The 115,343-nt window shown below is 35.3% G+C and carries 108 protein-coding genes, 4 tRNA genes and 7 pseudogenes (1 of these 119 running past the window's edge); 65 read left to right on the top strand and 54 right to left on the bottom strand.

All coding sequences use genetic code 11. The features are described from left to right. Nucleotides 1–546 precede the first annotated feature (546 nt). Nucleotides 547–1,422: a protein translocase subunit SecF gene (gene secF / locus ACFZP3_RS01755; protein WP_265044950.1), complete on the top strand. Its 876-nt coding sequence runs from the start codon at nucleotides 547–549 to the stop codon at nucleotides 1,420–1,422. Between the two features lie 6 nt (nucleotides 1,423–1,428). Here the strand turns inward: secF and ACFZP3_RS01750 are convergent, their stop codons facing one another. After that, a complete protein-coding gene (locus ACFZP3_RS01750; RefSeq protein WP_182182693.1) occupies nucleotides 1,429–1,944 on the bottom strand; it encodes a TIGR02281 family clan AA aspartic protease in 516 nt (171 codons plus the stop codon). Between the two features lie 134 nt (nucleotides 1,945–2,078). Between ACFZP3_RS01750 and yidC the strand changes: the two genes are divergently transcribed. Genes yidC through nusB form a run of 3 tightly spaced genes read left to right on the top strand, consistent with a single transcriptional unit; the run spans nucleotide 2,079 to nucleotide 4,667 of the window. Next, nucleotides 2,079–3,779, top strand: a complete 1,701-nt coding sequence (gene yidC / locus ACFZP3_RS01745) for a membrane protein insertase YidC (RefSeq protein WP_386086732.1) — start codon at nucleotides 2,079–2,081, stop codon at nucleotides 3,777–3,779. Next, nucleotides 3,757–4,185, top strand: a complete 429-nt coding sequence (locus ACFZP3_RS01740) for a 6,7-dimethyl-8-ribityllumazine synthase (RefSeq protein ID WP_253309653.1) — start codon at nucleotides 3,757–3,759, stop codon at nucleotides 4,183–4,185. The genes yidC and ACFZP3_RS01740 overlap by 23 nt, the downstream gene beginning before the upstream one ends. Continuing rightward, entirely contained in the window at nucleotides 4,185–4,667 is a 483-nt protein-coding gene (gene nusB / locus ACFZP3_RS01735) for a transcription antitermination factor NusB (protein ID WP_264688254.1), read from the top strand. Before ACFZP3_RS01740 ends, nusB begins: the two co-directional genes overlap by 1 nt. A gap of 110 nt (nucleotides 4,668–4,777) precedes the next feature. Here nusB and ACFZP3_RS01730 read toward each other — a convergent pair whose 3' ends face one another. The 3 genes from ACFZP3_RS01730 to ACFZP3_RS01720 all read right to left on the bottom strand — a co-directional run bounded on the left by ACFZP3_RS01730 (nucleotide 4,778) and on the right by ACFZP3_RS01720 (nucleotide 6,903). Beyond that, nucleotides 4,778–5,407, bottom strand: a complete 630-nt coding sequence (locus ACFZP3_RS01730; RefSeq protein WP_264688253.1) for a hypothetical protein — start codon at nucleotides 5,405–5,407, stop codon at nucleotides 4,778–4,780. Between the two features lie 78 nt (nucleotides 5,408–5,485). Then, entirely contained in the window at nucleotides 5,486–5,947 is a 462-nt protein-coding gene (gene dut / locus ACFZP3_RS01725) for a dUTP diphosphatase (protein ID WP_264688252.1), read from the bottom strand. A 149-nt stretch (nucleotides 5,948–6,096) separates the two neighbouring features. Beyond that, complete coding sequence (locus ACFZP3_RS01720) at nucleotides 6,097–6,903, bottom strand: YgfZ/GcvT domain-containing protein (RefSeq protein ID WP_386086731.1); 807 nt, start codon at nucleotides 6,901–6,903, stop codon at nucleotides 6,097–6,099. Between the two features lie 173 nt (nucleotides 6,904–7,076). On the opposite strand from ACFZP3_RS01720, the gene ACFZP3_RS01715 reads away from it, so the two are divergent. The 5 genes from ACFZP3_RS01715 to ACFZP3_RS01695 all read left to right on the top strand — a co-directional run bounded on the left by ACFZP3_RS01715 (nucleotide 7,077) and on the right by ACFZP3_RS01695 (nucleotide 13,986). After that, nucleotides 7,077–7,367: a co-chaperone GroES gene (locus ACFZP3_RS01715; protein ID WP_373457551.1), complete on the top strand. Its 291-nt coding sequence runs from the start codon at nucleotides 7,077–7,079 to the stop codon at nucleotides 7,365–7,367. A 100-nt stretch (nucleotides 7,368–7,467) separates the two neighbouring features. Further along, nucleotides 7,468–9,117, top strand: coding sequence for a chaperonin GroEL (gene groL / locus ACFZP3_RS01710; RefSeq protein WP_264688251.1), 1,650 nt, complete (start codon nucleotides 7,468–7,470; stop codon nucleotides 9,115–9,117). A gap of 631 nt (nucleotides 9,118–9,748) precedes the next feature. Then, the gene (locus ACFZP3_RS01705; RefSeq protein WP_253309646.1) at nucleotides 9,749–10,252 is read left to right on the top strand and encodes a protein-disulfide reductase DsbD domain-containing protein; all 504 of its coding nucleotides are present in this window, start codon (nucleotides 9,749–9,751) and stop codon (nucleotides 10,250–10,252) included. A 254-nt stretch (nucleotides 10,253–10,506) separates the two neighbouring features. Beyond that, nucleotides 10,507–11,841: an alanine:cation symporter family protein gene (locus tag ACFZP3_RS01700; RefSeq protein WP_386086730.1), complete on the top strand. Its 1,335-nt coding sequence runs from the start codon at nucleotides 10,507–10,509 to the stop codon at nucleotides 11,839–11,841. A 120-nt stretch (nucleotides 11,842–11,961) separates the two neighbouring features. Then, a complete protein-coding gene (locus tag ACFZP3_RS01695) occupies nucleotides 11,962–13,986 on the top strand; it encodes a hypothetical protein (protein WP_386086729.1) in 2,025 nt (674 codons plus the stop codon). Nucleotides 13,987–14,260: 274 nt separating this feature from the next. Here ACFZP3_RS01695 and ACFZP3_RS01690 read toward each other — a convergent pair whose 3' ends face one another. Together ACFZP3_RS01690 and ACFZP3_RS01685 are read right to left on the bottom strand one after the other, a co-directional pair. Then, entirely contained in the window at nucleotides 14,261–14,692 is a 432-nt protein-coding gene (locus ACFZP3_RS01690; protein ID WP_386086728.1) for a hypothetical protein, read from the bottom strand. 65 nt (nucleotides 14,693–14,757) lie between these two features. Then, nucleotides 14,758–14,833, bottom strand: a tRNA-His gene (locus ACFZP3_RS01685). A 150-nt stretch (nucleotides 14,834–14,983) separates the two neighbouring features. Between ACFZP3_RS01685 and murJ the strand changes: the two genes are divergently transcribed. From murJ to ACFZP3_RS01660, 5 genes are all read left to right on the top strand, one after another. Continuing rightward, complete coding sequence (murJ, locus tag ACFZP3_RS01680) at nucleotides 14,984–16,480, top strand: murein biosynthesis integral membrane protein MurJ (RefSeq protein WP_386086727.1); 1,497 nt, start codon at nucleotides 14,984–14,986, stop codon at nucleotides 16,478–16,480. Then, on the top strand, nucleotides 16,473–16,745 hold the full coding sequence (locus ACFZP3_RS01675; RefSeq protein WP_253309641.1) for a hypothetical protein: 273 nt from the start codon (nucleotides 16,473–16,475) through the stop codon (nucleotides 16,743–16,745). Before murJ ends, ACFZP3_RS01675 begins: the two co-directional genes overlap by 8 nt. Further along, on the top strand, nucleotides 16,742–19,294 hold the full coding sequence (locus tag ACFZP3_RS01670) for an AsmA-like C-terminal region-containing protein (protein WP_386086726.1): 2,553 nt from the start codon (nucleotides 16,742–16,744) through the stop codon (nucleotides 19,292–19,294). The genes ACFZP3_RS01675 and ACFZP3_RS01670 overlap by 4 nt, the downstream gene beginning before the upstream one ends. 97 nt (nucleotides 19,295–19,391) lie before the next feature. Then, entirely contained in the window at nucleotides 19,392–19,790 is a 399-nt protein-coding gene (locus ACFZP3_RS01665; RefSeq protein WP_386086725.1) for a hypothetical protein, read from the top strand. Between the two features lie 78 nt (nucleotides 19,791–19,868). After that, nucleotides 19,869–20,066, top strand: coding sequence for a hypothetical protein (locus ACFZP3_RS01660; RefSeq protein WP_386086724.1), 198 nt, complete (start codon nucleotides 19,869–19,871; stop codon nucleotides 20,064–20,066). A gap of 302 nt (nucleotides 20,067–20,368) precedes the next feature. Here the strand turns inward: ACFZP3_RS01660 and ACFZP3_RS01655 are convergent, their stop codons facing one another. The 3 genes from ACFZP3_RS01655 to ACFZP3_RS01645 form a co-directional block, all read right to left on the bottom strand. Beyond that, nucleotides 20,369–21,553, bottom strand: a complete 1,185-nt coding sequence (locus ACFZP3_RS01655; protein ID WP_386086723.1) for a phage portal protein — start codon at nucleotides 21,551–21,553, stop codon at nucleotides 20,369–20,371. 235 nt (nucleotides 21,554–21,788) lie between these two features. Continuing rightward, nucleotides 21,789–22,031, bottom strand: a complete 243-nt coding sequence (locus ACFZP3_RS01650; RefSeq protein ID WP_264688493.1) for a type II toxin-antitoxin system RelE family toxin — start codon at nucleotides 22,029–22,031, stop codon at nucleotides 21,789–21,791. Beyond that, the gene (locus tag ACFZP3_RS01645; protein ID WP_010081986.1) at nucleotides 22,028–22,261 is read right to left on the bottom strand and encodes a DUF6290 family protein; all 234 of its coding nucleotides are present in this window, start codon (nucleotides 22,259–22,261) and stop codon (nucleotides 22,028–22,030) included. The genes ACFZP3_RS01650 and ACFZP3_RS01645 overlap by 4 nt, the downstream gene beginning before the upstream one ends. Before the next feature lie 275 nt (nucleotides 22,262–22,536). Here ACFZP3_RS01645 and lipB point away from each other — a divergent pair, with 275 nt between their 5' ends. From lipB to ACFZP3_RS01630, 3 genes are all read left to right on the top strand, one after another. Beyond that, nucleotides 22,537–23,154, top strand: a complete 618-nt coding sequence (lipB, locus tag ACFZP3_RS01640; RefSeq protein ID WP_253309637.1) for a lipoyl(octanoyl) transferase LipB — start codon at nucleotides 22,537–22,539, stop codon at nucleotides 23,152–23,154. Beyond that, nucleotides 23,154–24,131: an LD-carboxypeptidase gene (locus ACFZP3_RS01635; protein ID WP_253309636.1), complete on the top strand. Its 978-nt coding sequence runs from the start codon at nucleotides 23,154–23,156 to the stop codon at nucleotides 24,129–24,131. Before lipB ends, ACFZP3_RS01635 begins: the two co-directional genes overlap by 1 nt. A 527-nt stretch (nucleotides 24,132–24,658) precedes the next feature. Beyond that, nucleotides 24,659–24,877 (top strand): hypothetical protein, encoded by a 219-nt coding sequence (locus ACFZP3_RS01630; protein ID WP_265017528.1) that lies wholly within the window; start codon nucleotides 24,659–24,661, stop codon nucleotides 24,875–24,877. 89 nt (nucleotides 24,878–24,966) lie between these two features. Here the strand turns inward: ACFZP3_RS01630 and ACFZP3_RS01625 are convergent, their stop codons facing one another. Continuing rightward, nucleotides 24,967–26,214, bottom strand: coding sequence for an IscS subfamily cysteine desulfurase (locus ACFZP3_RS01625; RefSeq protein ID WP_386086722.1), 1,248 nt, complete (start codon nucleotides 26,212–26,214; stop codon nucleotides 24,967–24,969). Nucleotides 26,215–26,675: 461 nt separating this feature from the next. Between ACFZP3_RS01625 and ACFZP3_RS01620 the strand changes: the two are divergent. From ACFZP3_RS01620 to ACFZP3_RS01590, 7 genes and pseudogenes are all read left to right on the top strand, one after another. Continuing rightward, nucleotides 26,676–27,691: pseudogene (locus ACFZP3_RS01620) on the top strand (IS110 family transposase). Between the two features lie 1,321 nt (nucleotides 27,692–29,012). Further along, on the top strand, nucleotides 29,013–32,453 hold the full coding sequence (gene dnaE / locus ACFZP3_RS01615; protein ID WP_265016792.1) for a DNA polymerase III subunit alpha: 3,441 nt from the start codon (nucleotides 29,013–29,015) through the stop codon (nucleotides 32,451–32,453). Between the two features lie 48 nt (nucleotides 32,454–32,501). Beyond that, on the top strand, nucleotides 32,502–33,284 hold the full coding sequence (gene rpsF, locus ACFZP3_RS01610) for a 30S ribosomal protein S6 (protein ID WP_386086721.1): 783 nt from the start codon (nucleotides 32,502–32,504) through the stop codon (nucleotides 33,282–33,284). Beyond that, nucleotides 33,284–33,559, top strand: coding sequence for a 30S ribosomal protein S18 (gene rpsR / locus ACFZP3_RS01605; RefSeq protein WP_064125330.1), 276 nt, complete (start codon nucleotides 33,284–33,286; stop codon nucleotides 33,557–33,559). The genes rpsF and rpsR overlap by 1 nt, the downstream gene beginning before the upstream one ends. Before the next feature lie 7 nt (nucleotides 33,560–33,566). Beyond that, nucleotides 33,567–34,112: a 50S ribosomal protein L9 gene (rplI, locus tag ACFZP3_RS01600; RefSeq protein WP_264735518.1), complete on the top strand. Its 546-nt coding sequence runs from the start codon at nucleotides 33,567–33,569 to the stop codon at nucleotides 34,110–34,112. A 112-nt stretch (nucleotides 34,113–34,224) separates the two neighbouring features. Beyond that, a complete protein-coding gene (gene purB / locus ACFZP3_RS01595) occupies nucleotides 34,225–35,517 on the top strand; it encodes an adenylosuccinate lyase (protein WP_253309630.1) in 1,293 nt (430 codons plus the stop codon). Continuing rightward, a tRNA-Met gene (locus tag ACFZP3_RS01590) sits at nucleotides 35,517–35,589 on the top strand. The genes purB and ACFZP3_RS01590 overlap by 1 nt, the downstream gene beginning before the upstream one ends. Nucleotides 35,590–35,784: 195 nt before the next feature. Here ACFZP3_RS01590 and ACFZP3_RS01585 read toward each other — a convergent pair. Next, complete coding sequence (locus ACFZP3_RS01585) at nucleotides 35,785–37,122, bottom strand: iron-containing alcohol dehydrogenase (protein WP_386086720.1); 1,338 nt, start codon at nucleotides 37,120–37,122, stop codon at nucleotides 35,785–35,787. 42 nt (nucleotides 37,123–37,164) lie between these two features. Here ACFZP3_RS01585 and dapE point away from each other — a divergent pair, with 42 nt between their 5' ends. The 4 genes and pseudogenes from dapE to ACFZP3_RS01565 form a co-directional block, all read left to right on the top strand. After that, nucleotides 37,165–38,370: a succinyl-diaminopimelate desuccinylase gene (gene dapE / locus ACFZP3_RS01580; protein ID WP_253309628.1), complete on the top strand. Its 1,206-nt coding sequence runs from the start codon at nucleotides 37,165–37,167 to the stop codon at nucleotides 38,368–38,370. 644 nt (nucleotides 38,371–39,014) lie between these two features. Further along, entirely contained in the window at nucleotides 39,015–39,542 is a 528-nt protein-coding gene (locus ACFZP3_RS01575) for a c-type cytochrome (protein WP_253309627.1), read from the top strand. 1 nt (nucleotide 39,543) lies between these two features. Continuing rightward, the gene (locus tag ACFZP3_RS01570; RefSeq protein ID WP_253309626.1) at nucleotides 39,544–40,293 is read left to right on the top strand and encodes an alpha/beta hydrolase; all 750 of its coding nucleotides are present in this window, start codon (nucleotides 39,544–39,546) and stop codon (nucleotides 40,291–40,293) included. A 104-nt stretch (nucleotides 40,294–40,397) separates the two neighbouring features. After that, nucleotides 40,398–41,100 (top strand): annotated as a pseudogene (locus tag ACFZP3_RS01565) (transposase); the annotation flags it as partial. Nucleotides 41,101–41,328: 228 nt separating this feature from the next. Here the strand turns inward: ACFZP3_RS01565 and ACFZP3_RS01560 are convergent. Both ACFZP3_RS01560 and ACFZP3_RS01555 read right to left on the bottom strand, forming a co-directional pair. Beyond that, a pseudogene (locus tag ACFZP3_RS01560) lies at nucleotides 41,329–42,344 on the bottom strand (IS110 family transposase). A 362-nt stretch (nucleotides 42,345–42,706) separates the two neighbouring features. Beyond that, nucleotides 42,707–43,534: a hypothetical protein gene (locus ACFZP3_RS01555; protein WP_386086719.1), complete on the bottom strand. Its 828-nt coding sequence runs from the start codon at nucleotides 43,532–43,534 to the stop codon at nucleotides 42,707–42,709. A gap of 160 nt (nucleotides 43,535–43,694) precedes the next feature. Between ACFZP3_RS01555 and ACFZP3_RS01550 the strand changes: the two genes are divergently transcribed. Genes ACFZP3_RS01550 through ACFZP3_RS01535 form a run of 4 tightly spaced genes read left to right on the top strand, consistent with a single transcriptional unit; the run spans nucleotide 43,695 to nucleotide 45,982 of the window. Then, nucleotides 43,695–44,333, top strand: a complete 639-nt coding sequence (locus ACFZP3_RS01550; RefSeq protein ID WP_386086718.1) for an HAD family hydrolase — start codon at nucleotides 43,695–43,697, stop codon at nucleotides 44,331–44,333. Next, nucleotides 44,333–44,827: an RDD family protein gene (locus ACFZP3_RS01545; RefSeq protein ID WP_253309894.1), complete on the top strand. Its 495-nt coding sequence runs from the start codon at nucleotides 44,333–44,335 to the stop codon at nucleotides 44,825–44,827. Before ACFZP3_RS01550 ends, ACFZP3_RS01545 begins: the two co-directional genes overlap by 1 nt. A gap of 59 nt (nucleotides 44,828–44,886) precedes the next feature. Next, on the top strand, nucleotides 44,887–45,363 hold the full coding sequence (bfr, locus tag ACFZP3_RS01540) for a bacterioferritin (RefSeq protein WP_386086717.1): 477 nt from the start codon (nucleotides 44,887–44,889) through the stop codon (nucleotides 45,361–45,363). Between the two features lies 1 nt (nucleotide 45,364). Continuing rightward, nucleotides 45,365–45,982, top strand: a complete 618-nt coding sequence (locus ACFZP3_RS01535; RefSeq protein WP_253309892.1) for an SURF1 family protein — start codon at nucleotides 45,365–45,367, stop codon at nucleotides 45,980–45,982. A 30-nt stretch (nucleotides 45,983–46,012) separates the two neighbouring features. On the opposite strand, the gene ACFZP3_RS01530 is transcribed toward ACFZP3_RS01535, so the two are convergent. Both ACFZP3_RS01530 and ACFZP3_RS01525 read right to left on the bottom strand, forming a co-directional pair. Next, nucleotides 46,013–47,731, bottom strand: coding sequence for a monovalent cation:proton antiporter-2 (CPA2) family protein (locus ACFZP3_RS01530; protein ID WP_386086716.1), 1,719 nt, complete (start codon nucleotides 47,729–47,731; stop codon nucleotides 46,013–46,015). A gap of 5 nt (nucleotides 47,732–47,736) precedes the next feature. Beyond that, nucleotides 47,737–48,309, bottom strand: coding sequence for a thioredoxin family protein (locus tag ACFZP3_RS01525; protein WP_182367219.1), 573 nt, complete (start codon nucleotides 48,307–48,309; stop codon nucleotides 47,737–47,739). 108 nt (nucleotides 48,310–48,417) lie between these two features. Between ACFZP3_RS01525 and tmk the strand changes: the two genes are divergently transcribed. Further along, nucleotides 48,418–49,020, top strand: a complete 603-nt coding sequence (tmk, locus tag ACFZP3_RS01520) for a dTMP kinase (RefSeq protein WP_253302246.1) — start codon at nucleotides 48,418–48,420, stop codon at nucleotides 49,018–49,020. 25 nt (nucleotides 49,021–49,045) lie between these two features. Here tmk and ACFZP3_RS01515 read toward each other — a convergent pair whose 3' ends face one another. The 6 genes and pseudogenes from ACFZP3_RS01515 to ACFZP3_RS01490 form a co-directional block, all read right to left on the bottom strand. Then, nucleotides 49,046–49,723, bottom strand: a complete 678-nt coding sequence (locus ACFZP3_RS01515) for a hypothetical protein (RefSeq protein WP_386086713.1) — start codon at nucleotides 49,721–49,723, stop codon at nucleotides 49,046–49,048. Nucleotides 49,724–49,882: 159 nt separating this feature from the next. Further along, complete coding sequence (gene ftsH / locus ACFZP3_RS01510; RefSeq protein WP_264731997.1) at nucleotides 49,883–51,715, bottom strand: ATP-dependent zinc metalloprotease FtsH; 1,833 nt, start codon at nucleotides 51,713–51,715, stop codon at nucleotides 49,883–49,885. 12 nt (nucleotides 51,716–51,727) lie between these two features. After that, a pseudogene (locus tag ACFZP3_RS01505) lies at nucleotides 51,728–51,898 on the bottom strand (tRNA(Ile)-lysidine synthetase); the annotation flags it as partial. Nucleotides 51,899–51,980: 82 nt separating this feature from the next. Beyond that, a complete protein-coding gene (locus ACFZP3_RS01500) occupies nucleotides 51,981–52,940 on the bottom strand; it encodes an ATP-binding protein (RefSeq protein ID WP_353272445.1) in 960 nt (319 codons plus the stop codon). Between the two features lie 208 nt (nucleotides 52,941–53,148). After that, entirely contained in the window at nucleotides 53,149–54,435 is a 1,287-nt protein-coding gene (gene tilS / locus ACFZP3_RS01495; protein ID WP_386087095.1) for a tRNA lysidine(34) synthetase TilS, read from the bottom strand. Nucleotides 54,436–54,577: 142 nt separating this feature from the next. After that, nucleotides 54,578–55,057 carry an OmpA family protein gene (locus ACFZP3_RS01490; protein ID WP_265016724.1) on the bottom strand — a complete coding sequence of 160 codons (480 nt, stop codon included), beginning with the start codon at nucleotides 55,055–55,057 and terminating at the stop codon, nucleotides 54,578–54,580. Between the two features lie 277 nt (nucleotides 55,058–55,334). On the opposite strand from ACFZP3_RS01490, the gene ACFZP3_RS01485 reads away from it, so the two are divergent. The 5 genes from ACFZP3_RS01485 to ppa all read left to right on the top strand — a co-directional run bounded on the left by ACFZP3_RS01485 (nucleotide 55,335) and on the right by ppa (nucleotide 61,182). Then, nucleotides 55,335–56,750 carry a carboxypeptidase gene (locus ACFZP3_RS01485; protein WP_386086710.1) on the top strand — a complete coding sequence of 472 codons (1,416 nt, stop codon included), beginning with the start codon at nucleotides 55,335–55,337 and terminating at the stop codon, nucleotides 56,748–56,750. 20 nt (nucleotides 56,751–56,770) lie between these two features. Then, entirely contained in the window at nucleotides 56,771–57,847 is a 1,077-nt protein-coding gene (locus tag ACFZP3_RS01480; RefSeq protein WP_253309829.1) for a rod shape-determining protein, read from the top strand. Nucleotides 57,848–58,164: 317 nt separating this feature from the next. Beyond that, nucleotides 58,165–59,277: a tRNA 2-thiouridine(34) synthase MnmA gene (gene mnmA, locus ACFZP3_RS01475; RefSeq protein ID WP_386086707.1), complete on the top strand. Its 1,113-nt coding sequence runs from the start codon at nucleotides 58,165–58,167 to the stop codon at nucleotides 59,275–59,277. Nucleotides 59,278–59,384: 107 nt separating this feature from the next. Continuing rightward, a complete protein-coding gene (locus ACFZP3_RS01470) occupies nucleotides 59,385–60,605 on the top strand; it encodes a hypothetical protein (protein WP_265016722.1) in 1,221 nt (406 codons plus the stop codon). 70 nt (nucleotides 60,606–60,675) lie between these two features. Then, complete coding sequence (ppa, locus tag ACFZP3_RS01465) at nucleotides 60,676–61,182, top strand: inorganic diphosphatase (RefSeq protein WP_386086705.1); 507 nt, start codon at nucleotides 60,676–60,678, stop codon at nucleotides 61,180–61,182. Between the two features lie 264 nt (nucleotides 61,183–61,446). Here ppa and ACFZP3_RS01460 read toward each other — a convergent pair whose 3' ends face one another. Further along, complete coding sequence (locus ACFZP3_RS01460; protein ID WP_264688036.1) at nucleotides 61,447–61,590, bottom strand: hypothetical protein; 144 nt, start codon at nucleotides 61,588–61,590, stop codon at nucleotides 61,447–61,449. 99 nt (nucleotides 61,591–61,689) lie between these two features. On the opposite strand from ACFZP3_RS01460, the gene ACFZP3_RS01455 reads away from it, so the two are divergent. From ACFZP3_RS01455 to ACFZP3_RS01440, 4 genes are all read left to right on the top strand, one after another. Further along, nucleotides 61,690–61,780: transfer RNA gene (locus ACFZP3_RS01455), tRNA-Ser, on the top strand. Nucleotides 61,781–61,947: 167 nt separating this feature from the next. Further along, nucleotides 61,948–63,093 (top strand): SurA N-terminal domain-containing protein, encoded by a 1,146-nt coding sequence (locus ACFZP3_RS01450; protein ID WP_386086703.1) that lies wholly within the window; start codon nucleotides 61,948–61,950, stop codon nucleotides 63,091–63,093. A 95-nt stretch (nucleotides 63,094–63,188) separates the two neighbouring features. Next, entirely contained in the window at nucleotides 63,189–63,809 is a 621-nt protein-coding gene (locus ACFZP3_RS01445) for an oxidoreductase (RefSeq protein ID WP_253309835.1), read from the top strand. Further along, nucleotides 63,793–64,344, top strand: a complete 552-nt coding sequence (locus ACFZP3_RS01440) for a 5-formyltetrahydrofolate cyclo-ligase (protein ID WP_253309836.1) — start codon at nucleotides 63,793–63,795, stop codon at nucleotides 64,342–64,344. The genes ACFZP3_RS01445 and ACFZP3_RS01440 overlap by 17 nt, the downstream gene beginning before the upstream one ends. Before the next feature lie 53 nt (nucleotides 64,345–64,397). Here ACFZP3_RS01440 and ACFZP3_RS01435 read toward each other — a convergent pair whose 3' ends face one another. Next, nucleotides 64,398–64,859, bottom strand: coding sequence for a hypothetical protein (locus ACFZP3_RS01435; RefSeq protein ID WP_386086700.1), 462 nt, complete (start codon nucleotides 64,857–64,859; stop codon nucleotides 64,398–64,400). A 47-nt stretch (nucleotides 64,860–64,906) separates the two neighbouring features. On the opposite strand from ACFZP3_RS01435, the gene ACFZP3_RS01430 reads away from it, so the two are divergent. Beyond that, a protein-coding gene (locus ACFZP3_RS01430; protein WP_386086489.1) for an IS630 family transposase occupies nucleotides 64,907–65,768 on the top strand; the annotation gives its coding sequence in 2 pieces (ribosomal slippage) (nucleotides 64,907–65,232 and nucleotides 65,231–65,768; 864 coding nt in all). A 15-nt stretch (nucleotides 65,769–65,783) separates the two neighbouring features. Here ACFZP3_RS01430 and ACFZP3_RS01425 read toward each other — a convergent pair. Then, a complete protein-coding gene (locus tag ACFZP3_RS01425) occupies nucleotides 65,784–66,374 on the bottom strand; it encodes a hypothetical protein (protein WP_386086698.1) in 591 nt (196 codons plus the stop codon). Between the two features lie 118 nt (nucleotides 66,375–66,492). Here ACFZP3_RS01425 and elbB point away from each other — a divergent pair, with 118 nt between their 5' ends. Next, nucleotides 66,493–67,218 carry an isoprenoid biosynthesis glyoxalase ElbB gene (gene elbB, locus ACFZP3_RS01420; RefSeq protein WP_386086696.1) on the top strand — a complete coding sequence of 242 codons (726 nt, stop codon included), beginning with the start codon at nucleotides 66,493–66,495 and terminating at the stop codon, nucleotides 67,216–67,218. Nucleotides 67,219–67,396: 178 nt separating this feature from the next. After that, entirely contained in the window at nucleotides 67,397–67,705 is a 309-nt protein-coding gene (locus ACFZP3_RS01415; RefSeq protein ID WP_253307278.1) for a hypothetical protein, read from the top strand. A 2-nt stretch (nucleotides 67,706–67,707) separates the two neighbouring features. On the opposite strand, the gene ACFZP3_RS01410 is transcribed toward ACFZP3_RS01415, so the two are convergent. After that, on the bottom strand, nucleotides 67,708–69,333 hold the full coding sequence (locus ACFZP3_RS01410) for a peptidoglycan D,D-transpeptidase FtsI family protein (RefSeq protein ID WP_386086694.1): 1,626 nt from the start codon (nucleotides 69,331–69,333) through the stop codon (nucleotides 67,708–67,710). 20 nt (nucleotides 69,334–69,353) lie between these two features. On the opposite strand from ACFZP3_RS01410, the gene ispH reads away from it, so the two are divergent. Beyond that, the gene (gene ispH / locus ACFZP3_RS01405) at nucleotides 69,354–70,283 is read left to right on the top strand and encodes a 4-hydroxy-3-methylbut-2-enyl diphosphate reductase (RefSeq protein WP_386086692.1); all 930 of its coding nucleotides are present in this window, start codon (nucleotides 69,354–69,356) and stop codon (nucleotides 70,281–70,283) included. 802 nt (nucleotides 70,284–71,085) lie between these two features. Here the strand turns inward: ispH and ACFZP3_RS01400 are convergent. From ACFZP3_RS01400 to rlmB, 6 genes are all read right to left on the bottom strand, one after another. Continuing rightward, the gene (locus ACFZP3_RS01400) at nucleotides 71,086–71,283 is read right to left on the bottom strand and encodes a hypothetical protein (protein WP_264688032.1); all 198 of its coding nucleotides are present in this window, start codon (nucleotides 71,281–71,283) and stop codon (nucleotides 71,086–71,088) included. 245 nt (nucleotides 71,284–71,528) lie between these two features. Then, the gene (locus tag ACFZP3_RS01395) at nucleotides 71,529–72,506 is read right to left on the bottom strand and encodes a quinone oxidoreductase family protein (protein WP_386086689.1); all 978 of its coding nucleotides are present in this window, start codon (nucleotides 72,504–72,506) and stop codon (nucleotides 71,529–71,531) included. 99 nt (nucleotides 72,507–72,605) lie between these two features. Next, nucleotides 72,606–72,920 carry a GIY-YIG nuclease family protein gene (locus ACFZP3_RS01390; protein ID WP_253307275.1) on the bottom strand — a complete coding sequence of 105 codons (315 nt, stop codon included), beginning with the start codon at nucleotides 72,918–72,920 and terminating at the stop codon, nucleotides 72,606–72,608. Between the two features lie 143 nt (nucleotides 72,921–73,063). Continuing rightward, nucleotides 73,064–73,600: a cytochrome c oxidase assembly protein gene (locus tag ACFZP3_RS01385; RefSeq protein WP_386086687.1), complete on the bottom strand. Its 537-nt coding sequence runs from the start codon at nucleotides 73,598–73,600 to the stop codon at nucleotides 73,064–73,066. After that, entirely contained in the window at nucleotides 73,601–74,323 is a 723-nt protein-coding gene (locus ACFZP3_RS01380; RefSeq protein ID WP_386086685.1) for a Bax inhibitor-1/YccA family protein, read from the bottom strand. It lies immediately after the preceding gene. Nucleotides 74,324–74,403: 80 nt separating this feature from the next. Next, on the bottom strand, nucleotides 74,404–75,168 hold the full coding sequence (gene rlmB / locus ACFZP3_RS01375) for a 23S rRNA (guanosine(2251)-2'-O)-methyltransferase RlmB (RefSeq protein ID WP_253307272.1): 765 nt from the start codon (nucleotides 75,166–75,168) through the stop codon (nucleotides 74,404–74,406). Between the two features lie 92 nt (nucleotides 75,169–75,260). Between rlmB and ACFZP3_RS01370 the strand changes: the two genes are divergently transcribed. Next, nucleotides 75,261–75,755 (top strand): Smr/MutS family protein, encoded by a 495-nt coding sequence (locus tag ACFZP3_RS01370; RefSeq protein WP_264688028.1) that lies wholly within the window; start codon nucleotides 75,261–75,263, stop codon nucleotides 75,753–75,755. A gap of 913 nt (nucleotides 75,756–76,668) precedes the next feature. Here the strand turns inward: ACFZP3_RS01370 and ACFZP3_RS01365 are convergent. Genes ACFZP3_RS01365 through rpmF form a run of 3 tightly spaced genes read right to left on the bottom strand, consistent with a single transcriptional unit; the run spans nucleotide 76,669 to nucleotide 78,848 of the window. Continuing rightward, nucleotides 76,669–77,625 carry a beta-ketoacyl-ACP synthase III gene (locus ACFZP3_RS01365; protein WP_264688027.1) on the bottom strand — a complete coding sequence of 319 codons (957 nt, stop codon included), beginning with the start codon at nucleotides 77,623–77,625 and terminating at the stop codon, nucleotides 76,669–76,671. Beyond that, complete coding sequence (plsX, locus tag ACFZP3_RS01360; protein WP_253310008.1) at nucleotides 77,618–78,655, bottom strand: phosphate acyltransferase PlsX; 1,038 nt, start codon at nucleotides 78,653–78,655, stop codon at nucleotides 77,618–77,620. Before plsX ends, ACFZP3_RS01365 begins: the two co-directional genes overlap by 8 nt. A 10-nt stretch (nucleotides 78,656–78,665) precedes the next feature. After that, on the bottom strand, nucleotides 78,666–78,848 hold the full coding sequence (rpmF, locus tag ACFZP3_RS01355) for a 50S ribosomal protein L32 (protein WP_010962967.1): 183 nt from the start codon (nucleotides 78,846–78,848) through the stop codon (nucleotides 78,666–78,668). Between the two features lie 331 nt (nucleotides 78,849–79,179). Between rpmF and ACFZP3_RS01350 the strand changes: the two genes are divergently transcribed. The 7 genes and pseudogenes from ACFZP3_RS01350 to ACFZP3_RS01320 form a co-directional block, all read left to right on the top strand. Next, entirely contained in the window at nucleotides 79,180–79,962 is a 783-nt protein-coding gene (locus ACFZP3_RS01350) for an MlaE family ABC transporter permease (protein WP_264731954.1), read from the top strand. Beyond that, complete coding sequence (locus tag ACFZP3_RS01345; RefSeq protein WP_264688025.1) at nucleotides 79,955–80,659, top strand: ABC transporter ATP-binding protein; 705 nt, start codon at nucleotides 79,955–79,957, stop codon at nucleotides 80,657–80,659. Before ACFZP3_RS01350 ends, ACFZP3_RS01345 begins: the two co-directional genes overlap by 8 nt. A gap of 266 nt (nucleotides 80,660–80,925) precedes the next feature. Beyond that, entirely contained in the window at nucleotides 80,926–81,423 is a 498-nt protein-coding gene (locus ACFZP3_RS01340) for a hypothetical protein (RefSeq protein WP_264688024.1), read from the top strand. A 73-nt stretch (nucleotides 81,424–81,496) separates the two neighbouring features. After that, nucleotides 81,497–82,669 carry a 1-deoxy-D-xylulose-5-phosphate reductoisomerase gene (gene dxr, locus ACFZP3_RS01335; RefSeq protein ID WP_264688023.1) on the top strand — a complete coding sequence of 391 codons (1,173 nt, stop codon included), beginning with the start codon at nucleotides 81,497–81,499 and terminating at the stop codon, nucleotides 82,667–82,669. Between the two features lie 243 nt (nucleotides 82,670–82,912). Beyond that, nucleotides 82,913–83,398, top strand: a pseudogene (locus ACFZP3_RS01330) (IS4 family transposase); the annotation flags it as partial. Nucleotides 83,399–83,456: 58 nt separating this feature from the next. Then, a protein-coding gene (locus tag ACFZP3_RS01325; protein ID WP_386086489.1) for an IS630 family transposase occupies nucleotides 83,457–84,318 on the top strand; the annotation gives its coding sequence in 2 pieces (ribosomal slippage) (nucleotides 83,457–83,782 and nucleotides 83,781–84,318; 864 coding nt in all). Nucleotides 84,319–84,337: 19 nt separating this feature from the next. Beyond that, nucleotides 84,338–84,962: pseudogene (locus ACFZP3_RS01320) on the top strand (transposase); the annotation flags it as partial. A gap of 258 nt (nucleotides 84,963–85,220) precedes the next feature. Here ACFZP3_RS01320 and ACFZP3_RS01315 read toward each other — a convergent pair. The 3 genes from ACFZP3_RS01315 to ACFZP3_RS01305 all read right to left on the bottom strand — a co-directional run bounded on the left by ACFZP3_RS01315 (nucleotide 85,221) and on the right by ACFZP3_RS01305 (nucleotide 87,722). Continuing rightward, on the bottom strand, nucleotides 85,221–85,343 hold the full coding sequence (locus ACFZP3_RS01315; RefSeq protein WP_264688022.1) for a hypothetical protein: 123 nt from the start codon (nucleotides 85,341–85,343) through the stop codon (nucleotides 85,221–85,223). A gap of 43 nt (nucleotides 85,344–85,386) precedes the next feature. After that, a complete protein-coding gene (locus tag ACFZP3_RS01310) occupies nucleotides 85,387–86,238 on the bottom strand; it encodes a hypothetical protein (RefSeq protein WP_386086680.1) in 852 nt (283 codons plus the stop codon). A gap of 80 nt (nucleotides 86,239–86,318) precedes the next feature. Next, nucleotides 86,319–87,722: an NAD(P)H-dependent flavin oxidoreductase gene (locus tag ACFZP3_RS01305; protein WP_264688020.1), complete on the bottom strand. Its 1,404-nt coding sequence runs from the start codon at nucleotides 87,720–87,722 to the stop codon at nucleotides 86,319–86,321. A gap of 166 nt (nucleotides 87,723–87,888) precedes the next feature. Between ACFZP3_RS01305 and coaE the strand changes: the two genes are divergently transcribed. Continuing rightward, a complete protein-coding gene (coaE, locus tag ACFZP3_RS01300; RefSeq protein ID WP_253307192.1) occupies nucleotides 87,889–88,476 on the top strand; it encodes a dephospho-CoA kinase in 588 nt (195 codons plus the stop codon). 268 nt (nucleotides 88,477–88,744) lie between these two features. Here the strand turns inward: coaE and ACFZP3_RS01295 are convergent, their stop codons facing one another. The 4 genes from ACFZP3_RS01295 to ACFZP3_RS01280 form a co-directional block, all read right to left on the bottom strand. After that, complete coding sequence (locus ACFZP3_RS01295; protein WP_253307194.1) at nucleotides 88,745–89,923, bottom strand: ribonuclease D; 1,179 nt, start codon at nucleotides 89,921–89,923, stop codon at nucleotides 88,745–88,747. Between the two features lie 74 nt (nucleotides 89,924–89,997). Beyond that, nucleotides 89,998–90,126 carry an IS3 family transposase gene (locus ACFZP3_RS01290; RefSeq protein ID WP_353270857.1) on the bottom strand — a complete coding sequence of 43 codons (129 nt, stop codon included), beginning with the start codon at nucleotides 90,124–90,126 and terminating at the stop codon, nucleotides 89,998–90,000. A gap of 232 nt (nucleotides 90,127–90,358) precedes the next feature. Further along, entirely contained in the window at nucleotides 90,359–90,556 is a 198-nt protein-coding gene (locus ACFZP3_RS01285; RefSeq protein ID WP_264688017.1) for a transposase, read from the bottom strand. A gap of 659 nt (nucleotides 90,557–91,215) precedes the next feature. Then, nucleotides 91,216–91,926: a class II aldolase/adducin family protein gene (locus ACFZP3_RS01280; protein WP_386086677.1), complete on the bottom strand. Its 711-nt coding sequence runs from the start codon at nucleotides 91,924–91,926 to the stop codon at nucleotides 91,216–91,218. Nucleotides 91,927–92,206: 280 nt separating this feature from the next. Between ACFZP3_RS01280 and ACFZP3_RS01275 the strand changes: the two genes are divergently transcribed. Continuing rightward, nucleotides 92,207–92,830, top strand: a complete 624-nt coding sequence (locus ACFZP3_RS01275) for an AAA family ATPase (RefSeq protein WP_253307197.1) — start codon at nucleotides 92,207–92,209, stop codon at nucleotides 92,828–92,830. Here ACFZP3_RS01275 and tsaB read toward each other — a convergent pair. The 3 genes from tsaB to ACFZP3_RS01260 form a co-directional block, all read right to left on the bottom strand. After that, nucleotides 92,825–93,427, bottom strand: coding sequence for a tRNA (adenosine(37)-N6)-threonylcarbamoyltransferase complex dimerization subunit type 1 TsaB (gene tsaB, locus ACFZP3_RS01270; RefSeq protein WP_386086675.1), 603 nt, complete (start codon nucleotides 93,425–93,427; stop codon nucleotides 92,825–92,827). The genes ACFZP3_RS01275 and tsaB overlap by 6 nt on opposite strands. Then, the gene (locus tag ACFZP3_RS01265) at nucleotides 93,427–94,557 is read right to left on the bottom strand and encodes a cation:dicarboxylate symporter family transporter (protein WP_253307199.1); all 1,131 of its coding nucleotides are present in this window, start codon (nucleotides 94,555–94,557) and stop codon (nucleotides 93,427–93,429) included. Before ACFZP3_RS01265 ends, tsaB begins: the two co-directional genes overlap by 1 nt. Before the next feature lie 263 nt (nucleotides 94,558–94,820). Further along, nucleotides 94,821–95,810, bottom strand: coding sequence for a ribonucleotide-diphosphate reductase subunit beta (locus ACFZP3_RS01260; protein WP_253307200.1), 990 nt, complete (start codon nucleotides 95,808–95,810; stop codon nucleotides 94,821–94,823). A 130-nt stretch (nucleotides 95,811–95,940) separates the two neighbouring features. Between ACFZP3_RS01260 and ACFZP3_RS01255 the strand changes: the two genes are divergently transcribed. Then, nucleotides 95,941–96,279 (top strand): outer membrane protein assembly factor BamE, encoded by a 339-nt coding sequence (locus tag ACFZP3_RS01255; RefSeq protein ID WP_253307201.1) that lies wholly within the window; start codon nucleotides 95,941–95,943, stop codon nucleotides 96,277–96,279. Nucleotides 96,280–96,333: 54 nt separating this feature from the next. On the opposite strand, the gene ACFZP3_RS01250 is transcribed toward ACFZP3_RS01255, so the two are convergent. Then, nucleotides 96,334–96,456 (bottom strand): hypothetical protein, encoded by a 123-nt coding sequence (locus ACFZP3_RS01250; protein ID WP_264688014.1) that lies wholly within the window; start codon nucleotides 96,454–96,456, stop codon nucleotides 96,334–96,336. A 54-nt stretch (nucleotides 96,457–96,510) separates the two neighbouring features. Continuing rightward, nucleotides 96,511–97,137 (bottom strand): hypothetical protein, encoded by a 627-nt coding sequence (locus ACFZP3_RS01245; RefSeq protein WP_253307187.1) that lies wholly within the window; start codon nucleotides 97,135–97,137, stop codon nucleotides 96,511–96,513. Nucleotides 97,138–97,279: 142 nt separating this feature from the next. Here ACFZP3_RS01245 and recO point away from each other — a divergent pair, with 142 nt between their 5' ends. Beyond that, nucleotides 97,280–98,002 (top strand): DNA repair protein RecO, encoded by a 723-nt coding sequence (gene recO, locus ACFZP3_RS01240; protein ID WP_253307186.1) that lies wholly within the window; start codon nucleotides 97,280–97,282, stop codon nucleotides 98,000–98,002. Nucleotides 98,003–98,146: 144 nt separating this feature from the next. On the opposite strand, the gene ACFZP3_RS01235 is transcribed toward recO, so the two are convergent. The 5 genes and pseudogenes from ACFZP3_RS01235 to ACFZP3_RS01215 form a co-directional block, all read right to left on the bottom strand. Beyond that, nucleotides 98,147–99,529, bottom strand: coding sequence for a PleD family two-component system response regulator (locus ACFZP3_RS01235; protein WP_386086671.1), 1,383 nt, complete (start codon nucleotides 99,527–99,529; stop codon nucleotides 98,147–98,149). Beyond that, complete coding sequence (locus tag ACFZP3_RS01230) at nucleotides 99,501–99,797, bottom strand: hypothetical protein (protein ID WP_386086669.1); 297 nt, start codon at nucleotides 99,795–99,797, stop codon at nucleotides 99,501–99,503. Before ACFZP3_RS01230 ends, ACFZP3_RS01235 begins: the two co-directional genes overlap by 29 nt. A gap of 5 nt (nucleotides 99,798–99,802) precedes the next feature. Further along, nucleotides 99,803–104,509: an NAD-glutamate dehydrogenase gene (locus ACFZP3_RS01225; RefSeq protein ID WP_386086667.1), complete on the bottom strand. Its 4,707-nt coding sequence runs from the start codon at nucleotides 104,507–104,509 to the stop codon at nucleotides 99,803–99,805. A gap of 26 nt (nucleotides 104,510–104,535) precedes the next feature. Next, nucleotides 104,536–107,205, bottom strand: a complete 2,670-nt coding sequence (locus ACFZP3_RS01220) for an ATP-dependent Clp protease ATP-binding subunit (RefSeq protein ID WP_386086665.1) — start codon at nucleotides 107,203–107,205, stop codon at nucleotides 104,536–104,538. A gap of 117 nt (nucleotides 107,206–107,322) precedes the next feature. After that, nucleotides 107,323–107,478: pseudogene (locus ACFZP3_RS01215) on the bottom strand (transposase); the annotation flags it as partial. A gap of 1,129 nt (nucleotides 107,479–108,607) precedes the next feature. On the opposite strand from ACFZP3_RS01215, the gene ACFZP3_RS01210 reads away from it, so the two are divergent. After that, nucleotides 108,608–108,681 (top strand) — tRNA-Arg (locus tag ACFZP3_RS01210). Between the two features lie 8 nt (nucleotides 108,682–108,689). Here ACFZP3_RS01210 and ACFZP3_RS01205 read toward each other — a convergent pair. Continuing rightward, on the bottom strand, nucleotides 108,690–109,640 hold the full coding sequence (locus tag ACFZP3_RS01205) for a complex I NDUFA9 subunit family protein (RefSeq protein ID WP_253307182.1): 951 nt from the start codon (nucleotides 109,638–109,640) through the stop codon (nucleotides 108,690–108,692). A 50-nt stretch (nucleotides 109,641–109,690) separates the two neighbouring features. Then, a complete protein-coding gene (locus ACFZP3_RS01200) occupies nucleotides 109,691–111,220 on the bottom strand; it encodes a Mur ligase family protein (RefSeq protein ID WP_386086663.1) in 1,530 nt (509 codons plus the stop codon). 179 nt (nucleotides 111,221–111,399) lie between these two features. On the opposite strand from ACFZP3_RS01200, the gene ACFZP3_RS01195 reads away from it, so the two are divergent. From ACFZP3_RS01195 to mdh, 6 genes are read left to right on the top strand one after another with little or no spacing between them, the layout of a single operon-like run. Further along, on the top strand, nucleotides 111,400–112,350 hold the full coding sequence (locus ACFZP3_RS01195) for a hypothetical protein (RefSeq protein ID WP_264688007.1): 951 nt from the start codon (nucleotides 111,400–111,402) through the stop codon (nucleotides 112,348–112,350). Nucleotides 112,351–112,353: 3 nt separating this feature from the next. After that, nucleotides 112,354–112,722: an HIT domain-containing protein gene (locus ACFZP3_RS01190; RefSeq protein ID WP_386086661.1), complete on the top strand. Its 369-nt coding sequence runs from the start codon at nucleotides 112,354–112,356 to the stop codon at nucleotides 112,720–112,722. Between the two features lie 18 nt (nucleotides 112,723–112,740). Continuing rightward, nucleotides 112,741–113,094, top strand: a complete 354-nt coding sequence (locus ACFZP3_RS01185) for an NADH-quinone oxidoreductase subunit A (protein WP_006279576.1) — start codon at nucleotides 112,741–112,743, stop codon at nucleotides 113,092–113,094. Between the two features lie 3 nt (nucleotides 113,095–113,097). After that, the gene (locus ACFZP3_RS01180; protein ID WP_164224545.1) at nucleotides 113,098–113,613 is read left to right on the top strand and encodes a NuoB/complex I 20 kDa subunit family protein; all 516 of its coding nucleotides are present in this window, start codon (nucleotides 113,098–113,100) and stop codon (nucleotides 113,611–113,613) included. Further along, a complete protein-coding gene (locus ACFZP3_RS01175; protein ID WP_253307178.1) occupies nucleotides 113,606–114,178 on the top strand; it encodes an NADH-quinone oxidoreductase subunit C in 573 nt (190 codons plus the stop codon). Before ACFZP3_RS01180 ends, ACFZP3_RS01175 begins: the two co-directional genes overlap by 8 nt. A gap of 3 nt (nucleotides 114,179–114,181) precedes the next feature. Next, nucleotides 114,182–115,144, top strand: coding sequence for a malate dehydrogenase (gene mdh / locus ACFZP3_RS01170; protein WP_253307177.1), 963 nt, complete (start codon nucleotides 114,182–114,184; stop codon nucleotides 115,142–115,144). Here mdh and ACFZP3_RS01165 read toward each other — a convergent pair. Then, nucleotides 115,119–115,343, bottom strand: partial view of a TatD family hydrolase gene (locus tag ACFZP3_RS01165; protein WP_253307176.1) — the final stretch only. It continues 585 nt past the right edge of the window; 225 of the gene's 810 nt are visible here — the last part of the coding sequence; its start codon lies off the right edge, out of view; the stop codon is at nucleotides 115,119–115,121. The two genes, mdh and ACFZP3_RS01165, sit on opposite strands and share 26 nt — an antisense overlap.

The raw sequence follows: 115,343 nt of genomic DNA, 5'->3' as shown, positions 1-115,343 counted from the left end.
ATAGCTAAACGACAACCGTCATCCCGCTGCTTGTTAGCGGGATCTAGAGATACCGCGGCGGTATGACGGTTCGTGGCGGTATGACGGTTCGCGGCGGTATAGTAATTCGTCATCCCGCTACTTGTTAGCGGGATCTATCCGCGGCGGTATGACGTAGGACCGCTGTCATTCCAGTCTGGAATCTAGTTCTTATTGTACATTTACTTAGTGTAGAGTTAAGTTTCCTGGATCCAAGTAGTCTGGGCACTGGGACGACACCCTTTTGGATGGAAACCTCAGCTACTTTCATGACACCATTCTTTCTTCTGGATCCCAGTGTCAAGCACTGGGGTGACATCATAGGGGTACTAGCCTGACAACCGTCATCCCGCTGCTTGTTAGCGGGATCTAGAGATACCGCAGCGGTATGACGTAGGACTGCTGTGATACCATTATAGAGTGAACCAGTGTCAGCTACTCGGATGACAGAGAAGTCCAATCACAGAATAAACTAGTGAATTTTTTGAAAAGTATATAAAATTCAAGTGATTATTTTAAGTAAATAGCATGGCACTTAGACTCATTCCAGATAACCTCAATATCAAGTTTAGTAAATATAGGGATTTGACTGCACTCGTTAGCATTATTTTTATCATCTTTTCAATGCTCACTGTTGTGCTGCGTGGAGTGAACTTAGGCATAGACTTTGCAGGCGGAATTTTGATAGAGATAAAATCTTCAGATGAGAATCACTCTATTCTCGATGCATTAAAAGAAAATGGTTTTACAGTGCAGAGTTCAAAAGCGGGTGATAATTTAGTCATGCGTTTTAAAGATGAAGGAGATGAAGATAAAATCAAAAAGATAAAAAGCATACTAGAAGAAAAGCTAGGTAGCTCAATAAGCTATCGTAAAATAGACTATGTTGGCCCACAAATAAGCTCAACACAAATATTTGAAGGAATGTTATCCATGTTGATCGCAATTGTTGGAATATTTTTTTACGTTTGGTTTAGATTTAATTGGCAATGTGGATTCAGTGGAATAACAGCACTGATTCATGACGTGATTTTAACTGTTGGTTTTATTAGCCTAACTGGCATTGAGTTTAATATTTCATCAGTTGCAGCTCTCCTCACTGTCATTGGTTATTCAATCAATAACTCAGTAATTATATACGATCGGATTCGAGAGTATTGCAAGAGTGGTAAAAGTGGGCGGATGAGTGAGATAGTAGATGCAAGTATCAACGCTACATTATTTCGCACTATATTAACCTCGGGTACAACCCTTCTTGCTGCTCTTCCTTTGACATTAATCTGCACAGATGCAGTGAGAGACTTCAGCTTGATCATTTTTTTTGGTATTTTGATTGGCACTTGTTCTGCAATATTTATTTCTGCTCCTATATTAACCTACAGAGCTTTGATAAGTAGATTGTAGAAGTGTTTAGTCGCGGTATAATATCAACTTATTATCTCTTATAGTGAAATGAAAATACCTTAAAAAGCTCATTCCAAGTAGTGAATGAGACATAGAATGAGTGTTAACGCTCGCCTGTACATCATTAACTAAAAAATTCCCTATTTTAACCTGAGGGATGTGAACAACACCAGCTTTTATTTGACCTTTAGCAGTTTCATATATTTTAAAATCCTGAACGTTTTGTAAGTTAATACCAACATGTAATGCGTCTTTTTGTGATAGAACAATATCGGTTGCTCCGGTATCAAGCAAAAACGTTATATTGCGATCATTGACCTGAGCCTGAATATAAAAGTGTCCATCGTATGATTTCGTAAATTCGATACTTCCACTATTCTGACCACTATTCTGAATTCTCCCTTTATATGGTAAAAAAGTACTGAGAAATCTGTCGCTTAGTTTGTCCCTTTGTGAATCAATAAGCATTGAAGTGGCAGCTATTATTAGTAACCAAATAACTAGATTTTTCACCGCGTTCATATTGTTAAAATTTGAAGCTATTAAAATAAATTTTAAAGATTAGCGTTAAAAGTTATTATTAAAAATAAGTAAATTTCATTGTTTTAGTACAATATTTAATATACACTTTAAGAAGATATGTTTGATTTAATTTCATGTCAGAAGCAAAAAGTTTAATTTTAGCAGCTATCCTTTCAATGTTGATCATGGTATCTTGGCGCATTATTTATGATAATTTTTTTAGTGCAAACCACAACCAGCCATTGATTGAACATATCGAATCTTTTAACGACCTTGCTCCTATAATACACCAAAATCGTTCTGAAATTATTAATTCCACTCGAGAACAGAGGGTTAGTTTAACCAATAACATGATTAAAGGATCAATTTCTTTGAAAGGTGCAAGGTTTGATGACTTAATCTTAACTAACTACCACTTAGAACCGAGTTCTTCTTCTCCACAAGTGGTGTTACTGTCACCTGCAGAATCAAAAGATGTATATTTCGCAGAATTTGGGTGGCTCGATCCGAATGAAAAGATTAAAGTTCCAGATTCTAAGGCAGTCTGGCAAGCAGATAAACTCAATCAAAAAGAGGTCAATTTATTTTGGGATAATGAAAATGGCATTTTATTTAGAATGAAAATTAGCCTTGACGATAACTACATGTTTAAAGTTGAGCAAATTATTGAAAACAATACAAAAGATAATGTAGTTTTGGTTCCTTATGGTAGAATTAACCGTAAACGTGACAATATCAACGAATCTTATTGGATATCCCATGAGGGAGTACTGGGTGCATTTGATAATAAACTAGAGGAGTGGACATATAAGGATATTTCCAAAAAACATTTAATAAAAGCAAGCACGAGTGAAAAAAATTGGTTTGGTTTTGCTGATAAATACTGGCTTACAGCCATCATACCTGAGAAATCCGATAAAATAAATGTAAGCATTAAGCATACTAACGCTAATGATATTGATAAATTTCAAGTAGATTTTGTCAAACCTTATAAGAGCATACTTCCTGGCGCAAGTGTTTCTAATGTGAATTATTTTTTTGCTGGAGCAAAAAAGTTGAATTTACTGGATTCTTATAAGGATACTCTCAATATACCTTTGTTTGATAAAGCTGTAGATTTTGGTGTTCTTTATTTTATAACCAAGCCAGTGTTTTTACTGCTTGAATATTTTAACTTCGTTTTAAAAAATTTTGGCTTAGCAATATTATTGCTGACTTTAGTAATCAAACTTTTGATGCTTCCCTTATCTAATAGATCATATATTTCGATGTTCAAGGTGAAAAGCCTGCAGCCTGAATTAACTCGTATAAAAGAGTTGTATAAAAATGACAGCTTAAAGCAGCACAAAGAGACAATTGCGTTGTTCAAGAGAAACAATGTAAACCCAATGTCGAGCATTTTTCCCATGCTAATACAAATACCGGTATTTTTTGCTCTATATAAAGTATTATTTGTTACTATAGAGATGAGACATGCTCCTTTTTTTTTATGGATTAAGGATCTTTCAGCTCCTGACCCAACGAACATCTTTACATTATTTGGGTTGTTTAATTATAACTTTCCTATTTCTATAGGCATTTTACCTATAATTTTCGGTGCCACCATGATAATTCAGCAGAAGCTAAGTGAGAAAGATCAAACCAATAAAGATGATATTCAAGTAAATGTTATGAAGTTTTTACCTTACATTTCTGTCTTTATTTTTTCTTCTTTTCCTGCCGGCCTGGTAATATATTGGATATTTAGTAATATTATAACTTTAATTCAACAATCATTAATAAAGTTGTTTTTAACGAAAAAAGTGGTAGTAAATGTCGAAAATACTAATAGTTAATTCAATTTATTATGCTGAAATAGCAAACCTTTTGCTTGAAGGTGCAGTCGATAGATTAAAAGAAAGTCATGCAAGCTATGACATAATTGAAGTTCCTGGTGCATTTGAGATACCAGCTACAATTCTCTTTGCAGTAAAAAGCAAGAATGCTAATTATGACGGTTATTTAGCTCTTGGGTGCGTGATTCGCGGTGAAACTGATCATTATCAATACGTTTGTAAAGGGGTAATCGAAGGTTTAAATGAGGTTGTTATGCATTATGCAATACCCTTTGGTATGGGCGTAATTACCGCTGACAGCAAAGATAAAGCACTAGTTAGAGCTGACAAAAACAAAAAGAACGTTGGTGGCCATGCAGCCTCAACTGTTTTGCATATGATAGATTTACACAATAAATTAAAATAATGGAGGAAAAACCAGTAGATAAAAAGTGGCGCATAAAAAGAAGTACGGCAAGATTTCTTGCTGTACAAATTGCTTATTCAAATATTTTCGTAGGTTATAACAAAAGCACTTTTAAACTGGAAAATTGTGAGCTTAAGAACTACATAAGTAAGTTGAAAGATATATTTGAATGTGAAGAATTTGAACATCAGTTCTTAGAAAACTTGTTATATAAGGTTATAAAAAGCAGTGAAGAATATGATAAAATAATAGAGTCTTATTTACATCCAAGCTGGTCCCTCTCACGTTTAAATCTTATAAGCTTATCTATCTTGCGTGTTGCAATATGTGAGTTAGCTAATTGTGATACGCCAGTTCCAGTTGTCATTAATGAATATACTAACATTGCATCTGATTTACTTGATAAACCAAGCGAAATTGGTTTTATTAATGGGTTATTGGATAAGGCAAAAGATGCAGTTAAATTAAATAAAAATCCTTAGCAGCTTCTCACAACTATATAAAAGTTAAGGCAATTTCCATAATAAATTTAAGTAACTGACACTGAAAAATAAAGAGGCAGACTTAATCTACCTCTTTTATACTTAGCTGTCTAGCTTTTTGCTTTTTCTTCAGAAGCAACTTGTTCAACAATAAGTGAGCCTAAATAAGTGTTAACCTCTTTAGCATCATCTTTGTCTAAACCTAATGTTTTATTCCACTCTGTTTTATTTACTGCCTCGAACTCACCTTCTTTGTTTTTCACTTCTAGTGAACTTATACTTAATAATAAAGTATTGCCTGCTGAACTGAAAGACCCAACAATAATACGGTAGTTCTTGCCTTCTAAGCTGAAGTCTATATAACATTTACCTTTCATCTTATCTTTTTCATCTTTAACTTGGTTATTCTTTTTTATTTCCTCATACACCTCTTTTGTTACTAGCAATGCTGCTTGTTTATCATCAACAACAATCTTCGGAGCTTTCAACTCAGATATTTCGTTATTTTTGCTGATGGCATATACTGCTAAACAAATCAGTGCAACAGCAACAAATGCTAAAACACCCATTCCAAGTGGTGTAGCTGCAAAAGCTGCAAGTGGAGCTAGCATGGAAGTTGAAGACACCCAATATGGTGCTGAAAGTGCTACTGCTGCGCCTATGACATACAAAGAAGTAAGTGCAACAAGTGCAGTGTTTGTTTTGTGGAACTGACCTCGATGATTTTTGAAAGTTAGCATAAACGACCTCATTTAATAAAATATTAATATGCTTAAATTGTATATAAAAGAACTGTCATAGTCAAGCTTTTTCGCAAATTACCTGCCACTTGAGCCAAAGCCCCCTGCATTGCGACCGGTTTCTTCTGTGCAGAATTCTTCTCTGTCATCCCAAATTACCTGAGATACAGGAGAAATAAGGATTTGTGCAATTCTATCTCCTCTTTTTATCTCATACGACTGATTACTTAGATTAATTAGGCAAATCTTCACCTCACCTCGATAATCAGAGTCTATAGTGCCCGGAGAATTTAAGACAGTGATTCCATGTTTTGCAGCAAGACCAGAACGTGGGCGGATTTGCCCCTCAAAACCGTTTGGTATTGCAATCACAATTCCAGTTGGAACAAGTAATCTCTCAAGTGGATTTAAAACAGCAGAGTCATTCAATGCAGCATAAAGATCCATACCAGCACTCTGCGTAGTTGCATAACATGGAAGAGACAAGTCTTCTCCGTGTGATAATCTCTTTATTTCTACTTTAATTTTACTTCTTTGCACTCCAATTTACCAACTATGAAGATTCAATTATAGCATGTAAATTGTATCTGCAAAAGTAATAAATGTTACATCGTAAATGATGTCATTCTAGTGCGTGACGCTAGGCCATAAAATAAGTTTTTCGTTTCTATATGCGCTACCTTAAGACTTTAATTATACAACGTCTTAACGCACTTAACCCCATCGACATATAAATTTGCATGACTTTTTTGAGTATTAAGCAATGCAAGTCCAATGTTGCCTACACTAGAGCGCAGTTCCCCTATTTCCTCATTATTTTCATTTGTCACTTTAGTGCCAATATCTGGAAGTGCGTTATCCCCCTCAACAAGATAAAGTTTTCTTCTGAATATTTCTTGTCTGCTCATTCGATTTACGACTTCCTGACCTACGTAACACCCCTTATTAAAGCTTATACCGTTTGCCTTATCGATTAAATATTGCAATGGGAACGATGAATTTTGTACCATATCTTTTGCTCCATCTGGGACAAGGTTTTTAATTCTAACTTTTTCATACTGAATAAAATCTCCAACCGGTTCTTTTATTTTATCTTTATGTATGATCCTCATTCCTAGCAGCTTGTGCCTTGGATCTTGAAAAATAACTTGTGACTTACTACTACACTCCGCCAACTTAGTATCAAACAAAACTCCAACCTTATATAGTGCACTAATGTCTTTAATTTTCACTCTCAAATAAGTTTTAAGTAAATCTAGTTTCTCGATTATTTGCTGTAAGTGCACATTTTCGCACTCTAAGAAAATATATCTACCATATTCAATAAGAAAAAAATCATATAGGTATTTTCCCTGAGGGCTAAGCAATAAAGAGTAAATAGCTTTTTGGCTATCTAGCTTATTAATATCATTGGTTATAATGCCCTGCAGAAAATCTCTAGTGTCAGGCCCATATAGCACTATCACACCACGACTTAAGAATGGTATATAACTCATGAAATCTCTATAAATAAACCTAAATTTTATTATATAACATTAGGCTCTTTTAGAAACTGCTTTTGGCGTGCATATTTTATATGGTGTGCATATTTTACAAGCTCCAGCCCTTGAAATCTAACTTACGAGTATATATATAAAGTTATAGGTTAATTTGTTGAGAGGAAAAGCAAATGTCAAGTATAAGTTTAAATGTATTGGATGATAGCGTGCTGATCAAGCCTATTAGCGAGGAAAAGCAGGGTGGAATTATGCTTCCATCAAGTGCTGAAAAGAAACCTACTAAAGGTGAAATTGTAGCAACTGGTGAAGGTTCACGCAACTCAAATGGCGAACGCATAGCTTTAACTGTAAAGGCTGGTGATAAAGTGTTCTATCGTCAATGGGCTGGTACAGAAATAGAACATAATGATGAAAAGCTTATCGTGATGAAAGAGTCCGATATACTTGCCGTCATTAAATAGCAGTCTTTATTTTACTAAATTGAAACAAAGCGCAACATGGCGCATTGTAAATGGTTTTATTATAGTTTTCTAAATTTTTTATTAACAAGAGGTGATAAAAATGACTAATGTAGTAGTATCAGGTGAGCAGTTACAAGAAGCCTTTCGTGAAGTCGCAGCAATAGTGGATTCAACGGTAGCAATAACTGCGGGACCTAGAGGAAAAACAGTAGGGATTAATAAGCCCTATGGAGCACCAGAAATTACAAAAGATGGTTATAAGGTGATGAAGGGTATCAAGCCTGAAAAACCACTAAATGCTGCAATAGCAAGCATCTTTGCCCAAAGTTGTTCTCAATGTAACGACAAAGTTGGTGATGGTACAACAACGTGCTCAATATTAACTAGCAGCATGATCATGGAAGCTTCAAAATCAATTGCTGCTGGAAACGATCGTGTTGGTATTAAAAACGGAATACAGAAGGCAAAAGATGTAATATTAAAGGAAATTGCATCAATGTCTCGTACAATTTCTCTAGAGAAAATGGATGAAGTAGCGCAAGTTGCGATAATCTCTGCAAATGGTGATAAGGATATAGGTAACAGTATCGCTGATTCCGTGAAAAAAGTTGGAAAAGAGGGTGTAATAACTGTTGAAGAGAGTAAAGGTTCAAAAGAGTTAGAAGTTGAGCTGACTACTGGCATGCAATTTGATCGCGGTTATCTTTCTCCGTATTTTATTACAAATAATGAAAAAATGATCGTGGAGCTTGATAATCCTTATCTATTAATTACAGAGAAAAAATTAAATATTATTCAACCTTTACTTCCTATTCTTGAAGCTGTTGTTAAATCTGGTAAACCTTTAGTTATTATTGCAGAGGATATCGAAGGTGAAGCATTAAGCACTTTAGTTATCAATAAATTGCGTGGTGGTTTAAAAGTTGCTGCAGTAAAAGCTCCAGGTTTTGGTGACAGAAGAAAGGAAATGCTCGAAGATATAGCAACTTTGACTGGTGCTAAGTACGTCATAAAAGATGAACTTGGAATCAAGATGGAAGATCTGACACTTGATGATCTTGGTACTGCTAAAAATGTTAAAATTACTAAAGATAATACCACAGTTGTCAGCGAAAATAGCGATTCTGACAGTGTGAAAGCTAGAATCGAGCAGATCAAATCTCAAATTGAAACTTCAACTTCTGATTATGATAAAGAAAAGCTAAGAGAACGTTTAGCGAAATTATCAGGTGGTGTTGCTGTGCTAAAAGTTGGTGGAGCAACTGAAGTGGAAGTTAAAGAACGTAGAGATAGAGTTGAAGATGCGCTGCATGCAACAAGAGCTGCAATTGAAGAAGGCATAGTTCCAGGTGGTGGAGTTGCACTTCTTTATGCTTCATCTGTTCTCGACAAATTAAAAGGTGCAAGTGACGAAGAGCAAATAGGCATAAACATTATTAAGAAAGTTCTCAGTGCTCCAATTAGAAGGTTAGTTAAAAATGCTGGTCTTGAATCTGCTGTTATCATTGACTATTTGATTAAGCAGAATGATAAAGAGCTTATATACAACGTTGAGGCTATGAATTACGCTAATGCATTTACAGCTGGTGTGATTGATCCAGCAAAAGTGGTGCGTATTGCTTTTGAAACAGCGATATCTGTTGCGAGTGTGCTGATTACTACTGAATCTATGATAGTTGATGTACCAAGCAAAGAAAATGCTTCATCTCCTATGGGCGCAGGAGAAATGGGTGGCATGGGTGGATTCTAAGTAGAGTGAAACCGTGGAGCAATTGCTCCACGGTAGTTCCAAAAAATCTCACATTTTACTATTCATTAAAGGTAATACGTTTGGTGCAGAAAGGCACTACTGTTTGCATCCGTTTCACCCCTTTATATTGTGGTTGTCTAATAACAAAAAGGCAGCATAAGAAAACTATAATCCCTAGTATATTTATACTATAGCTGACCCAAGCAACACGTCATACCGCGATTCATTCACGGTATCTCTTGGCATAGATCCCGCTAACACGTAGCGGGATGACGAGCTTATTGTCATGCTGCCGCGAACCGTCATACCGCGATTCATTCGTGGTATCTCATCCGCTAACACGTAGCAGGACGACAGCAATCCTACGTCATACCGTGATTCATTCGCGGTATCTCGGCATAGATTCCGCTAACAAGTAGCGGAATGACGAATTTTTGTTTTTCAAATTGTCGGTAAATCTAAGTCAGTTTAGCTATATGTGTTTTCCACAATGACTTATTCTTTTCACCCATTTATATTACAGTTGTATATATTAGAATAATGCTATATTAATAAATAATCTATATAATGCTATTAAATATAACACTTAAAATCTAAATCACTTTCTCTATAAAAGGAGAAATTTGCCTTAATGAAAATACATATATATTTAATATTGTTTTTATTTTTTTCTTGCACCCAACTATATGCTGACGAGGAAATTGCAAAATTTGATTTACTTATTGGCGAGATAAATGAAGCAAACCTCACTCTTAAAGGTGCAATAAAGGTTACAGTAGAACCAGGCTGGCACATATATTATAAAGATCCTGGAGATTTCGGTCTTCCCACTTCTTTTGATTGTAAGGGTAACACATTAAACATAGATATTTACTGGCCTACTCCAAAGGAACATAGAGATAAAGTAGGAAGAGAGATATTTATCAGTAACGTATATAAGGATATGGTATTATTTCCCTTTAAGATGAATGTGTTTTCAAATCAAGGGTATATTGACCTTAACTTTCATATAAATTATGCGATATGTAAAGATAGGTGCATCCCTAAAAATGTTGAGATAAAAACCAGGCAACCACTAAAGGATTTTATAGATTCTGATATCAATAAACTTATAAATGAGTGGTATGAAAAATAGGGTTCTCATGGGGTAGGTGTCATTCCAGTGCGTGACACTGGAATCTCATTTACTTTTTTGTTCACTATGTGAGGAACTTGGGCCTACAAGTATATAAACATAATGGTTTCGCATAAAAAATTTAGATCCCAGTGTCACGCACTGGGATGACAAGAAAAGGTTTCTAGAATGACGGAAACGAAGTCATACATAGAAAATAGGTTAGGTATTCTCAATTTTTGTTGTATACTTAAATAAAAATCTCACTTTTACAGATGGATACAGTAAAGTTTGTTTTATTACTGCCAACAATATTACTCATGCTAGTTGCTGGTGTTTACCTATCGGTTAAACTAAAATGGCTACAGATATTTAGATTGCCGTACGCCCTTTCACTCATTGGAGTTAAAAGAGGGGAAAATAAATTTTCTTCTATAGCCGCCCTGTTTACAATCTTAGGGGGAAATTTAGGAGTAGGAAACATTTCAGGAACTGCTGTTGCTCTAAAAACCGGAGGACCGGGCTCTATTTTATGGATCGCAATAATTATTGTTATCACTTCTGTGATAAAATATGTCACTTGTTATCTAAGTATAAAAACCAGAAAGGAAAAGAACGGACGGTTTATAGGTGGCCCTGTAGCCTATATGGCTGATGCATTTAATTCTAGAAAAGCTACAATTGTGTTTCTGGTTGTTATGATGATGGTTTCAATAACAGCTGGTAACCTTGTTCAGGTAAATTCTCTATCAATACCACTTAACATGATAGATGTGCCTGTAGTCATTGGTGGCATTGTAATGGCCATAATATTTTTTGTTGTTGCAGTTCTCAGCTTAAAAAAAATTAAAATTTTTATATCGGCTATGATACCGATAATGACGGTAAGTTACCTCACACTTTGCGGTATCATATTATTTAAGTTTAGTGAAAATATCCCTCCTTCTCTAAAATTAATAACAAGCAATTTTTTGACAGCTAGTAGCTTTAACTCTGGTTTATCTCTAGGTTTGATTTTAGAAATGTTGACTATTATTCAAGTCGGAACTTTGCGAGGTATTTTTGCAACAGATATAGGGCTTGGCCTCGAAGGAATCGTACATTCTTCAATTGTTCCTAAGAAAAATAATAATAAATTTATTATTGAGCAGAGTCTAATTACAATAATATCGCCTTTTATAGTTGCATTTATAGTGTTTATTACAACAATGGTACTGCTTGTCACAGATTCTTGGGTCACTGATTTAGAGAGTACTAACATGTGCATATTTGCTTTTAGAAAAGCTATGAATTGGCCCTATATTGACTATTTAATTATGGCCATAATGTTTTGTTTTGCCTTTACTACTATTTTTACTTGGTTTTTTTGCTCAAAACAGACAATACGCTATGTGTCTATGGATAATAAATACACTAAAATCTGGATTGTAATTTTTACCATGATCATTCCGCTTGGTGCAATAGGTAAAGTCCGATTGCTATGGGATGTCGCTGATATCTCGATTGCTGCTTTGTTATTTATCAACATACTCGCTATACTCAAGCTAACTTCTCAAGATCCAGAAGTGTTTACTGTGAGCAACAGATATTTAAAATTAGGCGCCAACTAAAAGTTGCCATCTGAGTAACAACACAACCTTCCTTAATAAAAATTCAACCAATGCTCGTGATAATTATATTAGCTAGTATTAGCTAGAACTAAAGGCAGAGGGTTATTAGTGAGGGGGTATATGAATACTAACAATATACAACAAAAACACATTTATAATGAGCGCGTTCAAGAATTTTTTCCTTTATTTGATGAAATAAAAAAGGAAGACGACCTAATTTATAATGTTAGAGTTGATTTTAACACAGTAAAGTTTTTAACAGAACACGCCGACTGGAATTGGGACGAAGATGAAAACAAAAATAAAGCATGTGGAGTTATTCTTCAGGAATGCAACAAGACAGCTAGACAAGAGCTTGAAGATAAAGCTAAAGAAGAGTTGAATAAATATATTACTAGTGCTAATAACATTAATGATGATGTTGAAGATAAAAAAGTTTCAATATACGGTAATCATGCCAGTATTACACTGGAGGATAACAAGAAAGAGTTCAAAATCAGCGAATTTTTAAACAGTGATTTTTGTCAGAAGAATGGAATCTCGGGATTTTCAACGTTGCATAGTGATGGAAAGAGCGGAATGCATGGTTTTGTTGCCGAGGAAGGAGGGAAAAAAATAAGACATTATGTCGTAACCGATGGTTCATATGAGATGACTCTGAAATGGTATGCGAAAGGGGAAGAATGCAAGATCAAAATTAAGATTGATGCTAACGGTGTAGACCTTGTTAAAGGTGATGATTTTTCTCTAGAACGGTTAGAAGCGAATCAAGATGTAAAAATAGGTGGTTTATTCTTGCATGAAATAAAATTCAGGGAAAAAGGAAAAGTGAATGAGGTGCAACATGACGGAAAAGACAATCAAGCCCTTAACAAATCATCTGAAATCGCAATAAAAAGTAACAGTAGAGATATTGAGCAAGAGGTCAAAAAACCTGTTCAAAAACACCAAGCTACTCATATGAATCGAGAAATTGGGTCTCAGACCCCTTCGCTGCCACCACTTAGAACTACACCTGAAAAAGATGTTTTCAATGAGCAAGGGAGTGGAAGCCAAAAACCAGATAGAAGTGAGCAAACACCTAATAATCAGCAACAACCTAAAACCCAGCAACAAGAAGGAAATAGCAAAGGCGATCTATTACAAGACATCAGAAATTTCAAGAGAAACAGCTTACGGCGCACTGGTGTTGTTGATGGTAGCGGAGCATCAATGGAAGGAGGCAGGAAAAATGAATCAACGTCTTCTATATTAGAAACATTAAAGGACAAAGTTCCTTACTTGCCTTATTTAAATATACATGAACATGACAGTGATAACCGTGGTGCCAGTGATGCTGAGTGGGAAGAAAGTAAACAGCCACTTTCTGTTCCAAAACCCAATAGCAAAAGTGACTCGGGCTATTCACCTCAAATTCATGCTCAACCTCAAGTAGATCCTGAGCAGCCAAAGAGGAGCTTAGAGAACATTGAACAAAGTGACCAAACTCCACCTGAAAATCTTCTTAAAGAAATCAGAGATAGATCACAGCAAGATAATAGAGGATTAAGGCAAGTTGATCCTACTGATAAACTGTCACAAGATAAAGAAGATGGGTTGCTAAAAGACAGTTCAACAGATGCAAAAACAAACGATTCGGGCTATTCATCTCCAACTCATGCCAATCATGGACAATCTCAAGTAAATCCTGGACAGTTAAAAGCGAGCCTAATGAATGTTGAACAAAGAGATGACACTCTACTTACGGAATTTATCAGTAAGTTGGATAAAGAAACTCAGAAGTTCCCACTAAAACCGGTGGATCAAAAAGGAATTAGTGAACAAACCAAAGAACATTTATTAGCAGCAGGATTGTTAAAAGACAGTTCAACAGACATAAAAACAGTGGCAGAACAAGAAAACAATGACACTAATTCAATTGTAGATAAAAATAGTAATCTATATAAATTACTAGAGAAAGATGAAGCACAACTGAAAATTGGAGTAATAGAAGAAGAAAGAAAAGATACTTTAACGGAACACACTGATAGTTATGATCGCAATAGAATTGCATTAGGTAACAGAAATAAAAGGCCACTGGATTGGACTAAACGTATTGCTGAGTCACAACAAGAAAAAGATACCAATAAAGGTATTTCAATATAAATTGAGGTTAGGGAATGTTCAAAAAAGCATACGCGTCAAGTTAAGGCCCAATATAGCACCATTCTGATACAATGTTGAACATTTCTTTTTGCATTTTGAATTCTATGGTATTTTGTTTAACATTGAAGCAAGAGTCCAGGCACTGCCTTTGTGTTTGAGGCAAAACCGGCTATAACACTTAACACACTGCCTTTGCAAACAAATGTTCGTACAGCTATATGCTGCACACTAGAATAACAGAAAGCAGAAACCTTACTTAATTGGTTTAAAGTGATTAGCACCCCTTCCCTTTTGAAGAAAAACACTCAACTATAGGAGAAATAATATATTCATTCACTTTTTTAGCAGCAAATGATGTAGCTATGATTGCAAATATCCCTGCAATTGGCGCTATGGCTCCTATTGCCGCACCTGTTAAAGCTGCAGAGCCTATTCCAAGCATTGCACCAGGAAAAATAGCAGTTGCGGCTGCAGCAAGGCCAACTCCAATTGCAGCGCTTGCAACGCATAAAACGGCCATATTGAAAAGATCTTTCTTGGAGCATTCTCCTTCGCATATATCACATGCAGTCAATAATATTACAGGAACGTCAGCAATAATTCCAACTATAACCAAAGGTGACAAAGCTGTGAAACTCAATCCCAAACCTGTAAGTGCACCTATTACTGATGCTACACCTAAAAGTATTAAATCTCCTTTATCCATACAACCTCCCTAATTAATTGATATATTACCATTTGTTCATATTTCTGTAAAGCAGAAAATTTTAGTGGGGCGAGCGACCAGGATCGAACTGGCGACATTCAGTACCACAAACTGACGCTCTACCAACTGAGCTACGCCCGCCAAGATATAAAATATCTAACATACGAGCGCAAATAGTCAATTGATTATTTAACTCTCCTTTTGTAGAGGGTTTTAAGTTTAGCCAATAAATATTTTCATTGATACTTTTACTATTATAGTTAATTGTATTGATACTAATGAAGTAGTGGTATGTTTAAAAGTATTTTCACATTTAGTTTTTTTACGGCTATTTCAAGGATCTCAGGGTTAATAAGAGATGTATTGATTGCTACGGTTATTGGTGCAAACTCTCTTGCAGACATATTTTTTTCTTCGTTTCGTTTTGCCAATCTATTTCGCGCATTTTTTGCAGAGGGAGCATTTACCACGTCCTTTATAACGTTATATTCAATAGAATCACACGATGATAAAAAGGCATTTAATTTTGCAAGTAGTGTAATATCCATTACGTTTATTATCTTAGTAATTTTTTGCCTTATCATGCAAACTTTCTCCCCTTATATGATTCAAATTTTTGCTCCTGGATTTGACCAAAGTAAGTTTACCCTTACTGTTACTTTATCAAGAATTATGATGCCCTACATAATCTTTGTTTCAATTGCATCACTTATTGGTGGAATGCTGCAAGTAAAGCAGCATTTTGCTTCAACAGCTATTGCACCAATCGTTTTGAATCTCTGTTTAATCATCAGTTTGTTTGTGCCTTACATAAAAACTCCAGCGCACAACCTTTCTATAGCTGTCCTTATAGGAGGAATTTTCCAGCTACTTTTGATACTATTTAGTGCATACAAGTTAAAGGCAGCTTTTTCTTTTAGCCTTGAATTAAGCAATGAAGTAAGGTTGTTTTTTAAGCGTGTGATACCTGCAATTATCAACAATTGTGTAACTCAAATAAGTGTATGGATTGACACAATCATGGCGAGTTTTATACCAAATGCGGTGTCCTATATATATTATGCCGATAGACTAAATCAACTACCGCAGGGAATAATCGGTACTGCAATCGGTACAGTGCTTCTTCCTTTAATTTCAAAACAGGTAAATAATACTGAAAATATAGTCAAAATACAGAACAAGGCTCTCAACATAGGATTAATGTTAATTATGCCAACAACTGCTGCCTTTATTATTATTCCCGACATAATTTTACTTACGCTTTTTTCTTACGGCCGGTTTGATCATTATGCAGTGCAGCAAACTGCTCCCACGTTAATAGCATTTTCTCTTTCTTTACCTGCATTTATTATAAATAAAGTATTGCTACCCACGTTTTTTGCTAAAGGCAATCTAAAAATACCAACTATGTTCTCACTAATGTGCCTTGGAATTAATGTAGTGCTAAACCTTTTGTTAATGAACGAGTATCAGCACACGGGGATTGCTATCGCTACTTCCGTTTCCACTTGGATAAACTCCATTCTATTAATTAGTTATTTAACAATAAATAAAATATATAAGGTTAGCCAAGCGTTATTGTTAAATATCATGAAAATTTTTGTAGCAACGGTAGTCATGTCAATAGCCCTTTATATTTTTAATTCTTTGTTGGCAGGATTATTTTTTGATAAAATATTGGCTCGTATTGTTTATTTAACGACTTTAATAGCTTTGAGTGTTATTGTTTATTTTGGTATTCTCTATTTAATGTTTAGAGGAAATTTGAATAATTTGAAATATGTATAAACTAGATCTTTTGCTAAAGGAACAGCAAACGGTGTCATCCCAGTGCTTGACACTGGGATCCAGATATAAAAATATTTGCAAATTATGCAATAGACAACAGATTCTAGGAGCATACGCTGAAATAATGCCCATGATGAAAATAAGATGGATCCCAGTGTCAAGCACTGGGATGACAGGAGTGGGTGCTGGGATGACAAAGATAGACATTGAGATGACAAAGGTAGGAAATAGAGTAACTCCATTGCAATTAAGAGGCATATTATGAAGCTCTCAATATACGCCATATTATCAATCTCGCTGCTATTAATTCTCATGCACGTTGCTGCAACTTTTAAGGATTGGAGTGGCTACAGGAAATATATCATAAAAGAGTTGGAGAGAACGTATGATGCTAAAGTGCATATTGGAGGGAAAGTTGAAGTTTCACTCATTACTCCAAAGCTCACTATTCATAATGTATATATACAATACAACGAAAATAAAGAGCAAAAGCTATCAGATTTAATTAGTGTAAGAAAAATTGAAATAAGGCCATCGTTCCTATCGTTGCTTTTATTCTCGTTGCAACCAAAGTCAATCACATTGTTTGGCATGAAAAGCAATAAAGAAAATTTAATTAATATTATAAATACAAAAGCCAGTGGTAACACAGTCGATATAGTAATAAAAGACAGCCAAGTAAGTTTTAAGAATGATTTCGCTAATTATAGCAGCATTGTTAATATAAAGGAAGTTGCTGTAAAAAAAAATAGGCAATTCTCCGGTAAAGTAAAGGTAGGTGATAATAATTACGATTTTTCAGGAAAGGTTGATATCACAAAAAAGAATGTACACATTAGTGTTGAATCAAATTTTGTAAATTTGCTATTTACAGGTAATAGAAATCAAGAAGAACTCCAGGGTAATTTAACATTAACAATTAATAACAGTTCCGGTTCTGTGGGTGATTTAGCAAAAATCATTAATCTTAGCTTTCTCTCTTGTGTTATTCCTAGCGAAAATATCAAGATATCATCCAATATAAGTCTTAATGAAAGTGAGTTTACGGCAACTGACTTAAAAATTGATTCCAAAAGCATGCAAGCCAGCGGTACAATACAAAATGATAGAAAAAGCGATCACACTAATTTCAATATTAGCTTCAGTAAAGTTGACTTAGATTCCATACAAGACAATTCACAAAAAACAACGAATATAAAAGACCTTCTGGAATGTTTTAGAGCAGTTGTGCCAAAGAACTTGAGCTTAAATTTTAATATGGAAGCTTCTAACATTCAATATCAAAACAAAATATTGGACAATTTCCGTGCTGTACTAAAATCCACTGATGGCAAAGTAAAAGTTAATACGCTTCTTAAATTTCCTGGAATCAATAATATATCTTACTTATCAGGAGAGATCTCAAACAATAATGTCCTATCTGAATTCAACGGTGATTTGTTAGTAGAAGGAAATAATTTTGAGTCATTCATTTCATGTTTTTTTCCTTCTATAAAGATGAAAGAAAACCAGAAAAATCAATTTACACTAAGTTCTAAACTGCACCTTGCACCAAGAATATTATCTATCTCAGACATTAGACTGCTAAATAATAAGGAATCCTTGCAAGGGTCAATTAGAGTAAGCCACACAAAAAAACGCAGTGTGGTTGATGGTAAATTTAGCATGCATAATCTTGATGCAGATAAATATGATCATTCATTATTTAGCAGTTTATCTAAAATGCAACGGCTGAAAAATTTTCAGTATGATGCAAATATAAAGGCCAGTGTTAATAACCTTACATTGAATGATACGAAAATTAAAAATTTGGATTTTTTGCTGAAAATGGAAAAAGGTAAGCTAGTTGCAGATAAAATAAAACTATCTGGAGAAGATTTCGATATTACCGGCAATGCAAAAATATTAGTAGATCAAAAATACGCCAAACCTTTATTAGATGTGAACCTTACGGGCAATAAATTTAATGGAAATATCTTTAAATTACCAAATTTAGTAGAGGTAAAAAGAAATTCAAGAAATGAGATAGATCAAATTCAATGTTCAACAAAGCAGCTTGATTTTTTGGATGACAAAGAAGGCTTTGATGCAAATGTGCAAATCAATACTGCAGAATTTAAAACCGAGCAGAATGTTTTGAAAGATTTTAATTTGGATGCGGTAATGAGAAACAACGTTATCACTATCAGGCAGGCAAGTTACGTATTAGAACACGGGCAAGTGTTTTTTCAGGGTTATTTAAGATCAGACTCAATGAATACAAGATTTTCTATTGTAAATTTGGACACTAAAAAGATTGGTAAGGTTATAGGAATTGACAATGTAAATGGTCAGATAAGCTTAAGTGGTGCAATCAAAACTCAAGGAAAAAGTTTTCATGATTGGGCTAATAGCTTATCAGGAGATGTAAACTTACAAGCGCAGGGAATAGAAGTTACTAATGTAGATTTCAATTCATTTATCGCTAATTTGTTAAGCAGTAAGAATAAGTCTGAAATTTCCACATTTGCTTATGTTGATATATATAATGGCAGTACATTTTTTGAAAATATTAGCGGAAAAGCAAGTATTAAGAGTGGTATATGTTCAACTAGTTTACAATTCGGGATTGATCAAGCATCAGGGTCGATCTCTTCTAATTTAACCTTATCTAACTTCGCTTTAGCTTCTATATTCAGGTTCTTTTTCATACCACCAAACTATAGTAATCCAATCTATATCGATATGCATTTGGATGGCCCTATTTGGCGTCCTAAGATGAGTTTTGATGTAGACCAAATCTTCATCGCTCTGGTTGGCAAGAGGAATAGTTAATTTACTAACATCTGTTTATAAGAGTCATATGTGCTTGACACCTGGTTAATATTAGGTTAATATATTGATATGAGCGTTAAGTTGTAGGTAAAAAAAAATGTTTAGTATGTTTTCGAATCTTTTTGGCAAAAATTCTAATAATTCAAGTGTTATTGGAAGTGATGTAGAAGTTAGCCCTATAAAAGAAACAGTGACTCCTGTAGATATTGATGAGGGTTTTGAAGAGATTGATCTTGCAGAAATTGATGAGAAAGAATTTTTTGAATGTGCAGCAACACAAGAAGAACTAAATTCGTTGCTTGAATCTGAATCACAAGGTAAAACTATTTCTTATGCCCTTAAGCCATTGCTTTATACTGCAAAATATGGAGCTAAAGCGCTATCAGCAACAACGGTAGTTGTATCGTACGCCTTAAATGGGGCTTCATATGGTATAGCTGGTATATCTTATATTCCTCATGGTGCATCAAAAGTGCTTAAAAAATGCAAAGGATAAGATAAAAACACAGTAGGGTATAAAATTACCACTTCTTCTCAGAACTTACTAGATTTTACGTCAGGTGCTATATATACTGTGTCATATGTACCATATGATGCTGGAGTAGTTTTAAATGGAGTGTCTGGTATAGCGAATCAATTAGATTCCTCTTTATCTCCTAAAAAAATAGAGCAGATCTGCACTAAATCAGATTTGTTTGTAGACAACTTATCCAGTAAATTAAAGGGAATAAAAATAGAGAATTTTTCACAAGCTCTAGCGGTAGCTTGTTAGGCGTGTACGGTTTAGGAGACAATAAACTCATCTGAACGGATATCTTCAAGCATATCTGTTCAATGGTGCGGTAGAAAATGGTTGCGCAGACAAAGTTGCTATAGCTAGTGCAACCCTACGTCACACCGCCGCGGCGCTAACATGTAGCAGAATGACGAACCCTCGGTAAACCCAAAACTATAGGATAAAATAGACTAAATATGGTGTAATTTAGCTGATTTTTTTAATATTTTACAAAGTACAAAGCAAAAACTTAAACTCTTTTAAGTTGTCTTTTAGCCGCACAACTGAACGAATCAAACTTAACCTAACTCATCACCACCTGGCAGTGGTGGCAAGCCAAATGCTTCCCTTTTTTCATTGAGTGTCATAAAGCTTGCGTTTTCTACGTATTTCCACAACTTTTGCCTCTTTTCCATGAGAATTTCTATTGCATCTTTGTCGTACGACAAGCACAGATCCTCGCCAAATTTTGGTGTTAGCCAAGAATTCAGGTGACAGATAATATTTTCTAGCGTTGGTAAAACCGTCTGTTCCCAGAGGGATAAGCGTGCTTCGACTAAATTGCTATAAGTGTTATCACCTGGTATGCCAAGCAACTGCGGTGGGACGCCAAAAGCCAGGGCAATATCACGAGCTGAACTGTGTTTGGACTCAATAAAATCCATATCCCTTGGTGATAAGCTCATTTCCTTCCACTCCAAGCCTCCTTCAAGCAATATCGGTCTTCCAGCATTGACAGAACCTGAATAATGATCATTTATTTGCTCTTTTAAGCGTTGGTACTGCTCTTGACTTAAACTTCCACCACTCCCGTCCTTCGCTGATTTCACAACTATTGCACCACTTGGTCTTGCCCCATTTTGCAACATCGCTTGATTCCAAGCACCCGCCTGATTATGCTGATCTATACTGTATGCAGCTGCCTCAATTGGTGATAATCCATACCAATCATTCAAATGGTTAAAGGTCTTTAGGTGCAACACTGCTGAACGTCCGGTTAGTTTATCAACTTTAAAGTCATAACCGTTGTTATTTATGGTATAACGATAGATATAAGGAACGTTATTTCTCCCTGGAACAATTTCAACCCTATCAGGGCGCAGAAGATAAAGCTCTGTTGGTGGTTTTCTATTGTTCTGCGACTCAACCATCAATATATAAGAATTGCCGTTAACTAACCGATAAGTTACAATCCCCTCAATAAATTCCGATTTTGATGTCATTGGATTAGGAGAATAAAGTAATTTCAGTAATGGATGGGCTTTTAGTTGCGATTTTCCCTGTTCAGTAAGCTGGCAGAGAGTAAAAGGTACCGAAGATGCAGCACTTGCAATCATATTAATTGCTCGAAAGGCAATAACATTTTTTATGTAACCTTCCTCAGCAAAACTTACATAATCACGCTTACTCCAACTTGGTTCCATCATTAGCTGCAAAGCAGAATATTCACTGCTTTTCTTTCTTTGAAAAATGTTGAAATTCATATGTGCCTCCTAAAAAATTGAATTTGTGGTAGAATTATATCAATTGGTGTCACAGGAAGGATATACTAACGTACGAACATTATGTTTGAGAGCAATCTCTACACAGTAGTTAAATGGCAGGCACAATAAGGGGTAGCAAAAAGAATGAGCTTTTTTTTTGAGCTGAGCGAAGCCACCTAAGGTAGAAAATGAATCAGGAAGGAGTAAAAATATATTTAATGTTTATATGATGTACTTACTTATAAATATCTTTTCTGTGTCCTATCTCTGTGATAACCACTTCATATTTTATAATATTTACGGAATAGATAACGCGATAATCACCTACCCTTAATCTTCTTTGTCCTTTAAATCTGTAATATAATGGCTCACCAAGGTTAATGGGATCAATTGTAAGGCGCTTATTTATCGCATTTATGATCCTTAATCTTATTGTTTTTGGAAGAGCTGGAAGGTCTTTCTCAAGAACGCTTTCTATGAAGATAATATTGTATTCCAGTCTACATCCTCACTTCTAATTTTCTTTACACCTGAAACATTACGTTTAGCAGCACGCTCAATTAGTATTTTATCTTCCTCATTTTCAATTGCTTCTTGTATTAGCTTCTCTGTTAGTTCTTTAATGGACTTATTTCTTATTTTAGCTAGTCCAGCAAGACACTCTGAAATTTCGTTGTTGAAAGTTATGCTAAATTTTGAGTTTGCCATATATTTTACCTAAAATCTACTAATAATTATACAACATTTTTCTGAATTTTTTAATAAAAAAAGTTGCCTATACGTAAAGAGGACCTGTGTTGACAAACAATTAAACATTTGTCATGTACTATGTTTGTTAAGGAGAAATAGCACAGAAGTTAGTATTAAGTATATTAGGAATAAGAAAGGCTGCGCTCAGTGTCACACACTGGAATGACAAGAAGAGGGCACTTGGATGACAGGAAAAGAATGCATTGCTGTACTAAAAAGAAAAGAAATTGAACATGACAGAATGGCTAATATCTAATCAGCTTATTGATTATAACTGTGCCGTAAAATCTATGGAAGAAAAAATTCAACAAATTTACAATAATTCAGCAGACGAATTGGTATGGCTACTCCAGCACCCTCCACTTTATACTGCAGGAATCAGTGCAACAGATGATGATATTGTTGAAAAACTATTTCCTATATATAAAACAGGAAGGGGTGGTAAACACACATATCATGGTCCAGGACAGCGCATCATATATTTAATGTTAAACCTTAAAAAAAGAAATAAATGTGACATAAAGCTATATATTAGAGACCTAAGTAAGTGGATAATAAATGTTTTAAAGCAATTTAATATACTTGGAGAATTTAAAGAGGATAGAATAGGTGTTTGGGTGAATAACAATGGAGTAGAAAAAAAAATTGCAGCTTTTGGTATTCGCTTAAGAAAATGGGTAACTTATCATGGCATAGCGCTTAACGTCTTTCCAGATCTCTCTCACTATAAGGGTATTATTCCTTGTGGACTGCAAGGTTATGGCGTCACATCAATGGAAGAACTAGGAGTGAAAGTTCCACTCTCTGAATTGGATGATATACTAAAAAAAGAGTTTTATAAGATATTTTAATGATCATTTACCTTTTATATTTTATTTTCACTTTATGTGCTAACACAGGTATTCATGCAATCGACCGAGTTGATATTATTGCTCCTTCTTCCAAGGGAAAAGAATCAGATCTGACTACTATAAAAGAATATGTAGAAGCTTCGGATTTTAATCCCCATATTTCGGAAAAAATATATAGTAATGACAATCCATTTTATTCCAACTCTGATGAATTCAGAGCAAATGATTTGGTTAGTGCACTAACTAATGATAGTAAAATAATTTGGTGTATCAGAGGAGGAGAAGGGGCTTCTCGGTTAATTCCCTATCTAGAAAAGTTACCCAATGATAAAAAAGAAAGGATCGCTCAAAACAAAAAAATCCTCATAGGCTATAGCGATATAACTGCCTTGCACATCTATCTACAAGCTAAATATGATTGGCAAACTCTTCACGGCACCATGTTGGAAATGATAGTAAATAGCTCCGTTTCTGAAAGCTCTGTTGAAAAATTGAAAGAGTTAATTCTTAACAAGCGGGATTCTATCAGATTTGATAACCTAAAGATGATAAACAATGGCATTAGACTAAAAGATGGCAGATTAGAGTCTAAAGTCATCGGTGGTAATATGACTTTAGTTGAAAATAGTATAGGAACCGCTTGGCAAATAAATGCGAAAGGTAAAATTCTATTTTTAGAGGACATAAGAGTTTACCCATACGCAATAGAGCGCAGTTTAGATCACCTAAAACAAGCTCACATTTTTGATGGAGTGCATGCAGTAATCTTTGGGGATTTCGTTAACTGTTATAATGATAATCTTGTTGAAGTTGTAAAAGAAAGGCTTGCAAAAAGTGTTAACTTTCCTGTATTTACAATGAAAGGGGTAGGCCATGGACATACAAATGACCCTTTACCTCTTAACACTCACGCTATTATTAGCGTTCAAGACGAAAAAGAAGGTTTGTTTTTTATGGATGTGCAGAATGTTAGCTAATCTTATAGCTAATGCGAGCTCTACGTCATGCCGCCACGGTATCTCTTAGCCGCTAACACGTACTTAACCGTCATACCGCGATTCATTCGCGGTATCTCTAGATCCCGCTAACACGTAGCGGGATGACGAGTTATTATACCGCCGCGAACCGTCATGCCGCCGCGGTATCTCTTAGCCGCTAACACGTAGCGGGATACTTAACCGTCATACCGCGATTCATTCGCGGTATCTCTAGATCCCGCTAACACGTACTTAACCGTCATACTGCCGCGGCGCTAACAACTGTACGAACGTTGTAGTTTGGGCCACCAGTGGGGTGTCATCCATAAGTGTTGAAAGTGCTATAAGTGGCATTATATAAGGTGGTTAACGGCATAAATTTCAATGGTAATAAAATAAATTAAAAAAGCGCCTTTTTGCCTGTGGTTAGAAGGTTTAAGCGAATTTTCGACGTGGTTTATCTGCTTTCCCAACAACGAAGGTTGATATCAAGAGGAGATTTACATACCATTAATCACCTTGTGTGATTGCACTTTCAACACTTATGGGTGTCATCCCAGTGCCCAGACACTGGGATCCAGCTTCTATGCAACTTAATTAAAAACGTTTGTTTTAGCGTAAGACAACTACCTTTAGCTCATCAGCTCAGTTATAAGCAAAATTTCTGGATCCCAGTGTCTGGGCACTGGGATGACACCATTTGCTGTGCAATTTACCTTCAAAAACGAATGTTCGTACAGCTATGAGTGAGATCAAAGAATTGCAGAATTAAGTGTGAATGGTTACAGAGTAATTTCAAAGTGCATTTGCAGTTGGACTGGCTGAATGGATATACTTAATGAAAGTCCCATTTCACGGTGTTCAAATCTACTCCTTCTTGTACCATCTCGCAAAGTGGGCTCATTTCTCTCAGTCGGCCAATATTTTTAGCAACAAGATCTGCTGCGTACAAAACTTCTTCTTTAGTTGTAAATCGGCCTAGGCCAAATCTAATTGATGAATGCTCAAGGTCGTGGCCATTATTTAGCGACCGTATGACATAGGAAGGCTCAAGAGACGCAGACGTGCACGCAGAACCAGAACTTACTGCTAAATCCTTGATTGCCATGATGAGAGACTCACCCTCAACATAGGGAAAGCTCAAGTTTAGGTTGCCAGGAATTCTATTTTCATAATCACCATTTAAAACGATATCAGGAAATGCTTCTTTTATCTTATTGTACAAAATATCTCTCAGTCCTTCCAATTTGCTTGCTTCTGTTTCCATTTCTTCTTTAGCGATACGTGCCGCTTCACCAAAACCAACTGCAAGAGGTGTTGGAACTGTTCCAGAACGCATACCTCTTTCTTGTCCACCACCACTAATCAATGGTATCAGCCTAACACGAGGATTCTTTCTACGGACATATAATGCGCCTATTCCCATAGGTCCATAAATTTTGTGGCTAGAGAGACTCATAAGATCAATGCACATCTCATTAACATCAATTGGAACTTTTCCAAAGCTTTGAGCTGCATCTGTATGGAAAAATATATTATGCTTTCTGCATATTTTACCAATCTCCTTTACAGGCTGAATTACTCCGATTTCATTATTTACCATCATCACTGAAACCAGGATTGTTTTATCAGTAATTGCTTCCTCAAGCTTTGATAAATCTATAATTCCGTTTTGCTTAACAGGCAAATATGTAACTTTAAAGCCTTCATTTTCCAGATGCCGACAAGAATCCAGAACACACTTATGCTCCGTGCAGACAGTTATTATATGATTTCCTTTATTTTTGTAAAAGTGAGCAATGCCCTTGATTGCTGTATTATTTGACTCAGTTGCACCTGAGGTAAAGATAATTTCTTTGCTATCTGCGTTCACCAGATCAGCGATGTGTTTCCTTGCTTTTTCCACTGCTTCTTCAGCAGTCCAACCAAATGAATGGCTGCGAGAGTGTGCATTACTGAACTCACCAAAATAAGGTATCATTACCTCCAAAACACGGGGATCCACTTTAGTAGTAGATTGATAATCAAGAAATATTGGTAATTTTATTTTAGTATCATGTATTTTCTTATTTTCAACATTCATAAAGCTACCACAGGGACAAAATTTACAACTATTTAATAGCACTAAAACTTAATTTTTTCAAGGTATAATCTTGCATCAACAAACATTGTCACCAAAGGGATGTGTGTATGACGCTGGTTCACTCTGTGATGGTGTCATTCCAGCGCCCCTATGATGTCATCCGAGTAGCTCCTTTTTTTGTCATCCGAGTAGCTGACACTGGTTCACTCTATAATAGTATCATCCGAGTAGCCCCTTCTTGTATCTTGTCAAAAGCATCTAATGTTTTAAGCTTAAGCATTAGGTGGAGAAGGGAGGAACTCTGTGCTTCTTCTTAGATATAAAATCTGTAGAGGAGATAAGAATTCCCTTCTCAAAAGTATAGGCTGGAAGGTATCGTAGAAAGACCTGAATGGTTCTAATTCTGTATTCACAAGACTAGCCTTACTTTTCATTTTTAATGGTAACGTATGGGGTTATATATGATCAACAACTTTTTGGGCATAGATATATCAAAAGATCGCTTTGATGTTTTTCTCTCATTTATAAGCAAAAAAGGAAAGCGTGAAACTAGAAAAAGAAGCTTTAAGAACGATGGTTTCAAAGTCTACTGAATTTTCTACACAAACATAATGTAGAAAAAGTAAAAACCTGCATGGAATCTACTGGTTGTTATAGCGAAGCACTGGCTGAATTTCTACACAATGCTGGACATTTTGTAAGTGTTGTAAATCCTTATTGCATAAAATCTTATGCAAGGAGTAAGCTGATACGACAAAAGAATGATCAGACCGATGCAGAAGTTATTGCTGATTATTGCCAAAGACAGGAACCTTCTAGTTGGACACCACCTTCTCCTGAAATGAAAAAATTAAAACATCTTTATCGTTGCTCAGTTGCGTTAAAAGATGAGTTAACATTAGTAAATAACCACTTAGAAAAAAAAGAGAGACTGCCTAAAGAAGTTGCAAATGCTTGGGAAGACCTTGCAATGAATATAGCTCAAAAAATAGAAACAATAAAAAACTCCGTACGTGAACTATTAAATCAACACAAAGAATTGTTGGAAAATTTTCAACTTCTATTGACTATTCCAGGCATAGGAGAAGAATCAGCAATAGCTATTTTAGCTGAAGTTTCTGATATAGAGGTTTTTAGAGATGCCAGGCAATTGGCAGCATATACAGGAGTTATACCACGAAATATGACGTCAGGTTCCTCTGTATATGCCAAACCCAGATTAAGTAAATCCGGTTCACAAACATTACGTAAGGCACTTTTCTTTCCTGCCATAGTAGCTAAGAATCACAATCCTATCATTATGAGCTTTTGCCAAAGATTAAAGGAAAAGGGTAAGCATAATATGGCCATCGTTGGTGCTGCAATGCGTAAGCTACTCCATATCATTTTCGGTATTCTGACATCCAAAAGTGCTTTTGATCCTAACCATATCAAAAACTACAGGGCTAGGAGGTTGACTGAAGGTTTAGTACTTTAAAATCAAAAATGCTTCCTATCTATCTTATGTAAAGTGGTATCTTACACAAATTTATTGAATGTTGTTGGTTAGTGGATATGTTGATAAGTAAACTTCATCTGTTTTGTGCGTATAAAACTAATTTACTTATCAACATATCCACTAACTATAATCTGTGTACTGTTACACAATTGGAAGTATTTTTTGATTTTATGATGCAACTTGGGAAATTTTTATAATTTTTTTGTTGACTAACAAGACGGTATCTCCTGTCATTCTAGTGCTCCTTTTTTTGTCATCCGAGTAGCCCCTCTTCTGTCATCCGAGTAGCTGACACTGGGATCTCATTTTACTCTATAATGGCAGTGCTCCTTTCTCGTCATCCCAGTGCCCAGACTACTTGGATCCAGGAAACTTAACTCTACACCAAGTAAATGTACAATAAGAACTAGATTCCAGACTGGAATGACACCCTACTTAACCGTCATACCGCCGCGGTATCTCTTAGCATAGATCCCGCTAACAAGCAGCGGGATGACGAATTACTTAACCATTATACCGCCGCGGTATCTCTAGATCCCGCTAACACCTTACTATTACCCACAAATATAAATGTTTGTTGCATAGCTCTTAATGGCATAACTTTTGCTTGAAATAACTGTTTATATGGTGCAATTTACAGCTTTTAGTTGCTAAAATTATAACTCTTAATTTAATAATTTTAATCCAATAAGCTTTCAGGTTAATAAAATTAAATTATTTGAGTAAATACAATACCATGTCTTTATTTGTGGGTAATAGTAAGCGCTAACACGTAGCGGGATGACGAGATGCCACCGCGAACCGTCATACCGCGATTCATTCGCGGTATCTCTTAGCCGCTAATACGTAGCGGGATGACGGTTGTCGGTAGGCCTAAATTACTTTAGCCATAAATATTTAAGAAATTTACCAAACGAAAAAAAAGGCAAAAGAAGCCCCGAGTAGCGAGTTTTGACTCTATATTACTGTAAGTGGCGCTGTAATAATGTGCTGACGCTTAGTTTAAGCGCGATTTGGCTGAATGTAGAAAAAATAAAAAAGACATGCAGCCGCTATAATTTTATCTAATCCGCCAATAAATACCCTGAGTTTTTTACTGAATTTTTGTTGTTGAACCTGCGCAGATCAAAAACAAGTTTTGAGTCATAAATACCCTTATTATCATAATAAGGGGGCTGGCGGAGTTTGTCAAGGAAGTTTTTGTATTTTAATTTTAGAATTTTATAGGCTTTTGTTTTCATGAAATTATGTTCTCATGGGTAAATTAATGTTATCCTTTTTTGTTGATCTAAAGTTTTTTATGTTCATACACTTACGTGTTCATAGTGTTTATTCGCTGCTTGAAAGCTCTGTTAAAATTGAGGAGCTGATAGGCCTTTGTTTGCGAAATAAAATGCCAGCGGTTGCAATTACTGATTCAGGCAACTTGTTTGGCTCGCTCGAATTTTCAGAATATGCAGCAAGTAGGGGAATACAGCTAATAATAGGATGCAATATTATAGTTAAACATTCAGAACAAAATTTACCTATATTATTGCTTGCAAAAAATGAGCAAGGGTACACTAATTTAGTCACTTTGGTGAGTGAGTCTTTTAAAAAGCGCAAGAATAACAGCGATATTCCTTACGTTGATTTTGATGAGCTATTGAATTTAAGTATGGGTCTGATCGCTTTAACCGGTGGATGTTTGGCTCAACTATTGTTGGGGCAAGATAAAGAAACGGTTGAAAAACTGCTTTCAGCATTCGATGGTCATTTATATGTTGAATTGCAGCGTCATGGGCTGAATAAAGAGCTAGAGCTTGAAGAAGCTTTAATAGATTTTGCTTATCAGCGCAATGTACCACTGGTTGCAACGAACGATGTGTTTTTTCCAAATAGGTCTGATTATGAGGCTTATGACATATTAACGTGCATATCGGAGGGGAGTTATGCCCTGGAGAATAACAGAAAGAAGTTAACTACCGAGCATTACTTCAAATCTGTGGCAGAAATGGAGGAGCTGTTTAGCGACATTCCCGAAGCAATTCATAACACTTTAGTGATAGCTAAGCGGTGCTCTTACATGCCAAGAAGCAGGCAGCCTATCTTGCCTAAATTTCCTTGTCGAGAAAATAAAACTGAGAATGAAGAACTGAGGGAGCAGGCAGTTGCAGGATTGAAGCTGCGTATTGCAAAATCCTCTTCTGTCACCAGAACACCCTCCACTGTCATCCCAGTACTTGATACTGGGATCCAGAGAGATTCCAGCGTCACGCGCTGGAATGACACCAAACCAGATGATGACACACAACATGATATCGATTTCAAGCAATACTACGACAGGTTAGATTATGAACTAAGCGTAATAACTTCGATGAACTACGCTGGCTACTTTTTGATAGTTTCTGATTTCATTCGTTGGAGCAAAGCAAATGGCATTCCAGTTGGTCCAGGAAGAGGCTCTGGTGCTGGATCAATTGTTGCTTGGAGCTTACAGATTACAGACCTTGATCCAATAAAGTTTGGCCTAATATTTGAAAGGTTTTTAAATCCCGATCGTGTATCAATGCCTGACTTTGATATCGATTTCTGCCAAGAGAAAAGGGACCTGGTTATTGATTATGTTCAGAAAAAGTACGGTTATGTTGCTCAAATAATCACTTTTGGAAAATTGCAAGCAAGGGCAGTATTGCGTGATGTTGGTAGAGTATTGCAAATGCCTTACTCTCAAGTGGATAAAATATCTAAAATGGTTCCATTTAATCCAGTAAATCCTGTAACTTTATCGCAAGCGATAGAGCTTGATCAAAACCTGCAGAAAGAACGGGATAGTGATGAGGTAATTGCAAAGCTTCTTGATATATCACTAAAGCTTGAAGGAATATATCGTCACGTTTCAACTCATGCTGCTGGAATTGTAATATGTGATCAAAAGTTGGAAAATTTTGTTCCTGTGTACTACGATCCAAATTCGGCTCTGCCAATCACTCAATACAGCATGAAATATGTGGAGAAAGCTGGGTTAATAAAATTTGATTTTCTTGGACTTGGTACGCTAACACTAATAGATCATGTATGTCGTTTAATTAATCGTGATGAAAAAAAGATCGATATTTCTTCAGTTCCTTTGAATGATCAAAAAACCTATGAGATGCTCTCTAGCGGTGATTCAATTGGAGTGTTCCAGCTTGAAAGTTCGGGAATGAGAGAAGCTTTAATCAAATTAAAGCCAGATTGCATTGAAGATATTATCGCTTTAATTTCCCTTTATCGTCCAGGACCTATGGATAACATTCCAACTTATGTTGCAAGAAAGCATGGACTTGAAAAGCCAGATTATATTCATCCGTTACTTGAAGGAGTGTTAAAAGAAACATTTGGGGTAATAATCTACCAGGAGCAGGTGATGGAAATAGCCCGTATTCTTTCCGGGTATAGCTTAGCGGAAGCAGATCTGCTGAGACGTGCCATGGGTAAGAAAATTAAGGAAGAGATGGATAAACAACGTGAACTTTTCATCCAAGGGGCAACGAAGAATGGCGTTGATTATGACAGGGCAAGTTATATCTTTGACCTTGTTGCAAAATTTGCTGGTTATGGATTTAATAAATCTCACGCAGCTGCATATGCGGTTATATCTTATCAAACGGCTTACCTTAAAGCTAATTATCCATTAGAATTTTTTACAGCACTAATGAATCTAAATATTGATGATAGAGATAAACTGAATTTATTTTATCATGCAGCAAAGTTTAGTGGCGTTACCGTTCTTCCACCTGATATAAACAAGTCTCAAGCTGAATTCTCAATAGAGGGTGAGTGCATACGTTATGGTATTGCTGCCTTGAGGAATGTTGGTTTTTCTATAGCAGAAGGAATAGTGAACACACGTTCAAGCGCTTATAAGGACATATGGGAATTCATTCAAAATTCAGGTCATATAATAAATAAGAGAGCGCTAGAAAGCCTAATTAAATCCGGGGCATTCGATAGCGTGCATAAGAACAGAAAGCAGCTATATGAGTCAATGGACATGCTGATTTACTTTGCAAATAAAAACAAACAGGATAGGGAATCAAGTCAAGCTGCTTTGTTTGGTAGTCTTGATGTCCTCAAACCGAAATTTGAGAATGTGGAAGATTTTGATGAAGAGGAAAAATTAGAGCATGAGTTATTTTCACTAGGATTTTATTTAACTAATCATCCACTTGAAAAATTTAGAATTCTTCTGGAAAAGTTAAATATTGGGTTTATCGGAGAAAATAGAACAGCAAAAACTGCTGGGGTAATATTAAATGCACGTATGAGAACTTCAGAGCGTGGAAGGTTTGTTATACTCACACTTTCTGATCCCCATAACGTTTCTGAAATAGCATTTTATAATAATGAAATAATAGAAGAAAAAAGAGATTTATTTTCACCAGGAACATTTGTGATAATTGATCTTGAAGCTTCGGAAAATACGACAAGATTAGCAGGCAAGGATATATCTGAGTTTACAAAAAGAATCGCTTCTACAATAAAGGAATTAGTTCTCACCACTGAGTGCACGGATTCGCAAAAAGCCGCTATGGAATTAAATGCAATATTGAAAGATAAAGGCAGAACCAAAATAATGCTAAAACTTCTTCTCGAAAAACATAAAGTGAGCATCTTATTACCAGGTGCATACTCAATTGCTCCTCAAGTTATTTATGAAATATCTAACTTAAGCTGGATTAAAGGCGTAGAAATTAATACAAATAACTTGCTTATATAAAAAAGCTTTATATAATGAAATATTTAATCGGTATTAAAGGAAGATATAGTGAATCTTTATGAATTTACTTTTATAGCACAACAAGGATTATTACAGCAAGAAGTAGAGGAGATGGTCCAAGAGCTAGCTGTTTCATTGAAAAATATTAAAGCAGATGTTATTTTCCAGAAGATCAAGAGTCTTATGGAAAGGCAAAATAGTACGCTTACAAAACAAGAGTTAGAAACGCGTGCTGAAGACATTAAAGAAGGTCTAGTTGCTTACTCTGATTTCTTGGAAGATCTTACAAAAATTTTATGGGTTGAATTGGAAGAAGATCTTTCAAATTTGAAAGAAGTGAAGTCAAAAATCGATAAAGAGTTGAAAGATGACCTAAAAGATTTAGGAATAACGCAAGATTTTATAAAATTTCTAGGAGGCAGTGAGCAAATTACTAAAAGTGCGTTTATCCATAATGCAGTAAATGCTTTGAAGAGAAATATTTCAGAACATCTAATAAAGATTTTTCAAGATATTTTGAAAGATTTTAGAATAAACGGTCCAACTCAATCGAGCAAAGCATTGGAGATGCTTTTGGAAAACATTGAAGCATCGGGATTAATCAAGTATGAACATTGGGGTCTTTTGGATTTTGCACATCCAATAAATAAGATGAAGAGCGGTCATTATTGTATAATGTGCATAAGTTCTACTGCAAACATTCTGGATGAATTTGTGCGTAGAATGAAACTTAATGAGAACGTTATTCGCCACTTGTCTGTGCAGGTTGATAAATTTTTTGAAGGTAAATCTTATATGATGAATAAACAAATTGAGGAGCAAAACGCATAATGATGAAAAGACGAAATAGTTTTAATAATTCTTACGTATCTGTAAATAATAGGACTGGCTTTAGGCGTTCTAAAGTTTGCCCTCTTGCTACGTCTAAAGATGAAGACATAGATTATAAGAATACAGATTTATTATCCAAGTTTACCTCTGACTATGGTAGGATATTACCTAGAAGGTTAACAGGCGTATGTGCAAAAAAACAAAGGAAGTTACGCTTAGCGATCATAAGGGCACGTTTTTTGGCTCTTGTTCCTTACTGTACTAAAAAAGTTTAGGTAATTTATGTTGATAATTTTAAAGGAAAATATAAGGACTTTAGGTAAGCTTGGTGAAGTTGTCAAAGTTAAACCAGGTTATGCACGTAATTTTCTTTTTCCACAAAGAAAAGCGGTGAAAGCTACCAAGGAAAATTTAACAAAGCTAGAGGAGCAACGTTTATTACTGGAAGAAGAGAATATAAAAAGATTAAATGTAGCAAAAGAGCTTGCATTGTCACTACATGATAAGTTTGTGGTATTGATAAAGCAAGCTTCAGAGGATGGTAAAATTTTTGGTTCTGTAACAACACGTGAAATTGCGAAAGTTTTACTACAAGAAGGACATGCGATAGATCATCGTAGTTTATCTTTTGGTGGAATAAGCATCAAAAACTTGGGTGAATACCAAGTAAACGTAGAATTACATAGTGAAGTAGTAGTACCAATTACTATATACGTCGTGAAATCCGAAACAGATGCGCATGAATTAAGGCAAGTAAAGTTGCAAAATCAGAAGTCTGAGCAACAAGAAGGTGAAGCAGTGGAGCAAGAAGATACAAATAACAAATAGCAGTGAATAAAATATATCAACTATTCCTGTCATTCCAGTGCCTTTTTTTTCTGTCATCCCAGTGCGTGACACTGGGATCTAGCATGTTCAAAGATAAGACGGGGGTCATTTAATGATCCCGCGCTATAGCCAAAAAGAAATGTCTTCCATTTGGGAGGAAAATAATAAATTTAATATATGGCTTAAAATAGAAAAATTAGCGTGTGAAGCTCAAGCAGAGTTAGGAGTGATTCCAAATAGTGTTGCTCAGAAGCTCTCTGGTGCTATTGAATTTGATATTGAACGTATCAACGAAATTGAATCCATTGTAAAACATGATGTTATAGCTTTTCTGACATATGTTGCTGAAAAAGCGGGAGTTGATGTTCGTTATCTCCACTATGGAATGACAAGTTCTGATGTTTTGGATACATGCCTTGCGGTGCAGTTGAAAGAGTCATGTGATATTTTACTCGGGAATCTAAAAAATTTACTTGCAGTATTGAAAAAAAAAGCTGAGGACTATAAAGATATTGTTTGTGTTGGGCGCAGTCATGGAATGCATGCAGAACCAACAACTCTTGGATTAAAATTTGCTAGATTTTATGCTGAATTTAAACGCAATTATCAGAGATTAATTAGCGCGCAAAAAGAGATCTCAATTTGTAAAATATCAGGTGCAGTAGGTAATTTTGCAAATGTTGATCCGTTTGTTGAAGAGTATGTAGCAAAAGAAATGGGACTCATACCTGAAACCATATCGTCTCAAGTCATTCCTCGTGATAGACATGCCATGTTCTTTTCGGTTTTGGGAGTGATTGCAAGCTCAATAGAAAATATTGCAATTGAAATTCGTCATTTGCAAAGAACTGAAATCGGCGAAATTTCTGAGCATTTTTCCATTGGGCAGAAGGGAAGCTCTGCTATGCCACACAAATGTAATCCTATTTTAAGTGAAAATCTGACGGGACTCTCACGTTTAATACGCAGTTATGTTTTTCCTGCGTTAGAAAATGTTGCATTGTGGCACGAACGTGATATATCACACTCGTCTGTGGAAAGATGCATTGCTCCTGATGCTTGTATAACAATGGATTTTGCTTTAGTGCGATTAACAGATTTGATAGATAAATTGGTAATCAATAAGGAAAACATTGAAAAGAACTTAAATTCTTCAAAAGGTTTAGTTTTCTCACAGCGTGTATTGCTTGAGTTAGTAAATAGTGGTTTGGCGAGGGAAGAGGCGTATAAAATTGTTCAGAGCAATGCAATGAAAGTGAAACAAAACAACAGTGATTTTCTGGCCGAATTGAAACAAGATAAACCTTTACTTAAGGTTATTAACTCGGAAAAACTTGAATCTTTGTTTGATTTGAAATATTATACAAAGCATGTAGGTCACATATATAGCAAGGTTTTCAATTAGGCTGAGTAGCTCAGTTGGTAGAGCAGGAGGATCATAATCTCTTGGTCGGGGGTTCAAGTCCCTCCTCAGCCACTCGAACTAAACTATGTTTAGCAAGATAGTGCTATTGGTGAAGTAGTGCGACCCAGTGTCAGCTACTTGGAATGGTTACGTTCAGTTGTATATCCACTTAGGTGTACAGTTTAGAGGAAAATGGATAAGAGATTGTGAAAAGGGTTTAGCTTTTGGCCTATGATCTCTTTAAATGACAGAATTTCACTACAAAACTTAACTTTCTTCTATGCAATTAGCTAAGTCAAGAAAGGTGAATCTATCTCTTGTTGCAAACGCAAGATCGACCACTTTACAATATTGTTCTTTATTCCAACTGAGGTGCTCTGGTAAGTGCGGAATTGATAGATCTTCAAATATTTTTTGCAGGTATTTTGCAGGTAGTAAATTTTGCTTAATTAAATTGGAAATATTAGTCCATTCTTTACAAATAATCTCTTGGATTTTTTGCTGCATAATTTGCTTCTGTTCAAAAGTTCTTACAAATTCGATATTATCAAAGCACTGAGTTATATGTTTTACATCTAAAGTGGTCGGGTTGATAATCGGGTTTTGTATTGATAATATTTTTTCCTGCAAATTAGCCATGGTAATCGTCGTAACAGCAATTTTTTCGCCATGTAGTGAGGAATGATCTCTTGTTACCATTTCCATTGCGTGAGCTATCATATGCTCTCCTTGGCTTGCAGAATAGCTGCCTTTTGATATTACCATTCCAAGTCCTGAAATTAGTAGAACTTCCATAAGTAATAGGACCACTTTTCTACTTCTTTTAGTAAGCGCCGTATACTCTCTTAGCAAAATTTGCTCCAAATCGCGAACAAGTGTAAAAGGTAATTCATTGTATTCTGTGCCAAGCAACAAATGAGATAGTAGCCAGTCAGCCTGAACTGTCGAACGGCAAATGAAATCTGCAAATCCGCTTAATGTGAGGCGCAGTGGTGCATTGGTAAGTATGTCTATATCTATATATATCGCTCTTGGAAGATGTGCTTTGAACGATTTTTTGTATCCATTTACTAATATTGAAGCATTTGCGGATGTATATCCATTCATGGAAGCGGCTGTTGGGAACGATATATAATCTTTTTTCTCGAGGTAGCTTGCATATTTGCAGATGTCGTTAACGGTGCCGCTACCAAATGCAACTATTAAGTCACTGTCTTTTGCTTTGTTTCTAACTAGATTTATGGTTTCAAGAGAGGCAAGTGAAAGATTAGTACCCATGGTTGGTGTCATTCCAGCGCATGACGCTGATTTTTTTTCCTGGATCCCAGTCTCGAAGGACTGGGATGATAAAATGTAGGGAGCATCCGAAATGATATGAGGTTTTGCAAGAGGCCTAATGGTATTGCTCGGGATAATTAAGTGAGAAATTTTATTAAATACGTTTTTGTTTAAAAGTTTTGCTGTATTTTCATCTGCAACTAGAAAGATGTCATTTCCGTGTCGTGTGCATATTTCATAGATATCATCAGCAAGGTGGTAATCTGTTATTACTTCTCTTAGAAAAGTTTGTTCGGTTTGATGTAATATTTGTTTTAAATAGTGCATAGAGTGTTTACAATATAGCAATATAATTATTTTAAGGTTGACATGAAAATTGACCCTGTAGAGCTAACTAAGAAATTGATCTCTTTTGAGAGTATAACACCAAGGGACGGCGGGGCAATAGAGCATATAGCAACAATCTTTAAGAAAAGTGGCTTTGACTGTGAGATTTTAGAATTTGGTGATGATGGAACTAAAGTTAAAAATCTTTATGCGAAATATATAAATGGAGTACCAAATTTGTGCTTTGCTGGGCATGTTGATGTTGTACCACCGGGTCAGTTAAAAGATTGGGCATTTGGTCCATTTAATCCAGAAGTTAGAGATGGAATGCTATATGGAAGAGGAGCAGCTGATATGAAAAGCGGAATAGCTGCATTTATTGCTGCTATGGCAAATTTAATTGCAGAAAAGTTTCAATTTAATGGTTCGATAAGTGCATTGATTACCAGTGCTGAAGAAAGCACGGAAGAATATGGAACAAAGGCAGTTTTGGAATGGATGAAAAGTAAGCAAAAAAAGATAGATTTTTGTGTAGTTGCCGAACCAACCAGTAGTGAGAAATTAGGTGATACCATAAAAATAGGCAGAAGAGGTTCTGTAACATTTGAATTAATTTGCCATGGAAAACAAGGACACGTTGCCTACCCAGACCTAGCAGATAATCCAATATATAAGGTAATATCGATATTGAGTAAGGTAAAAAATACTACTTTTGATCATGGTAATAAATATTTTCAGCCTTCACATTGCGAAGTTACTACTATCGATGTTGGAAATAATACTAGCAATCTAATACCTAGTTCAGCAACTACACGTTTTAACATTCGATATAACGATACACAAACACCTGACGGCTTATATAAGCTGATTGATGAAATATGCTCCAGTGTAACTAACGATTATAAACTTTCTATGCATAGCAGCAGGGACGTTTTCCTCTCTACTCCTGATAGAAATACTGATATTATGCTTGATGCGATAAATAAAGTTACCAGTATTGATGCTGTGCTGAGCACAAGTGGTGGCACATCTGACGCTGCGTTTATCAAAGATGTTTGTCCAGTGATTGAATTTGGTATAATCAACAAAACCGCACATCAGATAAACGAATGCGTATTAGTAAATGATATACATAAATTAACAGCTATATATAAGGAATTTATAGAAAATTATTTCAATCCCACTAATAAAATATTGAGTCAGGTCAACGTAGTTAGTAATATATCTAGTGGTCCATTGTTAGCTTAGATGTAATCAGATCTCTTGCATAACTGTTGTTTGAGTAACAACTGCCAGCGTGTGACGTTAGAATCCAAAAACCATGAGAGCTACAAAAACCACTTGACAAACTCCGCCAGCCCCCTTATCATGAAAATAAAGCTATTTATTTATCTTCTCTGTACAGATTAAATGACAAAAAAACTCAACGTATTTGGCGTCTCATGTTTAATTTTTTGCACTATGTGCACTCTATGTCTTTATCAAATTTCTAGGTTTTTACCTATACAAGCTGAAATACGCTTATAAAGCATTTAAAACATTAAAAAACGCCAACTTAAAAAATGGATAGTGAATAATTAGCTACCCTAGGGTTTCTTTTGCCTTTTTTTCTGTTTAGTAAATTTCTTAAATATTTATGACTAAAGGTTAGTTGCATTAAAAAGCAGCTAAATCGCGGTTATTAAGCGTTTAGAATAAAAAAACGCCATACTTGAAAGTATAATGTAAGTAATTAGCCAACCACGGGGCTTCTTTTGCCTTTTTTTCCATTTGGTAAATTTCTTAATATTTGTAGCTAGAGACTCTCATCTTTAGCGAGCTTCAAGGTAATTGGTTGCTATTTGCGAAAATATTTGCATAATTTAAGCAACATTAATTGATAAAAATTAACTATGGAGCTTAATAAGATTGCAGCATCGATTTTACTTTCTGGGCTAATCATTATGATAGTCAGCAACGTAGTTGATATGCTGTATAGTCCAGAGGAATATAAGATTGAACACCAAACGATAGTAGCTGCTGGTAACAATGAGTTCCAGCAAAAAATCGAGCAAGTGGCGCTCGATATTGGAGCGCTCATGCAGAATGCTAGCTTTGAAAAAGGCAAGTCAGCAGCGAAGAAATGTATAGCCTGCCATAGTTTTGAGAAAGGTGGAATGAATAAAGTAGGACCAAACTTATGGAACGTAGTTGGAAACAAAAAGGCTCATCTTGGTAACTCATTCAATTACTCAAAAGCAGTGCTTGAAAGAGGTGGAAAATGGGGGTATGAGGAGCTATTTGCTTTCTTAAAGAACCCAAAAGCCTATATAAAAGGTACACGTATGGCATTTGCAGGTATTTCCAATCCACAAGAAATTGCAGATCTAGTTAGTTATTTGCGTCAATTGAGTGATAACCCGGTTGCTTTGCCAAAGTAGTATGGATTATTGTAATGATGGAAATAATGGTCACATAGCATATCGAAAGCTACAAGGAAAGAAAGCTTCTGTAGTTTTTTTCGGTGGATTTGCATCTAATATGGATGGAACTAAAGCAACTGCTATTTACAAATTTTGCCAAGAAAACGATATAGCACTTGTGCTATTTGATTATTTTGGTCACGGTCATTCAAGTGGTGATTTTATTGATTACACGATAAGTGATTGGCAAGAAAATTGTGCTAAAGTGATAAGTGAATTAACTAGCGATAAACAAATAATTATAGGTTCAAGTATGGGAGGATGGCTGATGCTGCTCATTGCCCTTCAATTTTCAGAAAAAATTGCAGCATTAATCGGCATATCGTCTGCTCCTGATTTTACTGAAGATTTGATATTCAAGCAATTGTCAGGCAAGCAAAAAGAAGAACTAGGTTCTAAAGGTGTAATAGATTTTACTTCAGAGCATTGTACATACAAAATAACTAAAAATTTGATCGAAGATGGCAGAAAGAACCTTCTTTTAAACAGAGAAGCAATAGATATAAACTGTCCTGTGCGCTTATTGCATAGCATTAATGATAAAGATGTTCCTTATCAAACTTCATTGAATTTAGCTGAAAAAATTAAGTCAACCGATGTTGAAGTATACTTGATGAAATCAGCAGAGCACAACATGTCTGACAATCACTCACTGAAAGTTTTATTTAAGACCATTAGAGAATTTTTGCCAGCAAAAACATATAGGTAACCGTTCACAGATTTCCACTTAATTCTTCAATCGGGAGTGTTAAATAAACTGTGTCAAACCGAAAAAAAAGTAATAAATTGATATAAAAAAATGGAGGTTTGACAATGAGTCAGAAAGTAGTAAACAGAACTACCGGTTTGGTAGATTATAAAGAATTAGAAACAAATATCCTGTCGTCTATACGAGAAGGAAGACCGTTGACAGGAAGAGATGGAGCATTAACACCGTTTATAAAAAAGTTGCTGGAGGTAAGCCTGGAAGGTGAAATAGAAAACCACTTGTCGGCTGAAAGCGAAGAGAATAATCGAAGAAATGGGAGGAATGCAAAGACTTTACGTACAAGCGCAGGGTCATTTGAGCTTTTGACGCCAAGAGATAGGGAAGGAAGTTTCGAACCACAAATAGTCAAAAAAAGGCAAACAAACTTACATCCAGAGCTTGAAACGAAGATTTTGAGCACATTTGCCAGTGGTATGGGCTATAGAGATATAGTGTCACATGTTGAGGAAATTTATGATCACAAAATATCGGTGGCAGAGATATCAAGTATTACTGACAAATTGCTACCAGTAATCAACGAATGGCGTAGTCGCCCGCTGCAGTCTGTATATCCGATAGTTTTCATGGTTTTTTAAAGTCAAAGAGGACGGGCATTGCGTAAGTAAATGCATGTATAACATATTAGGCATAGATCAAAATGGCAAAAAAGAAGTATTAGGTTTTTATTTGGCTGAAAGTGAAGGAGCTAACTTCTGGTTGGGAGTGCTAAATGACCTCAAAGAAAGAGGAGATACCGTCTTGTTAGTCAACAAAAAAATTATAAAAATTTCCCAAGTTGCATCATAAAATCAAAAAATACTTCCAATTGTGTAACAGTACACAGATTATAGTTAGTGGATATGTTGATAAGTAAATTAGTTTTATACGCACAAAACAGATGAAGTTTACTTATCAACATATCCACTAACCAACAACATTCAATAAATTTGTGTAAGATACCACTTTACATAAGATAGATAGGAAGCATTTTTGATTTTAAAGTACTAAACCTTCAGTCAACCTCCTAGCCCTGTAGTTTTTGATATGGTTAGGATCAAAAGCACTTTTGGATGTCAGAATACCGAAAATGATATGGAGTAGCTTACGCATTGCAGCACCAACGATGGCCATATTATGCTTACCCTTTTCCTTTAATCTTTGGCAAAAGCTCATAATGATAGGATTGTGATTCTTAGCTACTATGGCAGGAAAGAAAAGTGCCTTACGTAATGTTTGTGAACCGGATTTACTTAATCTGGGTTTGGCATATACAGAGGAACCTGACGTCATATTTCGTGGTATAACTCCTGTATATGCTGCCAATTGCCTGGCATCTCTAAAAACCTCTATATCAGAAACTTCAGCTAAAATAGCTATTGCTGATTCTTCTCCTATGCCTGGAATAGTCAATAGAAGTTGAAAATTTTCCAACAATTCTTTGTGTTGATTTAATAGTTCACGTACGGAGTTTTTTATTGTTTCTATTTTTTGAGCTATATTCATTGCAAGGTCTTCCCAAGCATTTGCAACTTCTTTAGGCAGTCTCTCTTTTTTTTCTAAGTGGTTATTTACTAATGTTAACTCATCTTTTAACGCAACTGAGCAACGATAAAGATGTTTTAATTTTTTCATTTCAGGAGAAGGTGGTGTCCAACTAGAAGGTTCCTGTCTTTGGCAATAATCAGCAATAACTTCTGCATCGGTCTGATCATTCTTTTGTCGTATCAGCTTACTCCTTGCATAAGATTTTATGCAATAAGGATTTACAACACTTACAAAATGTCCAGCATTGTGTAGAAATTCAGCCAGTGCTTCGCTATAACAACCAGTAGATTCCATGCAGGTTTTTACTTTTTCTACATTATGTTTGTGTAGAAAATTCAGTAGACTTTGAAACCATCGTTCTTAAAGCTTCTTTTTCTAGTTTCACGCTTTCCTTTTTTGCTTATAAATGAGAGAAAAACATCAAAGCGATCTTTTGATATATCTATGCCCAAAAAGTTGTTGATCATATATAACCCCATACGTTACCATTAAAAATGAAAAGTAAGGCTAGTCTTGTGAATACAGAATTAGAACCATTCAGGTCTTTCTACGATACCTTCCAGCCTATACTTTTGAGAAGGGAATTCTTATCTCCTCTACAGATTTTATATCTAAGAAGAAGCACAGAGTTCCTCCCTTCTCCACCTAATGCTTAAGCTTAAAACATTAGATGCTTTTGACAAGATACAAGAAGGGGCTACTCGGATAACAAGAAAGAGGCTACTCGGATGACACCCTGACAATCGTCATCCCGCTGCTTGTTAGCGGGATCTAGAGATACCGCGGCGGTATGATGGTTCGTGGCGGTATAATGAAGCTTGAAAGCGGATCACCTTTCACGACCTGTATTTACTTCAGGAGTATTAACAGGTGTTATCGTTGGGTTTTCAAGCTTTGTTGCCTGCTTCAAACCCTCGCTTATACTTTGGTCCTGATTTAAAATTTTATCAAAGTGCTTACTCTTTTGTTGCTCTTCGTTATTTGACGTATCTCTTTGAGCATCTTCTTTTATGCCACGAGCATTTTCCACACTCTTTTCATCCTCACCTAAAAGTTTTTCTGATATTTTCTTAACAAAGCGCTTCAGAAGACTCAAAAACCCTTCTTCTTTTTGATTTTCTTGTGGTTGAGGTGTGGTATCTTTTTTGCCTGGCTCAGTGTTGGGCTTCTCTTTTACAGAACTCTTGCTCACTGAGGGACTAACGATGTGCTCTGATGGCTGTGTATCTGTTTGTACAGAAGCCTCAGAAGTCTTTTTTTGTCCACTCTGTTCAACGCTTTTACCTTCTGCTGTAGTTTCTCTAAGAGTGTTGGCTGCTTCTTGAAATTTTTTGTCATTTTTTGATTCTGCAACTTTTTCACTTGTGAAGATGCCCTTCCCTTTATATTGTTGGTCAAGCTCAGCAATTCTTTCAAAATCTTGACGTATTTTTTCATCTGTACGCCTTTTTTGACTTTCAAATTTCTGATTCAATTCTGCAACGCTTTTCATTTTGTTTTCGAGCTCTTTACTTTTCATAGCCTTTAGAGCCTTTGTTCCTTTTGCAATATAATTAACCTTCTCTTCTAACGGAGTACCTTCTGGAAAAGCACCTGGAGAACGTTCAAAGACACCTTTAAACTTTTTTTCAACACTTTCTTTAGATGTCTGGGCCATACCTGTTACCTATTAAAACATATCATATAACCAGTATATTAGCTAATTATATAAAAAACAGTTAACATAACTTGTGGTAAAGAGTAAGAGCGTCCTATTTATATTTTTTTTATTAAAATGCTATTTACTTATTAAGTTGAAATGTATAACCATATAAGAGATGAAGGATAGTCAATTAGCAGTAGTATTCGATTGGGATAATACCTTAGTTGACACTCAAGATAACATTTTTAATGCTATTAAGCATACCATAAACTCAATGGGGTATAGTAATAAAGCTGCTGATAGAAATTCCCATGAGTCGAGAAAGAGCTATATGGTCAATTTATTTGGCGATCAGTGGAAAAAAGCGAACCAGATATATCAACAATATTTAGACGATGCACTATTGCAAAACATTGCTCTGAATCAAGGAGTAGAGAAAATGTTGCAGACACTGAAAAGCCACAATATTTATCTAGCAATAGTAAGTAATAAGAAAAATACTAATTTACGTAAAGAAGTTGCCTATTTTAAACTAGATTCTTACTTTGAAAGAGTAGTTGGGTCATGCGATACCGCGGAAGATAAACCATCTGCAACCCCACTGCTATTTGCACTAGAAGAGAGTACGTTGCCTATAAATAGAGAAAATGTGTTTTTCGTTGGTGATAGCATCACAGATGTTCTGTGTGCAAAAAATGCCAATTGTTTACCTATTATATACGGTCAATCAATAAGCGGTTATGAAGATTTGTCATGTTTTCAACATTTTGATAAACTTACAGATTTTATAATAAAGTATTTAGAAGATAGGTAATGACCGCTGTTACAGAGATTGCCAGTATACAAAGGCGCTTTTGCGCATATTTAATAGATGTAGCAATTTTATTAATTCCAACTTTATTAATTATACTGCTATTAGAGGATTCTCCGTTGATCTTACATCTATCATACATGTGTGTAAATTGTAGTTACTTCACATATTTTATATCTTCAAAGGCCCAAGCAACTCCAGGTCAACAGTTAATGAATATATGTACTATCAATTTAGATAATTCTAAAATAGACTTGAATTTAGCGTTTGACAGAAGCACTTCCCAGTTTTTTCTTCCTTTGTTAAACAGTGTAGTAGTTGTCCTTACTGAATTTTTGCAAGATCAGGAGGTATTAGTGAATGTCTTGAGTGCATTGAAAGTAATTATAATGCTGCTCACTCTCTGCTGGTATCTAGTTGCTTGTTTTTCTAAAAAGAAACAGACATACCACGACATGCTATTTAATACGGTTGTTATCAAAGGAACTATTAAATGAGTTGCTATAATCATCGTTATCATATAAATTATGCTGATAAATTGAACTAAGGGAAGATTATGAATGAAGAGATAGTAAAACATTTGAACAAATTATTGACCAATGAGCTGACTTCTGCACGTCAGTATCTTTTGTATTTTGCGGTTCTCAAAAACAATGGAATTAATAGACTTGCAGAAAAGGTAAAAAATGAGCTTAACGAAGAACTTGAACATGCAAACAAGTTGGCAGAAAGAATTTTATTGCTTAAAGGCGTACCAAATTTTCAAGATACAAATGAAATATCAAAGTATGATGGAAAGTTTGCAAAAGACACAATACAGAAAATCTTAGAGGCTAATTTAAAATTAGAGGGAAAAGGTATTAAGGATATCAAAGAAACGATTTCTATCGCTGAGAAAGAAAAAGATTTTGTTAGTGTAATGTTATTAGAAGAGATGTTAAAAAATGAAGAAGAGCACTTCCATTGGATTGAGAAACAGATAGACCTTATTGAACTAATGGGTGTTGAAAACTATTTAAGAACACAAATATAGAGTGTTAAAAAAAACAGTATTTATTTTAATTATACCTTGCTTGCTTCTTTTTTTATTAGGATTATGGCAAGTATTCAGATTGAACTGGAAGAATAATATTATTAAAAGTATGAGTCTTCCAGTTGTTCATCTATTGCCCAATAACGACCTTGAAAAATTTAACTATAGGCATGTCAAGATCGATGGGATTCTAAGTGACATAGAACTATATGTTTTTGCAGGGCAACACGGCTATCACGTGCTGTCTCCTATGTTGCTCACCACTGGACGTTACATGTTGGTGAATAAAGGAATAGTCAGAGAAAAAAAGGAGAAAAAAGTAAAAATTGAAAAAGTAGTTGCAGATGGAACTTTATATTGCGATAGCAATAAAAGCAAAAATTGGTTCATCAAAAACGATACTGCTTCGAATACATGGTTTACCCTGAGTACAGAGGAAATTTCCAATGAGTTAGGTATTAAGCTAGAGAAGTGTGTATTGTGGCCGAACAATTTTGGCAGCAAAGTAGCTATACAGCCAATGAAGCATTTGGAATATGCAATCACTTGGTTTGCACTTTCCTTAACTTGGTTGATTATGTGCGTAATTTACTATAGGCAAAACCTCAATAAAGCTTGAAGCTTTCTGTACATAAAATTAGAAAAGTAGTTATTCATCTTTATCACTACCAAGGTCTTTTAACATACTGTAATTGCCTTTTCTAAATCTACTTTTTAAAGACGTAACTCCACTTTCGCTAATACCACTGAGGCTCAGTGCAGCTCCACCTAGCTGCAATCCTATCTCAGATGTTTCAGGAATAATTTTACTAGCTCCTAGATCTCTATAAACCTCCACATTACTCAGATCTGGTAAGCGTATTACAATATTTACATGCGGAAAATTTGCAGCAACTAAGGAAACAACTTTTTTTATAGTAACTTCATTCTTTATTGAAATAACGAGAGCTTGAGCTCTTTCTATTCCTACTGATTTTAAAATTTCACATCTTGTAACATCTCCAAGATATATAGGAAAACTATCACTTTTTCCTTCTTTGACTATTTTTGATTGAATATCTACAACAACGTAACTTAAATGCTCTGCAGTAAGCATTTTTGTTACCATATATCCCACTCTACCAAATCCAGCAACTATTACATGGTTATAAAGATCTTGTGTATCTGTTTCAACAGCTTCATCATCTAATATTATTTTCTCAGTGCTAAATGAGTTTGCTATCCAATCTCCAAGCCCCGATAAAAGAGGAGTGAAAGCCATGGTTACTGTAGTTACCATCATAAGTACTTGAGCGATTTCACTTGGTAGCACATTTAGTTCATTTGCTAAGCGAAATAAAATAAACGCAAATTCACCGCCTTGTGAAAGTAGTAACCCAGCTTGTATAGCAGGTGCACTCTTAAACCCAAAAAATCTACACAATATATATATGATAGATGTTTTTAAAACGATAAGGATAATCGATAATAAAGTAATTAGTGGTAACTTGTTGAGTAAAAGTTCGGTATTGATAGACATACCAACAGTCATGAAAAATAAGCCAAGAAACAAATCTTTAAATGGCAATACTGCGTGTTCTACTGAGTGTCTGTATTCTGTTTCTGCAACTAACAATCCAGCGACAAATGCACCTAATGCCAACGATAAATGGAATTGCTCAGTAATAAATGCTGCTCCTAATACTATTAAAAGCGTTGTTGATATAAAGACCTCATTACTTTCCATTTTAGCAATAACCGAAAATAAAGGTCTAAGCAATAATCTACCAGTTATAAATATCAGCACTAATGCAATAGCTGCTTGCACCAATGAACCTGCCAATGAGCTTATCAGGCTGTGCTCAGAATTGCCAGCAAGTAAAGGTACCAATACTATTAATGGTACCACTGCAAAATCTTGCATTAATAGTACTGCTATTGACAACCTACCAACCTGACTTGCTTGAGAACCTTTTTCTTGCAGAACCTGCAACACTATTGCTGTTGAGGATAGCGCAAGCCCACCACCAATAACTGTTGCTATATTCATATTCACTCCGAAAGCAAGAGCGATGCACCATATTGCTACCATGGTAACTATAACTTGAAGAGAACCGAACCCAAATACATGAATACGCATAGCGATCAGGCGTTCAAATGTCAATTCAAGGCCTATAATGAATAATAGGAAAACTACACCAAATTCTGCAAGATTATCCATTGCTTCAGCTGAGTGTATCAGATTAAATCCATGAGAACCAATAACTGCACCTGCAACGAAGTAACCGAGCACTGGACTAATATTCATTTTCCAGAACGCTATGACTATAAACACAGCAGCAGAAAGTAAAATTATAATATCAAACAAATGCTGAGAGCCACTGTGCATGATATTTAACCTGTAGAATTAGACCATTTAATTGAGCAGCCAATACTTGATTTTTGGTCAATTGGAGAATTACCAGTTTCTGCAATAAATTTCATAGCTTGAAATAAGTCACTACTTCCTACTTCATAGCTTTGAACCTTTTCTTTTTTTGTGTCATTAAAACGTCCACGATAGCAAAGGTTTAAATTGGAATTAAAGCCAAAAAAGTCAGGAGTGCAAACAGCCCCGTATTCTTTAGCTATTTTCTGTGTACTATCAATTAAATATGGAAATGTAAACTTATTTTCCTTGGCAAAATTAATCATATTTTCAAAGGAATCTTCTGGATATTCATTTACATCATTTGACATTATTGCAACGGTGTTTACCTGATAATCTTTTTTCAATTGATCAACATCGCTTACCAGATTGCTAATAATTGACTGAACGTAAGGACAGTGATTGCATATAAACATTACAATAAGACCATTTTTTCCACAACAGTCACTTAATGTATAGTATTTATTGTCTACTCCCAAAAGATTAAAATCTTTTGCAGTAAAACTAAAATCGACTTTAGGAGTATTCAGAGCAACCATAGACTATTATTATACCATATGTAATTTACGGTCTTATTATTTAAATGTCAAACGGTTTCTATGTATACTGTTTGCATATTCTTTTTTAGTATTATAATTATAAAACTTATGTTCATAACTTTCGAAGGAATAGACGGCTCTGGTAAAACAACACAATCTAAGCTACTTGCAAATCATTTTAAGCAAATTCACGGCGAAAATAATGTAGTGTCGACTCGAGAACCAGGTGGCACTGATTTTGCAGAAAAGATAAGAGGAGTGTTGTTAACAAATAATATTGATCCTATTTCTGAACTCTTGCTACTTATCTCGATGAGGCACGAACATATGAAAAAATTAATATTACCAGCTCTTGCAGAAGGGAAAATAGTGATTTGTGATCGGTTTATTGATTCAACCATTGCATACCAAGGATATGGGTTTGGAGTTGATTTAAAACTAATAGAAGATTTGCACAGGTTGGCTGGAGTTAGATATCCAGATATTACATTTATTCTAGATATTGATGTTAAAGTTGGGTTAAGTAGAGCGAAAGACAAGAATAAATATGAAGAAATGGATGTTAATTTTTATAATAAAGTTGGAAAAGGGTTTAAAGAAATCGCCATAAAAGAGCCCGTTAGGTGCCATGTCATCACTGAAATTGAAACAAAAAATGATAATCAAGTACACACTAAGATTATTGATAAAATCACTATTGCAAAGACTTAACTATATTTATTTAACCTCTACTAATTTAAACCGAACCTTTAACTTGTGATAGAAAATTATTAATTTTAGGTAACATTATTTCACATGAATAACTTTTTGTTTGAGTAGCTAAAAAATCCTGTATTTTGTCTGGATCTTCTTTACTTATTATCTTATATGCCCTTGTGAGGTTCATTAATTCACTTCTATTTTTTTTATTACTTACTTCAGTAATAGTAAAAAATTGATCAAAATGGTCTAAGAGGTCTTTATTTTTTATTGAAGACACAATATCGTCAATTTCTTTCACAGATAATGCAAGTTCGTGTGCTTTACTACGATCTTCAAAACAAAGATTAACAAGCGCGTTGCAAAACCTATCTCTCGTAGTACTTCTCACTTCTGCTAATAAGGATTTAATATTTTCTTGGCAATACACTCTCTTTACTGATTCAGCTGGTTCAACCATACCAAGAACATTCTTTACCAAAGATTTTTTTTCACAACTAAATATGAACATGTAATAACCCATAGATAGAGTAAAGAACAAGAATACGGCTGGGAGCAAAAATGGCACTAGTACATTTTGTGATACAGGAAAGAGAAACCAGACAGCAGTTGCTGCTGATACAACAAGAAATAGCCCTAATAAAGTTAATTGCGCTCTTTTTTTATACTTATGATCAATGACTGCATTTACACCAATAGAAGCTACGTCAACCATTACTCATACCTCATTAAACAGTAATACTAACTGAATGATAGCATTATCGTGATGAAAATGCAACATTATGAATATTCTAATACAATTTATATTGACAGTTACAATTCTGAATGTTTTATTGCAGCGTTAGCTGATTAGCATTTTAAGCTAGGGTCAGATCTAATAGAGAGAGGATTTTTTTATTTTCTCATTCTTCTCATTTTCCTCTCTAACAATTTTTTTTCCGCTTAATATGTCCTTTATTTCATCTCCTGTTAAAGTTTCAAACTCCAGTAGATTTTCGGCAATGAGATCTAAGCCTTTCTTATGCTTGGTCAAAATGTCTTTCGCTTTTTCATAGCAAGAAGACACAACTTTCTTCACTTCTTCATCTATAAGTTTTAACGTATCTTCAGAAATTATCTCAGAACCATGCATAGTTTGTTCGCGATTGTGATAGATCGGACCTATTTTGTCGCTCATTCCCCATTTTGTTACCATAGAACGTGATAAATCTGATGCTAGTTTTATATCTGAAGATGCGCCGCTTGTGACTTTATCATAGCCAAAAATTAGCTCTTCTGCCACACGTCCACCCATTGCAACAGTTATATCTGCTAGTATCTTTTCTCTTGTGAGGGACACTCTATCTGTTTCTGGTAGTCTCATAACTAAACCGAGTGCCCTACCGCGTGGAATAATTGTTGCTTTGTGTATAGGATCAGAAGCAGGCATATTAACAGCAATCATCGCATGGCCAGCTTCATGGTATGCAGTCAGTCTCTTTTCCTCTTCTGTCATAATGAGAGATCGCCTTTCCACACCCATCATCACTTTATCACGTGCATATTCGAAATCATCCATGGTAACAATCTTCTTGTTTCTTCTTGCAGCAATAAGCGCAGATTCGTTCACTAAATTTGCTAAATCAGCCCCTGAAAAACCAGGTGTTCCTCTTGCAACTGTTTTCACATTTACATCAGGGGCCATTGATATTTTCTTTATATGCGTATTTAATATTTTCTCGCGCCCATTTATATCGGGTAAAGAAATAGTAATCTGCCGGTCAAAACGACCAGGCCTAAGCAGTGCTGGATCTAAGACATCCGGACGGTTAGTCGCAGCAATTATTATTACGCCCTCATTAGACTCAAAGCCATCCATCTCAACTAATAACTGATTTAATGTTTGTTCTCTTTCGTCATTACCACCACCAAGACCAATGCCACGATGTCTACCCACCGCATCTATCTCATCTATAAAAATTATACAAGGAGCATTTTTCTTGCCTTGATCAAACATATCACGAACACGGCTCGCACCAACACCAACAAACATCTCAACAAAATCAGATCCAGAAATGCTAAAGAATGGCACATTAGCTTCTCCTGCAATTGCACGAGCAAGTAAAGTTTTACCAGTTCCAGGAGAGCCAATTAAAAGGCACCCTTTTGGTATTTTTCCACCTAATATTTGAAATTTTTGCCTTTGTTTAAGGAAATCAACGATTTCTACTAGCTCTTCTTTTGCTTCATCAATTCCGGCAACATCATCAAATGTTACTTTTTTCCCACTAGTCATGAGTCTAGCCCTTGACTTGCCAAAGCTTATAGTTCTGTTGCCCCCCGCTTGTGTTTGTTTAAGAAAGAATAGCAAAAAGCCAATAAAGATAAATGTTGGGACCCATGAGATAAGTAATCCACCAATTACGCTCATGGCAGAATCTCCAGTTGAAAAGGAGAATCTCACTTTTCTATCATGTAAATTTTTTATTAGGTCGCTATATATAACACCGCTTGAGTTGAAACTTGAACCATCCCTAAACTTGCCCTCAATGCTCTGGTTTTTTATGACAATATTTTCTACATCATTGTCTTCTAGTCTAGTTAAAAATTCCGAAAAAGGTATGGTTGTTTTACTTCTACCTACATTTCCGCTGAACTGAATATAAACAACTGAAATAAGAACAATAATTACTAACCAGATCAATAAGCCTTCTAAAAATTTTTTCATTTCTATTTCTAACTAAGTACTAATCAAGCTTACCAAATTTTGTTTTATCGTGCTATTAATAATGCATTGAACCTTATCGTCATTGGTATTTTTTTCGTTATAATTTACATCAGGATAAGCAAGCACCTTTCCATCTTTTTGTACTGTAGGCAAAGAATAAAAGACTTCAGGGCAGCAGTTGTAAATTTAAAAGGTGTATTTAATTGTGACCACCACTCAGTGTGTTTTTTTTCATGAACAATAATTAACTTCATCTGCTATAAATTCACGTACTAGTAAGTCCATTAGAATTCCTTGGAGCTATACTAAAAAGAGTCTGTAACACATTTCCTACATTTGCTTCTTCATTCTCAGGCTTTTGAAATTCATCCTTAAGCTTTTCAAGTGCATTACTAACATCATTCATGGTAATAACGATTTCTTCTGTGTCCTCTTTTACAATACGATTTCTGGCAAAATCTTTTACAGAATTTACTAAATTAAATAAATCAGCTCCTGAAAAACCTTTAGTTCTACCTGCAAGTTCTGTAAGATCTAGATCTTCTGTTCTTGGTGTGTCCTTCATATAAAGATTTAATATTTTCTCACGTAGGTTTTCGTCTGGTAAAGGAATATTAATGTGCTTGGACAAACGACCACTCCTAGTGAGTGCAGAATCTAAAACACCCATACGATTAGTTGCAGCAATTACTATCACACCCTCTCTAGATTTGAAGCCATCCAATTCAGTCAATAACTGATTTAAAGTTTCTGTATACGCTTGATGACCATAACTGCTACCATCACAGCGCTTTTCACCAACAGAATCAATTTCATCTATAAAAACTATACAAGGAGCATTTTTTCTTGCTTTCTCAAAAAGCTTACGTATATTTCCTGGACCAGTGCCAACATACCGCTGAATAAACTCAGATGCAGAAACACTTATAAATGAAGATTTAGTTTCATTTGCAATTGCTTTAGCAAGCAAAGTTTTGCCAGTCCCCGGTGGACCATAAAAAATGTATCCTGTGTCTTGCGCATAATTTAGCTTTTCGTCTATTTCTATTTCCCTTTTTGACTGAAGTTTACAAATCTTTCTTAACTCTCGTCTTACATCGTCTGAAACTGCAACATCATCAAGTGTTACTTTTTGTTCATTCGTTACTTTAGGTGATGTCATTAGTTCATAAACAACAACACATATTGCCCCAAACACAAAAAGTACAGCTGCAGTACCTGCCACTACACAAGTTACTACAGCGGATTTTATAATGATAGGCATAAAAAGTATAGTGTCCGTAGCAGTCTTAATTCTAAGAAACAGAATATACATAAGATAAATAAAAGCAGCAATTGCTAAACATAACAAAGGGAAAATGAATTTAAAGAACTCTCGCCAAGTTATTTTCATTATAATCCCTCACTAAGATAAATTTTCATCATCGATCATACTATATCGATAATATAAGATTTTTTTGTATTATGCAACTAATAATGAATTGAACCTTATTACTATTGATGTCTTTTGTATCATGAATTACATCAGGATAAGCAAGTACCTTTCCATCTTTTTGTACTGTAGGCAAAGAATAAAAGACTTCAGGGCAGCAGTTGTAATCCTTCAGAAATTCAGGAACTTTTTGTGTTTTTTTTAATGGAGCGATGATAACTGAACACTCTTGATTTCCGAGTATTGTGCAGCTAAATCTGTTATCCCATTGAGTAGGTTCATTTAAAGGTAGGTTTACGGTAATTTCTTGTATCTTTGACGATTCTCTAACTATTAAGATATTTTCTCCATATTTTCTTATTTTGCACCCAGAAAGTGTACAGTTAACATTACTATCCTTTTGCAATATTTTATTAAATATCGCAATAAGGCTATTGTACCTTGGTTTATAATGTTTACTGGCAATTGCCATTATAGAGTAAAGAAGAAGCCTCAAGGCTATTTCCTCTGGCAATTGATAAAATTCACTTAGTTTAATTTCAATATAACCAAGATCATGAACATTAACACAGTCATTAAATGCAAGGCGTGTGTAGTGCATCAACGCTTTTGCAGCTCTTTTCATATGAAGGGCTGTGAGGCATATTCGCTCTGTTAAAATCTCTTGATTGTCACTTGCTTTAAGTAAGCTACGGTATAAAGTTCGCCTGTATTTTAAGTTATAGTTGCTTCTATCTTCGATCCATTTTAACCGGTGAAGCTTAGCGTACTTTTCTATTTCACTACGACTAAAATTTAACAATGGCCTAAATATATAAATACCATTTAAGAAAGATTTGTAATCCATTGATGATAATCCATCTACGCCACTACCTCGCTCCAATCTTAATAAGAACGTTTCTGCTTGATCATCTTTGTGATGAGCAACGAGCAAACATTTAACATTATTGTTTTTACAACACTCTGCTAGTAACTTATATCGTGCTTTTCGTGCCTGTAATTGAATATTACCTTTAATATTTTGCTTCTCCCAATTTAATATGAACGATTCCTTTGCTCCAAGTTCTTTTGCATAACTTGTAACAAAATCAGCTTCTTTTTGAGACTCTGAACGTAACCCATGATTTACTGTTAATGCTATAGGAAGTGAAAGCTTGTTTTTTTTTGCCCAGTTAGTCATTAAGTGCAGTAAGACTATACTATCTACACCACCTGATACTGCAACTGCGATTTGGTTATAGAAAGCAAAGCTATTAGCTATATTTTGAAATAATAACTCTAATTTCATTATGTTTCTTGATGGCAAGATAGTCTCTACGTCATACAGCGACTTATTTGTGGTATATATAGATCCCGCTAACAAGCAGCGGAATTGCTCTCTTTTGTCATCCCAGTGCTTGACACTGGGATCCAGGTTTTAATGCAAGAAACTATTTCTTTATTCCAGAAAATGAAAATTCCACTCTACGATTTTTAGCATGCTCTTTTTCATATTTAGAATTTCTAGAATCATCTTTTACATTAACCAAAGGCTCAGTTTCACCCTTAGAAGCAGTTTTTATTCTGTTTTCTATGTAGGGTGCACAACTAACCATAAATTTTTTAGCTGCATCTGCCCTTCTAGCGCCTAGCGCAAGATTATATTCATGAGAACCACGGTTGTCAGTATGACCAGTTAAAGTAACCTTCGCGTCAGGGTTATCTTGTAACACCTCCATTACGTTAAGTAATGCATCTGCGCTTACTTCAGTAATACTAGATTCATCATAACCAAAGAAAACTCTTTTATCACCTATCTGCTTAACAACAGAATTCATTTTATTTGTTGTATTTGCTCCTTTTTTTGGGCAAGAACTTACACCAGTAAGTAGCAAACAAAAACAGCACATTATAACCAGTCTACTCCACATTACTAAACCTCCATAAATTTTAAAATAGTGCGTAACTTTAATTTCAGTAGCTAATAATCTCTCCATATTGTAATATAGTCAAGAGAAATAAAATACTAAATACTTTTTCTACACCCTTACAATTAATTTTCTTATAATATGCTGGACTCTGAGTAGAAAAATCCAATAAAGGAATAAAAAGTACAATTTTCTATGTACTTTAAGCAAATATACTTTTAACTTTATTATTAATCTATTACGATATTAAAGAGATGTTTTCTAAAACAATGAACAAATTATGAAATCTTATAAGTTTTTAGAGGAAGTATTATATAGGGTAAAGAATATCGAAAATACGCTAAAAGTACTAAACCAAAGCCAATTGAATATAGAGGACAAAGTTGAACAAATGAGTCTTCTAGAAGAAATCAGACATGAAATTATCTCTCATGATGCAATAAAGGAATCATTAGCAGATGCTCTTGGTAACAAAAAAAGTGCAAATACTCAGCAGCTAAAGTTAATAGAGAGAATACATAAAAGCAACAGTGCTGTTCCTATTGATTTAGTAAAGTCTTTATCCAAAGCTAAGGTTGAATGCCAAAATTTATGGAAACTATCTCATTCTGAAACCAGTAACTTAGAAAAACTAAAAGAACGTTTTACTGATTTAATCACACTCATTCGCGAAGTAGCTTCTATAAAATCGCAGCAATTAAAATGCTCAAAATACGACTCACTGCTTGCTGACTATGACTCTGATATCACAGAAAAGAATATAAGGGAAGTATTCCCCAAGGTAGGCAAATTTTTTAGCGAAAATGTGGATGAAATAATTGAAAAGCAGAAAAAGGATAAGGTTACTAATATACAAAGAGTTGCTACTCAGAAGCAGATTGAACTTGGCTCGTTATGTTTACAGCAAATGGGTATTGCACTAAATGAGATTCGTACTTCTTATTACTACCCTATAGATTATGATGAATCTGATTTTTGTTATGGTTTATTTTCACTTTTACGGCATAGTGGTTATGCGATTTATCAAAAATGTTTAGCGCAAAATTCTATAAGTAGCCCAATTACGAGACATGTTATGTATGAAACTCAAGGGTTATTCATGGAAAGGATGATTGGAACATCCAGAGAATTTATTGAGTTCATTCAACCACACATAAAAGAGAAATTTGCTATAAAAGGCAAAACTAATAGCAGTGTTGAAAATTTGCACTTGGTTTTCAATGAAATAAACCTTTCCTCTTCTTTAAAGAACGCAGATGAATTTAGTCTGTTAGCTCATATTATGTTGAGAACTAGGTTAGAACAGGATATAATAAATGGTACACTGGAAGTTAAGGATCTGCACAATGCGTGGCTGGAAGGTATGAAGCACTATAAAATTCCAGTAAAAGCTAAAAATGAGCTGGACACTTATTTTCAAGATGAATATTGGGCAAGCGGTGTTATGGGCTACTTTCCTATAAAAATTATTGCTTTAATTGCTGCTGTGCAGATTTTCTCTTTCGTTAAAAAGAATCATTACGAATCATTAAGTGCTATAATAAAAGGAGATTTTAGTTTACTTATCAGTTGGTTATCTCAAAATATATACAGTGCAAAGTGTGGCCTGGAACTGCTAAAAAAAGTAACAGGCAAGGGTTTAGACGTTGAGTGTGTTACTTACTACCTATCTGAAAAGTATAATTTGTCTCAATAAATGGTTTTCTTGAGTTATGTATGAATTTTGTTCGAAAATTGACCGGAAAGTTTTATAGCCTTTTTACTTTCAAAGGTTTGTTTGCTAGCGATATTGCCATAGACCTTGGTACTGCAAACACTTTAGTTTATCAGAAAAATCAGGGAATAGTGCTTGATGAGCCTTCAGTTGTAGCAAGAGTAAAAGAAAAAGGAAGCTACGTTCCTTATGCTTTTGGTAAAAAAGCTAAAATGATGCTTGGAAAAACGCCTGGAGAAATAGAGGCGATAAGGCCCTTAAAGGATGGAGTTATTGCTGATTTTAAAAGTGCGGAAGAAATGCTAAAATATTTCATACGCAGTGCAAACACAAAATTCACTGTTAATAAACCTAATATTATCATATGCGTTCCATCTGGATCCACGCCAGTTGAAAGGCGTGCTATACAAGATGCAGCAGAAAGTGCTGGTGCAAATGAAGTATTTTTGATTGAAGAACCAATGGCTGCAGCAATCGGAGCTGGGCTCCCAGTTACTGAACCTGAGGGTTCTATGATCGTTGATATAGGAGGCGGTACAACTGAAGTTGCAATTATTTCTTTAGGCGGAATTGTTTATTCACGTTCTGCCAGAGTAGGTGGCGATATTATGGATGAAGCAATAAAATCGTATATTCGTGAAAATCATAAGTTATTAATCGGTGAAACAACTGCTGAAAAAATTAAGAAAAACGTAGGTTCAGCCAGTCTGCCAGGTGAAAATAACAAAGAGGGAATGATAATTAAAGGCAGGGATTTAGTGAGTGGCATGCCAAAAGAAATGCTTTTATCAGAATATCAAGTTGCAGAGAGTTTAATAGAGCCTGTACATCAGATAATTTCTGCTATTAGGACTGCACTGGAGAGCACTCCACCTGAACTTTCTTCTGATATAGTCGATAGAGGAATAATTTTATCCGGTGGTGGTGGATTATTGCGTAACTTGGGCAAAGTTATCAGTGAAACAACAAAATTACCAGTTCGTGTTGCAGATGACCCACTTTGTTGTGTTGCCTTGGGTAGTGGAAAAGTGCTTGAAAACATGGATTATTTTGGCCATGTTTTATTCAAGCAAGATTAAATTGTTTTTGAAGGTAGTTTATCGAATTGTTTTGATGGAATTATGTAATATAAATGAGATCCCAGTGTCACGCACCAAGTAATTTGAAGGCAACTTCCAGCAGGAAAGGGTGTCATCCGAGTAGCTGACACTGGGATCCAGGAAACTTAATTACAAATAAATATGCTGTTTTAATGAATTTGCATAAATAGACACTAGATTCCAGTGTCAGCTACTTTCATGACATCATCTACTATGTAAATTGCCCCCAAATCAAAACGTTTGCACAGTTGTATGTTGGAATGACACAAGATTTGCGTTTATAAATTAAGGCGATTATGCTAAAAGAATTTAAAATTGAACCTCTGCTAAAAGATAGAGCTCCGCACCAGACCAAGGCTATTGTTGCAATGTCCGGGGGAGTTGATAGCTCCGTTGCTGCAGCACTGCTATATAACTTTGGGTACCAGGTGATAGGTGTGACTCTTCAACTCTATGGCACCGACGGTAATGCTAACGCAAGAAAAGGTGCATGTTGTGCTGGACAGGATATTTACGACGCTAAGCGCGTGGCTGAAAGTGTTGGCTTTCCTCACTATATTTTAAACTACGAGGAAATATTCAAAAAGGAAGTAATAGAGGATTTTGCAAGTACCTATATGCGTGGGGAAACTCCCATACCATGCGTAAGATGTAACCAAACGGTAAAATTTCGTGATCTATTGCAAGTTACAAAAAATCTTGGTGCGGATGTGCTTGTAACAGGACATTACGTGAGAAGATTAGAAAAAAATGGTGAGGTAAAGTTGTGCAGAAGCATTGATAAAAGTAAAGATCAAAGCTATTTTCTATTTGCTACAACAAAAGAGCAGTTGAAGCTTTTGCGATTTCCACTAGGTAGGTTCTATAAAAGTGATATAAGAAAATTAGCAAAGTATTTCAGCTTACAAATTTCTGAAAAGCCGGACAGTCAAGATATATGCTTTGTTTCCGAAAGCTATAGTAAAACAATAGCTAAATTAGCTCCACAATCTGTACAGAAAGGTAAAATAGTGGATGTTAATGGAAAAGTGCTAGGCGAGCACAGTGGCATAGTAAATTTTACAGTGGGGCAAAGAAAGGGCTTGGGTATCGCACACAATGAACCTCTTTATGTGATAAAAATTAATACAGAAAATAATGAGGTTATAGTAGGTCCGATCAACGCATTAATGCAAAAAAAAATATTGATCAAGGAGTTAAATTGGTTAGAACAACCAAAGGAAGGTATGGAAGTAACTGTGAAGCTGAGATCATCACATGCGGGAAGTTTAGCAACAATACATTCAACTGACGAAAAAAATAAAGCCTGTGTCATTTTAAACGACGATTACTTTGGCATCAGTCCAGGTCAAGCCTGTGTGGCATATAAAGGTGAACAAGTTATCGGTGGAGGATGGATATGCTCTTAACTGGGTGGCTTAATTTTTTTATGCAGAATGTAAACGTACAATAATATTTATTGCTATTTTACCCTATATTGCTTATACTATAAAGTAGAACATTATAGGTTTTAGCAATGGTTAAGGAAGTTGAAGAACTAATAAAAATTGTTGGTAAGGGTAATTTATTAGAGACTTTGTTTATTTTTTTAGGTGGCTTTCAACATGCCGACTTAGATCGTAGTATGGACTGCAGAAATCATTTTGGTTTGTCTGCATTCATTAAAAAAGAGGGGGAGCCATTAGATGAATATTTTAACTTAAAGTTTAGTCTACAAGGGCTGTTTTTAATTTATGCTCAAGCTTATAAGATACTTAGTGAAAACAACAACCTGAATACTAAAGATGTCATAGATAAAATATATGAAGTTATTAAAGGGTCTGAGTTAAATAGAGATATAAATGAAGTAGTAGAAGTAGATGGAAGTAAATTAGATTTACTTAACATCTTAGCAAATCCAAAGAGAGAAGCAATATTTAAAACAGAAAAAGATTTTGAAAATAAAGTACTTATTGGTGTTAGAAAGTTACTAAATGAAAAAACTACATTAAACAAATATGACAGAGAATTTGCATTAAATAAGTGCATTATCAGCAGCTATTATTCCATTCATGACATAAAAGCAGATAAAGATATAGCATTGTTCTTTTCTTTGGGTGGTCACTATAAAGAACTTTCGTCATCTAACAAAACAGTAAAAAGAGAAGTATTAGAGATATGTGAGAATCAGTTAATAGCGCATTATACAATGTTCTTAGCTAAAGCACTACATATGATCAAGTTATCAAGTAGAGATAAATATACAATCGACCATGAGAATGTGGATCGACAAGAGAAAGAATTAAAAATGGATGGATTAATATATCCTATAAATACAAAAAACACCCTAGAGCAACTGTTAAAAAACCAAAATAGTGATGAATTTGAACAATTAGTAACGAGCCCTAAAAATATATACTACTCAGTGCCACAAGAAGAGAATAAATGTAGGCCAAATTTCATTGTCAGCAAGAAAAAAGAAAAAGACCATAAAAACACAGTCTGTAAACTTATTTTGGGTATGTTTGTATTATCTGTTGGGTTATATGTTGCTGATTATTTCCTTATGGAGCAAAAATTGTTCAACTCAATAAAAAATGTTTTGCCACAAGACAACCTTACTAACTTGATAGTTGGTGCGGTGCTTACTATTGTAATAGTATATGCTTTATTTCAATTATCACAGAAACCACCACTTTCAACAGTCAATGGAATGACGAATGAAAATTTAGAATCGCTCCATGCAAAACAAGCTTAGAACTACATAAATGTAGCAACTTAAAAGTACATATTGTATAATGCTTATTCTTAAGTTAAGAAGGTAATTTATGGATTTAAGTAAAATAACAGCGGTACCAAATGCGGTGAATGTGGTAATTGAAATAAGTGCAAATGCTGAGCCTGTAAAGTATGAATTTAATAAAGAGCTTGGGTTGTTACAAGTTGACAGATTTTTGTCTACCTCAATGACTTATCCTTGCAATTATGGGTTTATACCAAATACCTGCGCAGGTGATGGTGATCCTGTGGATGTTTTGGTGCTAACTCAATTTCCCTTAGCATCTAGTGTTTTAATATCGGTGCGTCCAATAGGCGCATTACTCACTAAAGATGAAAAAGGAGAAGATGAAAAGATATTAGCTGTGCCTGTTTCCAGTGTTGATAGCTATTATGACAATATAAAGGACTATTCTGACTTATCTACAAACCTACTAGATAAAATTGCTCATTTCTTTTCTCATTATAAAGATCTAGAAAAGGGAAAAACGGTAGCAGTTGGAGAATGGGTTGGTGTAGAAGAAGCAAAGAAAATCATTGAAAAAAGCAGAAATTAGTTTTTGTTGATTTATAGCTAAAGTGGCTTAGGTTTGCCTACAACTTGAAAAACAACAAATTCGTCATTCCGCTACTTGTTAGCGGAATCTATGCTGAGATACCGCGCACAACTGTACGAACATTCATTCTTGAAGGTAAACTGCACAGCAAATGGTGTCATTCCAGTGCTTGACACTGGAATCCAACCTTGCCGTAATCTCATCAAGAACGTTATGTTTTAACATAAGACCAGCCACTTTTATGCTTACCAACTTAGTGCCCAATCAAAATTCCTGGATCCCAGTGTCTGGGCACTGGGATGACATTCTTCTGGTAGGCTCAAATTGTAATGTTCGTACAGTTGTGGAATGAATTGCGGTATGACGTAGGGAAACCTTTCTTGGGTTAGCTATAGATTTTTGTACCACAGATCTAAAAATTACAGTTGTTCGGAAAAATGTTGCTGTTAAAAGCATTAGACAGGCGGTAGAGGTCTTGGTATTATATAATCTTTAGGTTCTAAATTTGGAAGGGTGGCCGAGCGGCTGAAGGCGGCGGTTTGCTAAACCGTTATACGATTGAAAAGTCGTATCGAGGGTTCGAATCCCTCTCCTTCCGTATACTGTTTTAGCACGGTCTGAATTCGCTATATTGGCATGTTTTTAGCCTGTTTACCTGATCTTGTTGCAATGGTTTTTATTTCCGTCTTTGCTTAGATAGCTATTAAAAAGTTGGCTAGCGTTGACTCAGTATTTATTATAGAATCGGTTGTTAACCTTACTTATATGCATAAAATACTAATTTTACTGTTGATAGTGTTGCCACTTAGGTTGCTTGCAACCGAGATTGAAATTGTTGCAGATGTAAATGGTGAGCCAATTTCAAATTTAGATATCGAAAAACGCATCAACTTTATAAATTCATTGTTTGGCACTCAAAGTGTTAATCAAAAAGAAGCAAAACCTCAAATTCTTAGGGAGCTAATAGACGAAATTATCATTATCAATGAAGCACAGAGGCTGAATATAAAATTGAGCAACGAGGAGTTAGATAATTCTATCATATTATTTTTAACCCAAAGTTTTAAACTTAAGGCTAATGAAGTTGATCAATACATAAAAAAGCATAATATAGATCTTAGTATTTTAAGAAAACAAATAAAATGTCAGTTACTATGGAGCAAAATTATTGAAGTAAGAATTGTGCCATTTATTAATATAAGCGATAAAGAAGTAGATGATGTAAAAAGGCAAACAGAAAAGCCGGATTATCTTATCACGTTCCAAGAGTTTATAATTCCTGATCAAAAAGACAAGGATGTTTATGGCATAGCTGAAGATTTAGTAAAAAAATTACGTAATAGTAATAACCCGGAATCTCCAATAAAGATGCGTAAAGCAACAGTTAATTTAAGTCAGCTCAAAGATAAACTTAAGAGCGTTTTAGAAAGACTAGAAACCGGCGATATAGCAGGTCCATTCAGTTTCAGTGAAGGTTACTCTATTATAAAAGTCATAGACAAGGTACAACTTAATTATGCACTGCTGGAAAGCACTTTAAAATTAAAACAGATTGTGGTTGAGGGTTCAGAAAGTTTATTGGATAATTTTCAAGAGCAAAAGGTCAATTGTTTAAATTTTGACAAATTAGCAGATGATTTTAAGTTGCCAAACGCAAAAGAGTTTGAAATAAAAATGCGAGATTTAAATCCTGATTTACAGATTTTATTTAGTAAAACAAGTGTGAATGAAATAGTAGAATTAAGAGAAAATGGCACTGCAAAGTTAATGATGTTGTGTGATATCAAGAGTAATGCAGCGGATATAGAAGCAATTAAACAGCAGATGTACCAACAAAAGATTATGATACAAAGCAACTTGTTATTAGATGATATGCGTAAAAATTCAGCTGTCAGTTATCGGTATAGTTGAAGTCAGAGAGTGTCCTTGTCTCTGTCTTTGTGTACGAAAATTACTTTGTTCTATAAAATTTCAAAAAATTTTAACAAATATAGTTAAAATAGCACATGAAGAATATAATGCTAATTGGTGGTGGAGTTGGAAATGCAGTATTATTTTCGATAGGGAAGGCGTGTCTTGAAAATAATAATAAGGTTTTGTACTTTGCTGGCTATAAGAAATTAAGTGATGTATTTAAACGAGCACTGATAGAGCGTGCATCAAATGCAGTAGTTTGGGCATGTGAAGAAGGATTGATAGAAACAAGCAGAGATCAAGATAAATCCTTTCATGGTAATATAGTTGATGCAATAGTCTCTTATCAACAAGGAAGATTAGGTATTAATTTAAACACTATAGATAAAATTATCACTATTGGTTCTGATAAAATGATGAAAGCTGTGAATGAAGCTAGAAAAACAATTTTAAAGCCATATCTGAAGTCAAGTCACATAGCAATATCGTCAGTTAATTCTCCTATGCAGTGTATGATGAAAGAAATCTGCGCTCAGTGTGTTCAGCAACATATAAATACGGAAACAGGAGAAAGGAGTTTTGTTTATAGTTGCAGTAATCAAGACCAGGATATGGAATTTATTGACTTTGATTTTTTAAGTGAGCGCTTAAAGCAAAATAGTTTACAAGAAAAACTCACTGCGAAATGGATAGATCATGTTCAAAGATATTAAACAGCACAAAAAGGAAATAAGAGAGCAATATAGAGCTATAAGAAAAGATATTGATGAAAGTTATTCCAGTTATGCGGCAAGTTCCCTTATTAATCTCTTTAATCAGAACTTAAGTTACGTTAAAGGCAAAACAATTGCGGCTTACGTTCCAATGGATGGGGAAATAAATGTTGTCCCTTTGATGTGTCGTTTGCTCTATTTAGGTTATAAAGTAGCAATTCCTGATAAAAATCAGTTGCTAAGATTTGAGGGATGGAACGAAACAAATGAAGATGTAATTCCCGACACAATCATTACTCCTGTTGTTGCTTTTGATGATCATTTTAATAGATTAGGTTTTGGCGGTGGTTGGTATGATACAATGATAAAAAAATTACGGCCGCTTGGAAAAATATTTATAGGTGTAGCCTATGAGAAACAATATTGTAAAGATTTACCTGTAGAAAAACATGATCAAAAATTGGATATTATAATCACTGAGATGTGTGTTAGATGTGGAGGTGGATTGCTCAAAAAAGTGGATAGAAAGGAGTAGCGTAACCCCACTTTCTGATAGTAATTTTTGCGTCAAAACGCTCCTCAAATGCATCAACCCGGTCCTGTGATTCCTTCTTCACTCACTCGTTCAGCACTTGAACTACCTAATTGAGAATCTGGCTTCATTTCCTGAGCTTTCTCATTAACTTTTTGTTCTACATCTTCTATTTTACCGTTACCAATAGCCATAATTGCAGGTTGAAATTTATTTATAAGATCATTAAGTGCTTTCATATCTGCTACATGAGTACTGAGGCCCTTTTCCAGAAGTCTGCTCATATCATCTTCTGAAAAATTTTGAATGGTTCCATTCTTTACTAACTCTTGTATAGCAGATCGCTGCCTTTCATTTTGAAGCATTTCTAATATTTTTTTCCCATCATCAAGACCTTTTTTAGCGTCAACGCCTTCGTTATCTTTAAGACTAATGTTTGCAATAGTTTCAAGCACGTTTGTTCTTAATCTACTAAAGTTATTCTCTCTTGCTTGAACTGTAGGTATAGCTCTTCTCATAATAATCCAAACAAGTTAAGATATGGATTTATGGTAGTGGGGTTTGTATGCCAGCAGCGTATAGTTACGATTTAAGGAAAAAAGCAATGGAGGCATTGGATGAAGGAGAAAGTAGAGCAACTGTTGCAGAGAGATTTAAAATTGGAAAAACGACTCTATATGAGTGGCAGAAAAGGCGTAAGGAAACGGGAGATTTTCAGTCAAAAAAGCCTGGAAGCGTAGGATATAACCATAAAATTACTGACTGGAATGTTTTTACCAAATTTGCAAAAAACCATGGTGGCAAAACTCAGTCAGAGATGGCTAAACTCTGGGGTAATATCAGTCGACAAACGATTCACCGCGCACTTAAAAATATTGGATTTACAAGAAAAAAAGACCTACGGATATAAAGAAAGAAATGAAGGAAAGCGAGCTCAATTTTTAAAGGTTATAGCAACAAAACGTCATGAAAATCTTGTATATATTGATGAATCTGGAATAGATAATACAGAAGACTACCCATACGGATATTGCAGAAAAGGAGAGAGGTTTCATTCATTAAAATCAGGTAAAAAAACTCAGCGTGTCAGTATGATTGCAGCTCTAAATAAAAGGAAGATCATTGCTCCATTGACCTTTGAAGGATACTGCAATAAGGATGTTTTCGAGGCTTGGTTTGAGCAGTTTTTAACTCCAATTTTAAGGTCTGGCCAAACTGTAATTCTTGATAACGCTACATTCCATAAATCTAAAAAAATAGATAATCTTGCTAGAGGAGTTGGTGCTGAAATTCTTTATCTTCCTCCATATTCTCCAGACTTTAACGAAATTGAGCATAATTGGTTTGCTATAAAGAATAGAGCTAGAAAAAATATCCCTATTTTTAAGTCTTTCCGTCAAGCTGTTGATTCTGCTTTTTTATTCTGACTATTATGAGAAGAGCTATAATTTATCTATTAAATCCTTATATGAACTTTTCACTGCTTTTCCTGCTTCAATCGCTCCTTCTTTTATTTTTTCCCCTGCCTTTCCTATACCTATTCCTACATAACGCGCTCCAATAGCTACAAGCGCTATTAATGTAGCAAGCACAATAAGCGGAGAAAATGCTACTCCCAATACTATTGCTGTAGAAGCTATTCCAATTTTTTTATTTGCAGATGCTGATTTAAAATAATTGACTAGATTGTCCAGCGGACCTTTATTATTATTTATAACATTACTTATTGCTTGCTGATTAACAGATTTTAACGCCTCTTCTATTATTTTTGAGTCAACGTTTTCAGAAGTTAACCCTTTAAGTGCTTCTTCAATGAATTTTATAAATAATTCTTTGTTTACCTCCTTTTGCAAGCCTTGGTCATTAATCGCTAAACCTAAATCTTTGAGATTCATCCCTTTAACTTGTTCTGATAGGGCTTCAAACAACTTCCCTTTTTCTTCCTGTGGGAATTGTGCGATGCTTTCTATTATATCTGAAATAGCTTTTCTTAGTTCTTGGTAGTCAGTTTCATTATCAAAGAACTCAGCCACATTTTACTCCATTGACTGTAAATATGCCTAATTATACATACTAATTATTAATTATATCATAATTGATATAACATACCCCTTTCCAAATATAGAATTTGTATTAAAATATCTAGATTATATGCAATCAAGGTACTTTATGGGTGAAAAAAAATTAAAAGCTGCTGTGATTTTATCAGGGTGTGGTCACCTTGACGGTGCAGAGGTAAGAGAAGCGGTTTTAAGTCTGCTTGTGCTTGATCAGCAGGAAGTGGATGTTAAATGCTTTGCACCTGACATCAATATCACACAAGTTATGAATCATAAAACAAAGGAGGCAGTGAAAGAAAAAAGGAATGTACTTGTAGAAGCAGCAAGAATCGCAAGAGGCGAAATATATGACTTAAAAGAAGCCAAAGCTGAAAATTTTGACATGCTAGTCGTACCTGGTGGATACGGGGTTGCGAAAAATTTATCTGACTTAGCTGAAAATAAAGACATGGTGACAGTAATGCCTGAATTTGAAAGATTAGTTTCAGAATTTTTTGTCACAAAAAAGCCAATAGGAGCAATATGCATATCTCCAGCCGTAATTGTTTCAATTTTAAGTAGCAAGATAGGTAAAGAAGAAAGTGAGATTAAGGTAACTATAGGAGATGACAAAGAACAGTTGATAGAGAAGCTTGGCGGCAAACACATAAAGTGCGATACAGGGTTATCAATAGAAGACGAAGAGTATAATGTATTTTCCTGTTCTGCTTATATGCGTAGCGACGAAAGTACATACTCTGTATATCAAGGGATAAAGCATATGATTGACAGTATGGTAAAAAAGATTAACAAAAAAACTAAACAACCATTCCTCTAAGATGTAGTAATTTAGACTTCCTTACACAATTAACTGTTGAACTTTACATTCCTAGCTGTATTATGGTTATATAGCTAAGAGACCTAGGTTTACTGACTATTACTTGTTAGTGGTATGGCGTAGGGCTGCACTAGCTATATATATTTAGCTCTTTTTTTATAAACGTAAGGTATTTTATATGTCAGACCTTTTCTATATTGAAACTACGTGTTGTATGGACGGTCAGTGTGATGTCTATACAGGGGAAGTGAGTTTTAATGATGTTATGTTAGGCAAGTTCAGTCTAAATTCGTGCAGCGGGAAAGAAGCTATGATAAATCTAGACGTTATTACATTCGATATTAATATCGCTATTGATGGTCAAAATGGAAAGACAATAGAAAGAGACCTTAAAGGTCTTGAATTTGTAACTAAAGATGATGGTTCTTGGTATATTAATAAGAATTTTGGTAATGATAGATTTGAAGTTATAGTAAAGCAATCATAATTTTACATCTCAGGTGTAACATTTAGTATAGGTGCTATTCTATTTATAATGTTCTTTACTATAGGCGCAGCAATTATTCCCCCGGTATGGTGTATCCCTTGAGGTTCATCAATAGCAATTAGCACTATATACCTTGGGTCAAGCATGGTTAGCACTCCTATAAATGACGCTATGTTTGCATCTTTGCTATATTTACCATCTACAACTTTTTCCGCCGATCCAGTCTTTCCCCCTATTGAATATGCCTTTATTTTTGCTCTGCTGCCAGTGCCATCCGTTACTGCTGCGCGTAATAATTTTCTCATTTCCCTGGAAGTTCTTCTTGAGATAATTTGCTCTCCTATACTTCTCTTATTCAACATCAAGGTTGCGTTATGAAATAACCCATTGTTGATTAATGCTGCTGCAGTTTGTGCAAGATGTATAGGAGTTACAGCTATGCCATAACCATAAGATGCTGTTATTAAAGTGTTTTCACTCCATTTATCCGGGATTATCGGTGTAGATTTTTCTGGTATTTCTATTTTCAAAGGAGAAAATAGCTTCATAGCTTTAAAGTATTCTACTTGTTTTTCAATACCTAATTTAACTGCAATTTTTGCTGCACCAATGTTGGATGATTTCACAAATATATCTCGCACAGTGATTTCCGGAATCTTAAATTCATGAAGATCATAAATTTTATATTTCCCAATAGTGATTGGCTTTGACACGTCATATAAATCATCAATTTTTACAACGTTTGCATCAAGCGCTGCGGCTATTGTAAAGAATTTTAATACCGACCCCATCTCATACACCCCAAGACTGGCGCGATTAAACTTTTGTACGTCTTCTGCCTTATTCTGTAGGTTGGGGTTAAAATCAGGCAGACTGACCATTGAGATGACTTCACTATTTCTCACATTTAAAACAATTCCTACTCCGCCGAGTGCCTGATATCTGCTTACAGCTTTAGTTAGCTCTTCATGCACTATGCTTTGCACTCGTGTATCTAAGGATAGTTGAATACCATGGTAAGGTGTTATTCCAGCGCGTAATGCTGGAATCCACGTATTTTTTTTCTGGACCCCAGTGTCAGCTACTTGGATAACAGAATGTTGTTTGTTTTTACTTATATATGCCTCAACTCCTGCAATACCGTTGCCATCTATGTCAGTGTAACCAAGCACGTGTGAAAATAAATTACTGTGAGGATATATACGTTTTACATCGTTATAGAAGTTTATTCCTGGCACGCCGGCATTTTTTATTGCTAACAGTTCTTTTGGAGTCAAGTGCCGCTTTACCCAAGCAAATTTCTTTTTTGAAGTAAGTACTCTATATGAATTCTCGTATTCAAGATCATTCAAAATAGAACACAGTTGTGCTGCTATACTTTCCGGATTCTTTACTTTGGTTGCATCTGTATATAGTGATGTTGTGGGCACATTTGTTGCTATTACCACTCCATTTCTATCTAAAATATCAGGTTGTTTATATACTGTATTATCTTTTCTAAAATTTTCTGAAGTAGTAGGTTGATCAAATGTTAAAGAGAATATGCGAAAAATAATTATTATATAAAACGTAAATAATGGTACTATAAAACACAGTGAGCGGAGCTTATTTTTAAGTAATGCTTGCATATTTACTTGATTTGACAAAAATGGAAATTATCTTAGCTGAGCCGCGAGGTTTTTGTGCCGGGGTAAAAAGAGCTGTGGACATATTAGCTATTACTTTAGAAAAATACAAAAACAAGTACCAAGTTTATGTGCTACACGAAATTGTTCACAATAAATATATAGTAGAGGACTTTAAGAGACAAGGAGTGGTTTTTGTGAACAGTATCGAGGAAATTGAAGATAATGGAGGAATACTGATCTTCAGCGCGCACGGAGTGTCAAAAAATATAGAAGATGAGGCAAAAAGAAAGGATATTCAAGTGATTGATGCAACATGTCCTTTAGTCAGCAAAGTGCATAAAGAGGCAAAAAGGTATGAAAACGGTGGTAAAGAACTAATTCTCATTGGGCATGAAAACCATCCAGAAGTTAAGGGAATTAGAGGAAGAGTAAATAATCCTATCATTTTAGTGCAAACTGTGCAGGACGTACGCAATTTAAAAGTTAAAGATCCAGATAATTTATCTTATGTTACACAAACCACGTTAAGCATCGACGATACCCGTGAAATTATTGTTGCCCTGAAGCTCAGGTTTCCAAGCATAACAGGTCCAGATTTAAAGGACATATGCTATGCAACACAAAACAGACAAAATGCTGTTAAAAAGCTAGCTGAAATTGTAGACATGGTGTTAGTTGTAGGAAGTAAAAATAGCTCAAATTCAAACCGCTTATTAGATCTGTGCACTGCCAGAGGAAAAAGAGCCTACTTAATTGATAATTACAGCTGTGTGAATAAAAGCTGGTTTCATGGCGTAGAAAAGATAGGAATCACTGCAGGTGCTTCTGCTCCTGACATATTGGTTGATGAATTAATGGACTACCTAAAAGTAAACCTGAGTGTAAAAATTTCAGTGATGCCAGGTGGTATTATTGAAAATGTTCAGTTTAAAATACCGAATTTGGTTTAAAACACAACTTATCTACTAAGCTTCTCTTGAAATCACACAAATCAGCATCTATAGCTAAGACGTCATACCGCGATTCATTAGACTTCTTGCATAACCTTATAACAAACTTTTATTGGGAATAGAAACGAAAAACTTACTTGACAAACTCCGCCAGCCCCCTTATCATGAAACTGAAGGTATTCAGTTATCTTCATCTGTGCAGATTAAACAGCAAAAAAACAACGTAGTTGGCGTCTTATTTTTAATTTTTTGCACTATGTGCACCTTATGTCTTCAAATATTCTGGGTTTTTACCTATATAAGCTGAAACGCGCTTATAAGTCGTTTAAGACAGTATAGTACGCCAATTTGAAGGATTAGAGAGTGAACACTAATTACCAAGGGATTTCTTTTGCCTTTTTTTCTGCTTAGTAAATTTCTTAAACATTTGAGATAAGGTGAGTTGCATTTAAAAGCAGCCAAATTGCAGTGTTTAAGACTTAAAAAACGCCAATACTGAAAATAGATATTAACCGGGGCTTCTTTTGCCTTTTTTTCCGTTTGGTAAATTTCTTAAATATTTATAGCTAAACGACAATCGTCATCCCGCTGCTTGTTAGCGGGATCTAGAGATACCGTGACGGTATGACGAGGGAGAACAGTTAGCGGCTGAGATACCGCGAATGAATCGCGGTATGACGTAGGACTGCTGTCATTCCAGTACTCCTTTTTTTGTCATCCCAGTGCTTGAAACTGGGATCCAGTTTTCCATATAATCTCATCGAAAACGTTGTATTTTAACGTAAAACATCTATTTTTATGCTTACCAACTTAATAAAATTCCTGGATCCCAGTGTCTGGGCACTGGGATGACACCATTCTTTTTTCTGGATTCCAGACTGGAATGACACCGTCTTGGATGGAAACCAGTGTCAGCTACTTTCATGACACCATCATAAGGTGAAACTGGATCCCAGTATCTGGGCACTGGGATGACAGGAGAAGGGGCTACTGCCGTCATAAAGGAACCAGTGTCAGCTACTCGGATGATACCTTTTTCTACTTAATTTGGGTTATGCAAGAAGTCTATTCGCGGTATCTCAGCATAGATTCCGCTAACGAGTAGCGGAATGATGGTTTTTTAAATCGTCGGTAAGCCTAAGTCAGTTTAGCTATATGCTTTTAATTTCCCCAAAAGGAGAATTAAATATGTGAAATTCTAGTTGATATGATTTAATGAATGGTTAGTTTAAATTACTAATTTATTTAAGAGATTTTAATAATATTTAACCCACTTACTTTTCTATTTTCCATATCACGATGGGCTTGAATTATTTCATCAAATTTATATTTTTTATTGATCCGTACAGTTAAAAGTTTTTTTCTTATCATCTCAAAGATTTCCATTGTGGTAAGCACTAATGTGAATCTATCATGCTTATAATGGTATATTAAGGTTCCAGTTGCAAATAACGAACGTGAACTAAGTAAAGAAAAACTAATAGGAGCGTTACCTGATATCTGCCCATAGGAAACGTATATGCCGAACCTGCCTAAAGATTCAAAAGAGAGCTTGCTTGTAGCGTAACCTATGGGGTCATACACTGCACCTACTCCTCTGTTTTGCGTAATCTCCATAATTTTAGAAACGAAGTCTTTATCATTGTAGTTTATTGCGTATGTACAGCCACTTTGTAAAGCTGTCTTCATTTTTTCATCAGAGCTTACAGAGCCTATCACTACACCTTTTTTATCCTTTGCCCATTGGCATATTATTTGTCCTAAACCACCATTAGCCCCATGAACTAGCACGAAAGCACTAGGCCTAACTTTATAAGATTGATTAACTAAATAGTGAGCTGTCATACCTTTAAACAGCACTGCAGCAGCAACTTCATCAGATATGTCATCTGGAATTTTTATCAGATATTTCTGGTGTATAATGCGCTTTTCACAATATGCCCCTGGAGGAGCTGTGCAATATCCAACTCTGTCTCCAACTTTGAATCCATCACTGATTTTTTTACCAAGTTTTTCAATAACCCCAACTGATTCCACTCCAAGCACTGATGGTAAATTTTTAATTTTGCGTGTACCTTTTCTGTGCTCTAAATCATAACGATTTAAGCCGATAGTTGTGTGACGTACTAAAACTTCCTCGCCTTTTGGCTCACTTATATTCTTATCTACAAATTCTAATACTTCTGGCCCCCCAGTTTTTTTAATTTGTATAGCTCTAACCATGATGAATGTAAGATAAAAACTTTGATTATGTTATCTAATAATTAATATTTTGCAAAGTTATTGTTTTCACAATCAATAGACTTCTTGCGTTACCTCCTGTCATTCCAGCGCGTGACGCTGGAATCCAGATACGATTTCATCATATAAATCTTTCCATTCTTGATTTGTTTTTTCAATTAAGTTTATTTTCCATTTTCTCTGCCAGCTTTTTAGAAGCTTTTCTTTACTAATTGCTAAATTTATGTCTTGAAACTCCTCAAAGTAGACTAATTTACTAACATTGTACTTTGACGTGAAACCGGAAATGGCTTTGCTTTTATGCTCCCAAATTCGTTTAATTAAATTTGATGTTATACCTATATACAGGGTTCCATTTCGTTCACTTGCAAGTATATAAACATAATAACTTTTCATATATAGTAACCTGGATCCCAGTGTCAAGCACTGGGATGACACCATTTGTTGTAAACTCACTTTTACTCTATGGTTATACTACCTTGCCGCTATCCTGAACGGATACCTTCTTTCAGCTTTGGATGACAATAGGAAAAAGTTTGTTACTTAAGCTTAAAAAACGTGTATGATAGTGTTATTTCGCTCAAATCTTTTGTATTACTATCAAGCATTATCTCAGGATCTATATAGAAAGATACGGGCATAGCAGCTTTTTGTTTTGGTAGCAACATTTGTTCTTCAAAACAAAAGCATGCAACTTTATTAAAATACTTACCTGCTTTGAAAGGCGTAACGTTATATACTGCCATACCAAATGAAAGATGATCAGATAGATTTTTTGCGTAATAAAATGCTAAACTTTGTTCTCCTATGTTTACGTCAACGTAGTTAGTTTCTGATTTAAATTCCCAAGGTAGATCGGACATTATATCAGCATTGAAGTGGACCCTGATTTTTTGGTCAGTTGCACTTATTATTGCATTAGTTACTTTTCTTGTTGTGCCACCATACCCGGTAGCTTTACAGAAAATGCTATATAGTGGCACCGATGCATATGCAAGACATAGCATCAACACGACTAAAGATATTAAAAAGAAAACTATAGAATTCTTACTACCTTTCCTTAAAAAGGAAAACATCTAGTCCCTATTATTGAACAAGTTAAGTAACCTGAGTAGATTGAGAAATATGTTAATAAAGTTAAAATAAAGATCAGTTGCACCCAGTATTGCCAATTTAGTAGTAGCGACTTCTGATCCGTCGTTATATTTATAATAAACGTCCTTGATTCTTTGAGCATCATACGCAGTCATTAAGGTAAAGACTATTACTGATATGAACGATATTGCAAAGTAGAGAGGACTACTTCCAAGGAATAAATTTACTATGGATGCTATAATTATCCCCAAGACTCCCATAATCAAGAAAGAGCCCATACTTGTAAGATCTCTTTTTGTGGTATTACCATATAAAGCCATAGAGCCAAACATAATTGATGTAATGAAAAACGCTCTTGCTATATTTTCTGCAGTATAAACTATAAAAATATAAGATAAGGAAAGCCCCATTAACACTGAGAACGAGAAAAATATAGTAACGGCAGACTGAGCACTTAGGTGTTGAATTCTATACCGCATATAGATCACCAATGCAGCTGGAGAGAATATTATCACAAGCGACAGAACAGGATTAGAATGAATTACCTGAAAAAGACCAGAAAATACCGTTAGAAACGCAATAAGCCCTGTAACGCCTAAAGCTAAAGCCATGTAATTATATACTTTAGTTAGGTAACTTCTGAGCCCAGCGCTATAATAAACGCCCTGAGAGCGGATATCCTGTTCATTTCTCATGTAAGACATAAATACAACTCCTTTTGTCCATTATTTAACACATTATAATATAAAACCACATTTTTATCAAGTATTTTTATTATAAACAGTTATGCGCTGGCATTTGTTTTAATATAAATAGAATATAGGCCTATTGCTGCTGCATTTGAAACATTTAAGCTGTCAATTACGTTTGACATTGGGATTTTTAAAAGATAATCACAATTTTCTTTAACTAACCTCCGCATTCCTTTCTCTTCAGAACCAAAAATGATTACTCTTTTTTTCTCAAAGCTCTTTATTTCATCTATATTTTCTTTAGCATTGCAATCAAACCCGTAACACCAGTAGCCGACCTTTTTTAAATACTGCATAGTTTTTACTATATTTGTAACGTATATTAGCGGAACAATATCTAAAGCTCCACTTGCTGCTTTTGCAATAGATGCATTTTCACTCGGTGAGTGGTTATGTGGTAAAACCAATGCGTTGACATTAAAACAAGCTGAAGTTCTTAAAATTGACCCAATATTGTGCGTGTCAGTGACTTGATCTAAAATGACTATAGTAGAGCTGTCGTTTGAGCTTTCAGCTACTTCTTCGATGCTTAAGTTACAAAGAATAGGGGCAACATTTAAAGCAATTCCTTGATGGTTAGCACCTTTAGATAAAACGTCATTAAGTATTTTGTTTTCTACTAATCGAACTTTAATGCCCTTACTATTTGCACATTGCCTAATTTCTTTTTCGTGTTCTCTATAGAAATTTTCTGTTGCTAATAGTTCTATACACCGCCTATTTTTATTCTTCAGTGCTGACATGCAGGTGTGCTTTCCATACAGCCAAAAATTCTCATTAGTTTTTGACGATTTCATCGTATTATCGAAAATCTGATTTTTATAGAATAAGCAACATTTTACTATGTTTGGATATTGTTGTAAAATTATACAATTCGATTAATGCGTTTATGTCGGACGATGAGTTGGATTGGCAAAAAAATGTTAAGCCAATAGAATGTGGAAAAGTTACTTTAAAAGTTAATCATAAAGTAAATATAAAGTCTATGGTTGATAAAGGTACCTCCGACTTACAAAGGAATTTTCTTAATACCAATAATGGTAACTCATCATTTTGTCTTGACCAAAACACAAAATCAAAAGTTGATAGGGGTAAATATTTTATAAGCGATAAGCTCGATTTGCACGGCTATAGTATAGAGGATGCTTACTGTAAATTGATAGATTTTATTATCAAAAATTATCGAGCAGGAAATAGATGTTTATTGGTAATTACGGGATACGGCAGTGCAACAAATAAAACAGACACTATAAAGAATAACTTAAATAAGTGGTTAAATGATACTAAAATCCAGCATATGGTTCTATACTACCAGCAAGCTACGAAAAAACATGGTGGTAAAGGGGCTTTTTATGTTTTATTAAAAAGGCTTAGGCCCTATTAGCTGCTTAAGTTTCCTTTTAAGCCTTAATTTTTCTTATATAGCCATATAAAAACCAGTGTTCGGCAGCGCGTTACGCACAATTGTACAAACATTGTAGCCGTTATTCAAGTAGCCCGCAGAAACGAAAAAACTTCCTTGACAAACTCCGCCAGCCCCCTTATTATGACAATAAGGGTATTTATGACTCAAAACTTGTTTTTGACCTGCAGGCTCAATGACAAAATTCAGTAAAAAACTTAGGGTATTTTTTGGCGGATTACATAAAATTATAGCGGCTGCATGTCTTTTAAATTTTTTCTACATTCAGCCAAAACGCGCTTAAACTAAGCGTCAGCACATTATTACAGCGCCACTTACAGTAATATAGAGTCAAAACTCGCACCACGGGAGTTCTTTGCCTTTTTTTTCATTTGGTAAATTTCTTAATGTTTGTAGCTAAAAGAGCCCAAGAGAGGTGTCATCCCGCTGCTTGTTAGCGGGATCTATGTTAAGAGATACCGCGAATGAATCGCGGTATGACGTAGGAATGAATCGCGTTATGACGTAGGACTGCTGTCATCCCAGTGCCCAGACACTGGGATCCAGTTTTCCATATAATCTCATCAAAAATGTTTATTTTCTAGCTACTTTTATACTTATCAACTCAGTATGCTTACTTACAATTAAAATTCCTGGATCCAAGTAGTCAAGCTACTCGGATGACACCCTCCTGATGGGACCAAATCACAATGTTCGTACAGTTGTGGGCGGTATGACAGCGTTAGCTATACTTTTATACTCACCAACTCAGCATCCAATCAAGTAGTCAAGCTACTTAGATCTGGTGGACTCAAATCACAATGTTCATACAGTTATGCTGTGCCCTATGGTGTGATGTTCTACGAGTTGGGTAACAGGAGGTAATGCAAGAAGTCTAATAGCGCAGCAACACGGAACCCCATGTGAGACCTGCACCTATTGCAATCAGCAGTACCAGATTTCCTGATTTTATTTTTGATTCTTGTATTGCATAGTCTAAGGCCAGTGGAATTGACGCTGCTGAGGTGTTTGCATGCTTATCAACGGTATTAATCACTTTCTCTATAGGAAAATCTAATTTCTTTACTACTGCTTCAATAATACGAATGTTTGCTTGATGGGGAATTAACCAGTCAATATCAGTGATTTTCAAATTATTGCATCTTAGTGTTTCCTCTACTGAGGCTGTTAACTTATCCACTGCATGTTTAAACACTTCTCTTCCATTCATGCATATTTTTCCAGAATCATCAGTAGAGGATACCCCTCCGTTCGTACATAATATGTCCACATTGCCATCAGAGTGTAAGTTTGTTGATATGATGACGCTGCTACCCATTTCCGATTTTATTATCACTGCACCAGCACCATCACCAAAGAGTACACAAGTTGACCTATCTTCCCAGTCAACAATCCTAGACATTATTTCAGCACCAATAACGAGCGCATATTTAATTCTATTGTTAGATTTTATGAGCGAATCAGCAACTGTAACTGCATATATAAAACCAGAGCATGCTGCTTGTACATCAAAAGAAAATGCGTTTTTACATTTTAACTTACTTTGTACAATCGTTGCACAGCTAGGCAAAGTTTTATCAGGCGTTGTTGTTGCAACTATAATCAAGTCAATTTCATCTACTGAAATTTTAGCTTTTTCTATAGCACTTTTTGCTGCATTTACAGCTAGATCTGACGTTAATTCTCCTTCATCTGCTATATGCCTTTGAACTATTCCTGTTCTCTGCCTTATCCATTTATCGCTTGTCTCAACTATCGATGCAATTTCGTTGTTACTCAACGTTTTTCTTGGTAGATAAGATCCAGTGCTTAATATGAAACTTTTATTCAATATGACTTACCCCGTTAATTATCTTTTGATTTAAATTTTCACTAATTGCATTTACTGCAAATTTTATAGCATGGGCAAAAGAAATAGCATCAGAATTTCCATGACTTTTAATGATGATACCATTCAGCCCTAAAAACATAGCTCCACTTCTAATTTTGGGATTAAAACGCGTTAATGCTTTATTTAGTTTAGATTTTAACAATATACCAATAAGCATTTTCGCTATCCACGAGTTGAATACTTCCTGCTTTATTAGATTGATAAAAGTACTAGCGGTTGCCTCAGCTGTTTTGAGCATTACATTGCCAACAAAACCATCAGCAACAATCACATCTATATTACCCTCTAAAAATTCACTTGCCTCTATATACCCTTTGAAATTAATGCCTGGAGCGTTTTTAAGCAACTCAAAAGCGCCGCGCACTGAGTCATTACCTTTAACTTCTTCTGTACCGATATTTAGCAAAGCAACCTCAGGATTGTCAATTTTTAGCGCTACTTTTGCAAATATACTTCCCATTAATGCAAATTGGAATAACGAATCGGCATTACAATCGACATTTGCACCAAGGTCAAGCAAAGCGAAGCTTTTTGTCTTAGTTGGACAGATAGAGACAATAGCAGGACGATAAATATTTGGTAATGTTCCTAAAATAAATCTGGAAATTGCCATCAACGCCCCGGTGTTGCCTGAAGATACCACTCCGAAAGCTTTACCTTCTTTCACTGCAACAATTGCAGCTTTCATACTTGAGTCTTTACGATGTCTCAGCGCAAAAGATGGCTTATCATTTGCAAGGACATTGTCAGAACAATGAGTAAACTCAGAATTGTTACTTACTTTTTTATATTTCAAAAGCAAAGGAGATACTTTTTCCTTATCTCCATAAATATGAAAAAGAACTTTAATGCCTGGGTCAACAAGATTATCCAAAAAAAAACCAGCACCCTGAATTACGGAAAGAGGCGCAAAATCGCCCCCCATAGCGTCAAGTGCAATAACTATGTGATTATTGACCGTAGGTAACATACCATAATAGTCATTCTGCCTGTTGCTTAATGAAAACTCGTTTTCCTTTGTAACTGCCATCTACTGCTACATTGTGAGGCAACATGAATTCTCCAGTTGTTGAACATACCACAACATTCTTAGGCTCAATAGCATGATGAGAACGATGCATATTACGCCTTGACTTCGACTTTTTTCTTTTTGGAACTGCCAAAACTTCCTCCATTCTACTACAAAATTCAATTCATTAATAACATGTTTTTTACAAGAAGTAAACAGGGATAATAAAATAAGTAAGGTTTGCTTATGTAATTGAGTCCTATAGCTAAAGTGGCTTAGGTTTACCTACAATTTGAAAAACCGTCATTCCGCTACTAGTTAGCGCCGCGGCGGTATGACGTAGGGAAACCTTTCTTGGGTTAAGCTTTAAATTAAAACATCAAGTATGTTGAACTTAAAACATATCTCAGCTATACTTTGCGATAAAGTTAATAAAAATTTTAATAAAATCAGTAAGACTAACCTCTAGCTAAAATGAATACAAAGTGAGCTTTTTTGATATAAATAGTGTTAGAATAATTGGTAGGTACTTTATCAATTTTTTGTTAAGGCTTGGTAGTGCATTCATATTTTTTATTCAATCTCTATACCACTGCTTTGTGCCACCATATTATTTTAGCAACGTAGCAAAACAAATTATAGAGATAGGCTTTTTCTCTCTGCCAATTGTTGGGCTCACTGGAGTTTTTATAGGAGCGGCGATAGTTTTACAAAGCAGCTTGAGTGACTCATTAATTAACCAAGAGCAGATAATACCCAAACTTGTTACGATCACTATCATTAAAGAGTTAGGACCAGTTTTGATCAGCTTAATAATGGTAGGGAAGGTTGGATCATCAATTGCAGCAGAAATTGGTACAATGCGCATCACCGAGCAAATAGATGCCCTTACAACTTTGAACATCAACCCTTTCAAGTATTTAATTGCACCAAGGATTTTAGCGTCAATCATAGTATTTCCCATACTTACAGTATGTGCAGATCTAATAGGAATATTTGGAGGATGTATCACTGCAGTCTTCGAATTTAACCACAATTTAAATATATACATTAAATACACAGCTCAGTTCTTTAATATGTACGATTTTATTGTTGGGCTAATAAAAGCAATTGCTTTTGGCGCCATAATTTCTGTCTCAAGTTGCTATTACGGTTATCATTGCAAAGAAGGTGCACGAGGAGTAGGTGTTGCTACAACATCAACTGTTGTTTTATCGTCCATACTGATCATTTTAGCAAACTACATGATTACTTTGATACATGCGTAACCCCATAATATCAATATTGAACTTAAGCTTATCTTTTGATGATAGGACAGTACTAAAAGATCTAAGTTTCGATATATTAAAAGGGGAATCATTAGTCATACTTGGCGGCTCAGGAAGCGGCAAATCTGTACTAACAAAAACAATTATCGGCTTGCTTGCTCCAGACTCAGGGTCTGTTAAAATAAATAGTAAAAGCAAAAATAAATTTGGGGTTTTATTTCAAAATTCCGCTTTATTTGACTACGTTACAGTGTGGGAAAATATATCTTTTAATTATAAAAAGCGCTTTAATATCAGCAAAAAGGAGGCAAAACAGCTAGCAATCGAGAAGTTAAATGATGTTGGACTGGAGGAAAGCATAGCAGATATGTTTCCAATAGAGCTATCAGGTGGAATGAAAAAAAGAGTAGCACTTGCAAGGGCGATTGCACACAATCCAGAAATCATCGTATTAGATGAGCCAACTTCAGGATTGGACCCAATTATGTCAGATATAGTAAACGAGATAATAATAAAATTATCTAAAGATCTTAACACTACAATTATCACGATTACACATGATATTCATAGCGCATTTAAAATAGCTGATAAAATAGCAGTATTACATGAAGGGGAGATCATTTCCCATGGAACTGTTCAGGAAATACAAAATACTAATAACGAATATATAAAGAAATTCATTCGTTATATAAGGTAGCAGACATTGGAATTCGGATTTTTTCAAACTGGATCCTATAGCTGACCCAAGCAACACGTCATACCGCGATTCATTCGCGGTATCTCGGCATAGATTCCGCTAACTAGTAGCGGAATGACGAATTTGTAGTTTTTCAAATTGTCGTAAGTCAGTTTAGCTATATATAGGATGACAGAAATTGTTTGTATTAGCTATATTCAAAAGCTCTATTGATATTTTGCAATATTTGTGATAAAATAATAGCTTAAGGTTGAGAGTAAAAATTTATGAGTGAAGCTCAAGGTCCAAATATTGCAGAATGGCAAGCGCAGCAGCAACACCAAGAGGCTGCTGGTGAGAAAAGTGGTTTTGGTCTTGGTCATAGCGACTCTGTTTCAACAGTCGTGGATGGAATGAAATGGTTGTTCAACTTTCATGAAGGAGCAATTGCTGCTTATAGTAACGTGTTTGAAAGTTTGGTAAGTGGCAGTAGTTTAGTAACACTGTTTGGAAAATCAGGTAATATGTTTGGCATAAAATTTCTTGAAAGCCTTGGAGAACATTTTTCAGGTGGAGGTGGGGAAGATATGCCATCAGAAGGAATGGATATGGCTCATGGTGATGAGGGACCTCACTCAGATGATTACCCTCATGCCAATAATGAAATAGCTCATAATGCTGATGGTTTGCAAGACATGCATGATGCAGGTGATCACCATGGTCAATCTTTTTCACCTGGTCCTTCACCATCTGTTGGCGATGACCACGGACATGAACTTGGTTAAACGCTTAAAAACTGCTGAATAGTATGCGAGAAGACCTAATAAGAAAAGTTGCTATTGTTGTGAGTTTGTCTTAGTGAAAAAGGTTTCAGTTTTAGGATCAACAGGAAGTGTTGGAAAAAAGACTGTAGATTTGCTCTCAAGGAGAAAAGAAGAATACCAAGTGGAAGCACTAAGTGCCCACTCAGACTTTGCTCTACTGGCACACCAAGCAAAACTGCTGAATGCAAAATACGTTGCTATCTCCGATGAAAGGTTTTACAAAGATTTAAGAGAAAACCTACTTGGTACAGATGTAAAAATAGCAATTGGCGCTGAAGGTCTAGTAAATGTTGCTTCCCTACCCGTTGATCTCTCAGTTATTGCAATAGTTGGTATCGCAGGCCTTGGGCCAGTTATAGAAGTCATAGAAAGTGGCACTAAAGTCATTGCACTAGCGAACAAAGAAAGCATTGTTTGCGGTGGAAAGTTATTACTTAAAAAAGCTAAAGAAAAAAACGTACAAATAATCCCTATTGACTCTGAACACAACGCAATTTTTCAAGTTTTGCAAAATGACGACAAATGCGTAGAAAAGATCATACTTACTGTTTCTGGTGGACCATTCTTAAACTATAGTTCTGAGCAATTAAGAAATGTCACGGTAGATCAGGCGCTTAGTCACCCCACTTGGAATATGGGAAGGAAAATCTCAGTTGATAGTGCAACAATGATGAATAAGGCACTAGAGATAATAGAAGCACATAACTTGTTTAACATCAGCCCGGATAAAATTGAAGCAATAGTGCATCCTGAGTCAATAGTACATGGAATTGTAACTTATAAGGATGGGTTCAACTTTGCTGTGCTTGCAGAAACTGACATGGCAATTCCTATTTCATATGCTTTGTCTTGGCCGGAAAGATCAGCTTTAAATCGTAAATTAGATTTAACAAAGCAAGGAAAATTGACCTTTCAAGAACCAGACCATAAGCGTTTTCCTGCGCTAAAGCTTAGCATGGCAGTGTTAAACTCTTCTGCTCCACAAACAAACAGTATTGTGCTCAATACTGCAAATGAAATAGCTGTTAATGAATTTTTGAAGTCACGAATTGGCTTTTTAAAAATAGTAGAGGTAGTGGAATCAACAATGGAAAGTTTTGATAGTTACACTGATATTAATTCACTATCTGATATAATAAATATTGATTGTGAAAGTCGTATTATTGCTAATAAAATTGTTGAAAGTAAAGTTGTTGCGTATAGCTAGAGTAATGTAACCAGACTGCATTCTGTGATTTTAGCAAAACACGATCTTTCATTTGAGCTTTCTTCAATTTAAAATAAATACAGAAACTAGCTATCTTCAAAAATATGGTTGAATAATTGTATCCGTTCAGGCAATGGCATCAACTTAAGGGATGTTAAGGAGTAAAATACTACAAGAGACAGCACTTTTGTTTCTATTTTATTGCAACAAAAAAGTTTAAAATGTGTCATTTTTAGGTGAGGCATGCAAAAAGGAAAAGATCTTATCTTACAAATTAAAAATGCAATATACTCGAAAACTTTTCAGAAAATCCATTGTGTTGAGTTTTACACGAACAAGAAAACTTCTTTTTTCGACAGTATTTTCTATAGTTAGTTAAAAAAAGTTTGGGAATAGAATGTGAACTTATGGAGCCATTGACATGTACCCTCAAAGCAAGCTTTTTCTAAAGCAAGGTATAAGATTTGCCATACAGGCTTTCAAGAATTTAAGCATCCAAACAGCCTATCAGGATGAACCTGAGTTGGAGAGGCTATAGACTTATTGCAGCAGATGGTTCTGGTATTCAGCTCTGAGGAAATTGTATCCGAGTTTGAACCAAATGGAACAACAGGCACCATTGGCAATTTGTTTGTTGATTTGTGTACTTCGCTGATTTGTAGTGCTCGTTTTACGGCTTGGAATATAGGTGAACAAACGTTGGCGGAAGAGCAATTACCCGAAGTTATAGCTCTTCTCATAATAATCCAAACAAGTTAAGATATGGATTTATGGTAGTGGGGTTTGTATGCCAGCAGCGTATAGTTACGATTTAAGGAAAAAAGCAATGGAGGCATTGGATGAAGGAGAAAGTAGAGCAACTGTTGCAGAGAGATTTAAAATTGGAAAAACGACTCTATATGAGTGGCAGAAAAGGCGTAAGGAAACGGGAGATTTTCAGTCAAAAAAGCCTGGAAGCGTAGGATATAACCATAAAATTACTGACTGGAATGTTTTTACCAAATTTGCAAAAAACCATGGTGGCAAAACTCAGTCAGAGATGGCTAAACTCTGGGGTAATATCAGTCGACAAACGATTCACCGCGCACTTAAAAATATTGGATTTACAAGAAAAAAAGACCTACGGATATAAAGAAAGAAATGAAGGAAAGCGAGCTCAATTTTTAAAGGTTATAGCAACAAAACGTCATGAAAATCTTGTATATATTGATGAATCTGGAATAGATAATACAGAAGACTACCCATACGGATATTGCAGAAAAGGAGAGAGGTTTCATTCATTAAAATCAGGTAAAAAAACTCAGCGTGTCAGTATGATTGCAGCTCTAAATAAAAGGAAGATCATTGCTCCATTGACCTTTGAAGGATACTGCAATAAGGATGTTTTCGAGGCTTGGTTTGAGCAGTTTTTAACTCCAATTTTAAGGTCTGGCCAAACTGTAATTCTTGATAACGCTACATTCCATAAATCTAAAAAAATAGATAATCTTGCTAGAGGAGTTGGTGCTGAAATTCTTTATCTTCCTCCATATTCTCCAGACTTTAACGAAATTGAGCATAATTGGTTTGCTATAAAGAATAGAGCTAGAAAAAATATCCCTATTTTTAAGTCTTTCCGTCAAGCTGTTGATTCTGCTTTTTTATTCTGACTATTATGAGAAGAGCTATATCACTCAAATGCGTTCATTAAATCAAGAGAAATTATTATTTATCTATGATCGTCTTCAGTAAAATTCATTCAGCAGCATGATGATTTGGAAGTAGATTTTATTTTTCGCTTGCAAAAAAGAAATTATAGCAAGCTATGGGAACGCTGGCGAATTAGATTTTGATTTTATATTGGAAAATGAAAAGCTAAAAAATAAAATGAAAGGACAGAAAGTAAGAGCTAACATTAGCCAACGGAGAAACAGAGTTTTTGATCGAGACTTTGGAGTAAAGCTTATGTATTAAGGTGGCACATAGAGGAGTGCTATAAACGACTCAAAGTAGGAGCAGAGTTAGAGAATTTTTCTGGAGAGGCTGTATTACAAGAATTTTGGGCAAACTTGGTCATGTGCAATATATTATCGCTTCATATGTGTGATGCACAAGGGCCTTCCCAGATCAAATTGCTGAGAAATTTTTCAGTTTTATTTGGTGTGATGAGGCAATCAAGTGCTTGTTGCACCAAAAAACTTTCAAGCCCTTTTTAAGTATACGCACTAAAGTTAAGATCCGACCGGGAAGATTGTATAGCCGCGATAAAGTAGATAAGCCTAAACGCCATCATGTCTTTAGGAGAGTTTGCTAATGTATGCTCTTAAGTTGACGCCATTGACTGTTCTCCCTCGTCATACCGCCGCGGTATCTCATCAGCTAACAAGCAGCGGGACGACAGCAGTACTACTTCATACTACCGCAAACCGTCATACCGCCGCGGTATCTCTAGATCCCGCTAACAAGTAGCGGGATGACGGTTGTCAGGCTAGCTGTCATCCCAGTGCCCAGACACTGGGATCTCATTTTACTCTATAATGGCAGTGCCTCTATGATGTAAGGAATCCAGTTTTTATGCAATCTCATCAAGAACGTTGTGTTTTAACGTAAGGTTGGCTACTTTTACACTCACTAACTTAGCTGGATCCCAGTGTCTGGGCACTGGGATGACGAGAAAGGAGCACTGGAATGACACCCTCCTGATGGGCCCAAATCACAATGTTCGTACAGTTGTGGGTTTAGTACGCCTTATAATTCTCAAACTGCTGTTCCGAATTAGAATTATTAAATTCACTATAAGGAGGAGCGCTTGGAGGAGAGTAAGGAGGAGGTGGTCCATAATTCCTAACTGCTTCTTTAGCCTTCTCAATATTATCTGATTCTTTCTCATGCTTCATATGAAAAGCTAAACCACCAGCAAAACATACGAGAGAATTAACGCCAAGGATAACTAAACCCCACACTGGTAACACTGGATAAACAGCACAAGCTACCAAAGCCGCTAAAGAAACAGCGCCAACCGCAAATTCTATATTCCTAAGCATCTTAAGCTTATTATCAAGATAATCTATTTTTTCTTCTTTTCTAGCCGCTTTTCTGCTGCTGTTATACCAAAAACACATACCAGCATGGAAAGCAACACACACAACTGCAGCTACCATACCTAAAGCTAATAGCTTTCTACTGTCTTCCGAGTCTTTTTTCTTATCTTCTCTGCTTTGATGGCTACCACTACTGAAACCAGGGTTATTTATAACTGTAGTATGACCACCAAACAGGCTGCGAAGTAGTAAATAATCCCAAAAATCTAAACCTCTATCATTGTGTACATGTACGTGTGTAACCTGAGGGCCTGTAGGTTGCCTGTTATTCCCTGCGTTATATTGATTATTTCTGCTTCCTGTATCGTGCCTATTGCTTGAATTTGGATGTGTAAATTTTTCATACGCATTTTTAAAATTCTCCTCACTCCAATTTGTGGTGTTTTGCGTATTACAAAATTGTAAAAACTCTTTAATATTACTGTTACTACCAGATTTTTTTATATAGGCTAACGCATACCTTTTTAAAACACTATCACTTGCTACCATAAATACCCTCTTAAGTTAAGACTAAATTAATAAATACTTATTATAACAAAGTAACGTCTTCTTGTCAAATCAACCATAACTTAATACCCAGTTAATATCCTTTCCACCAGCTCTTTTACTGTCGGTACGTAGCCATTCTCATAAAACGGATCTTGCTTAAATTTGTACACATTGTGCCCGGAAAACATGAGTTCATTTTCAATATCGCCGTCATGTATAATGTTTTGCAGTGTTTTTTGTATACAAAAACTCCGTGGATCTGGCTTTCGTCCTGTTGAATGGTCGCCGTGATCCTTCCAATTGCTAAACAAACAATGACTTAAGCATCCCATACAATTGATTTGATCTTGTCTTATCTCTGCAAATTTGCCTGGCGTCACAAAAATAACAGTTGTATCTGGAGTTTTCATTGCTTCTGTATACCCTGCTTTAGTCCATGTATTTGCCAGCTCTTTGTCTTTTGAAGTAAGGTAGATCTTCCTACCTCTGCTACCCATTGCAAATTCACTACTAAATTCTTCGCTGGCATTTTCTGAAAACTTTATTTGACGTGAATTCCGTTTCTGCAACTCACGTATGAAGTTATTTTTTACTGCAGATGAGTAAAACCCTGTTGGACTGAATTTATTTAAAAATACATCACCTTCTTCTAAAGTGAGTAGCTTCTTTTTCCACTCTGCAGAAATTGGGCTTTCTTTCGTCAAAAGTGGACGAGTGCCAAACTGAAAAGCTATTGGTCCAATTTGCAGATTGTCAAACCAATGTTCCCAATCTTTCAAATGCCACACTCCTCCTGCCATAACAATTGGTGTTTCTGAAAGACCGATCTCGTTCATGAAAGATCTAAGCTCTGCAACTCTTTCAAATGGAGCCTGTGGTAGCTCTGGGTCTTCACTGTTACTGAGTCCATTGTGCCCTCCAGCAAGCCATGGATCTTCATACACTACTCCACCAAGCAAACAGGAAGATATTCTTTGGTAAGTACGCTTCCATAATGCTTTAAAAGCACGCACCGATGAGACAATAGGGTAATAATAAACCTGATATTTAGCTGCAATTTCTCCAAGCCTATAAGGCATACCAGCACCGCAGGTAATACCATGAACTAAGCCTTTTGCTTTTTCTAATATGCCATGAAGCACGCGTTCTGCTGCTCCCATCTCCCAAAGCACATTCATATGTATTCTTCCATGACCTTTTGATATTTCATTCGCTATTTTTGCCTGACTGATTCCAGCTTTAATACTATACTCAATCAATTCACTGTGTTTTTCATTTCTTGTTTTGCCTTTGTAAATCAGCGGCACTAACTCACCATTATCATCAATAAGCTTAGCATTTGCACCAGAAAACGTACCCACAGCATCTGCTGCAGCAAATGCTCCACTTGACCTTCCATCACTGATTGCGATGCCTTTGCCGCCCTCAATTATTGGCCACACTTCCTTTCCTGAAATTACTATCTTTTTTATCTTATTTTTCAAAACTTCCTCGCAATCTTTCACTCTATTTTACTTAATTACTAAAAAAATAATAGCTGTTTATTTTTTCTTTTATCATCAGAGCCTCTGCATAGCCAAATTTGGGTTTTGAGTAGACACAGCAGCTACTGTAATATAGTTTCGAAAGAAGTCTAATGTATTTTGCTATATGATCATAGGTCTAACAGGCGGAATTGGGGTAGGAAAGAGCTTTGTAGCTAATTGCTTTCAAGAGTTTGGTGCTGCTGTGTTTGATGCTGATTCTGTTGTACACCAACTTTATAAAGTGGATAAAAGCATAATAAGTTATGCAGAAAAAAATTTTCCTGGAGTGGTAGTAAATGGTGAAATAGGTAGAACAGTACTGTCTAAATATTTCTTAGCCTACGATGAAAATTGGAAACAATTTCAATCTTTGGTTCACTCTGCTGTGCTGCGTGAATTAGAATTTTTTATTGCCAAGGAAAAAAAGATCGATAGAAAGCTTTTAGTTTTAGATGTGCCACTTCTATTAGAAACAAAATTTCATTCATACTGTGACCTTATTATTTTTATCTATGCAGATAGCGTTGTGCAAGCTCAAAGACTTAACGAACGCAACATAGATAAAGAAAAGCTAAATTTAATCTTCAATGTTCAGTTATCTATTGAGGAGAAAAGGAAGATGAGTGACTTTATTATCGACACCAGTGTAAGCAAAGAGTATGTTTTTTCTCAAATAAAAAAAATAGTGGATTCATTAAACCTCAACACGTAGCTCTACGTCATACCGTCACGGTATCTCTTATACCAAACTTCGTTATTGGGAAGACAAATAGAATATACGATAAATTCACTTAAACCTCCAGTTATAGGCGGAAAGCACTCTTTTTCATTTGTCTCATTATTATTGAGAATTGGTATTAGCATAGATCCCGCTAACAAGCAGCGGGATGACGAAGTTATCTTCATACTGCCGCGAACCGTCATACCGCCGCGGCGCTAACAAGCAGCGGAATGACGATTGTCGATAAATCTAAGTTACTTTAGCAACAGTTATTCTCCACTAAATTACTCTGAATTTTGGTTATATTATTTGCGGATTTCACTGCTGAAATCTCAAATTTTGAGCTTGTGTTCAAAAATGATTCAACTGACCTGCCAAAAAAATCGTATCTCCACCCCTTGAATAGTTTATCTATCTGCCCAGATATTGACCCGGTTAACTCATCTTTTGAAGAAACTAATTTCCTTGATATGTTACTTTCTTTACATTTACTATCTAAAATAATTGAGAGTATATCGAATACAGATTTGTCATAATTATTCGGTAAGATGTTGTTTTGCTGCATCCAATTTTTTTCATTTTCATTAAAAATATTCACAAACTCTAGTAAATCTGCATCTTTTATATTTTTTGCATTCCTCTTGAGATCATCTAAAATCTCATCAACATGCTCTACATTTTTTTCAATAAAACCAGCTATTACAGCATTATTAATTACTTTATTACGATTCATATTATAGCGCTGTGCTAAGGTCTCTTGCCATTCACTAACTGCTTTAACAGTTAATACCAATCTTGGATTTGCTTCATAATTAAATTTAATTCTCTTCCATGCATCTTTTGGACTATGTAAATACTTATTTATATTAACTATTGATTCCATCTCTTCTTGAAACCAACACATCCTATTATTTTCTTCAAGTTTATTGCACAATATTTGGTATAAGTCATATAGGTGTACCACGTCGTTTATTGCATAGTCTAACTGATCCTCGGACAACGGACGCCTTAACCAATCTGAATTTTTAGCTTTAATTTTATCCAGCACTACTCCTTGATATTGCTCTACTACTTTTGAGTAACCAATAAAGTCATGATAATAATGACAAAACATAGCGGCAACTTGGGTATCAAAAATGGGAGTGGGAATACATTTAAACACAGTGAGTAAGGATTCTATATCCTGCCGGCAGCTATGAAACACTTTGGTTATCCCCTGATTTAGCATTATTTTCTTAATGAATGATAAATCAATTTCTGGCACTAATGCGTCTACAATAAAACTCTTCTCTCCGTAAGAAATTTGAATTAACGATAATTTTGGGTAGTAGGTTAAATTATTTCTAATGAACTCCGTGTCAACTGCTATAAATTTCGGCTTTTTTGCTATTAATTCTTCACACGTATCTTCCAGCTCTGATGTTGTACTAATTAGCATATATTTTTCACTTGGTGGTTCTACTTTATCTGACCTTACCCAGAAAAAGTGGAGAGAAAATTAAGACGTTTTTGTCATGAGAATGATGCATCAAATTGTGCAGGAATGCAATAATTAATAGTAGAATGCCTACGTTGTTTGTTATAAAAGATTTCTATGTATTCAAATATGGCAGTTCTGGTTTGTTGAGCGAGAAGTATCAATAAGCAGCTCCCTTTTGAGTGAACTTTTCTGCAACAGAGTTATCGTAACAACATCCCTTATGGCTCATGCTGGAAATGATGTTTTTTGTATTCAATAGAAATTGGTAATTTTGAGAGGTATACTGTGACCCTTGATCGCTATGTAACAGCAGATTTTATCGGGTTTGCGCTTATTAACGGCCATCAATAAAGAGTCAACAACCAATTGTTTATTTATTGAACTGCTCATTAACTACCATGCGTGAATATAGATCCTGCCAAATATAGTCATCCTTCTTTGGTTTTTATATAAGTAATCCCATATTTTATTTGGTTGATCGACAATAAAGTTTTGGTCTAATATATTGAGAGCTACGACTCTATTGTCCGTTTGTTGCTTCTTAGTTTTAAATTTTCTTCTCAATATAGCCCGAATACCATTTTTCTGCATAACACTTTGTACTGTTTTAATTTTTGCCTAAAGCTTTTAATTCAGCGTGAATTTTAGGGATCTGCATTTGGATGCTTTTTTTGAATATCTGCTAGAAGCCCATCTCTTGCTAATTCCTTACTGCTTTTTCCCTTAGCAACCCATTTATAATAACCACCAGCAGATATGTCTAAAACCCTACATAGTTCCTGTATTTTATAGCAATTTCTATATAAAAGAATACTTTACTCTTTTTGTTTGGTCAGGGCTTTTTTTTAAATGTCTCTTTCTCTTGTTACTCTTGCTAGTTCTTTTTTTAGATCAAATCTTTCTTTGTCATAAGGAGCCTTTGTCTGGAAATGCGTATGCTTCTGACATTTTTCCATCATATTTTCTTACCCATTTACTTAACATACTGCCATCTATGCCTAGATCTTTTGCTATTTTTTTACTTCTGTTTCTTTAACCAGCTTAACAGCTTCTAATTTGAATCCTGCTGCTTCTATTTGCCATATTTTGAAAAAACGTTTTATTTTACTCCAAAAACGTCTTAACTTTCTCTCTACTTTTTCTGGGTAAGGTCAGAGTATCCACTTTAACCTCTCTAAATTTGCTCATAACCTCTTAACTTGACGCGTATGACTCCCTACTTGGATGACAGATAGTAGTGCGAAAGCCTCTTACAACTTACTTTTAATTAGTCTAACCCATGCGTGCCAATCCCTCTCACCAAGATTGCTTTCAAAAGATAGGAGATCCTTTACAGCTTTTGAGCAAATTTCTTCACTTGGAATTGATAACTCCCTATTCATTGCTAACGTTAAACATTGAGTTTTGCACGCTCGTTCTAAATGATACGTGTAAAACATTGCTTCTTGTATAGTCCGACCACACGTTATAGATCCATGATTGCGCATTAACATGACAAAATTTTCTTTCAGATCAGCTATTAACCTCTTTCCTTCTGTATTGCTAAGTGCTAGGGAATTATAATTATGGTAAGAGATTTTATTGTAAAAGTGCAGTGACCATTGACTTATTGGAAGTAGTCCATCTTTTAGAGAAGAAACTGCTACAATAGAAGGTGTATGCAGGTGAAAAATTGCTTGAATGTCTTTCCTTGCTTGATAAACAAAACCATGAATTATATAGCCAGTTTTATTATATTGATATTCTGTACCCTCAATCACATTTCCATCTAGTGATACTCTCATCAATGAATTTTCATTCACTTCGTCAAAGCGTATACCAAATGGGTAAATATAAAACGACTTTTGATCTTCAGAACATACCGAGAGGTGAGTATATGTATGATCATCCAGTTTAAGGTAAGACAAAATCTGATAGGCATAGACTAGATCCCTTTTTACTCTGCTCTTTGTTAACAACACAATCCTCTGTTAGAATCTTCTGAAGATTTATACACGAAAAAAGGCTTGTAGTAAACTAATAAGTCTATGCCACTCTGTCTTGCTTTCTGAATACCAAACACTTTTGTGTTGTAGCTTGCTTAAAAATAGTTATCGTTATTATAGAGTTTATATACAGAATTTATGTTTCTAAATTACATAATATCTTAACTATAAAAATAATTTTCTATGTAATATTTCATATGTTTTAAAGCTTTGTTTTTATGTTATTATAAATGTAAGTTTCAAGATTGAAAATAATATGGTAAGTATTAACACAAAAAAACAGCCAGCAGGATTTTTCATATATCTCTCTGGTCTTTCAGGAAGTGGTAAACTTTCCACAGCAATAGAATTGTCCAATATGATAGACGCATTAATTGTAAATAGTAAGTTCTATAACAATGTTCAAGTTTGCTCTATATACAATGGTGTCTTTGAACGTGATCAAATACCTAAAGAAGTTCAAGATAGAATATATGACATTATGCAAATTATGCTTCAGGTAATAGAAAATTATCCGATTCACTCAAAAAATTACATATTTATTGATGAGTTGATGGAAAATAATGACCAGAACATGAGGATGTATGATTCAATAGTAAGGCTTAGTAAAAAAATGAACACAGAAATCCTTCCTGTGGTACTTAGGTGTGACCTACCGACATTACAAAAGCGTATTGCATTAAAAAGGCAAAGAAAAAATAGGAAGGTGACTAATGTAAATAGCATGATAGAGCAATTTAGGATTAACAATTTATTTATACCACCGAGTGCCATAGAGATAGAAAATTCAGATATGAGTATAAAAGAAGTAGCTCAAGAGATAGTAAACCAGATGCACAGGCTTAGCCACATTGTATGTACGCGAAAGAATAGTCTATAATGATTTCATATACTGAGGCTCATTTAAATATAGAGCCTCAACTTCATTTAATTTTTGCTTGTTCTTCAGTCTATAATGAACCAATAGTCCTGCATGGCTAGCATTTAAATTGCAATCCATATGTGTAATGCAGTCACTGCTTGTAGCGTGACACTTGGATCCAGGTTCACGTGCTGCAGTTGGACCAGATAGCGGCAATAAATTGAAATCAAATAACTGCGTATAAAACCCTTGAGCATTTTTGATTATAGCTCTGATATTTTTTTTGCTATTCGTACAAATCAAAGATATTGTGTAAGCTTGAACTTCCAGCGCATTAACTCCGTATAATGGCTTATTTGTAGCAAGATTTATACCTTGTGCTGCTGATATACCAACTCTAATTCCAGTGAAACTTCCTGGTCCAACTACTACCGCTAAATGATCTATTTTATCATAATTATAATTGTGCTTATCAAACAAAGTATTCAGAATTTGAAAAAATGATTCTACATGATTGTTGCTGTCGGAATTGCGCTCTACAAAACAATTACCATCATAATCAACTATTGCTATTGAACTACCAGTACCTACAGTATCAATCGCTAAAATAGACATTACTTAAGCTTATCATAGAGTTTTGTAAACATCATAGTAAAGGCACCATTACCCATAACATTTGCTGAAGTGATTATTGGATCAAACACTATATACAAGGCTGTGATTAACGAAAGCATTTCTGGAGAAAATTTGAGGTATTTCTCAAGAATAGGTAGCATTACCATAATTCCTCCTGCCGGCACTGCAACGATAGCAAACTTAAATAACAAAAAATAGAGAAGAAAAGTTACATAGTCCGTTGTGGACAATAAATAACCAGAAGTAATTACCATTGATAATATTATAACAAAAAAGCAATCACCTACTAAATGGAAGCTAGCAGTTATTGGTATAACAGACGATGCTATATCAGGTTGCTTTACATTTTTTTTGCTTCCTTCAAGAGTAAGCGGCATAGTTGCATTACTAGACATTGTGCTCATCGCAGTAATAAATGCCGGTATCATATTGCCTATACTAGCTATCCAGCTTGTGATCTTGAATGAATTTGCTGCTCCATATAAGAGGAAAACATAAAGGTAGGTTGCAGATGCTATAATAATGAAAATTATTGAGTAATCCTTAAATATTATAGATAAAACTTGATCATGCTGCATTTTTAAAGCAAGCCCAAGTACAAATATTGGAATAATCGGCGTCAAAAACGTCTTCAAAATAAAGAGAGTTAAATCTAACATTTTGTTCGAAAGCTCTTTGCTTTTCTTGGGTAGCAGTGTGGACACTACTATGCTGGACACAAATCCACAGGCAAGGGCATAAAAATTAGAAAGCAATGCAGGCAGCCTAAACGACCATAAAGGAACAATTGTTTCTTCATACGTTATATCTTGTATTGAATAAGTGTTTTGTATGATAAAATGCCCAACAGAATAAGCTATTAAACTTGAAGCCAGATTCGATAAGAAGATCATTATAATAAGTAACAATATAAACTTTATAGCTGACTGCTTAAGATTGTTAACACTGCTAAAGATTAACGCAAAAATAATAAAAGGCATTATAAATAGCAAAACCTCTTTTATACTCAGGCTCGTTGAGTACAAGAAGGTTTTTGCTTCCATTGGAACTAAATGACCAAAGAATGCAACTGAAGTGATGACCGTGAGTAAGATTAATAGTTGTAGCACGTTCTTATATACCAATGTCCTATGGACATATATATGGTAAGTTGGTTGTTAAGTAAAGCAAAACTGCCTATTGCTACGAAACATTATGAAAGACAAGCAGCTTTTGTTACTCCCGCGCGTACTGCACGAATATTATCTATTAGATCCCAGTGCCTTGACTACTTCGATCCAGGAAAATTGATTATGCACTATACAACATTCTCGATCAAAAAACTGATTCCAGTGTCAGCTACTTGCATGACAAAGAAGAGTGAAATTAGCACTCACCTATTATTCGTGTCGTTTTCAGTAAAAGCCTCCTCCCATGTGCCTTGAGTTGCTGCACGACTATACTCTGTTACTCTATTTTCAAAGAAATTCGTATGTTCAACGCCATTTAGTATTTCATCGAGCCATGGAATAGGATTATCATTGACATCATATATGGACTCAAGACCTAATTGCATTAACCGTCTGTTTGCTACGTAGCGTATGTAATTGCGCACTTCTTCTGCGGATAGTCCTTCAACATCTCCTAAATCAAAGGCAAGCTTTATGAATTCGTCCTCAAGCTCAACAATAGTGCGGCATGCAGAATATAATTCCTCTTTAAACTCGTTGTCCCAAATTTCATTATTCTCTTTAATAAATGTATTAAATAACATAATAATTGAATTGGTGTGCAAAGTTTCATCACGGGCTGACCAGGCGATTATCTGCCCCATGCCTTTCATTTTTCCAAAGCGTTGGAAATTGAGCAAAATTGCAAACGATGCGAATAACTGCAACCCCTCGGTAAATGCACCAAACACTGCTAGAGTTTTAGCTACATGTTTTTTATCGTGTTTTTTGCTTTCCTCAAATTCCAGCATGTATTCATATTTCTTTCTCATAGCATCATACTTTAAAAATGCTTGATACTCGCTTTCTGGCATGCCAATTGTGTCTAAAAGATAAGAATAAGCTGCAATGTGTATGGTTTCCATATTGGAAAAACTTGCAAGCATCATGCATATCTCTGTTGGCTTAAATATATTTGAATAATGCCTCATATAGCAGTTATTTACTTCAATGTCCGCTTGAGTAAAGAATCTAAAAATCTGAGTTAGTAGATTTTTCTCTACGTTTGAAAGTTTAGTTTTCCAATCCTTCACGTCATCAGCAAGCGGAACTTCCTCAGGTATCCAATGGATTCTTTGTTGCTGCAACCACGCATCATACGCCCAAGGGTAATTAAAAGGTTTGTATATTGGATCTGCTTCTAACAATGACATAAGACACCTATTATTTTCTAAAGTAAATATTATATTAAGTGATATTGAGAATCAGTCAATTTAACTTTTTGAAATTTGACGGCAGGTAATTTATTAGTGTATTATAGCTTCAAGTAATTTATCAACAGAAATGCGAGTATTAATATCTTTTATTTTATTATTTACAGTGAGCTGCACACACACTATTCACAACCACGGAGCTCCTGGCATTAGTGTTGAATTGTGGAGCAAGATAAAAGCAGGTGACGATAAAGAAAAAGTGGTTCACACTTTAGGATCACCAATATTAGTATCAAAGTTCGATGACAATGTTTGGTACTATGTCTCATATAAAATTAAACAAGCTAACTTCTTAGGAAAAAGGAAGTATAGCAGTAAGTCCCTGCAAATTTCATTCGATCAGGACGGTAAAGTTGCAGATACAAAAGAAACTGACATCTTAGAGAGATCTTTGGCTGTTCCTGATTGAAAATCTGCTGACTACAGAGTTTTTCCCGCCCTTCTTTGTCATCCAAGAACCGTATTACGTCATCCCAGTGCCCAGACACTGGGATCTATTTTTTTTCTGGATGCCAGTGTCACGCACTGGCATGACAAGAAAGGAGCGCTGGAATGATAATGTGAAGTGTCTACTTCTGTCATCCAAGTAGCCTGACTACTTGGATGACAGAAGGTAATATAAGAGGTCTATTGTAAGATTTTACCCATTTAGAATAAAGTCTAGTGTTACTTCACGCCAAATGTGGTGGTGCTGAGTAGGCAAGCCAGTCAATGGGCTACATTTATATACTGCACGCATTGCATTATCTGCTATCGACCTGAAAAGTGGATTATTTCGATAGGAATCACTGTCTGCTACATCGGCCATAATTATCTCGCCTTGACTGGATAATAATAAGTTAATTTTTATATTAAAATTTTCTTTGTAAGCTATGCTTTCAGGAATGCTCCAGCATTTTGTAAGTTTGTCTCTTATAGAGTTAATAATTTCTGTTACAACTAATTCATCCTTTTTATTCTCAACGCTTTTTTCGTTTCCTATTTCATTTTTTGCCTCTCTAACATCCCTTCTTAGTTTCTTCCCTACACTTTTTTTTCTTTTTGGAACTGGAATGAATTCTTTACCCTCGTTAATAATGACTTCTTCTTGCATTTCGATAATTTGCCTCGGTTGTGCTACAACAGTGTGCTCAACTGTTTCTTTTTTCCTTTGTGGTATAGGAACAACTGACGTATCATTCGTTTGGGCTTTTGTTGAAGGTAACGAAAAAAGCAGAAAACAACATAAAGATAAAAAAAGAATGTAATTAGAATAGAAAAAACGCATATGTTAAGCAGTTTGTTTTACTGGTTTAAAGCTAATATTGCACATAAAGTCAATATATTTTAGTTGATTTAAGCTCAAAGACGTAGTTTTTGCTGTACTAATTTTACTATTTCTATAATATCATACGGTCAATATACTCTAAATGAGATGGAAAGATGAAGGCATCATTATAGCTGCTAAAAAATACGGCGATAAAAACTTAATTCTTTCTCTGTTTACAAAAAATCATGGAAAGCGCAGGGGATTAACTAAGCTAACAAACAATAGCAATTATAAGTTTCAGATAAGTAATCTATTACATGCAGAATGGAGTGCTAAGTTACCTGAAAATCTGGGTTTTTTAAAGTGCGAATTAATCGAATCTCCATTCCATCATTTCTTTCAAGATAGGTTAAAAAGCATTACTATTGTCTCTTTCTCCTCTATTTTAGAAAAAGTGCTTCCAGAAAGTGAACCCTGTGCCATGCTGTATGACAATTTTCGATATTTCATCGATGTAATTAAACACAACAATCAGTCTTGGCAAAGCCATTATCTTAACTTAGAGCTTCTGCTTCTTACGCAATTGGGATTCAAGTTAGACTTATCCAAATGTGCTGTAACAGGTGTTAAGGAAAACTTACAATTTATTTCTCCAAAAACTGGTAGAGCAGTGTCAAAAAAAGCAGGAGATTATTATGCAGATAAACTCCTACCTTTTCCACAAATGTTGCATGATGTATACAATAATAACCTACAAAACAGCTACTCATTCCAAGAATTTCAGTTAGGACTGAAAGTCACAGGATATTTTTTAAATAAGTATCTATTTTTGCAGTTAAACATGAAATTTCCAGAGCTGAGAAACCTCATGTTGTCGCTTTAACCTTAGTTATCATTTTTTTGAAATCATTTCAGAAATCTATAGCTAACCCAAGCAACACGTCATACCGCGATTCATTCGCGGTATCTCAGCATAGATTCCGCTAACGAGTAGCGGAATGACGGTTGTCGGTAAACTTAAGCCACTTTAGCTATAGCCAGTAACCACTCTATTTCTACCACTGTTTTTTGCCTTATATAAATATTTGTCAGCACGTACTATAAATTTTTTAATATCGTCAAGGTCAGATCCTTGCATTTCTGCAATTCCAATGCTAACAGTTATGTTATGGGTTGTATTTTTGTCCGCAAGTATAAAAGGTTCTTTAGCAATAATTTTTCGTATTCTCTCCGCAATAGTGTACGCATCTGATACATTGGTATCTGGCATTACAACAACAAACTCCTCACCACCAAACCTAGCTAGTAAATCTGTCACTCTGATATTTTCAGAAATTCTTTTCTGTACTTGCTTTAAAAGTTCATCTCCAGCACTATGCCCAAAACTGTCATTCACCATCTTAAAATAGTCTATATCAAGTATCATAAGAGACAACCTTCTATCCTTTTCCACAGAGTCCTTAACAATGTTTCTTAAGTGTGCATCAAAATATCTTCTATTATAACAGTTAGTTAATGGGTCCTTTATAGACATTTCCGCATTATTAAATAAATTCATTCTCAAGGCATCTTGATATCTTTTGCGTTTTACTTGCGAATTAACCCTTGCTATTAACTCACCCTCATCCAAAGGTACTGTTAAATAATCATTAGCACCTACATCAAGTGCTTTTACTAAATTGTTTTTATCATAATCCTCAGAAAGAATCAGAATTGGTGTATAGCGTGTTTCTACTTTACTACGAAACTCAGAACACAAATGCAGGCCGTCAGTTTTTGAAAACTGCATATCAGAAATGATCAGGTCGTAATTATTCTTAATACCAACCTTTAATGCCTCCACTGGATCACTCAGTATTTTAATTGACCTAAAGCGGTGCTTTAGTACATTATATATCTGCTCTGCTTGAAAGACATCTTCATCTACAACAAGTATGTTAGCATCAAAAATCTGATTAGAATAATCCATAATACTGTTTCCTGCTACTCCGCCAATCTCAGCGTTGGTTTCTCCTCTCAAACGCAATTCGTCGATAATCATCTTTAAGCGTGTGAGAGACTTAATTCTCGCAGATAAAGCAGTTTCGTTTATTGGTTTAGTCAGAAAGTCATCTGCACCAGCATTAATGCCTTGTACTCTATTGTGAGTATCATGCAGTGCAGTTACCATAATTATTGGAATATGGGTTGTCAAGGGATCACTCTTTAGCTCCTTACAAACTTGAAAGCCATTCATCTTTGGCATCATGATATCAAGTAATATAATATCAGGCTGCTGCTTTGCTACTAAATCTATAGCTTCTTCACCATCATGAGCTACGATAACCGTATAGTACTCTGCTTTTAGTCGAGCTTCTAAAAGCTTGACATTAGATAGTACATCATCTACTACTAGAATCTTCGCTGTCATTATCTTTAGATGTATTATCTATATCGTAAGTAGGATAAAGCTTACCATTTTTACCAACTATGTAATTTACTTTCTCAGTATTATACTCTTTATATAAGTCTTCAATTCCTGCGTCTTTCAATAACCTCCTAGCTTTTGATTTTATAATCATAAGATACCTATATGTATTCCTAATAAGATCAATAAATACAGGCACCTTATTTCTATCAAGAACAATTATGCTCACTAAAGCAACGACCAAAATTTCTGAAAGACCTATATTAAACATTTTTCCTATGAAGCAAGTACTTTAATCCTCCTGATTATAAATATTAATTTGCTTAAATCAAGTTTAGAAGCAACTATCTCATCTAAAAAACTATTATAACGTTCTATGTAGTCCTTATCATTACTAGCCCAGGTTTGAACCTTATCTTCGGGGTTATCAGTAGCTTTTATGACTTTAACAGCTAGCTTGTGATGGTAATTGCTTAAATCGTCCAATAAATCATTAACTAAGCTGCGATCCCAATAAGAAGAGCGGCTTTTCATCTTGATGGCAATTGTTCTAATCAGATCGAATCTTAACAGCGACTTTAACTCAAAGTATATTTTACCAGCATCAAGAATGGACAAAGATGTCTGTTCAGCAACAGATATAATGTCCAGTGCATAAGCAAGAACGTATAGATCAGCAACTTTTTTTGCTAGATCTTTATTTATATTAAGTTCTACTAAAGAAGTTGATCCATGGCTACAGACCTTTAATAGGTGTTCATCTAAAACATCAGTTAAGTTCTGGCCTAAAGTTTCAATTGCATCTTTAAATTTTGTAACATCATCCAACTCTACAAAGCTAAGCTTGCCAAGATTTTTCACTAACCAAAACGATACTCTGCCAATAAATTTCTGCACGTTCCTCACTATTTGTAAGTATGAGTTAACATCAATTTTTCCATCCAATTCATCAATTTTCTGCCACAGGCTGTTTAAATCATACAGGTGGTTAACAACAATATATATGTTAACCGCTTCTTGTACCTTAATTCCAGTGTTCTCAGCCAAATTATTGATGAATATACAGCCCATTCTATTCACTACATCATTTGCAATGCAAGTAGAGATAATTTCTCTACGAAGTTGGTGTTTTAATATGAAATCCTTAAACTTTGTTATCATCTTTTTAGGAAAATAACCTAGCAAGTAGTCATTAGATATAAGATCTTTTTCAGGCAGATCGGAATGTATAATGTCATTTTTTATTGCCGTTCTAGCATAAGACATTAGAATAGAAAGCTGAGGAGAACTGAAACCTTCTGCACCAGTTAACATCCTTGCTATCTCTTCTTCAGTTGGAAGAAATTCTACGCTTCGGTTTAACAGCCCAGATTTTTCTAAACTGAGCAGTAACCTGTGGTGCTGCTCCAATCTCTCTTTAGCTTGCAAACACTCAAGAAGTAATGCTTTTGTTTCAATTCTGTTGTGGTTCTCAAGCACTTTGGATGCAACTTCGTCCACCATACTTGCCAGTATTTCATTCCTTTTTTCTAAAGAAACACCCCCTGCTTTCATAGCTGAAACAAATGCAATCTTGATGTTAACTTCAAGGTCCGAACATATCACTCCGGCTGAATTATCAACAAAATCTGCATTTATATATCCACCTCTTTCAGCATATTCTATTCTTCCAAGCTGTGTGCATCCCAAATTTCCGCCTTCTATAAACATAGAAGCTCTAATATCTTTACCATTTACTCTTAACTCATCGTTTGCTTTGTCACCGACCATGCTATGATTTTCACTCTTTGCCTTAACAAACGTGCCAATTCCTCCATTCCATATGAAGTCCACTTCTGCTTTGAGTAGATATCTAATCAAATCACTTGGAGGTAGCATATCTTCTGTTATATCAAAGCATTTTTTTATTTCTTGAGAAATGTTTACTTGCTTGCTGCTACGCTCAAATACTCCTCCACCCTTAGAAATCAAATCTTTGTTATAATCCATCCAAGTTGAAAATGGTAACTCAAAGAGACGTTTACGCTCTGTGAAACTCTTTTCTGCACTAGGATTTGGATCAATAAAAATATGCATATGGTTAAATGCGCCGATTAAATGTATATTTTTTGAAAGCAGCATACCGTTTCCAAATAGATCGCCAGCCATATCTCCAATTCCAATAACAGTTGCATCTTGGTAAATATCCTTATTCATTTTCCAAAAATGCCTCTGCGCTGCAATCCATGCACCTCTGGCTGTAATACCCATTTTTTTGTGATCATAACCTGCTGATCCACCAGATGCAAATGCATCGCCAAGCCAAAAATTGTATTCAGAGGCTATTTGGTTTGCATAGTCAGAAAAAGAAGCAGTGCCTTTATCTGCTGCAACTACCAAGTATGGATCATCCTCATCATACCTAATCACATTCTCTGGTGGAATTATTTTGCCATTAACTACATTATCAGTAATGTCAAGCATTCCCCTGATAAAACTCTTATAGCATTCAACACCTTTCTCTCTTAAAATATCTTTGTCTTTATAAACTTGCTTAATTACAAACCCACCCTTTGCGCCAACAGGTACAATAACCGCATTTTTTGTCATCTGAGCTTTCATGAGCCCCAAAACTTCAGTGCGAAAATCTTCCGTCCTATCCGACCACCTTAAGCCACCACGGGCCAATTTCCCTCCTCTTAGATGTATTCCCTCAAAAAGATTTGAATAAATATACAATTCACGATATGGACGAGGATCAGGCAAACCATTTATTTTATTTGAGTCAAATTTTGTAGATAAATATGGTTTATCGTCTTGATAATAACTGGTCCTTAAAATAGCCATTATCAAGTTAAATATCGAGCGCAAAACGTAATCATGTGAAACATTGCTGATCTCTTTTAGAAGTTCCTCAATTTTTTCTATGAAAATGTCCGTGGTTTCTGCTCTATCAATGTCTATGCTAGGATCAAATCTTGCATGAAATAGTTGTATCAAATACTTTACTATTTTTGGATACTCTGAGACTACCTTTTGGATATATTCTGGATTGTAGTTAAATGACGTCTGCTTTAGGTAAGCACTGAGCGCTCTAACCAGAAGCACTTCTTTCCACTCCAGTCCAGCAATAATGACCAAACTATTGAAATAATCATTTTTAATTTCCTTTCTAAACACTTTCGCAAGTGTTATTTCAAATTGCTCTTTTAGAGTAATGTTGTCTATTAATTCATCGACTCTTGACAACACAAAATGGTGTATCCATATTCCGCCGTTAATTTCTATGTAATAGCCATTATGAGATAGAATCTTAGCTCCCAAATTCTTAGTGATCCTTAATATCTTCGATAATTCAAGGCCTCTATTGCTTGGAGTATAAACCTTTAATTGATAATTAAGATTATCACAAGTAAGTCTTAAATCGACCTCGCTAACTCCTTTTTTCCTCACTATCTCCAATTTTTTCATATCGTAATATGCGTCATGAGGTTCGAAACTCTCTTGATAGCTTATTGGAAATGCCTTGCAATAACGGATGAATATATCCTCAACAGTACTAAAAGTATTATATAAATTGTCTATAAAAAGATCTTCCCACTTTTCCGTAATGTTCCTCAATTTGTTTTCGATACGCAAAACTTCGTCATCAGGAACACTAGCATTTTTGGTCTTTAGCACTACATGCAATTTCATCAAATCATATTCATTGATAATGTGATTGTTATAAATATCTGAACTTTCTGCACTTGTCTCATCCTTCAATATGTCACGTATCTTGAACATTAGCCTAGCGCTAGCATAACGCATTGGTATCAGCACTATGCAACTAATAAAATCCCTTACTCTTCTTAAAAATAATCTGACCCTTGGCCTAATCGCAAGAGACATGATCGAAATGCAAATTTTAAATAATTCGTCTTCATTTGATTGGAATAATTCATCACAAGAGAATGGTTGTAAAATAGAAATTAAAGCTTTGTTATTGTGGCCCCCGGTTACAAACCCTGCATTTTTTTCTATAACTTTAACTTTATCTCTTATTATTGGAATAGTTCGAATATCTTGGACCTCCGCTACAGAAGTAAATAGCCCGAAAAAACGCCGTTCCTTTACTACATTACCCTGGTCATCAAATTCTTTTACTCCTATACAATTCATGTATGTACGCCGATGGACTATTGAGATTAGATCTGATCTCAATATGTATAGGGAATCAAGGTTTGCAGAAGGAATCAACGTACTTTGACCTACTCTTATCAGGCCAAGGTCCTTTTTGCTATCACAGACGAGTTTTTCATCTTTACCAGCAATATATTCTTGATAACCTAGAAATACAAAATTATTGTTTTTTAGCCAATCTAAGAAATCTTTTCCTGGTGTCACTCCAGCGTTCGACGCTGGCTGCTCGATGGCAAAAAGAAGACTTTTTGCTTCATCAAGTTTCTTGAGCATTAAGTGCCAATCTTTCAAAACGCAATTAACTGCTTTCAGCGTTTTTTGTAGAGATTCTTTTAATGTATCAACAAAACTGTCACTTATACCTTTGATAATTACATATATAACTGATTCTTTGACTCCATTGCTTTCTTCCAAGGAGTAAATCTCATCTATTAGGCCATCTTTTCTTTTAATGTTAATTATGCTGTTGCTGTAATAGCATATGGTTAAATTGTGCGATTTAATAGTTGCAATAACAGAATCAACCAAAAATGGCATATCATCGTTTGTTATCTTAATCGTGGTAAAATCGCCTTCTATTCCTGGTATATCATCTATATTGCTTACTACTAACTTACTTTCATCTTTCTCTTTTTGAGAAACAAAATTGTAAGCATCGTTTACAATATATAGCAAAAACTTATCGTTGGCTTTTAGGTCGCTTTTATAAACAAAACTATAAAAATACTTAATAAATTTTTTAATTTTTTCTTTATCTTGCTGATTTTCTTGATCAACTAACTCAAATAAAGACTCAGTGTCAACATTATGATCTACACACATTTTTTTAACAAAAATACACAGTGAACTTAAACCTTTTTAACTAAGATTTCATTATCAAGAGCGTACACTATTAGCTCATCATTTTCTACTACTTCCCCTGATAAAACTAATTTAGCTAAATTATTTTGAATACACTCTTGTATAACCCTTTTTAGGGGCCTTGCTCCATATTCAGGGTCATAGCCAGTTTGTGCTATTAGTTCTTTAGCTTCCTGCGACAAACTTATACTCAGTTTACGCTTAGCAAGTGTTTTTTGTAAATAAGAAAATTGAACATCTATAATTTTATAGATGTCATCTCTGGTTAAACTGTGGAATATAATAATTTCATCCAGCCTGTTTAAAAATTCTGGACGAAATGCTGATTTAACTATTTGCATCACTTCGCTTTTTACAGAGTTAGCAACTCCTCCTTCCGATGTCATTCCAGCGCGTGAAGCTGGAATCTGCATCTGGATCCCAGTGTCAGCTACTTGGATGACAGGAGGTAGAGTCTCATTTTCTGTAACTCCCTTAAGCATTATCTCTGCACCAAGGTTAGAAGTTAAGATCAGTATGGTGTTGCGAAAATCAACTAATTTGCCATGACTATCAGTGAGTCTACCCTCATCCAAGATTTGCAGCAATAGATTAAATATATCTGGATTTGCCTTCTCTATTTCATCAAACAGAATAACCTGATATGGCCTTCTTCTTACTGCTTCGGTTAATCTGCCACCTTGCTCATAGCCAACATACCCTGGAGGCGCGCCAATTAGCTTTGAAACAGAATGTTTTTCCATATATTCTGACATATCAAAACGCAAAAGCGCTGATTGATCGTCAAACAGAAATTCAGCAAGGGCTTTTGCCAGTTCTGTTTTTCCAACCCCGGTTGGGCCTAAGAATAAAAATGAACCGAAAGGTCGATTAGTATCTTGCACACCAGAGCGAGAGCGCCTAACTGCATTACTTATTGCTTCTATCGCGCCTTTTTGCCCTATTACTCTTCTTCCTATTTCATTCTCCATGTTAAGAAGTTTTTCCTTTTCGCTGTGCATCATGTTATCAACTGGAATTCCTGTCCACTTTGAAACAATGTTTGCAATATCATCTCCAGTCACTTCTTTCTTTAAGAAACTATCAGTAACCTTTTCCTGATTTTTTAATTCATTCTCAAGCTGAGGGATCACACCATACATCAGCTCTCCTGCTTTTCCTAAATTTCCACTCCGCTGAGCCAATTCCAGCTCTTTTCTGGCGTTATCTAATTTTTCAACTGTTTCTTGTATTCTAGCTATTTTATTCTTTTCCATCTGCCATTTGCTGTTCAAGTCAGCAAATTTACTGTTTAGATTTTCGATCTCTTCATTTATCTTTTTTAAACGCTGTTTAGAATTTTCATCACTTTCTTTTTTTAGAGCTTCTGCTTCAATCTTTAGCTGTATAACCTTTCTCTCAAGTTCATCAATAACTTCAGGCTTGCTATCCATTTCAATTCTCACCCTACTTGCTGCTTCATCAATCAAATCAATTGCTTTATCAGGTAAAAACCTATCTGTTATATATCTATTGGACAACGTTGCAGCAGCAATTATTGCACCGTCTGTAATTCTTATACCATGATGCACTTCATATCTTTCCTTCAAACCCCTGAGTATTGAAATGGTATCAGTTTCAGTTGGTTGAGAGATAAACACAGGCTGAAAACGCCTTGCAAGTGCAGGATCTTTTTCTATATGCTGACGATATTCATCTAAAGTTGTGGCTCCTATACAGCGAATTTCTCCACGCGCAAGAGCAGGCTTTAGCAAATTTGAAGCATCCATTGCACCACTTATTGCTCCTGCTCCTGCTCCAACTAAAGTATGAAGCTCATCTATAAACAAGATAACTTTTCCCTCCGCTTTCGAAAGCTCATTAATAACTGCTTTTAACCTTTCTTCAAATTCTCCTCTAAATTTTGTTCCAGCAATTAATGCGCCAAGATCGAGGGCTAAAACTTTTGCATCACGCAAACCAAGTGGCACGTCATTTGCAACGATTCTATTTGCAAGCCCCTCAACTATTGCAGTTTTTCCAACACCAGGTTCACCGATCAGCACTGGATTATTTTTTGTCCGCCTCAGTGATACCTGCATAGTTCTTCTGATCTCTTCATCACGACCAATTACAGGATCAAGCTTGCCTTGCATAGCAAGCTCTGTAATATCCTTTGTATATCTCTTAGCCGCGTTCAATTTTTCCTCACTGTTTGGCGAGTCTGCACTGCTACCTTTCCTCATGTCTGTAACAACTGAATTTAATTTTTGCGGTGTAACACCATTCTCTGCCAGAATTTTGCCTACAGTATCATCTTTTTGTGCAGTGAGGCCCTGCAGTAAACGCTCAACAGCAACAAATGAATCTTTATTTCTCTTTGCAATACCAATTGAATCTTCAAAAACTTTTGCTATTTCTCTTGAAAGTTGAAGGCCCCCACTTCCTGGACCTTCAATTACTGGCAACTTTTTTATTGCGCTATCCACAGCATCAGAAATACTTTGCACATTTCCACCACAAGCGTTTATCAAATCCTGAACTAAACCTAATTCATCCTCAAGCATCACTTTGAGTAAATGCTCAGGCATAAAAATCTGATGCCCAGCTCCCAACGCTTTCATCTGAGCACTTTGAATTAGACTTTTTGCTTTTTCGGTAAATTTATTTAAGTCCATAACACCAGTTAAATTCGTATTTGCTGATGTATATAACAACTGATTTCATAAATTTCAACCTAAAGTTGTTTATTGTTAGGTATGGTCTGCAAAAATTTAAATTTCTTAAGAACCTGTTTAAAATCTTCGTAATAGGAGAGAAATGAAGGAAAGGACAATCATTTGCAAGCTGGTATTGAGTTTACGTTCGCAATTTTTCCACAACTGCCTACACTTTTCCAACCAAGCAAAAGAGCGCTCAACGACCCATCTCTTTGGCAATACAACAAAGGTCACTGGGATCCAGAAAAGTTTGCTTGTTTATAAGCAAACTAGCATGGAAAGTAGCTGATCTTATACTAAATGAATGTTTTTGATGAGGTTGCATAGAAGCTGGATTCCAGTGTCAAGCACTGGAATGACAGCAGTCCTACGTCATACCACCGCGAACCGTCATACCGCCGCGGTATTTCTAGATCCCGCTAACAAGTAGCGGGATGACGATTGTCAGGGTGTCATTCCAGCGCCCCTATGATGTCATCCAAGTAGCCAACACTGGGATCCAGGAAACTTAACTCTACACCAAGTAAATGTACAATAAGAACTAGATTCCAGACTGGAATGACAGCAGTCCTACGTCATACCATCGCGAACCGTCATACCGCCGTGAATTAACCGTCATACCGTCACGGTATCTCTTGACATAGATCCCGCTGCGGGATGACGAATTACTATACCACCACGAACCGTCATACCGTGATTCATTCACGGTATCTCTTAGCCGCTAACAAGCAGCGGGACGACGATTCTTCAAATCGTCAAGGTGTCATCCGAGTAGCTTGACTACTTGGATCCAGAAAACTTAACTTTAAACAAGTGGCTGCATAATAAAGACTAGATTCTAGCGTCACGCGCTGGAATGACACCATTTTCGGTCTCTTAAATTGCTTTAGCTAGAAACATTAAGAAATTTACCAAATAAAAAAAAGGCAAAAGAAGCCCCGTGGTGCGAGTTTTGACTCTATATTACTGTAAGTGGCGCTGTAATAATGTGCTAACGCTTAAAATAAGCGCGATTTGGCTGAATGTAGAAAAAATAAAAAAGACATGCAGCCGCTATAATTTTATGTAATCCGCCAAAAAATACCCTGAGTTTTTTACTGAATTTTGTCATTGAGCCTGCAGGTCAAAAACAAGTTTTGAGTCATAAATAACCTTATTGTCATAATAAGGGGGCTGGCGGAGTTTGTCAAGCAACTTTCTATATAATATTTTCTAAAATAAATGGACTTCTCGCATCCAATTTCGGCAGCGCATGACACACAACTGCAATGACAAGGTGTTGTAAGATATTACCACAAACATCATATTCACACGAAATACTTGACTTCACTTGTACTAAGAAGCATTTTATATATATTGTGTGCCCGTAGCTCAGCTGGATAGAGCAACAGCCTTCTAAGCTGTGGGTCGTAGGTTCGAATCCTACCGGGCACACTCTTCTATCAATACTTTCTATAAATCTTCAAGTATTCTGGCACCACATTTTCAATTGCTAATGGTCGAACCTTCATTGTTTCAAGGTCAGCTGACTTTTCGATTGAGCTATTCATCATAACTTTCACCTGATCTTGAGTAAGCACAGGGTTCGTATCTCCAGTTATTGGTTTTAGCAGCATAGAAATAATTTTATTTTCTAAAAAGAAAGCTATTAACTTTGCCATTGGAAAAGATACATTGATCAACAAACACTTTCTGTTAGTAACATTCAGAATAAACTTCAATAAGCTTTTGAAAGAGTAAACCTTTGGTCCACCCATGTTATAAATTTTCTTGTCTTGCTTATTAAAACTGATAATACGATATACCACTTCAGCTAAGTCTGTTACACATATTGGCTGAAATTTAGTCGTTCCATTGCCAATTAGCGGCAAAAAAGGAAGAACAGTTGCTAATCTTGCAAATTTATTAAAGAAGTTATCTTCTTTACCAAATACAAGGCTTGGCCTAATTATTATTGCTTCTTGAAATGCTGAAGTTACAGCTTTTTCACCTTCCAATTTACTTTTGGCATATTTTGACAACTTGCTATTTTCTATTCCCATAGCGGAAAAATGTATCATCATAGGTACATTTTTCATTTTTGCAGCTTTTGCTATCCTTTCAGCTATTTTAACGTGAACAGCGTAAAAATCGTGCTTTTTTGCTTCATATAATATTCCCACTAAGTTTATGGCTACATCACATTCTTCCATACCCTCTAGAACTGATTTTTCATCAAAAAAATCGCCTTTAAATATTGATATTTGTCCCAAATTGCCACACAATTTTAAACAAGCAGCTTTTTCCTGATTACGAGTGAATATCTTTATTAAATATCCTTCTGCTGCCAAGCGTCTTACGATGTGTTTCCCTATAAACCCCGTTCCACCAAAAATAATTACACGTTTTGTCACGATTAAAGTTCCTAATAATTTGTTACTGTAAATTAATACAATGATTTTGCTTAATATTCTATTATGAATTCCCGTACAATAAGATCCATTTTCATTCTTCGTGAGCCTTTAACTAGAATTGCGTCATTATTCTGAATAATGTTAGCTAAATCACTTTTCAATTGATTAGAATCATTAAAATGCGCGCCTCTTATATTATCTGGCAAAAGCTCATGCAATTCTAACATAAATTTACCAACTGTATAAATTTTATCTATATTATTTTCTGTGACAATCTTAACCAAATCTGTATGAAATTCTATGCTTTTATCACCAAGTTCCAACATATCACCAAGCAAAGCTACTTTTCTCTGATTAGAATATGTACTCAAAGTTTTTATTGCAGTTTTCATCGAAGCAGGGCTGGCGTTATAGGAGTCATCAATTAAATGTATATATTTTTTATTGTATTTGACCTTATGAATATTGCCTCTACCTTTCGTTACACTAAAATTCTTAAGTGCAAGTGGTAATTTTGATAAATCAAGTCCGAGGCTCTGCACAACTGCTGCAACAACAAGTAGCGAATAAGCAAAATGCTCACCTTGTACACGTAAATTACAGTTTATAACTTGATTATCACTCAGCCTGATTTTTAAACTTAATCTATTAGCAACTCGGTTTGATGTCATTCCAGCGCGTGACGCTGGAATCCAGTCTTTATTATACAACCGTCTGATATGCTCATTTGCAATTGAACTTCCTGGATCCCAGTGTCTGGGCACTGGGATGACAGAAGATAGTGCTGAAATGACAGAAGATTCATCGTTTCTTATTAAGTTTAGTAAACAAACTTCAGCATTTTTATCTTTACCGAGGCTTATTACATTTCTATTGGCGCGTGATGAGAGATAATCATAATATTTATTATCTCTGTTCAAGACCAAAGTACCATTACTTTTCATACCATATAGAATTTCTAACTTCGCTTGTGCAACGTCAAATAGTGATGAAAAATTTTCAGTATGTGCAGGTTCGATGTTTGTAATAACTGCAATATTTGGATTACTAATCTTTGATAATTCTTTTATTTCACCAGCTTTATTCATTCCCATTTCAAGGATTAAGTACTGGCAGTTTTTTGGAGCTTTTAGAATTGTCAAAGGCAATCCTATATTATTATTTAAGTTACTTTTGTTTGCATGGGACACTCCATATTGCGATAAAACAGTGTGCAGCATATCCTTTGTAGTGGTTTTCCCGACACTGCCTGTAATTGCAATAATTTTAGCATCAACAAGAATATTTCTAATATAGTATGATGCCATATCGTGCAAAGCTTTCAGGGTATCTTGTACAATAATGAGAGGGAAATTTTTATATTTACCCTCACTTACTATTGCAGCGGCAGCCCCTTTTAAAAACGCTTCATGCAAAAAATTATGGCCATCAAAATTCTTTCCCTTGAGTGCAATAAATAAATCACCTTTTTTTATGCTTCTTGTGTCCGTTGAAATATTTGAGCTATGTGTCCAATTACAACCATTTACGCCTCTTCCGCCAGTTGCATCAATGATATTATTTGTATTCCATTTAAACATAATTTAGAGAGTACTCTTTAAAGTAAATTGAATAAAGTAGCAAATACCACATGTTTTAGACAATGTATAAATAATGGTTGCAATCCCTATAATTCTATCTTATAATGGATATAGAAGTTTAAATTTTTTCGTCTATAATTAAAATGTATTTAGTTGTAGAAAGTAACTTGGAGGTGTGTATGCCAAAAAACGACCAAAATGAAGAATCTAAAGTTGGTAATGCAGCTTCGGGAGTAGGAAATTTTCTGGGTAGAGGTATAGGAGCTCTATTTGGGGGTATAATATATCCTATACAGCCAAAAAACTGGTTTAAGTCTCGGGGCGAAATGTGGCACGACATAAAAAATGGCGGGCGTTATATTATTGGCAGCCCACTTGAAGAGTATGACCCACCTATAGAAACCACACAAGCTAGTGAGAATCTTGGTGTAGAAATAACAGAGCAAAAGAAAGGGAAAGGAAAGGTAGCTTTTTTAGCGTCAAGGACTCTGACGGGAGATATACCTTATTTGAACGATGAACAATTAGGTCAAATAAAGAAAAACCTGCCAAATGTAACTATTTTTAGAGAAGAAAACAAAATTGTAATTGAAATTAACGTTGAGGAAATAGCTAACACTATTAAAACTAATCCTGATAATAAAGGCAAGAGCAAGAAAGAAATAGAAGAGCTTGTTCTTAAAGGAATTGCTAATAAAGTTGACGAAGACCTTAAGAAGCTTGCAGGAATTACTGGTGGAGAATTTAAAATTCATACAGACTTAAAATTGCTGAATGGTATTGCAGAAAAATTGTATCGAGAATATGATAACCAGAACAAACCATCAAAAACTCCAGGGCCAGCACAAACTGGAAAGTCACCAGGGCAGTCTTCAGAAACTGTTACAAGTACAGATGAATTAGTAAAATCTTTTAACATTACTAATCCTAACGAGTTTCCTTTTGGTAAAAGTAAAGAAGCTATTTCTCCTATAAAAAATATGCAGTTATCAGAACGAGATATCAAAAAGCAAGCAGAAGGATTGGGAAGTACTTTTTTGAATTTTGAAGATGCCTCTTGTGAAGTAATAAAACCACTATCTACGCCTGATGTAGAAAGAAATAAAGGAAGAGGGAAAGGTCGCTCTTAAAATATGAGCAATGAAGTTTATGATAGCAATAACATCTTTGCTCAAATATTAAGAGGTGAGTTACCTTGTGAGAAGGTACATGAAAATGAAAATGTACTAGCTTTTCATGATAAGTACCCTGACGCACCAGTTCACATTTTAGTTATACCAAAAAATCAATATATTTCATACGATGATTTTATTCTAAAAGCTTCTGAAGAGGAGATAGTAAGTTTTTTCAAAATTGTCAGAGAAATAGCACATAAATATAATTTAGAAAAAACAGGATATAGATTAGTCACTAACTACGGTGAAAATGGAGAGCAGGTTGTACCACACTTTCACGTGCATATTTTAGGTGGTAAAAAGTTAGGAAAGCATGTAAACTCATAGTGTTATATGTTTTGTTAAATGAGCGAATATCTAACCATAGTAATCTTTATCTGCGTATCAATTGTAGTATCTTTTGCTTTAGGTATATTGCCTATGTTTCTTGCAGTGAGTAAGCCAGATGGTGAAAAACTTTCCACATATGAGTGTGGCTTCAATCCACTATCCAGTGCAAGAAAAAATTTTGACATTAAATTTTACCTAGTTTCAATATTATTTATAATATTTGACTTAGAAATCGCTTTTCTTTTTCCTTGGGCTGTTTCTTTATCTAAGATAAGCTATGGTGGATTTTGGTCTATGATGGTATTTCTTGCAATACTCACTATAGGTTTTATCTATGAATGGTGTAAAGGTGCATTAGAGTGGGAGTAGTTTATGACAAATCAAATTCTATCTAATGATGACTGGGGTCGTTATAAAAAAGAAGGGTTTCTTGTTACTAAATTTGGTGATTTAATAGATTATGTAATGAATTGGGCAAGGTCTGGTTCATTGTGGCCAATGACATTTGGTCTTGCATGTTGCGCAGTTGAGATGATGCATACTGCATCCAGCCGTTATGATCTTGATAGATATGGCATAATGTTTCGTGCAAGCCCACGTCAATCAGATGTGATGATTGTTGCTGGCACACTAACTAATAAAATGGCAGCAGCATTGCGCAAGGTTTATGATCAAATGGCAGACCCGAAGTATGTTATTTCTATGGGAAGTTGTGCAAATGGTGGTGGTTATTACCATTATTCTTATTCAGTAGTCCGAGGCTGTGATAGAATTGTGCCAGTTGACGTGTATGTCCCTGGATGCCCACCAACCGCTGAGGCGTTGCTATATGGAATGCTATGCCTACAAAACAAAATAAAACGAACTCAGAATATAAAGCATGGATAAAACTGCAAGGCATATACAAAAAAAGACCAAGTGTGAGTGCATTCAAAAAGATGATGGCATTATTGTAATATATTCAACTTTAGATGAAATTGAAAAGCACCTATCCTTTCTACGTGATGATGAAAAGTGTAGGTTTGAACTATTAGTTGATATTTTTGGGGTTGACTATCCAGATCGAGAAAAGCGCTTTGAGTTAGTGTACAATTTACTCAGCATTGTGCATAATATTAGAGTACACATAAAACTTCAATTATGTGAGGGCGATATGCCTCCAAGCATAGCAAAGGTATTTAGCACAGCTTCGTGGTTTGAGCGTGAAGTGTTTGATATGTATGGAATAGAATTCTCTGATCACCCTGATTTGCGTAGGATTCTAACAGACTATGGATTCAAAGGTCATCCAATGTTAAAAGATTTCCCTCTCACTGGTTATGAGGAAGTAAGATACGATATAGAGGCAAAAAAGGTTGTATATAATCCTATAGATTTATCGCAAGATTTTCGTATGCTTGATAGCCTATCGCCTTGGGAAGGTAAAACCATAAAAGTAAATACAAAGGAGTAGAAAATGACAGTACAAAGAAAAAAAATATCTTTAATCGGTGCAGGAAATATCGGTGGAACTCTTGCCCATATGATTGCACTAAGGGAACTCGGCAATGTTGTTTTACTTGATATTAGTGATGGAATACCGCAAGGTAAAGCACTTGACATAGCAGAATCATCCCCTATTGATGGATTTAATTCTGGTTTAACTGGAACTAATCAATACAAAGATATAGAAAATTCTGATGCAATCATCATAACAGCAGGCATTGCTAGAAAACCTGGAATGAGCAGGGATGACCTCCTGCAAACCAATGCTAAAGTAATGAAGGAGGTTGGTGAAAATATTAAGAAGTATTCTCCAAATGCGTTTGTAATAGTGGTTACCAACCCTTTGGATGCCATGGTTTCAGTGGTGCATAAATTTTCAAACCTTCCAGCTAATATGGTTGTTGGAATGGCAGGAGTGCTTGATTCTTCCCGTTTCCGTTATTTTCTTGCAAGTGAATTAAATATTTCAGTTGAAGATATATCTGCTTTTGTGCTTGGAGGACATGGTGACACTATGGTACCACTCATTAATTGCACTTCTATCGCTGGCATTCCACTTACCCAAGTTATCGATATGGGTCTCATTACGCAGAAAAAAGTTGATGAAATAGTTGAACGCACTCGCAATGGCGGTAAAGAAATAGTTGATCTGCTTAAGTCTGGATCTGCATACTACGCTCCTGCATCTTCAGCTATATGCATGTTAGAGTCATATTTAAAAGATAAAAGGCGTATATTACCATGTGCTGCTTACCTTAATGGTGAATATGGTGTAAAAGATTTGTTTATTGGTGTTCCTGTAATTATTGGAAAAAATGGAGTTGAAAAGGTCCTAGAAGTTAAGATGGATAATAGTGAACGAGAAATGTTCGATAAATCTGTGAATGCAGTGAAAGAACTATTTAGGCTCATAAGCAAATCAATGGTTTTATAGAACTTCCTTGTAGCTCAAGTTTCGTAAACAGCCTAAAAAAGTTGCTTGTGGTTATTTCTGCTACTTTGTCGGGTGACTCATTCCATAACTCTGCCAAACAATCCACAACATATTTTACCATTGCTGGTTCGTTCTTTTTTCCTCTGTAAGGCTCAGGTGATAGATACGGTGCATCAGTTTCAACCAAAACACGTTCGCG

It is taken from the genome of Wolbachia endosymbiont (group A) of Norellia spinipes (genome assembly GCF_964273535.1).
This window is presented reverse-complemented; position numbering and strand designations above follow the sequence as displayed.

Coding starts and splice junctions, on each gene's coding strand:
- secF (WP_265044950.1), top strand. CDS start 547: ATGGCACTTAGACTCATTCCAGATAACCTCAATATCAAGTTTAGTAAA.
- ACFZP3_RS01750 (WP_182182693.1), bottom strand. CDS start 1,944: ATGAACGCGGTGAAAAATCTAGTTATTTGGTTACTAATAATAGCTGCC.
- yidC (WP_386086732.1), top strand. CDS start 2,079: ATGTCAGAAGCAAAAAGTTTAATTTTAGCAGCTATCCTTTCAATGTTG.
- ACFZP3_RS01740 (WP_253309653.1), top strand. CDS start 3,757: ATGTCGAAAATACTAATAGTTAATTCAATTTATTATGCTGAAATAGCA.
- nusB (WP_264688254.1), top strand. CDS start 4,185: ATGGAGGAAAAACCAGTAGATAAAAAGTGGCGCATAAAAAGAAGTACG.
- ACFZP3_RS01730 (WP_264688253.1), bottom strand. CDS start 5,407: ATGCTAACTTTCAAAAATCATCGAGGTCAGTTCCACAAAACAAACACT.
- ACFZP3_RS01720 (WP_386086731.1), bottom strand. CDS start 6,903: ATGAGTTATATACCATTCTTAAGTCGTGGTGTGATAGTGCTATATGGG.
- ACFZP3_RS01715 (WP_373457551.1), top strand. CDS start 7,077: ATGTCAAGTATAAGTTTAAATGTATTGGATGATAGCGTGCTGATCAAG.
- groL (WP_264688251.1), top strand. CDS start 7,468: ATGACTAATGTAGTAGTATCAGGTGAGCAGTTACAAGAAGCCTTTCGT.
- ACFZP3_RS01705 (WP_253309646.1), top strand. CDS start 9,749: ATGAAAATACATATATATTTAATATTGTTTTTATTTTTTTCTTGCACC.
- ACFZP3_RS01700 (WP_386086730.1), top strand. CDS start 10,507: ATGGATACAGTAAAGTTTGTTTTATTACTGCCAACAATATTACTCATG.
- ACFZP3_RS01695 (WP_386086729.1), top strand. CDS start 11,962: ATGAATACTAACAATATACAACAAAAACACATTTATAATGAGCGCGTT.
- ACFZP3_RS01690 (WP_386086728.1), bottom strand. CDS start 14,692: ATGGATAAAGGAGATTTAATACTTTTAGGTGTAGCATCAGTAATAGGT.
- murJ (WP_386086727.1), top strand. CDS start 14,984: ATGTTTAAAAGTATTTTCACATTTAGTTTTTTTACGGCTATTTCAAGG.
- ACFZP3_RS01675 (WP_253309641.1), top strand. CDS start 16,473: ATGTATAAACTAGATCTTTTGCTAAAGGAACAGCAAACGGTGTCATCC.
- ACFZP3_RS01670 (WP_386086726.1), top strand. CDS start 16,742: ATGAAGCTCTCAATATACGCCATATTATCAATCTCGCTGCTATTAATT.
- ACFZP3_RS01665 (WP_386086725.1), top strand. CDS start 19,392: ATGTTTAGTATGTTTTCGAATCTTTTTGGCAAAAATTCTAATAATTCA.
- ACFZP3_RS01655 (WP_386086723.1), bottom strand. CDS start 21,553: ATGAATTTCAACATTTTTCAAAGAAAGAAAAGCAGTGAATATTCTGCT.
- ACFZP3_RS01645 (WP_010081986.1), bottom strand. CDS start 22,261: ATGGCAAACTCAAAATTTAGCATAACTTTCAACAACGAAATTTCAGAG.
- lipB (WP_253309637.1), top strand. CDS start 22,537: ATGACAGAATGGCTAATATCTAATCAGCTTATTGATTATAACTGTGCC.
- ACFZP3_RS01635 (WP_253309636.1), top strand. CDS start 23,154: ATGATCATTTACCTTTTATATTTTATTTTCACTTTATGTGCTAACACA.
- ACFZP3_RS01625 (WP_386086722.1), bottom strand. CDS start 26,214: ATGAATGTTGAAAATAAGAAAATACATGATACTAAAATAAAATTACCA.
- dnaE (WP_265016792.1), top strand. CDS start 29,013: ATGTTCATACACTTACGTGTTCATAGTGTTTATTCGCTGCTTGAAAGC.
- rpsR (WP_064125330.1), top strand. CDS start 33,284: ATGATGAAAAGACGAAATAGTTTTAATAATTCTTACGTATCTGTAAAT.
- rplI (WP_264735518.1), top strand. CDS start 33,567: ATGTTGATAATTTTAAAGGAAAATATAAGGACTTTAGGTAAGCTTGGT.
- purB (WP_253309630.1), top strand. CDS start 34,225: ATGATCCCGCGCTATAGCCAAAAAGAAATGTCTTCCATTTGGGAGGAA.
- ACFZP3_RS01585 (WP_386086720.1), bottom strand. CDS start 37,122: ATGCACTATTTAAAACAAATATTACATCAAACCGAACAAACTTTTCTA.
- dapE (WP_253309628.1), top strand. CDS start 37,165: ATGAAAATTGACCCTGTAGAGCTAACTAAGAAATTGATCTCTTTTGAG.
- ACFZP3_RS01575 (WP_253309627.1), top strand. CDS start 39,015: ATGGAGCTTAATAAGATTGCAGCATCGATTTTACTTTCTGGGCTAATC.
- ACFZP3_RS01570 (WP_253309626.1), top strand. CDS start 39,544: ATGGATTATTGTAATGATGGAAATAATGGTCACATAGCATATCGAAAG.
- ACFZP3_RS01555 (WP_386086719.1), bottom strand. CDS start 43,534: ATGGCCCAGACATCTAAAGAAAGTGTTGAAAAAAAGTTTAAAGGTGTC.
- ACFZP3_RS01550 (WP_386086718.1), top strand. CDS start 43,695: ATGAAGGATAGTCAATTAGCAGTAGTATTCGATTGGGATAATACCTTA.
- ACFZP3_RS01545 (WP_253309894.1), top strand. CDS start 44,333: ATGACCGCTGTTACAGAGATTGCCAGTATACAAAGGCGCTTTTGCGCA.
- bfr (WP_386086717.1), top strand. CDS start 44,887: ATGAATGAAGAGATAGTAAAACATTTGAACAAATTATTGACCAATGAG.
- ACFZP3_RS01530 (WP_386086716.1), bottom strand. CDS start 47,731: ATGCACAGTGGCTCTCAGCATTTGTTTGATATTATAATTTTACTTTCT.
- ACFZP3_RS01525 (WP_182367219.1), bottom strand. CDS start 48,309: ATGGTTGCTCTGAATACTCCTAAAGTCGATTTTAGTTTTACTGCAAAA.
- tmk (WP_253302246.1), top strand. CDS start 48,418: ATGTTCATAACTTTCGAAGGAATAGACGGCTCTGGTAAAACAACACAA.
- ACFZP3_RS01515 (WP_386086713.1), bottom strand. CDS start 49,723: ATGGTTGACGTAGCTTCTATTGGTGTAAATGCAGTCATTGATCATAAG.
- ftsH (WP_264731997.1), bottom strand. CDS start 51,715: ATGAAAAAATTTTTAGAAGGCTTATTGATCTGGTTAGTAATTATTGTT.
- tilS (WP_386087095.1), bottom strand. CDS start 54,435: ATGAAATTAGAGTTATTATTTCAAAATATAGCTAATAGCTTTGCTTTC.
- ACFZP3_RS01490 (WP_265016724.1), bottom strand. CDS start 55,057: ATGTGGAGTAGACTGGTTATAATGTGCTGTTTTTGTTTGCTACTTACT.
- ACFZP3_RS01485 (WP_386086710.1), top strand. CDS start 55,335: ATGAAATCTTATAAGTTTTTAGAGGAAGTATTATATAGGGTAAAGAAT.
- ACFZP3_RS01480 (WP_253309829.1), top strand. CDS start 56,771: ATGAATTTTGTTCGAAAATTGACCGGAAAGTTTTATAGCCTTTTTACT.
- mnmA (WP_386086707.1), top strand. CDS start 58,165: ATGCTAAAAGAATTTAAAATTGAACCTCTGCTAAAAGATAGAGCTCCG.
- ACFZP3_RS01470 (WP_265016722.1), top strand. CDS start 59,385: ATGGTTAAGGAAGTTGAAGAACTAATAAAAATTGTTGGTAAGGGTAAT.
- ppa (WP_386086705.1), top strand. CDS start 60,676: ATGGATTTAAGTAAAATAACAGCGGTACCAAATGCGGTGAATGTGGTA.
- ACFZP3_RS01450 (WP_386086703.1), top strand. CDS start 61,948: ATGCATAAAATACTAATTTTACTGTTGATAGTGTTGCCACTTAGGTTG.
- ACFZP3_RS01445 (WP_253309835.1), top strand. CDS start 63,189: ATGAAGAATATAATGCTAATTGGTGGTGGAGTTGGAAATGCAGTATTA.
- ACFZP3_RS01440 (WP_253309836.1), top strand. CDS start 63,793: ATGTTCAAAGATATTAAACAGCACAAAAAGGAAATAAGAGAGCAATAT.
- ACFZP3_RS01435 (WP_386086700.1), bottom strand. CDS start 64,859: ATGAGAAGAGCTATACCTACAGTTCAAGCAAGAGAGAATAACTTTAGT.
- elbB (WP_386086696.1), top strand. CDS start 66,493: ATGCAATCAAGGTACTTTATGGGTGAAAAAAAATTAAAAGCTGCTGTG.
- ACFZP3_RS01415 (WP_253307278.1), top strand. CDS start 67,397: ATGTCAGACCTTTTCTATATTGAAACTACGTGTTGTATGGACGGTCAG.
- ACFZP3_RS01410 (WP_386086694.1), bottom strand. CDS start 69,333: ATGCAAGCATTACTTAAAAATAAGCTCCGCTCACTGTGTTTTATAGTA.
- ispH (WP_386086692.1), top strand. CDS start 69,354: ATGGAAATTATCTTAGCTGAGCCGCGAGGTTTTTGTGCCGGGGTAAAA.
- ACFZP3_RS01400 (WP_264688032.1), bottom strand. CDS start 71,283: ATGACGGCAGTAGCCCCTTCTCCTGTCATCCCAGTGCCCAGATACTGG.
- ACFZP3_RS01395 (WP_386086689.1), bottom strand. CDS start 72,506: ATGGTTAGAGCTATACAAATTAAAAAAACTGGGGGGCCAGAAGTATTA.
- ACFZP3_RS01390 (WP_253307275.1), bottom strand. CDS start 72,920: ATGAAAAGTTATTATGTTTATATACTTGCAAGTGAACGAAATGGAACC.
- ACFZP3_RS01385 (WP_386086687.1), bottom strand. CDS start 73,600: ATGTTTTCCTTTTTAAGGAAAGGTAGTAAGAATTCTATAGTTTTCTTT.
- ACFZP3_RS01380 (WP_386086685.1), bottom strand. CDS start 74,323: ATGTCTTACATGAGAAATGAACAGGATATCCGCTCTCAGGGCGTTTAT.
- rlmB (WP_253307272.1), bottom strand. CDS start 75,168: ATGAAATCGTCAAAAACTAATGAGAATTTTTGGCTGTATGGAAAGCAC.
- ACFZP3_RS01370 (WP_264688028.1), top strand. CDS start 75,261: ATGTCGGACGATGAGTTGGATTGGCAAAAAAATGTTAAGCCAATAGAA.
- plsX (WP_253310008.1), bottom strand. CDS start 78,655: ATGTTACCTACGGTCAATAATCACATAGTTATTGCACTTGACGCTATG.
- ACFZP3_RS01345 (WP_264688025.1), top strand. CDS start 79,955: ATGCGTAACCCCATAATATCAATATTGAACTTAAGCTTATCTTTTGAT.
- ACFZP3_RS01340 (WP_264688024.1), top strand. CDS start 80,926: ATGAGTGAAGCTCAAGGTCCAAATATTGCAGAATGGCAAGCGCAGCAG.
- ACFZP3_RS01310 (WP_386086680.1), bottom strand. CDS start 86,238: ATGGTAGCAAGTGATAGTGTTTTAAAAAGGTATGCGTTAGCCTATATA.
- coaE (WP_253307192.1), top strand. CDS start 87,889: ATGATCATAGGTCTAACAGGCGGAATTGGGGTAGGAAAGAGCTTTGTA.
- ACFZP3_RS01295 (WP_253307194.1), bottom strand. CDS start 89,923: ATGCTAATTAGTACAACATCAGAGCTGGAAGATACGTGTGAAGAATTA.
- ACFZP3_RS01285 (WP_264688017.1), bottom strand. CDS start 90,556: ATGCAGAAAAATGGTATTCGGGCTATATTGAGAAGAAAATTTAAAACT.
- ACFZP3_RS01275 (WP_253307197.1), top strand. CDS start 92,207: ATGGTAAGTATTAACACAAAAAAACAGCCAGCAGGATTTTTCATATAT.
- tsaB (WP_386086675.1), bottom strand. CDS start 93,427: ATGTCTATTTTAGCGATTGATACTGTAGGTACTGGTAGTTCAATAGCA.
- ACFZP3_RS01260 (WP_253307200.1), bottom strand. CDS start 95,810: ATGTCATTGTTAGAAGCAGATCCAATATACAAACCTTTTAATTACCCT.
- ACFZP3_RS01255 (WP_253307201.1), top strand. CDS start 95,941: ATGCGAGTATTAATATCTTTTATTTTATTATTTACAGTGAGCTGCACA.
- ACFZP3_RS01245 (WP_253307187.1), bottom strand. CDS start 97,137: ATGCGTTTTTTCTATTCTAATTACATTCTTTTTTTATCTTTATGTTGT.
- recO (WP_253307186.1), top strand. CDS start 97,280: ATGAGATGGAAAGATGAAGGCATCATTATAGCTGCTAAAAAATACGGC.
- ACFZP3_RS01235 (WP_386086671.1), bottom strand. CDS start 99,529: ATGACAGCGAAGATTCTAGTAGTAGATGATGTACTATCTAATGTCAAG.
- ACFZP3_RS01230 (WP_386086669.1), bottom strand. CDS start 99,797: ATGTTTAATATAGGTCTTTCAGAAATTTTGGTCGTTGCTTTAGTGAGC.
- ACFZP3_RS01225 (WP_386086667.1), bottom strand. CDS start 104,509: ATGTGTGTAGATCATAATGTTGACACTGAGTCTTTATTTGAGTTAGTT.
- ACFZP3_RS01220 (WP_386086665.1), bottom strand. CDS start 107,205: ATGGACTTAAATAAATTTACCGAAAAAGCAAAAAGTCTAATTCAAAGT.
- ACFZP3_RS01200 (WP_386086663.1), bottom strand. CDS start 111,220: ATGTTTAAATGGAATACAAATAATATCATTGATGCAACTGGCGGAAGA.
- ACFZP3_RS01195 (WP_264688007.1), top strand. CDS start 111,400: ATGCCAAAAAACGACCAAAATGAAGAATCTAAAGTTGGTAATGCAGCT.
- ACFZP3_RS01190 (WP_386086661.1), top strand. CDS start 112,354: ATGAGCAATGAAGTTTATGATAGCAATAACATCTTTGCTCAAATATTA.
- ACFZP3_RS01185 (WP_006279576.1), top strand. CDS start 112,741: ATGAGCGAATATCTAACCATAGTAATCTTTATCTGCGTATCAATTGTA.
- ACFZP3_RS01180 (WP_164224545.1), top strand. CDS start 113,098: ATGACAAATCAAATTCTATCTAATGATGACTGGGGTCGTTATAAAAAA.
- ACFZP3_RS01175 (WP_253307178.1), top strand. CDS start 113,606: ATGGATAAAACTGCAAGGCATATACAAAAAAAGACCAAGTGTGAGTGC.
- mdh (WP_253307177.1), top strand. CDS start 114,182: ATGACAGTACAAAGAAAAAAAATATCTTTAATCGGTGCAGGAAATATC.